We start from the raw sequence: 115,343 nt of genomic DNA, 5'->3' as shown, positions 1-115,343 counted from the left end.
ATCGTCCCCGTCTCCGCAGTCCTCGCCGGTACGGCACTGCCCGCCATTACGGCGGAGTTCGCAACGACCCAGGCCAGTTGGGCCATGACAATTGCGTTCCTCACTGCGAGCATCGCGATGCCGCTGGTGGGCAAGCTCGCCGACATGTATGGCAAGAAGCGCCTACTGATGATTGTGCTCGTCATCACCCTGATTGGATCTATGCTCTCTGCGACGGCCTCGACATTCTCCATGTTTCTGGTAGGCCGGGCATTGCAGGGTGCGATCTTCTCCGTCGTATTCCTGTGTTACTCGCTGATACGGGATATCTTCCCGGCGCAAATCGTTCCGTTCGCCGTCAGCGTGACCGTGACCGGAACCGGCATCATCGTCGTACTGCAGCCGTTCCTCGCAGGCTGGCTGATCGACAACCACGGCGTTTCAGGCGCATTCTGGTTCATCACGATCCTGGTAGCGGTCCTCGGAACCGCTGCACTGCTTGTGGTTCCGGAGTCGCCCGTGCGGTCGGCCGATTCTCGTCCCGATCTGCTGGGCGCACTCCTGCTGGGCAGCTCAGTCTCGGCAGTTCTTGTCGCGGTGAGCTCAGCCCCGCAGTGGGGCTGGATCAGTGGTGGGACCCTCTGCCTGCTGGCGATCGGGTGCGCGCTGTTCGCCTCCTGGGTAGTGCAGGCAGGTAGGACGCCTGAGCCTCTCATTGACTTGCGTCAACTGCGGCGTCCGGGCTTGCTGTTCACCGTGCTCTCGTCGGGACTCGTATACGGTGTCGGCACTACCACCAGTTCGATTCTCGCGATTATGGCAATGACGCCACGGACGGCAGGCGGCGACTACGGATTCGGGATGACGGCTGGCGAGTACGCGATCTTCGGCATCGTGAACGGGATCGGCATCGTGGTCGGCGGACTGATCGTCGGACTCAGCGTACGGCGGGTCGGCGCCAGGGTATATATGATCGTGGCGGCCGCTGCCATCACAATCGGCGCACTGACTATGGGCGTCGGACGTGGTGAAGAGCTGATAGTTCTGATCGCGACCGGCGTTGTACATCTCGGCGTAGGTCTTGCCGGCGCTGCCATTCCGAACCTCGTCATATCGGCCGTGCCGGCTGACAAACAAGTAGTTAGCGCAAGCCTCACCGAGGTCAGTCGCACGCTCGCTGCCGGCGTCGGCACGACATTGGTATTCGTCACGCTCAACGCGAATATTCAGACGTTGGTCGGCGGGGCTCCTGTGTATGCAGGAATCGGATTCCTGTGGGCCTTCGGGTTGATTGCCGCGTCCGCAGCTGCCGGTGGCGTAGTTGCGACATGTCTTCCCAAGAGAGTTGTTGAACAGAAATAAGATTGATGAACTGGTCGGCCATCCGATTCACAGGTGGACGACGCGTACCGAATTCGCGCTAGCTGTTTCAACCAATCGGTTCCAACCTCGATGACGTACCAGTCGGTGGATGCTTACCGCAGAACTCGGATAGATCGCCAACCCGAACCCGAAAAGTTGACCAGTGACAGCCAGTCGGCATCAGATAATACTGGCCGAATCGGCTCGGCTCTCTTCCGAACGAGGAATTTCAGCGACGATCCGTGCGATGCCGATGCGGTGGGGTTGAATTCCGGAAACGCTGTACCACTACGTCGACTCGAAGGATGCCTCGTCTCAGAGATCGTGACGAGCTTCCTGACAGACCGGGTACGGCAATACGATACCGTCCTGGCCGAGCCGGAAACCGCTCGTCGCAATCTCGAACTCACTCACGGTCAGGAACTCACTCAAAGTCGCAGACAAGCACCCGACGCTACTGGGATTTACCAGGACGAGTTCGACAATCTGCGTGAGCTTCGCGATTGCGCGCAAATCGCCTCCGCCGTGAAATCTTCGCACCGGGAATGGTTCGACGTGGCCGACGAGGGTCTACGATACGGCGAATTCACTTCCGGCGTAGATATTTTCGAGTTCCAAAAACGATACGCGAATGTGTATTCCAGTCAGTCAGATGGCACCGGAACACACTCACTTCCGATATCGAATCGATAACCACCACTCTCACATCGGTTTTCCTCGACGGATGCACTCCGGCTCGAAGCAACAAAACCGACGCGGCATCGGAGCAGCCGCCAGCGAATGAAGGGTACGAAGCGATACCCACCACAGAGTCATCCCCCCCCCCCGAACCGACCGTCGACAAAATGACCGAACTTCGTTCCGAATTCGACCACCTGCGATCCGAAATGCATGCCACATCAAACGCAGGGAGTCGTTTCAACCCGCACAAGTAGAACAGTAACGCTTCCTCACATTCGCCACTATGTCCCACAGCGGCAACGACTCTCATCGTATCTATCAACCACGCAGCTCTCCTCCTCACACAAGGTGTGAGCCGGCTGCTCCGAAGTGGCGAGGACAAAGAGGCTCTCGCCGTACTCGATCCGCGTCTCACGACAGCCCGAACCTGCGCTCAGCGTTGCCGCCTCTCTGCGAGACAACCGAACCGGAATCGTTCGCAGGCGCCTTACACGCATCTGCGGTTCACGCTTGTGACACGTGCTCTAACCCGTCGCCGAAAGAAATCAACCCGACGCTAGTCGAAGAACAATCTGTCGCGCGCGATCGCAGGGTTCAGCGGTGTCTCAATCCGATCCGGGTCGTACGGATACGTCTGAACCTCGCGCAAATGCTTGACCGTGAGCTCTCGTGCAGCGGCGGAGTCTCCGTCTTCTATGCACTGCAAAATTTGGCCGTGCACGTCGAGTGCCGCGTGGCGTTCAGTAAGAGGGATTGCTCGGGGGTTCGCCCGGCTGGTAGCCCATCCCGTCACATGGCTCGACCACAGAGCTTCCAGTGCACCGACCATCACGATAAGTGGTTGGCTCCCACACAAACTCACGACCGCCTCGTGAAACTCGCGCGATTTTGCGGTAGTAGCAGCCAGATCCTCGACACAAGCAATGGATTCTTCATGCAGCGTGCGTAAGACGGGGACTACCTCGCTAGTTCTATCGCTGCGTTCGGCACAGAGTGCGGCACAGAGCGGTTCGACCTCATTGAGCGCGTCGCCCACTTCACCGATTCTGGTCCCTGACATCGCAAGAACCATGGAAAGGCTGTAAGCGACGTTCCCCGGGGTGGGCTTATGGACGACGGCTCCACCCCGGTTGCCTCGTCTAACCTTTACCAGGCCTTCTGCTTCGAGGATTCTCATCGCCTCGCGCAACGACTGGACGTTCACCGGATACTGCTCACGTAACTCCGATTCCTTCGGAAGCAATTCACCTTCTTCCAACTCGCCGCTGAGGATCCGATCACGAATCTGATCTGCAATCATCTCAGCCAATCTCCGCCAACGAAGGCTGCCTCTGATCGGGGCACCAGTGGGCATGTCCGGATTCCGTCCTGGCACGAAATACTCCTTCACGCGTTGTCTGTCAGGTTGGTTTAGCGGCAGACCAGCACTCACTGCTGCAATTCTCCACCACCCCGGCCTATTTTCCTATTTTACTGAAGTTAAGTCTTTGGCGCTGATACGTTGATTGCACGAAACAGACCCGTTCGCTCTCGCAGCCTGAATGGGACCCTCTCTGACCATGGCCGGCGTCGCCTCGGATGCCGACCTCAGCCTTTACCTCAATAGCGCAGACATTACGTACAAGTAGGAAGCGAACGATCATGAGCACAACAGTCACAGATATGATCGACAGTGAAAATACCCCTACGCCAGTTGCAGAACGCGGGCGCGATCACAGAAGCCCCGAACAAACCGATCACTTGGCGCCGCAAGCACTCACACGGCAGACTGTCCAGGACTTCCAGTCATCGAGAATCAAGACCGTCGACTCCTACACTTGCCGCGAGATAATGCGTATCCGTGCAGGAATCGAACCAGATGCTGAACCCGACGAAGAGGCCGAGTACTTTTGGGCCGAACTGCTAAAGGACTGCGCGGAGGCCGACGCTTTCGAAGCTACGTGGGATCACTACCGCTCCGAACGAAGACCACTATGGCCGAACGATATACTCGAATGGGTCAGAACTGCCGAACAGCGCCGAGAACAGCGTGCAAACACAGCATGGAAACGCATCCTCACGGATCGGGCCCTCTCCGGTTGGCCTCCCGAGTCGCTGCAGGTGTGGAACCGCGCGTTCGGGTCGGAGATCAGACGTGGCGCGTCACTGACGGACGCAACGGAGATAGCTGACGCCGAAGCCACGATCATGTGCAGCGAGTAGCCGCAGGGACACGGGCAACGCTTTCCGAATTCTCCTCATATGCGCCGCTTCACCGGTAGAAATGAGCCTGCGTCCGAATCAGTAACGAGCAGTGCAACGTTCGTCATTTTGCCGTCTAAACCTGTGCCTCGCGGCGCAGGGTTCGATTACCGACGGCGCTCATCGCCTCTATCCTCCCGACCGAAGACTTTGCGAGCAAGACCAGTGAGACACGGGCGGCCCGCTGCTAGCCTCGGAGAGTAGTGCACAATAGAAACAAACAAGAGGAGTTAACCGTGGCTTCAGCAGCTCGGCGGGAGGTCATCTTGGCCGAATCTGCACGCCTGTTCTCTCATCGTGGCATTTCGGCAACCACCATCCGCGAGATCGGCGATGCCGTCGGGCTGAACTCTGGAACGTTATATCACTACTTTAACTCCAAAGACGCCATCGTCTCCGAGATCTTGATCAGCTTCCTCACCGATCTCGTCAAACGCTACGCAGCAGCAGTTCAACAGCAAGAATCTGCACGTGAACGCCTTTGTCGCATCGTACGCGCATCACTCGAGAGTGCCGACGCACACCCTTACGCGACGGAAATCTACCAAAACGAATTCGCGAACCTCGTCTCACTCCCTGACTACACGGAGATTGCAGCCGCAGTCAACGCTGCCCACGACGTCTGGTACCGCGTCACCGAAGACGGCGTCCGCAACGGTGAGTTCAATTCCGGGATAGACAGTTTCGAGTTTCAGCGGTTGATGCGCGAGTGCGTATTCATGTCGGTCCGCTGGCATCGAGAGACCCTGTCGAAGGACATCGATTCACTTACCGCGACACTAACTGCCATCTTTCTCAACGGATTCGCGCCGGCACCTGAGCGCGTCACGTCCAAACGGCCGTCGTCAAAACGCGCTGCGGTACCCGAACGTGCGCCGGTTCAGGGCATCGAATTACAGGAAAATGAGCCAGCGGACGCTGGCGACTCGTCGGACATCAGAGCCGAACTGGAATCTTTGCGCACCGAAATGAAGGCGATCAGAGAAGCGATCAGAGAGCGCCCGACCGCTCACTGACCGCCTCAGACACGAAGAACACTCAGACTGCAGAGAGTGACACTCCCTTGGTCTCGGGAGTGAAATAGGTTGCTACGACTACGCAGAGCGCCAATGCCACTACGTACCACGTGAACATATCCGGCGTGCCGCGGGCTGTCAGCCACGAGTTCAAGTACGGCGCAGTGCCACCGAAAAGCGCGGCTGCGATCGACACCGCGATACCGACGCCTGCGGCACGCGATTTGGTGGTAAACAACTCCGAGAACCACGCGACCTGAGTGCTGGCCGCGAACGATTGCAGGACCAGCGCAAGTGCCATCGCAGACACGAGAGTGACCGCTGATCCGTTGAGCATCCCCGACAGTGGGAAGGCAAGCAGGGCAACACCGATGCCCCATACGAAGTTGTTGAATCGGCGCCCAACGCGATCTGCGAGCTTGGCGGCCAGCGGAAGCGCCGCAATGAATACCAGATTCGCGACGACACCTGCCCACATCGCCAACCTGTCATCCACACCATGAAAGCTGATGGCGTAAGCAGGTGCATTCACCGACCATGTATACGAGAAGACCGATGTGCCACCGACAAGAGCTACTACCCGCAAGATCGAACCACGCTGGGACCAAATGTCGCGCAGCGCATCTCGTGCCGACGACCCAGATACCGAATCCTTGTTTGACGCAGCCTGCTCTTCGAAGGTGTCGGACTCTTCGAGACCGCGCCGCAGGTAGAGAGCAAAGAAGCCGAGCAGACCGCCAATGAAGAACGGGATACGCCAGCCCCAGTCGGACATAGCCGACGAGTCGATTCCAGTACGCAAAACAGCACCGAGCAGGGTCGCGAGGACCGTACCTGCGACGGTAGACATCACCACCGTGCTGCCCCACAGCGCACGGTTGTTCGGACGAGCAATCTCGGCGATATAAGTATAGGAGCCGCCCATCTCACCGCCATGCGCGAGACCCTGTAGGCAGCGCGCAACCAGCAACCACAGGGAAGCGAAAGCTCCGATCTGACCGTAGGTAGGCGCAACTGCGATGAGAAGACTCGCCGACGCGACGATGCACATAGTCAGTACCATCACAAACTTGCGCCCGCGCCGATCGGCGATCAAGCCGAAGAACAGGCCGCCGAGTGGCCGCATGACAAACCCGACCGCGAATACTGCCATGGTCGAGAGCAAGTTCGAGACTTGGTTTTCCGAGTGGAAGAACTGATTCGAGAAATAGACGGCAAAGATGGCGAACACCGCCCAGTCGAACCACTCGAGCGCGTTGCCCATGTTAACCGCGATGATCGTTCGGGCCTTCACCTTCGAGGAAGCGGTAGTACCGGATGGAGCTGACGTCGAACCGGCAGCGGACGCCGGAAATGAACGGGGGGAAGATATCACAAGCTTGTCCTTCGTTGGGCTGCAACAGCCTTCGAGCACTGTTATGGGAGCGGAGGGGAGGAACTTGCGGTGAAACCAGCCGTCGACCCTTATTAGGAGAAGGTAGACCGGAATAGCTATCGTGATACACGACACATCAAAATGTCAATCGGTCGATTGGGTTTTGCGGCTGCCCGCCCATACCCTCACACATCTACAGAAGATCGTGCCAGATGGCTCGAGATACACACGCGAGGTGCGCCTTTCACTCCCTGCGCGAGATCAAGTCGACTCCGAACTCTTTCAATCACTTGATTGATTCAATCGCCTGATCGGCGTACTGTTCCGCACGACGTATCACCGCGGCAGTTTTTCATTGCCGATACACAGCGCGCTGTCGTCGCCACCGCACAGAAGTTTGCCGGTTGGCCCGCCGACAACACAGCGCACCTGAATTCCATCGATCGACGACCGACGTGCAAGGAGACCGGTCCGAGTCGAATGCGAATCATCACCTCTCGAAAGGGGTTTGGAAACCAGTGAAGCTCGGAATGTTTCTGGATCTGCGCAATCCTTCCCGATGGCGTCGGCCATGGGCCGATCACTACAAACAAACCCTGGATCGCGTCGTCTGGGCTGAGGAACTAGGCGCAGATTCCGTATGGATGACTGAACACCACTTTTTCGACGACGGATACCTTCCCCAGCCATTGACCTTGGCCGCAGCCATCGCCGCAAAAACTGATCGCGTCAGGATCGGCACCGCCGTACTCCTTGCCCCCCACAGACATCCAGTGCACATCGCCGAGGAGGCGGCCATCGTAGATCTCGTCTCGAACGGGCGATTGGAACTTGGACTGGGCGCAGGCTGGGCACCCAAGGAATTTGAGACCTTCGGGTCCGATTTCGACAAGCGGTATGCGGTCACGGATTCGGTTTTCGAACAGGTGCGACGCCTGCTTTCCGATGGCGGTGCACCCCCAGGACCCGTGCAAAATCCGGTGCCCATGTGGCTCGGGTACCAGGGGCCTCGCGGTGCTGAGCGCGCCGGCAAGCTAGGAGCCGGTCTGCTGTCACTGAATGCAGAGCTAATTTCCCCCTACCGCGCCGGATTGATCGATGGCGGTCACTGCGAGGGGACCGCGCGATTGGGCGGCGTCATGGAGATCATTGTCGCCGACGATCCCGACAAAGTGACCCGTGAGCTCATCCCGTATCTGGCACATCAGGTCTCGACCTATCAACAGGGGCGCGGCTCCGCAGTGGGGCCCGAAGAACTGACGGACGAGTTCAGCGCGACATTGGCTCGGACTGGATCCGTGCCCGGGCTGAAGGTAATGACGCCTGACGCTGCCGCCACCGAAATTCTCACGCGCACCGACGGGCTACCCGTGGAGCACGTATATCTGTGGTCGAGCCTAGCCGGGATGCCTGACCACATCGTCGAGCGACACTTGGAACTGTTCTTCACGACGGTCAAACAGCTCGTCACGGGAGCGGTCCGATGCTAGGAGAAAAAGCCTTTTTCTCGTTCACCCACGTCATCGAACCTACTGCGCACGCGGAGTACAACGCGTGGCACCAACTCGACCACAGACCGGAGAACCTGGCACTCGACGGCGTCGTATATGGCGAGCGCTGGGTCCATAGTCCTGACCTCTCCCCACTATCGCATGTCTCCCCCGAACTGTCGGAAGAATTGCACTACGTCAACATGTACTGGTTTCGTAGTCCGGCGGACGAGAGTTTCGCTGAATGGCAAGAGTTGGCGGAGCGGACGTTTCAGCTCGGCAGACGGCCTGATGTATCACTCAGCACCCGACTGGCCATGGGCACATTCCTACCGGTGAAAGGCTATGTGAATCCCAGGATCCACGTGGGTGTCGACGCCCTGGCACTGCGGCCCAATCGCGGAGTTGAGATCACTGTTACCCGCCTACGAGATCCTCAAAGCTCAGACGCGGAGCGGCATTTCAGATGGCAAGATCGCATCGACATACCCGCACTACTCGAATGCGAAGGGGCAGCCGGTGCATGGATCTTCTCGAGCGAAAGCACCACGCTCGACACCGGTCGCGCCACTGACGACGGTGTGACCTTCAATGAAGACGGTCGATCGACGAGTGGTCAGATCCGCATTGTGCTTGTCTTCCTGGACCAGGACCCGATTCGATATCTGGCAGACAAACAGCGACTGTCGAATACCGCACCCGAAGTTCCAGCGACAGACGTCGAGGACGTGCTCTTCACCGGCATCCTACGAAGTATCGAGCCGTGGAACTGGACCTGGTTCGACAACTGAATCCCACTGAAAGGGACATTTTCACTCGTTTTGGCCCCTATTTATATAAAGATAGGTTAAATAGAGTGTGCGATGGCCGTGACACCGCAGGAACGGAAGGATCGAACACCATGACGACCGACTCGACCCATGGACCCCAAGTGAGCTTCACGCGAATGGACCAGTCGACACCCGAGGACATCGCACTGATCGTCGCGGAGTCGAAGATCCACCTCAACGATCCGTTGCCCGACACCATGATCGCCATGCTCGAAGCGTTGCGAGGCCCCACAGTGGGCTACCAGATCGATCGGTACAATCACTCATTGCAGACAGCATCTCGCGCCCTCCGCGAGGGTGCGGACACCGATCTGGTCATCGCCGCACTTCTTCATGATGTCGGAGACGCAATCGCACCAGCCAATCACTCCGAACTTGCTGCCGCCATTGTCCGCCCGTACCTGTCAGAGGAAGCCACGTGGGTGGTCAAGCATCACGGGGTCTTCCAGGGGTATCACTACTGGGACCGACTGGGACTCGATACAGATGCGCGCGAACGCTATCGGGATAGTCCATACTTCGACACCTGTGCGCATTTCTGTGCGGAGTGGGATCAAGTATCGTTCGATCCGGAATACGACACCCTGCCCATCGAAACCTTTGTGCCCATGTTGCGCGAGGTATTCACCCGCCCGGCATCCGGCTTCGGCACCGACTGACCCTAACGATCGAAAACTGTTCGGGGACAGGCGCTTTACATTCCTACCGGGATAGCTAGCGCTCGACTTATGTTGCCCGAAGGTAGACCCGACCCCAAAAAACGGCACTTACATCACTATCTTTTGCAAGTTAAGATTCATTGCAACTCCCATCCTCGATGCAAGGAAGCACCGTGACCTCAGTTGGCGAAACAGCGAAAACTCCAGAACGCGAATCGAATTCAACGCAGGAATGGAAACCTCGAGCAACGCCTCCCCTCGGCGTCACACTTACCAACGAGCAGAAACTGGCATGTGCATTTCGCTCACTCGCACGCGACGGATTCAGCGAGAACATGGCTGGACACATCACATGGGCCGATCGCGGCGACGAAACCCTGCTGATCAACCCCTGGGGTCTGTGGTGGGAAGAAGTGTCAGCATCCGACATCTGCCGTGTCGATGCCGAAGGCCATGTCATAGAGGGTAAATGGGACGTGACCCCTGCATATCACATCCACACCGAATTGCATCGTCGCCGCCCCGATGCCCGCATCGTCATCCATAACCATCCCTATTACGTCACTCTGCTTGCTGCCGTCGGCATGTTGCCGATGATCGCTCATCAGACGGGCAGCCTGTACGACGACGACCTGACCTTGGTGCACGAATACGGCGGAGAGATCACCGACGCCGAACTCGGCGCCGACCTTGCCGACAAGATCGGTGATCGCAACAACGTGATCCTGGCCAGCCACGGCATCATCACCACTGCAGAGACCATTGAACTCGCGGTATACCGCGCCGCCTCCATAGACCGATTCTGCCGACTCGCGTATGACATCGCGGTGCTCGGCAAGGATCCCCTTCCGATCGAAAAGCACATTCGCGTCGCGATGCAGAAAGCACTCACCGAGCGCGCTGCCGACGTGTATTGGGTAGGCGCGGTGCGCCGCCTGTTGCGGACAGAACCCGACGTATTGATCTGACTCAATCCCCACTCGCAGAACAAAACCAGCCGATACTCGTCAACCAAGGAGCACTCCATGGCAAATCTCGACGAACTCATGCTCAACACTGACTTCACTACCAACGTCAAGGGCAAAGTCACATTCCTTCCCGAACCGGAAAAGGCACACCGCCCCTTTCCGTTCATCTCCGTCGACGATCACATCGTCGAACCGAAGAACACCTTCGAAGGTCGACTCCCAGCGAAGTTTGCCGACCGAGCCCCGCGCGTAATCAACCGGGACGGGGCCGACATCTGGGTCTACGACGGCAAAGAAATCCCGAACGTCGGTTTCAATGCTGTCGTCGGCAGACCCGTCGACGAGTGGGGTTTCGACCCGCAGCGATTCGAAGATATGCGGCAGGGATCCTGGGACATCCATCACCGTGTGAAGGATATGAACCTGTCCGGGGTCTATGCCTCCCTAAACTTTCCGTCATTTCTACCCGGATTCGCTGGCCAACGGCTGCAGTTGAGCACCAAGGATCACGACCTCGCGCTCGCGGCTACGCGCGCCTACAACGACTGGCATCTGGAGGAATGGGCGGGGCCCTACCCGGACCGCATCATTCCCTGCCAGATTCCATACTTCCTTGATCCCGAGATCGGCGCGCAGGAGATCTATCGCAACGCTGAACGCGGCTTCAAAGCCGTTACGTTCTCGGAGGGCCCGCACGCCCTCGGTCTCCCCTCCATGCACACGGGCCACTGGGATCCGATCATGCGTGCATGCGAGGAAACCGACACGGTGATCAACCTCCACATCGGCTCGTCCAGCACATCGCCGAGCACCTCCGACGATGCCCCGCCGGACGTCTCGGGAACACTCTTCTTCGCCTACGCAATGTTCTCTACCGTGGATTGGCTGTTCTCGAAGATCCCCGTCCGATTCCCGAATATCAAAATCGTAATGTCAGAAGGTGGAATCGGCTGGGTTCCAGGGCTTCTCGACCGCCTGGACCACATGGAAACGTACTCGTCGATGTACGGCACGTGGGATGGTATCGACATTTCACCCGCCGAGGTACTCAAGCGCAATTTCTGGTTCTGCGCAGTAGAGGATCCGACCACGATGGCACTGCGTGACCGCATCGGAATCGACCACATTCTCTTAGAGGAGGACTACCCACACAGTGACAGCCTGTGGCCCCGCACCATGGAGGTAGTCAACGAATCCATGAAGGGACTATCGGCTGAGGAATTGCGAAAGGTCACGTGGGAGAACGCATCCACGCTCTACCGCCATCCAGTACCGCAAAGCGTGATCGATGATCCGAATAGTTTCTGAGGGTTGCTAGTCCCCAACTGAACCCGCAGCACGTGGCGAAGTGCCCGGAGGACAACTCCCCCGGGCACTTCGTCATGCCTCCAGCAAGCCATTTCTGATCGACATCGCCGGAGAATTCAAGAACCTCGCACACAGCTGGATCGCAAAAGTCGAACACAATAAGCCAATCAATTGACTGATTAATGTTTCAACGCGGCGTATCTCAACACCCGCTTCTTCATTGAGCATCTACATCAAAATAGACTCTGACCTGGCATTATTATCCAGATCATTCGCGCTACACGGAAGCGAGACCCAATCAATCAAACGATTGTGTTGCTCTCCAGATTACTGTAACGTGCGTCTCACTGCACTTAGTGAGGAACAGAAATGACCGATTCACTGAAGACTGTCCAGTTCACCAGAATGACCGACGCGACCGTCGCCGAAATGGAATTGATACGCGACGAGGCAGCAATGCACCGTCGCAACAATTGGCTCGAAACCATTGTCCGACTGGTCGAGTCGATGAAGGGATATACGTTCGGATATAGAGTGGACCGATACGAACATTCCCTCCAATCGGCTACGCGCGCATATCGCGAAGGCGCCCGAATCGACCTCGTCATCGCGGCGCTCTTGCATGACATAGGAGACGATCTCAGTCCGGACAACCACAGTGAAGTTGCTGCCGCGATCCTCAAGCCTGTGCTCGACGAGGAAGCCGTCTGGGTTGTTAAGCACCACGGGGTATTCCAGACATTCCACTACGGCGAGAAGCTCGGAATACCGACGGACAGTCGCGAACGGTACCGCGATTCACCGTACTTCGATACTTGCGCACATTTCTGCGCTGCATGGGATCAGGAATCATTCGATCCCGATTACGACTCCGAACCGCTGGAGTTCTTCCTCCCAATGCTCGAGGAAGTCTTTTCTCGCACACCAAAGGTTTGGGGCGATCCGGCACTAGCGCCACAGCACTGAACTGCCAGCACCCCGAACAACAATCAGGACACCCGCCAATACGAAGGCCGCTCTCGCCATACCGCTCGCAACGTCACGACGTTTGCTGAGCTGACTATCGACACGCGCAATGCTGGACGGAGATCCAGCACATGCCGCCCCGAAGTTCGGTACGCATATTCGCGCGGCAGCACCATCCCGAACAAGGAGACCCCTCATGACTTTGATCGATCCCGCGACTGCACAGCGATATGTGGAGTCCGGTTGGTGGGGCACCGATGCGCTTCATGAATTGGTTCGCGAACGCGCAGAGATCACACCGAAACTAGACGCATTCGTTACCCCACATTCCAGAACAAGTTGGGCCACATACAATTCCGTTGCTGATGACATCGCGGCTACCCTGGTCGCGCTCGATATTCCAACGGGCGCACGTGTGGCGATACAACTACCCGACAACTTTCTCGTCCATGCCGCCCTGATCGCAGCGGCCAGAGCGGGCGTCATTGCGGTCGGGATCGGAGCTCGTGCCGGTGACCGTGAAGTAGCACATCTGCTGCGCACAACGGGAGCACGAATACTGGTCACCATTGACGTGTTAGATGGTCGCGTGTCGGAGGACATGGTTTGTGCTGTAACAGATCTGGGCGCAATCCTGGATCTCCACGTTGTGCTCGCCGAGTCCGGCGTCGACCACGTCTCTGATGTTCGAGGCCGCAATCCGGTGTCGATCGCGCCGGGTCGCGCACACCGCAGCGAGGTCGACGGCCGCAGCTACGGCCCGAATGATCTGAGCATGCTCAACTCCACGTCCGGGACAACCGGTCTGCCCAAGTGCGTAACTCAATTCGATAATCGGTGGATCGCGTTCAGTAGGCTGGCAGCTTCTGCGGCGGTGCTCGGCGACGACGAAGTGTTCTTCGGAGCAGTGCCTGCACCGTTCGGATTCGGCCTGTGGACCTCACATTACGCACCGACCATCCTGGGTGCGCCTACAGTGATACTCCCGAAATTCAATGTGGAAACCATGATTGACATGATTGAGCGGGAGCGCGTCACCGTCTTGTGCTGTGTCAGCACACAGTTTCGGATGTTGTTGAACTCGCCGCTGGCCGCAGAGGCCGACTTGTCTTCGCTACGAGTGATGTTCACGGGTGGGGAATCTGTTCCAGCCGACCGGGCGGCCGAGTTCGAAGATCGTACCGGCGCACGTGTTCTGCAGTTCTTCGGCTCAAACGAGAGTGGCGCCTTCAGTGTCACGAGCCTCGATGACACCCGCGAACACCGGTTAGGCACCGCCGGCCGAGTTATCCCCGAGATGGAGGTACGTCTGTTCGATCCGGATGGCCGGGACGTCACCGCAACGGGCGGACCCGGCCAGCCCGGCGGCCGTGGACCACTCACCTGCGCAGGCTATTACGAAGACGACCTGGCCAACGACCAGCTATACACCCAAGACGGGTGGATGCTCATGGGCGATCTGGTCACGATCGAGGATGACTTCCTTACACCCGTTGGGCGGATGTCCGACATAATAATTCGCGGTGGTAAAAATATTTCGGCACCTCAGGTCGAGCAAGAGGTCGAGACGCACGCCGCGATCGATCTGGCCGGAGTGGTTGCTGTTCCGGATCCAGTCTTCGGCGAACGAGTGTGTGCGGTAGTAAGCCTGCGCCCCGGTCACACAGTGACACTCCCCGAACTTGTGGCTCACCTATCCGCGCGTGGGGTCTCGAAGGAGCTGTATCCCGAGCACCTGCTGGTCGTGGACGAACTCCCGCGCGCGTCGGGCGGGAAACTCGCGAAGGCTGACATTCGCACGCTCGCCCACCAGTCGATAATTGAACGTGACACGCTGTCCACCAACTGATCCGACCCATAGGTTGTCAGAGATTTGTCCGCATCTAGGCAAGGAGGGCCAATCCCATGACCGATACCAAACGTAGGGATCGGATACTGGCCAACGCTGCGCGACTCTTCTGCGAGCAGGGCGTCGCCGCCACAACGGTCCGAGAGATCGCCGACGCAGTCGAACTGAACTCAGGTAGCCTTTACTACCACTTCGCGTCCAAACATGCAATCGCCACCGAAATTCTGCTTCAATTCCTGGCCGATCTCAATTTGGGCTATGCGCGAGTGATCACAGGAAAAATGTCTACCCGAGAGAGAATTCGGGGCATTCTGCAGATTTCTCTCGAGGTCTCCAGCGCCCACCCGTACGCGACGGAGATCTACCGGAGTGAACTCACGAGACTTCCTACTTTTCCACAGTACGAGCAGATTGCCGCGGAAGCGGGTAGGACGCACGACGCTTGGGCGTCAGTCATCGAATCTGGGGTAGATGGCGGCGAGTTACGTTCAGACATCGACTCATTCGAGATGCAGCAAGCGCTTCGCGAATTGACGTTCGCGTTTGTACGTGGGCGCCACCCCATACCGATAGCCGAAATTCCACGCCTCGCTGACAGTCTGACGTCGATGTGGCTGGATGGATGCGGAACTTCGACACAAACAGACGCGCCTGGCACCGCCGTCCGACAACGGACGAGCCGAATACGGCCTGCGTCCAAGTCCGAAGCAAACCGCCCGAGTAACGAGGTCGAAGAGCTGCGATCCGAACTGGAAACGCTACGAATTGCGATGACAGATATCTCCCAGAATCTACCGACATGCGTTACACGCCAACGTAACTAGAAGAGATCAGCATACCCAGTCAAACAGTTGATGGAATTCCAATCGAGAGCTAACATAGGCGGAGAGCTCGCGACCGGTGTCGCATTCTGCGTTCCGCACCTGCGCACTCCCCTGAATCAGACGCTGCTCGCTACGCGTCTCAGCAGATCTGCACATCACTATCAGCACCCGCGGCGCGCCCGGTGACTGCGAAACGGAGTTAAGATGAAACCCAGTGGTATCGAGGCATATTCGCTCGGCCGAAGCTACGATGTCATGCCCATCCCAATGGATCCCGAATTCTGCATCGAGGTACCGTCAGGTCCACTCACCTTCGTGGTCGAATCTCGACGACTGACAGATCATGACATCAACACCAATGCTGTCGACAGGGGACGACCCGACGCAACTTTCGACACCGGAATCGACGACGGCGGCGTCTGCATTCATGTTCAGAGCACATCTGACAGCTTGGAACACCTCCGGTTCGACTGCTTCGACAACGAACCTCACTATCACTACATTGATAATTCAGCCCAGGCCAACGTGGTTGTGCGATTTGATCAGTTCGCGGAAGGCGATCCGCTCAGTTGGACTCTGGGACGACTCCGGAATCGGTTGCCGCACATGCTCGATCACCTCGGACTTACCGAACTGGCCGATCAGGTGCGCGCTGCAGACCTCGAACCCTCGATCGCCGAGGTCGAGCGATTACTCCTCGCTGTCGGTGCGTCGACTCCAGCCTGACCGCCCCCGAGGGTGCGACATCCAACAACTCGATGACGCTCATTCGGCTTCTGCCGCGACTTGAACCCTGCCGCCCCGGCACAATTTTCCTCGACAAACACCTTCTTGGAGGACACTTTCCGTGAAGATTCACTCGTTGGGCTACCTCGTAGTCAGCTCCACAAACCTTGCCGAATGGCGAAGCTTCGGAACCGAGATTCTGGGTCTGATGGTCGGAATTAGCGACAACACGTCCACACTCTGGCTACGGACAGACGAACGGTGCCAACGAATTATTGTCGAAAGCGCTGAAGTCGACGAGGTTTCGGCAATCGGATGGGAATTGCGAAATGACGTAGCATTCGAAGCCCTACTCGCCGATCTTGACGATGCCGGTGTCGCGTACGAACGGATCGAAGATCTCGCAACGCAGCGAGGCGTGGAAGATCTAGTTCGAGTCATAGACCCAGCGGGCTATGTGCTGGAGTTCTATTGGGGCATGCAGGTCGCCAAGGACGATTTCGTGTCGCCGGCGGGTGTCTCCGGATTCAAGACCGGCGACCAAGGGCTCGGACATGTGGTCCTGGCCGCTACGCCGTTCGAAGACAGCAATCGGTTCTACCGTCGCACATTGGGTTTCGGTCTAACCGACTTTGCAGACATGGGCGGCACCCCCGGCCACTTCCTGCACACGAACGCTCGTCACCACAGTCTCGCCCTTATCGGTTGCGACAAGAGCGCATGGTTCGTCAAGGGCGGCCTGATCCATTTGATGATCGAGATGAAGTCCCTCCCAGATGTGGGCAAAGCCCTAACCCGTGCGACCGAGTCCGGGTGCGAATTCTTCGAAACGCTCGGCCAGCACGCGAACGACCACATGTTTTCCTTCTACTTACACACACCGGCCGGCTTTCCCATTGAGATCGGCACGGGCGCGATCGAGATAGACCCGGAGACGTGGACCTCGGTCAACATCCCCTTTCCCGACTTGTGGGGCCATGAGGTGCTGGGCATCCCCGAGCACTGAAATTTTTGCCGACCATTTGACTCAAAGTCGGGTCAGCTCCATTCATTCCAATCTGTGAGGATCGAGCATGAACAGCACAGTCATCCAGAACATCGAAAAGATCAAAGATCGAATCGCTGCGCTCGCAGATGATGCAGAGACACTCGGGCGACTCCCTGACGAGTCGGTCAGGCTTCTGAAGGGAACCGGCTTGACCCGAATGTTGCAGCCACAAGAGTACGGCGGCGGCGAGGCGCATCCAGGAGATTACCTCGAGGCAGTCATGGCCGCCGGAGCGCTGGGATGTTCGGCGACAGGCTGGGTCGGCGGCGTCGTCGGTCTTCATCCTTGGGAGATCGGTGTTATGGATCCCCAAGCGCAGAAGGAAGTTTGGGGGAAGGATCCCGAGGCATGGGTCGCGTCTCCCTACGTCGCCCTCGGTCGAGCAAAACCTGTCGACGGCGGCTTCCTTTTCAGCGGTCATTGGACTTTTTCCTCCGGAAGCGACCACGCAGAGTGGGTACATCTCGGTGGACTCATCCTCGACGACAACGACCAGCCAATTCCGGGAAGCGACCATCACTTCCTGATTCCTCGCGGAGACTTTGCCATCGTCGAAGGATCGTGGAACACCGTGGGACTACGCGGAACTGGTTCCAACGATATCGTGGTCAAGGACGCCTTCGTGCCCACTCACCGCGCACTGGAATACGCCACCGTCGTCGACGGCACCGCTGCAGCCAAGGTAGGAAAAGGCGACAACCCGCTATACGCGATGCCGTGGTTCACGCTTTTCGGCAATGCCGTCAGCGCCACCGTGATTGGCATCTGCGAAGGCGCCCTGGCGGCCACCATCGACTACCAGCGAGATCGCGCAAATGCCTTTGGCACCAAGGTAACTCAGGATTCATTTACCCTTCCCAGCATTGGCGAAGCAGCCTCGGAGATCCGGGCGAGCCGCCTGCAGGTCCTCGACAACGTCAACCGAGTCTACGACGTGCTCGAGAAGGGCGGAGAGCCGTCCCTCTCGATGCGCGCACAAGTCCGTCGAGACCAGATTCGGGCGAGTTGGCGTGCTGTGGCGGCCGTCGATCAACTGTTCGCTCGATCCGGCGGTAACGCGCTGCGCTCGGACAAGCCATTGCAGCGACTCTGGCGCGACTCGCACGCCGGACTCAACCACGCGGTGAACACCCCGGGCCTGGCATACCAGGTATCTGCACTTGCCCTGATGGGTATCGGCCCTGAAAAAGGTTCACTTCTCTGACCTGCATCTCACCCCAATCACCACGATATCCGGGCTCCACGATGCCAGTCTGCGATCACGTACAGTGCCGGCGATTTCGAGACATCCCTTCCATCACATGGAGATTCCTTGCATACCTATTTGTCTTCACAACCTGCACGCATGATTCTTGGTGGTGCAGTTGTACTCGCCGTGGGGCTTTCGTTGACTGCGTGCGGCAACGGTTCTGCCTCCAGCAACAGCAGCGCTGCCCGGATGTCCTTCGCGAACGGGTTTTCCGGAGGCGGACCGGTTGACGAGTTCATCGCTGGTCTGACGTGCTACGCGGACAAGAACGATCTGGACGCACCGGTGGTCACAACGGCCGATGGCGATGTAAACAAGCAACTCAACGACATTGACAGCCTTATTGCTCGTTCCAGCAAGATCGATGGCATCTTCGTGATTCCCACCGATCCCAATGCTCTCAGGTCGAGCTACTCGCGGGCCCAGGAAGCCGGAATGGCGGTTATCGACCCGATTTCTCCCGACAGTGAAGGCCAGTTCGCTACCGATGCGTCGAGTCACGTTGCTCCCGACGATCTCGGCGTTCCCCAGATGGTTGTCGACTACCTTGTCAAAGACCATGTCGGTGTAACAAAGGTCCTTATTCTCTCACCACCACCTGGACAGGAAATGGCCGATGAGCGCGCCGCACACTTTGAGAGAGCCGCAGAAGCTGCGGGACTGACAGTCGTCGGCGAAATCAATATGGACAAGCTGACCACCGAGGAAGCACAGAAGAAGACGGAGGACTTCCTCACGAAGAACCGAGATGTGCAGGCTGTCTTTGCCCAGAATGGTGCGATGGGCCGCGGCGCAGCGCTTGCCGGCCGAAGCCAAAGCGTGAACCTGGTTGTCACCTCATTAGATGGCGACGCCGACACCATCACTTCGGTCAAGAACGGCGATATAGCAGCGGCTTTCGGGGCCGACCTCTTTGCCGTGGCCTACAAGGCCTCCGAGCAGGCAGCTGCGATCAAGGCCGGCCAGCAAGTCGAGTTCGAATCCGTCCCCTACCAGATCTACACGCAGGTCAATGCGTCGGTTACGTCCTCCGATTCTCGCTGCGAACAGTACTGACCCTTCCCCCGAGCGGAGCCAATCATGACGACCACCAGGGACGCAAAGCCCGAACCTCTCAGTGCACCAACGTTTAACGATCCTTCGGGCTCACGGGCACGCACATTACTCCGCAATGCCCCGCCGTGGTCTGGTATCGGCGTTCTGGTGATCGTAACGATCATTGCAATGGCAATCTACGACGACTATTTTCTGACCTACGCGAATCTCAACAACGTGATGCGCGGCGCCGTTGTACCTCTGCTGCTTGCAATCGGAACAACGTTTGTCATCACGACCGGCATGATCGATCTCTCTCTGGGTTCACTGATGGCGTTAAACACGGTGATCATGCTCGGATTCATGGATGCCGGTGTGCCGGTTCCACTGGCCGTGATCGCGGTTGTCATTGTCTCGGCTGCTCTGGGCGGCCTGGTAAACGGCCTTCTGATTGCAAAGTTTCAGCTGTTCTTCATGGTGGTGACGCTAGGAACGATGTCGGTGTTCCGGTCTATCGCCCAGCTACGGACAGACGGAAACTCTGTCCAACTACACGATCGCGATGGCTTCAGTTTCGTTGCCTGGCTCGGCGACGGTTCCATCGGACCGGTATCCGTTCCCGTCGCCATGGCTGTGATCCTGCTTCTCGGTTCGATGGCCTTGATGCGATACACCACGTTCGGTCGCAACCTGCTTGCGGTCGGCGGAAACACCGGCGCTGCAAGACTTGCAGGAATTCCGGTCGAGCGCATTCAGATGATCGCATTCGGACTTAACGGCGCTTTCATCGGTGTTGCGGCGATAGTCATGTCGGGTCGCATCGAGGCCGCGTCACCGAGTATCGGGACCGGCATCGAATTACAGGTAATTGCTGCGGTACTGCTCGGCGGGTCATCGTTCATGGGTGGCAGAAGCACCTTCGTCGGCACTCTTGTCGGCGTCATCTTTGTACAGATACTCGCGAATGCCCTCAATTTGCTTGATGTACAGATGTTTTGGCAGGGCATGGTCACCGGCGTTGTGCTCATCGCAGCCGTAGCGATCGACCGCATGCGCATAAGGAGCAATTCCTAATGGCGGGACGACTGAATATCGACGGTATCCGCAAACAGTACGGCGGCACTGTCGCGCTCTCTGGATTCACACTCGACGTCGGTCCTGGAGAAGTCCGTGGACTGATTGGCGAGAATGGATCTGGGAAAAGCACTGCCATGAAGGTGGTTTCGGGGGAGATTTCCCCCGACGAGGGTTCAGTTGAAGTCAGCGGGATGGTGCTCCCATCGTTGGACCCGACGTCGCGTCTGCGTGCCGGGGTCGGTGTCGTGATGCAGGACCCACATCTATGTGACGAACTTTCCGTCGCCGAGAACCTTGCGCTCGGTCGTACCGGGTACCGAGGGTTGGTCTCCTGGAGACGACTCAGGGACGACGCCCGCCGAGTGTTAGTCGCCGCCGGGATCGACCTCGATCCGCGGAGGATAGTCAGTACGCTCTCTCAGGACGAAAAGCATATGGTCGAAGTCGCCCGAGTGCTTGCCTGGGAATGCAGCGTAATCGGTTTCGACGAGACCACTGCCTCGCTCACCGAGGACTACGTGGATCGACTGTTCGTGATCATGCGCACGCTGCGTGAGCAAGGTGCGGCTCAGATCTTCATCAGCCATCGATTGCCCGAAATCATGTCAATTTGCGATACTGTCACGGTCCTTCGCGACGGCCGGATAGTCGATACGGTCCAGGTGGCCGATACCACCGAGGCCAAGTTGATCGAAATGATGGTGGGACGGGCAGTAGACGATCGCTACCGCCGGCCAGCGTCTCCGCTGGGTGCAGTCGTCGCCACGATGCAATCGATGCACCCTACGGGTAACACGGGTTCCCTGGACCTCGAGATTCGTGCCGGTGAGGTGGTGGGTATCGGGGGTCTGGTGGGCAGCGGCAGATCTGAGGTGCTCGAGGCGATCTACGGTTCACACGGACGGACAGGAACTGTGCGCATCGGTGAGCATTCCGTCCGTCCCGGACATCCGCGTGCTGCTATCGCTGCTGGGATGGGCCTGGTCCCCGAGGACCGTCGAGCCCGCGGTGTTGCGCTGGACCAGTCCGTCCGCGCCAACGCCACCATGGTCATGGATGGCGCACGACCACTGTGGTCCCGTGCCGATGTCAAAGCTCAGAACAACATCCTCGACATGATGTTTCAGCGGATGAAACTCAAAGCATCCGATGACTCAATTGCCGTGCACGCACTGTCTGGCGGAAACCAACAGAAGATCGTGCTCGGCCGATGGCTTTCGCACCGCCCCCGACTGCTACTCCTCGACGAACCTACCCGTGGTATCGACGTGGGCGCCAAACGTGAGATCTACGCGCTGATAGAAGAATTGGCCAAGGAGGGCATGGCAATCCTGCTCGTGTCATCGGAACTCCCAGAACTCACCGGACTCTGTGATCGGATCCTGATGATGCACGAGGGCACTATCGTCGGCGAGTTCGACCGCACGGCCACCGAGCTTGAACTACTTACCGCTGCCGCGGGTCAGCACATCTGACCCGAGTTTCCCGCCAATCCGAAATTATTGAACTACAAAGGGATTAGAGATGACTGCCGAACCTTTCGGATACGAAAAGACTTCCCGCACAGCCACCGTGAATGGGATGCACATCCACTACAACGAGGCCGGCGAAGGCCCAGTGGCCATCCTGCTCCACGGCGCCGGCCCAGGGGTATCCGGTTGGGCAAACTTCGAAGACAATCTCCCGGTATTTGCCAAATCCTTCCGCACTCTCATTATCGATCAGCCCGGTTTCGGCGCTAGTGACGGAATCGACTTCGAGGGTGACTACTTCACACACAGCGCAGACGTCGTTGTCGGTCTGATGGACGAACTCGGAATCGACAAAGCACATCTAGTAGGAAATTCACTCGGCGGTGGTGTCTCCATCCGAGCGTCGCTCAATCACCCTGACCGTGTCGATCGTCTCGCACTGATGGGGCCAGGCGGCATGACGACGAGACTCTTCACACCTGAGCCGACACTTGGTCACACCAGGCTGTACGACTTCAATGCCGCACCGGGACCAACCCGTGACAAGCTGGCTACGTTCATGCGTGGGATGGTGTTCGACGACAAGTTCGTTACCGAAGACATGATCGATGATCGCTTCGAGCGATCTCAACGCCCTGGCGTCGCTGAGTCGTTTGAACGAATGCGAGTTAGCTTCCTATCCCCGGAGGGCAAGTTCGCCATGGAGCTGTGGCGCGAAGCGCATAGGATTCACCATGAGACCCTGCTACTTTGGGGCCGCGAGGACCTGATCAATCCCTACGACGGTGGACTATTCGCCTTCTCACAGATGCCCAATGCAAGCCTTCACGTGATGGCACGCTGCGGGCATTGGGCACAGATCGAGCAGGCACATGAATTCAACCGGATCGTCCTCGGATTCCTCCTCGAATCAGCATCTCGTTAAGCCTGGATGCACCGATCAAGTGACAGCTGAACGCGAGTCATAGACGCGAAATGCCCTGTCGTGGTGAAAGAATTGAACTTCTCACAGAAACAATTCGACCACGACGAAGGGCATCTCGCAGATGCAACTATCTCACACCCGACCTGTCGCTGCCGCACGCTTCGACGACCCGAACCTCGCGTCCACTGCCGGACTGGTCCCGATCATGGAGTTGGCGGAGCGATCCGGCCTGCTGACAGTGGCCGATCAACATCTGACGGTGCCGACCGACAAAGGAGCGAACGCCGGCCGAAAAATCGGATCGGTGGTGGCCGGGATGGTCGCCGGAGCCGACAGCATCGCCGACATGGCGATCCTCCGTCACGGAGCGATGACAACGCTATTCGACCGCCCCTACGCGCCCTCGACACTGGGTTCGTTTCTGCGTGCATTCACCTTCGGGCACGTCCGACAACTCGACGCCGTCGCCTCACGTTTCCTGTGTGCCCTCGCCGAGAACACTCCGATAGTCGCCGGAATCGACACCGGCCAGGCGATGATCGACATCGACGATTCGATCATCGAAGTGCACGGGCACAGCAAGCAAGGATCCGGGTACGGATACTCCGGAATCCGGGGTCTAAACTCCCTGATCACCAGTACCAGCGCCGCGGCACCGGTGATCACCGGACAACGTCTCCGCAAAGGATTGTGCGGCTCAGCTCGTGGAGCGGCACGGATGGTCGCCGACACCCTTGCCGTCGCCGAACGAGTCCGCACCTCGGCCATCTCGACGAACACTGATGCCGATGGACCATCGACACCCTCGACGACACTGTCGAAGCCGTTGGTACGTACCGATTCCGCCTACTTCGGCTACCCCACGATCGGGGCCGCGATCCGCGGCGGCGCGGACGTCTCGATCACCACCGGGCTGAACACGGTGATCCGGGCCGCCATCGCGACGATCACCGCCGATGCCGCGGCACCGATCCGATACACCAACGCGATCTACGACGACGAGTCCGAGCGGTGGATCTCGACCGCCGAAGTCACCGAGATCGCGTTCACCGCCTTCGCCTCCCAGAAGAAAACGCACCATGTCCCCGGGCGGTTGATCGTCCGCTGCATCCCGGACCTACGACCGCACACAGACCAGGGACAACGTCACCTGTTCGACGTGTAGCGGTTCCACGCGTTCTTAACCACCACAGACCCGGACGAGATCGACACCGTCACCGCAGACAGAAACCACCGCGCGCACGCGATCATCGAACAAGTCCACACGGATCCGAAGAACTCCGCCCTCGCACGCATGCCATCAGCGCATTTCTGCGCCAACGCCGCCTGGCTCGTGTGCTCGGTAATGGCCTTCAACCTCACCCGCGCCGCCGCCACACTGACCGGCGATCCAGCATTGGTGAAAGCGACCACCGGAACCATCCGCCGAACACTGATCTCCGTCCACACCCGGATCGCCTACTCCGCCCGCAAGCTGACCTCGCATCTTCCGGCAGGATGGCCATGGGAGAAACCGTGAATGACGTTGTTCGAGAGCATGTTCGGTAGAAATGTGCCGATCACCGCCTGACCGCACTCGACCCTGCCCGCCGACAACGCGAAAGGCCCAGTGGAGCATTCCGACCGATTCGGTCGGTGATCATCCATGCTCACGGCCCGCCCCGTGTTCCGCAACGGATTTCACGCCGACTGAATCAGTGCACCGGTGCATTCAGGCTAAAGGAACGGTTCGAGTGGCACGTCGCGAACCTCGGACTTCCCCGGCGATCTTCCGCAAACTCGTGTCGCCAGAAAAGATTGGCGCCCACCCAGCACCACAACCTTGAAACCATATGGGCTCACCAATACATTCGACGAAATGAGCCGATCGGCGGGGATTCCTCCGGTGCCATTGGCCGAGGGCTGGATCGTTATGCCACGCCGGGGATTCCGCGGGCGCGCTCGCGGTTGGTATCGACGGCATGCTGATCTGCGTCCACAGGGGTTTCGAGACCCGGCATGAGTGTCCGCAGCGTCGGCTCCCATCCTTCGTAGTGGGTAGGAAAACACGTGGCGAGAAGATCGACCATCACGGACGGAGCGACCGAAGCACCGGGTGAGGCACCGAGCAGTCCGGCGATGGTCCCATCCGCGCCGGTGACAAGTTCGGTCCCGAAGGTCAGCACGCCGATCTCGTGAGGGTGAGGCTTGATCAACTGGGCGCGCTGACCAGCATCGAACAATTCCCAATCGGCAGGGTCGGCACGAGGGTAGAAGTTTTTGAGCTGTGCGAACTTTCGCTTTCGTGACGACAACAATTCACCGATCAGATAGCGCAAGAGCGGCAAGTTCTGGATACCGACCGCGAGAAGCGGCGCGATGTTGCGTAACCGGACGGTGGTGAACAAGTCGACGAGACGACCCCGCTTGAGCAGTCGGGTGCTGAACGTGGCATACGGCCCGAACATCAGGGACGCGTTGCCGTCGACGACACGCTTGTCGAGATGAGGCACCGACATCGGTGGGGCACCGACCGACGCTTGGCTGTACACCTTCGCATCATGCCGCGCGACAACGTCCGGGTTGTCGGTGCGCAGAAACTGCGCACCGAGCGGGAAGACCGCGTAGCCGCGCGCCTCCGGAATCTTGGCCTTCTGCAGCAACTTGAGGGCGTATCCGCCGGCGCCGACGAAGACGAACCTCGATCTGATCTTGAAGCGGTTGCCGTAGTTGCGATTACGGCCCGTCACGGTCCACAGACCGTCGACTCCCCGAGCGAGCCCAGTGACCTCGTGGCGCAGATGGACGCGCGCGCCTCGCTCCGTCATGGTGTGGGTCAGTGCGCGGGTCAGGGCGCCGAAGTCGACGTCGGTGCCGCCCTCGTAGCGTGTTGCGGCGATCGGCCCGGCGTCGGTGCGTCCATCCATCAACAGCGGTGCCCATTGGCGGATCACGGCAGGATCCTCGGTGTACTGCATCGCCGAGAACAGCGGCGACCTCGCCAATGTGGCAAATCGATTCCGCAGGTAGTCCACATCGTGCTCGCCGAAGACGACATCCATGTGCGGCGTCGGATTGATGAACGTCGCAGGAGCGGGTAGATAACCACTCGCGACCAACGCGGCCCAGAATTGGCGTGAAAGGTGGAATTGCCGTCCTATGTCCTCTGCCTTCGCCGAATCTCCCGGATCAGGCATGTAATTGAGTTCGCAGAGCCCGGCATGGCCGGTGCCGGCATTGTTCCACGGACCCGAGCTTTCGCCCGCAAGTTCGCCGAGCCGCTCGAGCATGACGATCGACCAGTCCGGCTGCACCCTGGCGAGCAATGCGCCCAGCGTCGCGGACATGATGCCCCCGCCGACGAGGACGACATCGACCACCTCCGGACCGTCGATACCTGTTCCACCACTTACCGATTCACTATGGTCCATGAGATCGCGCTCCTCGTCTCCAGATGTGGCCTTCAGGATGCTCTCTCACCACTCATCCGTCCAATGAAGAAATCGAGGAGTTATGATCCGCATATGGATCGGTTTCTGTCCGACGAGGCCGCGGCCACAGTGCCGTTGTTGGCTGCCTTCGACACCGCAGCACGCGAAGGCCACATCACCCGTGCGGCGGATCTCCTCGGCGTGCCGCAGTCGTCACTGAGTCGACGCCTCAAAACTCTGGAGCAAACAATTGGATTACCGCTGTTCCAGCAGGTCGGACGCGGCGTCTCCCTCACCGCAGCCGGTCGTGAACTACACGAACGAACCAGCGACCTGGTGTGGGCACTCGACGATGCCGTAAACGCGGTGCGCAGCAACGCCGACCCCGACAGCGGACTCGTGCGTTTCGGCTTCCCACTCACCCTCGGACCGGTGAGCGTCCCCTCCCTGCTCGCCGAGTTCCACCAGTCGGCGCCGAGAATCCGACTGCACCTCGTGCAAGCACACGGCGAAGCACTCGCCGAAATGGTGCGCGATGGCCGCCTCGATCTTGCCGTGATGATCCCGCCACCCGACGACCTGCCCGTCACCGTCCTAGGACACCAACGCCTCCTACTCCACGTCGCACGCACCCACCGGCTGGCCGAGCGCACGCAGGTTGACCTCGCGGAACTCGCCGAGGAGTCATTCATTGCCAGCCCACCGTCTTACCACCTGCGTAAGAACCTCGACTCATGCTGTGAGAAGGCAGGATTCACCCCGAGCGTAACCTTCGAGATCAGCGAGTTCGAGACGATCCGTGTCCTCGTCGGACACGGCCTCGGCATCGCCGTCCTACCCGCCGCAGAAACCCCCCACCCCAGCCTCGCAAGCATCCCCCTGTCCGGGGTGAACGCTCGGACCATCGGGCTCGCCACAGGCAATCATCAGCCGACCGCTGCCGTGGCGCGACTACGCGACCACATCAACCACCGCGCACACGAATTCATCGCGAACGCCACACCGCCCACAACGTAAGACCCGCCGGCGGCAGCGATGACAAAACGAATGCAGCCCCTGGAACTCAACCAGATTGATATGATCAAAAGCCCGCACTACGCGCGATTACCGATCGGTCAGGCTTACCAAACCATATGCAGCACAGAATGAATCACCATGAGTGAGCACCCATCCATCCATAGGGTGTTCACCCATCAACCGCTGCCGAGAGCATCCCGGATCTTGTCGGCCTTGTCGTTCGATTCCCCGCTCAGGACGTTTCGGTCAATTGCAGTGGGGGCCAGTCGTCGACATCTCGGAGAAGTTGGCGATCGTGGGTGCAGAGAACGACCGCGACGTAGGTTGCGGCCATTGCCTCGGTGAGTTCGTCGACGAGGGCAACTGAGAGGTGGTTCGTCGGCTCGTCAAGAAGGAGTACATGCGGCTTGCCTGCAAGTACCATCGCGAGGTCGAGACGACGTTGCTGTCCCATCGACAGTTCACCGATCCGCTTGCTCGATTCACGCGCACGCAGGAGGCCGAGGTACGAGAGCCCGATTGCATCGGACGCCTCGAGCGTCCCCGCTGCAATGAGCACCTCGAGGTGAGCGGCATAGACTTCACTCGCCCGCATGTTCAATGGCAGATCGGTTTCCTGACGGAGGTACCCGAGACGGGTGCCCGGCGCCCTCCGAACGGAACCCGCGCTCGGTTTCAGTTCACCGGCGAGCACGCTCAGCAGCGTCGACTTTCCGGCACCGTTGGGTCCGGTTACGACGAGGCGATCACGGTGAGAGAGCGTAAGGGAATCCTGGCAGTCCAAGCGGTCGTCCACGCAGACCCGATCCGCAGTCAACAACACCCGACCGGCTTTCGCCGCGAGTTCAGGGAACCGAAAGTGCTGGGGTGGTTCCGGAACCATCACCGCATGAGCTTCGAACTGCTCCTGGCGGCGATGAACGCTCTGCACGAGCCCGCCCGCGCGCGTCGCGCGACCGTGCTTGTTCGTCCCCTTCTCCGGTCTCCACCCAGATTGGAGACGGTTCTGCGCTGAGCTGAGACTGTCCTTCAGTCGGGCATGCTCGGCTTGTTGGCGGTCGTACTCCTGTTCCCAGAGTGCGCGCTCGGCGAGGCGGCCCTCGCGGTAACCGGCGTAGCCGTTGCCGTACAGGCGGATCCGGTCATCGGGTGAGGGGTCAAGGTCCACGATGGTCTCCGCAATATCGGAGAGCAATGCGCGATCGTGGGTGACGACAACGACGCCTCCATTACGCTCCCGGAGTTGCGCTGTCAGGAATTCGAGACCGCTTCGGTCGAGGTGGTTTGTGGGCTCGTCGAGTAACAGGAAATCGTCATCTGCACCCAGAAGGCAGGCCAGGCGTACGCGGTACCGCTGTCCGACCGAGAGGCTGCGGAGCGACCGCTCCGGGTCGGTCTCCGCGTCGAGCGCTTCGAGGGCGATGTGCACCCGTCGCTCGGCATCCCAGGCGTTCAACACTTCGGCGTATTCCAATGCGGCCGAGTACCGCCGAGCGCCGTCGGTGGTTCCGTCGGATATCGCGAGCATGGCCGCGTCGAGTGACTCCAGCGCCGCTAGTGATTCGGCGATCGCCTCCGCGACGGCTTGACCGACTGTTCGATCGTCGTGTGCCAGCATCTCCTGCTCCGCGACACCAAGTGTTCCGATGCGTTGCACTGTGCCGGAGTCAGGGCTGAGGGTTCCGTCGAGCACGTGGAGGAGGGTGGATTTCCCTCGCCCGTTCTCGCCCACGATGGCGATACGCGATGTGGGAGTGACCGTGAGGTCGACGTGGTTCAAGACCGGGTTCGCGCCGCGCATCACGGAGACGTCGGAGGCGGTCAGTTGGGCGCGTTGGCGCATGGATTGAGGGTTCGTAGAAGTGAGCATTCGGATCCTTCGAAAAGGCACACCGGCTGCCAAAGGCAAACAGGTACGCCGAAGACGGCGACCCCACGCAGAGGTCGATAACGAGCGGCCGCCGCAAGCTCGGATGACTCGACAAGCGCGGAAGGCCTTACTCAGCCGTCTTAGAGAAAGTACAAATGCACACCACGACAGTAAAGGGACTAAAAACCATATGCAAACGATTTAGGCGGTTCCGGCTTGGGCGCAAGGGACGCCGGCGGCTGGATGGCGTTTGCTCCAACAAGCACCGACCCAAGGACAGAGTGCAGACCGAAATTTCCGCCTCGCGATTTCTGTTGGTTCCGAAGCAGACTCGGCCTTCGTAAGCCAGGCATGTTGCAATGAATATTCGAGGGTGGCCGGATTCCTGAAGGAATCAAACAAATTCCGGAAAGCCCGGGGGTGGCACGTCTCGACCGCGATCTCCACGCCCTCAATTCTGTTCGTGTCACTAAATTCCACGACCCCGAAAATCTATGTTCCCCATGCGCAACGCCAGTCGACTGCGACTTACTTCGAGTCCTGCTGATCGTCGCTGGACGCACCTGCCACCCGATGAGTAGTCGAGTTCTCCATACGCATTTCTACAAACCACATGGATTACGTCCCGTGATTTCCTTACGCATTTTCGATCAGCCGTTGCGGACGGTCCTGTCTCCGAGCGGAGCGTCGAGCGATAGATCGAGAGTTGCATCAACAACCTCCATCGTGCAGGCCATCCCAACTGCAGCGGGAAGCGTGCCGACACTCACCCTCACCGTCACGTCGGACGTTGTCTCGTCAACGGTGGCGTGTGCACCGAAACACTCAGGGGTGCCAGAGACGAAGTGCACGGCGACGCGATCTCCCGCCCCCTCCACAAGACTGTAGGAAGTGACCGAGACCGGATGTGTATCTGTCAGATCTGCGCTGTCCGTCAACTCGACGTTCGATTCCGGAGTTGGCACCAACGTCGGTGACAGATACTCGACTTCCGTCTCACGAGGCACACTTGTCGACGGTATTGGCTGAACGTTCGCGGGGTCGTCCCCACTTGAACCACTGGCCGAACATCCGGTCACGGCCAATAAAAGCAGAATTCCCACTGCTGCAGTACGCATTACCGCATTCTAGGTTGAAGAACCCAGCTTCGGTGGGGGACGTTGCGTTGTTCGCAACGCTTCTACTCACCAGTTCGATCGCAATGCTGACAGGTGAGATCTACCAGCGGTGGCGGAGCACCGGTCTGCTTGCCTCCCTCCCCGGACTGTTCGGCACGCTCGGCCTGTCTGCGATCTTGATCACCTGGGCTAGCTGGTGGCCGGCGATCGGTTCGTGGTTTGTCGATACTCCCCGTGTGGTGCCGATGGTATTACTCCCCTTGGCCCTTGCCATCGTGTGCATCGCCGGAGCCTGGGTGACGTTGCGTCGCGCAACGCCGTGAGCGCGTAATCATGTGCGACACCAGTTCATCCTTCCGGTCCCGGCGCGCAACGACGGCATTGCCGACATAGAAAATCGCAACGACGAACTCACTCACCCCGTTCTCAACTAGCCCGTCGGAGACGGAGTGGCCGCAGCATCTACAGCCGCTGCGAGACAAGAGATCTACGAACTAGTGAGAACACTGCTCGGAACCGGGACAACAGAATCTGGCGTGAGACAACACCAACGAGACACCCGGTCGAGCGCGTTGGACCCGGTCGTGGTCAAGCTGAACAGGGCATCCGCTTCCCGAGCGCCTGCATTGCGGGCAGTCCGCCGACTTTTTGTTCGACCTCGGTACGGCCAACCGAGGTGGACCCGGCGTTGCGGCTCAGATGATCTCGCGATTCCATGTCGTGACCGCCCAGATTACGAACACGTTGAGCGCGATGATCGTCGTCGCCCACCACGGGTAGTAGGGCAACCACAGGAAATTGACGACGATCGACACACCGCAGATCACCACAGCGCCCACCCGGGACCAGATCGACCCCGTGAACAACGTGACGCCGACCACCGCGACGACGACACCGAGTACAAGATGGATCCATCCCCACACGGTGAGGTCGAATTGGTAGGCGTACTCGGGACCGACGACGAACACCTCATCCTTCGCAATCGCCGATATCCCTTGTAAGAACTCGAGCACGCCGACGGTGACGAGAAGAACCGCCCCGCCCATCGTTGCTCCCTTTGCCACACTTTGCTGGACCAGTATTTTCTCGGACATAGCCGCCCCTCACGGTCTCACGTACGGATCGGTCGAGTGACTCTCCCGTCGGATCATGTCGCCTGGATACCCGCTGCTCGGTCCCCAAATCGCTCGACAACCTCCTGCGGCCCTCGACCAAGAATTACCTCGCGGATCGCCGATCGACATTCAGTCGGAGAGTATTCCGACCAGTGACGAATCGAAAGGTGCAGGCTCCAAGCCCTTGTACTCGACCTGCATGATCAACCTGCAGGTACCGACTGACCACCGAGAGCGACCGACGGCGCCAGGCCACACCCGGTACAACGACCCAGCAGACATCGCCGCGACCAACGTCTTCGAAGACGACTGCTCTCGTCGAAGTCGGATGTCGGTGGTTTTGGTTCGTTTGCAGGCGTTCGGCCACACACCTTCCACCTGCCGACCTCAGCGCTAAATCTAGAGTCTCGAACTCTAGATAGGGCGCACCGCACATGAGAAACTCGTGATACGGGATGGACATCGCGCTCGAAACCCGTCCACTACTAACACATTCCCGTCCCGAGCCCTTGAAACAGGACGGACGCGCGGCCGGGAGGTGGACGTGACGCTACGGACCGATCGACGCTCCGCCGGTTCGCTCTCCTATCGCAGGCATCCACGAGCGAGCGCAGATTGGACTCGTCACGAGGTGGAACACTCCCGGGAAAGCGTCGTAACTACGGAGGCAGCAGATCCGTCATGACTGAAGAACCGACGATCGACAGTACCGCCGAGCAGGCAGCCGGTCCTCCACGCCTGCTCGCCCTTCTGCTCGCGATGGCGATGTTCGTTCTCGTCGTCGACACATCACTGATGAATGTCTCGATCTCCTCCGTGGTGCGCGACCTCGATACGACGGTGAGCGGTGTCCAAGCAGCAATCGCACTCGAAGCACTGGTATCCGCCGCATTCATTTTGATCGGCGGCAAGGTCGGCGATCTCATCGGACGCAAACGCGCGTATGTACTGGGCCTGCTCGGCTATGCAATCGGCGCCTCGGCAATGGCGTTCGCGCAGTCCTTGACCGCGATCGTCATCTTCTGGGCCGTGCTCGGTGGGATCGGCGCCTCCCTCCTGCTGCCCGCCATGCAATCCCTCATCCACGGCAACTTCGAAGGAGCAGAACAGAAGAAGGTCTACGCCCTGGTCGGCGCAGCAGCGGCGATTGCCGCCGCCGTCGGACCGCTACTCGGAGGATTCATCACCACCTATCTCTCGTGGCGTGTTGGTTTCGTGCTCGAGGTCGTCGTCATCGCGGTCGTCCTCTCGGGCATCAAACTGGTTCGCGATGTGCCGTACACCGGCCCCCGAGGGATCGATCTGGTGGGAGCGGTCCTGTCCGTTCTGGGCATGGGCGGGATCGTGTTGGGAATCCTGGTCTGGCAGGAAGGCGGTGAAGCCGTTGGTGCGCTGCTGGCGGTCGGTGCGATTGCACTGGCAGTGTTGGCGTACTGGCTGGTGCGGCGCAAACATCGAGGACTACCGACCCTGCTGGATCCGGAACTATTCCGCTCCAAGATCTTCCGGCTGGGAATCTCCGGACAGATGCTGCAACAGATCGCTCTGGGCGGCACGATGATCGCGCTGCCGATTTACCTGCAAATGGTGCTCGAGTACAACGCGATGCAGGCAGGTTTGTCCCTCGCACCCCTCTCCCTGAGCATGTTCGCGGTGGCGTTACTTGCGGCGAAGAAGGCGGGTGATCGGCGCCCGAGCAGAATCATCAGGTGGGGATTCGTACTGTTGACTATCGGAATCGTGGCGCTGATCCCGATCGTGCCACGGGCAGAGTTCGGCTGGGGCCTGGTAATCCCCCTGCTGATCGCGGGATCAGGGTTGGGATTGTTGGTCTCTCAACTCAACAACTACACACTTGCCCCGATCGAGGAACAGCGAATCAGCGAAGCTGCCGGAGTCAATTCCGCGGCCGGGTCCTTCGGATTGTCCTTCGGGTTGGCATTCGCGGGCGCCATCATGTTGGCGACGCTGTCCATCACTTTCACCACCATGGCTGGGTCGAGCACCGTGCTCCCCCAGGCAGAGCAGCAGCAGGTGGCGCAAGTACTCGAAGACGACGCCGAAGTCATGAGCAACACCCAGCTCGAACAACTACTCGTCAACCAGCCCCCGGAGATTCAGAGCGAGATCATCCGCATCAACACCGACACACGACCTCTCGCTCTTCAAGTCGCACTGCTCATTCCCCTCCTCGCCGGCCTCATCGGGGTGTTCAATTCGTTCCGGATGATCCGTATCCCGGAAACCACGTCAACGGCTTGCGACGATGAGCCAGACACACACTGACGCTCCCACGGCGCCACGTGGAACCGCGATTGAGAGGCCATTCCGACCTGAAAACATCGGCAGCAGAGTTGTGCCGGCCTCGACGAGATCCTCGACACCGAGCGCCAAAGTAATCTTTGCGCATAACACGCTGGCGCACTTCGGGATTCGGGCCTACGCGCCGATGTTATCAGTGAGCGATCTGCCTCCGCGGCGGCCGAGTTCGCCGGCAGCGTTGTAATTCTATGAGCGTTTGCTCTCGGTGCAGATTGTCATGACATTTGCAGATTGTCATGGCATTTGCAGATGACGGTCAACATTCTGGGACGGTCTGCAACTTTCCATCTGCAAGAATCTCGCCGTCACCGAGCGATTCCCTCCGAAACCTTTACGATCTGACAATGACTACCGCAATGCACGAAAAGCCCGGTTTCTGGGACCGTCCAGCTGTCTGGAAACCACTCCTGCTGATCGTCATCTACTTGGCCTTCTACCTTGCCGTCGGACAGCTGCTCGCACGTGTATTCGCCGATGAGATCGACACAGACAACGTCGTCGCGACCGCCGCCAGCATCCTGTTCGGTGTCGTCCTGCCCATCGCGATCGGTGCCATCGCACTGCTGATATTCACGGCCAAGGTGGGCTGGCTGCGCAGCATCTTCGGCCCCCAACCTATCCGTGGACACCGATGGATGCGGATCGGCCCGATTCTCGTAGTCGCCGCTATCGTCGCGCACCTGACCGGAACCGACTGGAGCGCATGGACCGGCGGTGAAATCGTTGCCTTGCTAGCACTCGGCGTATGTGTCGGCCTCGCCGAAGAGCTCATCACCCGAGGCCTCGCGGTGAAATTGCTGCGCGACGCCGGCCGCAGCGAACGCTTCGTCGCAGTCATCTCCTCCCTACTGTTTGCGCTCATGCACACGGTCAACCTCATCTCCGGGATGGAAGCATCCACTGTCCTGGCCACCATCGTCTACACCTTCGGATTCGGCATGTGCATGTACCTGACGATGCGTGTGACGGGCACGATCTGGGCGGCAATCGTGTTGCACGGCATTACCGATCCCACCACCATTCTCTCGACCGGTGGACTCGACACCGCAATAGCTGGGGCCAGCGGCGCTACAGTCGTCGCCACCATCGTCACAATCCTGCTGATCGTCTTCGGTATCGCCGCCATCTTCTTCATCCGAGGCCGAATCAGCGAAAAGCAGCCTGCAACCGCAGCAGCCTGACCGACACCTCCATATCCGCACACCGGAATCAAGTTGGAGCCGCCGACACCACGTGTCGGCGGCTCCAACTTCCTTCGCGAGGAAGCTATTTCATTGAGTCGGTTAACTGTTTCGCGTGAAAAGTCGAGCCCGGGTTGATCTTGTCGGGCATATGCTCCTTGAACGCCGTTCTACGAGTTTCGGTGTGGAGTGACCATCGACAACATGGACTATTCCAAACCAGGAGCCGCGCGGGAGCCATCGGAACAAAATGCTGTCGCAGCACACGGACCGCACTCATCCAATAACCTGATTCGAATCGGGCATATCGGATGCGCGATCCGTCGCCACGATCGGAGATTCTGCAGATGAATGTCGTGTCCTCGCCCCTGGTACAAGAAGCTGCTACCGCGCGGAGGCGCCCCAACCTCGTTGTCGTCTGGATCGTCGCGCTCGTCGCGATCATCGGCGGCCAAAGCATCGGCGCGGTGGTTGCCGAAGCAATCACCGGTCACGGGATAGACGGAAGTGTACCCGCGCAGTGGAACGAAGTGATCACCAATGGATTCACACTGCTGGTGCTCGCCCTGTGGGTCGTGTTGTACGAGCGACGGCCGGTCTTCTCGGTCGGCCTGCGTGACCGCCGGGGCGTGCAAAGGTTCGTCACCGGTCTTGTCGGTGGCTTCGTACTCTTCGGGGTCGCGCTGTTGCTGATGGTGCTGTTTGCAGGCTACGACGCAAACGCGACGGAAGATCATGTCACCACAGGGTCGGCGGCCGTGTGGATCGTGCTGTCGTTGATCCCGGTCTGGATCGTGCAGGCATCGACCGAGGAAATCGTTGTCCGCGGCTACCTGCTGCAATGGCACGGGCTGAGGCTGACGAACGGGTGGATCGCGGTGATCTTGCCATCGGTCCTCTTCGCTGTCGTCCACCTCGACTTCCATCCTCTCGTCCTGATCAACATCTTCCTGTTCGGTCTCCTGTTCTCGTTCCTGTCCCTCGCGCAGGGGTCGATCTGGTTTGCTGCTGGGCTCCACATGGCGTGGAACATGGCCCAGAGCAACATCTTCGGAATATCCGGTCACGCCAGTGCCCGCGATGTCACCATCTTCACCTTCGGCTCAGATTCCGGTGCGTCCTCGGTCCTGACCGGAGGCAATTACGGAGTGGAAGGCAGCGCGCTGACGACGCTCGTCCTTGTCGTCGCCGTCGCGGCCTCCTATCGCTACTACCGTTCCATTGAAGCCACACGCGCGCCAGTAGACGCGCCGACGGATTTTTCCGCATCGTTTCTTCGAAGCGGGGTCCGTAAACGGCCAAGCCCCTCGAGGTAGCCTGCTGCGTCGACCAAAACCTCAAAACCATCGACACTCGTGACGGCGGCGTTCCCGCAGAAAGCGGCGCGCGATCTGTACCGTCGCCCGGAAGTGAAGCGCCGCAATCCGAATCAGCGCAGGTCGCTCTCATCGTCGGCAACCGGACCACCTAGTTCACCGGTGCCGTAGCGGTCCAGCACGGCGAGCACCTTCTGACCCCACCGCTCATGTGCAGCCTGCCGGGACACGCCCGCCGCCCGCGCGATGAGCTCCCAGGTGGCGCCGATCCGGCGGAGCCCGATCACGGTCGGTAACGGGTCGAGTCCCGCAGCAAGCTCGACGCGCAGCGACGCGAGCGACCACGCCAGCTGCCTGCTCGCCGCTGCCCCTTCGCGCTCCTCGACCTCCCATTCCGGGGTCCCCGGCAGTGGCCCGGCCCCGATCAACTCGTCGACCTGCCGCGACACTTCGACGGTCGCCGCATCCAGAGCCGCCCTCGCCGCAGCCCCGACATCAACGGTCATGGCCCGCTCCACCAGTTCATTCATGCCATTCATGCTGTCAAGGTTGCTCTGACACACATTACTTGTCAAGCTCGACTTGACACGCCCCAATCGGCGTCGAGACCGAGTTGTACGACCCCACGCAGATCCCGACCACCATGACCACAAACGAAACGATGATCATTGCAACCCGATAGCGGGGTCTGACCGAAGCTCACGGACCTGAGCATTTCCGTAGAGGTCGTCCGGTGATGAATACCGAACCGGGACGCTGAACTGAGCACCGCGTCAGGCGCGGTTCCTTCGCATCCTGCCCAATTGGTCTGGATCTGCGGGATTCTATTTTGCCAGACTCTCAGGCCGGCCAGTCGCGGAGAATGAGAATATTCAACGCCGCGAAGGTTAACCCAACTGAGTAGGTGTAGCGGTTCAATCCGAACCCACGAAAAAGCCGCGGTGCACCCTTATCCGGTTGTTCTTCAGATCAGCGAAGAGACTTTCGATACCAAGCCTGCGGGTCTCAACGTCAGAGCACATTCGTGACAGCGGGTGGCTCCCACCTACCGGCGAGGATTTCTTGATTCGGCCAATACGCGCGGAGATAGACAGTGAATTCGTCGTCCGGTGCCGGAAGCCAGTTGGCGAGTTCTTTCGGGTCGGTTGGTGCGGCCCCGCCGACGGTCAAGGTCAGCGATCCGTCGTCGCCGTAGGTGAGGGTCTGGTTCTTGGTTCCAAGAGAGTAGCGGTCGAGGTCGTTGGGATGAAAGAAGTGGTGTTTGTTGTAGACGGTCAGTGACCAGAAACCTTTCACCGGCGGCAACTGGCCGGCCGGGAACCGCACTGTGTAGGTGCTCGACCCGTGCAGCCGTGTTCCGATGTCGTCGAGATCCTGGTAGTAGTACGCAGTTTCATTCGGCGTGTTGACGAAGATATTCGACTTACCGATCGCGGTCCGCGAAAGATAATCGGTTCCGAATGCAGCGCCGTTGCGTTGCGTGGTCCAGTTGTGCGCGACAGGGATCCCGATATTGCGAAACTCGAACAGATCTCGGACGACAACATCCGTCTCGATCGCCGACTGCCGCAATGCGTCCGCGATTGCGGGATCACCTTCTGCTGCAGCGAGTACCGATCGAAACCAGTCGTAGAGGGCTTCCTCGCCGGGAAGCGGGGGCACTTCGTCGAGTACGTCACCGAAGACCTCGAAGTAGGTTTCGGGATCGACCCACTGGGTTTCGCTCTGACCTTCGGTGGAGTTGCCTCCGCCGAAAGTCGGGACATCCGTCCAGTCCTTGATTTTGGTGGTCCCGTCAAATTCGGTAAGGGGATAGACACTGATGCGATTGACGAGCGGCACGATCGCTTCTCGATCATGTGGTGTGTCGTCCATGAACACCCGCGGGATCACCACACCGTTGCGGGTGTCGTAACGGAACACGTCGGTGATGCCTTCGGGAACGTCCCCGTCCCATGAGGTGTGTGCGAGCAGGTAGAAACCCGGCGCTGTCCCGTACATTTTTCCAAGTTCGACGAATGAGTCTGTGCGCTGATCAACCACCTGGTACACCCAGAAGCGGTCGTCGAAATCGGGGACCTGCACGACAGAGGGTCCGCGTTCGGCGTCGAGAACACCAAACCCATAGACGACGTCCTGGTTCGGGCACGCCACTACGCGCTCCTCCGGGCGAATGTAGTTGTGCAGCATTCCGATTGTGCCGGGTGGGCCGGCGGGCACGATGCCAGCGAGCAGACCCGGTTCGGGGAGTTTCTCCATCAAGGTCCGCCGGTTGTGCATGTTCACCATCGGCCACCCCCACAGGTAAGCGTTGTTGCCCACTGTTCGGGCGTAATCCACCGTCATCTTCGGACTGCTGCACGCGTCGCTACCTGACATTTACAGCTCCATCTCTGGTGAGCACACAAATCGGTGAGTTTCATCGACGCTACGGGCGTTCGCGACTGTTCGATTCACCCGCAAAAGGTGAACCTGCATCAACGAAACATCGCCGCACACGAGTCAGTCCGAAACCGCGGCGGATCCGATGTAAGACAACGACATACAGAAGACCCATCAACGCAAGTAAAGGCGCATGAACAAGCACCTGAAACAACTTTCGTGGCCCGTCCCTCTACTTAAATCGACAAGGGTCGCGAAAATTCCCACACCGCCCTGCGACAATGACGACCACCACCACCACCACCACCACCACCCGAGGAGATTGGCACCGATGACCGACACCGCCGCCCGCACCTATACTTCGCATGTCATCGTCCGGTGGTCTGACATGGACATCTTCAAACACGTCAACCACGCCCGCATGCTGACGCTCCTCGAAGAAGCCCGCGTCGACTGGCTGTACTCCGCCGGCCCCGAAATCACAAATATCTTCGAGCCATCCGTCGTTGCCGGCGCCGAACTCCGATACCGCACCCCGCTGAAACACTCTGACAGCCCACTCGCGATCACCATGTGGATCGAGAAGCTCCGCGCAGTCGACGTCACCATCCGCTACGAGGTCCGCTCCGCACACGCCGCACCGGACTCGAGACCTGCAGTCACCGCCACCACCCAGCTCGCGTTTGCCGACCCGGAGGCCGGAACGCTGCGTCGACTGACCGCCGACCAGCGGGCCGTGCTCGCATCGTGAACCACTAAGATCTGAGCCCAGCAGCACAGATCGATGCCGCTGGGTCAATCTCTGACCCTTGCCGGCCAGGTCCGGCGAACCTGGCACCAAATAGAGACACGTGAGTCCGTTAGTCGCCCCACCCGACGAACGGTTATCGTAACCAACTCATGTAGTCGTGATTGCTGCTGCATGGCGCAGAAGGACACGTATCGCGTGCTCGACCGTGGCGCAGACAACGGCTTCAGGTGCGCCGGAGAAGACCCGCTTTTCGGTTTCGCATGTGCCGTGGTCGACGACTCCGAACCACACGGTTCCGGGCGGTTCGTTCTCCTGGGGGTCCGGGCCCGCTTCGCCGGTGACAGAAATCGCCAGCGTCGCGCCCATCAACGTAGCTGCGCTGTGGGCCATGACGCGCGCAGCCTCCTCACAGACAACGGGTCCGTCAGGAACATGAAGCAGCGAATGCTTGACTACTCGACTGTAGGCAACGACTCCCCCGCTGAACCACGATCCGGCGTCTGGCGCCTTTCCGAGGTGCGCAGCGATGTTGCCGGCGGTCAATGATTCCGCCGTCGCAACTGTCAGACCGCGCTCTGTGACCACTGCGGCCAACTGCCTGCATAACTCATCGAGATCCTGATCGGTCAGCATTTCGGGTCGCGGGTCATCATGCATCGGTTGTCCTTTCGGTCGTCTGCGGCGAGATCGTAAATCCAGCAGATCGCGTTCGGCCTCCATTCGCTAGCAGATCATCGACTGTCAGGCTGGCGGTGGCATCGCGAAGCGCTCCCACACCCGGTGCGTCTTCAAGAGTTGGGCGACTGCGGCAAGAACCGCTTCTGCATCCGCATCAACGGCGACGCCCGGCGCAGTCTCATCGATACCCGCGGCAGCAAGCACACCTGTACTCTCACCCCAACCACCGATCGCCTTGCAGTGTCGGTACATTTCGTTGAGAAGCGTGTCGACACGAGGATCCAACTTGCCTTCATCGATCCTGGACACGTCACCGCTCAACAAGATTGCGTCGAACTCGATCGAACGAGCCGTGAGGTACGTCCTCTGCACGGTCACCGCGTTGTCCCCCTCTCCGATCATCCCTCCGTGCGGTCCGAGAACGAGCGGCACCATACCGGCGTCGACGATTTTCTCGCGCACAGCAGCGACGGTATCCAGATCGGAATTCTCGTCGACTGCGAGCGCGATGATCCTGCCGTCGACGGGCCATTCCGCGCCCACTTGCGAGAGCGCTGGGCTCGGCTCCGAATCCTCCAGTGGCTCTGAAGGTTCGGGGGCCTCGAGCCCGAGCCCACGCGCCACCGTCTCGGCGAGCGCTGGATCGATGTTCGCCAAGATCCCCAGATTCCGAATCTTGATGTTCTCCTCGTAGCACTTCCCCAATTCGAAGGTATATGCCCCTGCGACGTGTTCCTGCTCGATCGGAGACAGACTTCGGAAGAACAGACGCGCCTGCGAGAAGTGATCATCGAACGTTGCCGGCGCCTGACGCACCTTCCGACCTGAAACTTCTTCTGGCACTTCGATGTAAGCGGCGCTGTCCGCGGTGGCCAGGAACGGGCAACCACCGTCGAGTGAGTTGGGACGGTACGGCGCTACCCCGGTATGGACTCCGTCCTGGTGGAAGCCGTCGCGGAGCATGTCGTTGACGGGTGCATGAGGGCGGTTGATCGGGATCTGATCGAAGTTGGGGCCGCCGAGACGTGTGATCTGAGTATCGAGATACGAGAACAAACGTGCCTGCAGCAGTGGATCGTTGGTGATGTCGATACCTGGCACCAAGTGACCGGGATGGAATGCAACTTGTTCGGTCTCGGCGAAGAAATTGGTGGGGTTTGCGTCGAGAGTCATCGTCCCGACGATCTGAACCGGCGCGATCTCCTCCGGAACGATCTTGGTGGGGTCCAGCAGATCGATGCCTTCGAACATTTCGTCTTCGGTATCCGGAAACACCTGCACGCCAAGATCCCAGGACGGGTACGCGCCCGCTTCGATGGCATCAGCGAGGTCGCGGCGATGAAAGTCCGGATCTATCCCACCAGCTATCTGGGCTTCCTCCCACACCAGCGAGTGAACGCCTGCCGCCGGCTTCCAATGGAACTTGACCAAATTTGTTTCACCGTCGGGGTTCACGAGTCGGAACGTGTGGATGCCGAAGCCCTCCATCATGCGATACGAGCGGGGAATGCCTCGATCGGACATGTTCCACAACGTGTGAGCGGTCGCCTCGGTGTGAAGGGAAACGAAATCCCAGAATGTGTCGTGCGCGCTCTGCGCTTGCGGGATCTCCCGGTCCGGGTGCGGCTTCGCGGCGTGAATGATGTCGGGAAATTTGATTCCGTCTTGAATGAAGAAGACCGGAATGTTGTTGCCTACCAGATCGAAAACACCTTCGTCGGTGTAGAACTTGGTGGCAAAGCCGCGTGTGTCCCGCACGGTATCTGCCGAACCTCGAGAACCCAGCACCGTCGAGAATCGCACGAATACCGGGGTCCTCGCGCCCGACGCGAACATGGCTGCTTTGCAAATACTTTCGGCGGCCCCATCAGCCAGGAACGTTCCGTGCGCAGCGGCACCACGCGCATGCACAACCCTCTCGGGGATTCTCTCGTGATCGAAATGGGTGATCTTTTCGCGAAGATGGTGGTCTTGAAGGAGTGTCGGCCCCCGCTCACCGGCGGTGAGTGAGTGGTCGGTCTCGTAGAGACGGGTCCCCGTTGCGGTAGTGAGATATTCACCCCGCTGCCCGCGGCCGTTGCCCTTCACCTTCTCCTCGGCGCCCGCAACAGTGCGCACCTCGGGCTGTCTCTGGTCATCTTTCGGAGGCAGCGGTTGGCGCGGCTTGACAGGCTCGTGCAGGTCCGGCGCCTGCGGAGCCGGTGCGCCTGGGACGGATTCAGGTGAAGGCATGAAACAACTCCTCTTGATTGCAGAATGAATACACGAATCACGTTGTGCTGTATCAGATAGGCAGGTCAAGCCCCGGAAACCCTCGACTCAGGTACGCCCTGAGCCGAGGGTGACGAGTGAGACTCGGTTACTGCTCGGCCCGTTGGCGCGCTTCATCCGCGGCCGCTTCTGCGCGAGCCTTCTCGGCTGCTGCTTCTTTCTCGGCGACTTCCCGCTGACTCTCCGCCTTGTCCTGCTGGGCTCGACCTTCCCGAGACAAGCTGTCGTTGCCGGTAACTGCACCTACAGCTTCCTTCGCCTCGCCTTTGACGCCTTCGACGACGCCCTTGACGCCTTCGCTGGGACCACTCTTGTCGTCTGGCACGTGAATCCTCCAGTGTCGTTGCGCTACGTACGTTGCAATACGTACTTCCAAGGCACTACCCGAAGCGCGATCTGGCAAACATCTGTGCACTGACGACACGCCGGCCGGATACCGACTGCGGCGATTGTCGCCGGGCGGAATCAACGACTTATGCGGGGTTGTTTAATTCCTCGAGCAAGTGAAAGGTGGTGAGATGGATCGTTACAGAATAACCATGCCGGACGGTTCCGCCACCGATGAATTATTCGAGTCGGACAACGAAGCCATCGGTGCCGCAATCCAAGCGAACCTCGGTGTCAGCCAGGGCATCACAGTGGAACGCTATACCGATGACGACGAACTTCTCGCGACGCACCTCCCGGAGGGCGGGTATCAGGGAACCGCGAGGCAACGCCGTCAATAGTAGTGTCGCCGACCACCTACCGCGCGACCAGTCGACCCGAGCAACATCAAGATCAGTCCGATCACCAGTACCACGATCCCGATTGTCCACAGGATCGGAATTCCGAACACGAACCCAACGATCAGCAAGATGATTCCAAGAACAATCATGTCGGACTCCTAGTGCACGAGCCTCAGAAGACCCGGCATTATCGGCATACCCTCAGATAGGCGCCGCAAACGTTGATCTCGCAGCCACTTCAATTCGGCGACCAGCCAGACGATGCAGCACCGCCGATTGTGTTTGCATTTCAGTACTTTCGGGCAGGCGAACTGCGACAATATTTCTGCGAGAGAGGTCGATCAACGTGCGCGCAGTGACATGGCAAGGCAAACGAAAGATCAGCGTCGAAACGGTTCCCGACCCCACCATCGTCGAACCCACCGATGCAATCATCAAAGTCACCACGACCAACATCTGCGGATCCGACCTACACCTGTACGAGACCCTGGGAGCGTTCATGAACCCTGGAGACATCCTCGGTCACGAACCCATTGGGATCGTCGAAGAAATCGGTTCCGACGTCACTGGTCTCGAAGTCGGTGATCGTGTCGTCATCCCCTTCCAAATTTCGTGCGGCAACTGCTTCATGTGCAACTGCAGTTTGTACACACAGTGCGAAACGACGCAGGTCCGCGACCAGGGCACCGGCGCGGCTTTGTTCGGATTCTCCGAACTTTACGGCTCGGTGCCAGGCGGACAAGCTGAATATCTTCGCGTCCCACAGGCACAATTCACTCACATCAAAGTGCCTGACGGTCCCGATGATTCACGCTTTGTCTACCTGTCCGACGTATTACCCACAGCCTGGCAGGCAGTCGAATATGCCGGCATCCCAGCCGGTGGTTCCGTGACGATCCTCGGACTCGGACCGATCGGAGACATGGCCGCTCGCATCGCGCAGCACAAAGGATTTCATGTTATCGGCATCGACCGGGTACCTGAACGCCTCGCACGCCTGGAAAAGCGCGGCATCGAAACGCTCAACCTCGACGACTACGGCGACAAGATCGGCGACGCCGTACGCAGTCACTCCGACGGCCGCGGAACGGATTCCGTGATCGACGCTGTCGGCATGGAGGCTCACGGATCGCCGATCGCCAAGCTCGCGCAGCAATTCATCGGACTGCTTCCCGACGCGATTGCCGCACCGGCAATGCGCACCGCTGGTCTCGACCGATTAGGCGCGTTGTATTCGGCAATTGACATCGTCCGACGTGGCGGAACGATCTCGATAATCGGTGTCTACGGCGGAAAGATCGACCCACTTCCTCTGATGACATTGTTCGACAAGCAAATTCAGCTTCGAATGGGCCAAGCTAACGTCAAGAAGTGGGTCAACGACATCATGCCACTCCTGACAGACGAGGACCCACTCGGAGTCGACACATTCGCCACCCACCAACTGCCATTGGAACAAGCACCGCACGCGTACGAGATCTTTCAGAAAAAGCAGGAAGGCGCAGTCAAGATTCAACTGAAGCCCCACCGGTAGGCAACCTTCACCGCTGAAGCAGGGCCCCCACCGCAACCTGTCAGTCGTTGGACAGCAGCGGTCCCAGCGGGCCGAGGTCGATGTTGAGATCCTCGGGTGTAAGACCGAAATGATCCCGCAGCTCGGCCATTCGATCCTCGAGTAACATCAAAGTCGTGCCGATGCGCTCGATCTGCTCGTCGCTCAGATCTCCGTGCTCGACGCGGCGCAACGCCTGGCGCTCCATGAGTTGACGCAGTAGTTCGACGAGCGTGAGAACCAGGGTGACCAAGCCACGTTCGACTGATTCGGGGTCTGCGTCGATCCGCTGCGGTAGAACACGGCGACCGAGGTCTGAGTTCGCATCCGAGTCGAAGGTTCCCGGTTCAGTCATCGGTGATGTCCTCTTCGATTGGATCAGGAACAAGCGCGCTGACCGAGGCAATCAAGGTTCTCAGCGAGATCCGCACCATGTCGACGTCGGCCAGTGAGAGAGTTATCTCGCCGGTAATGACAACTCCCCCGCCGAGCACTCTGTCGAGCAGGTCTACGAGAGCGATACGGCGTGTGTCGTCGGCCGGGACGATCTCGCTCATCGAGTCACCATGTCGATCCCGGCAAATGAGTACGGAGGCCACGGTCCGGTCAGTTCCACTGTGACGCCGTCACGTTCGGCGTCGAGCGCCGCAACGAAGGTTGTGAAGTCGTCGACTCGATCGTCGTCCACGAGGTAGGTGCCGTTGAAAATCATCCAGGCGCGTTTTCCGGACAGGACCGGATCGGTGACAGGCCGCCGGAGGCCGTCGACGGCTCGTTCGAGGAGGGCAGCGTGTATGTCGTCTGCCTCGGCCGCTGCGCGGCGTTCGACATCTTGTTGCGCAGTCAACTCTGCCCGGCGTCGAAGCAGATAGGCTGTTCCCTTTCCACTTGCACCGGGCTCGGCTTGTTTCTGGGGCGATGTTTGGGCCAGCGCGCGCGCGTCGCCGTATCCTTTGACGCCCCATTCGCTTCGTCCGGACACGGAACGTAATGCGGCGCGCAACTTTTCATGCTCGACCTCGAGCAGACTGCGAATTCGGTCGTCGTCGAGATACAGGGTGGCCAGCCTCAGCGGAATCGTAGGACCGCAGCGCAGTACGGCAGACACGACGCGTTCGTGGGCTCGCGCAGTTGCTGCCAGCCAGTCGAGGTCCTCGAGATGGCGTCGTAGTGGACCCTCACCGAATTCGTCGAGATCAACCGAGCCCACTATTGCTGCCAGGCCGGCCGATTGCACCACCCGGACAACCTCACCCGCCACACCAACGACTGAGGCAAGGGACCGGACGTCGATACTCTCTGACGTGATGGCGTAGAGCCACACGCCTTCATTTCCTGTCATCGTCTTCGTCCCAGTGCCGCGTCTCCACCTCGATCGGCTCGTCCGAGGTAAGTGCTGGGTCCACTGACCTGTCGGCCTCGAGTTCGGCGATCCGTTCCCGCAGACGTGTGTTCTCCAGTTCGACGCTGTTGTTCTTTCCGGTCAGCCAGGGATCGTGCTCCCACCAATCGATGCCCACCTCCTTCGCCGTTTCCAGCGAGGCGATCACGAGTCGCACCTTGATCGTCAGCAGTTCGATGTCGAGCAGGTTTACCTGAATGTCCCCGGCGATCACCAGCCCCTTGTCGAGCACCCGTTCGAGAATGTCGCCGAGGTTGGTCGACTGACGTCCACCACCTACGCCGCCGCCCGAGACTTGCGGCAGGTTGCCCGAACCGCCGGCAATGGTCATGAGCGTCCGCCCACACCGTCACCGGCACCGCGGGTATAGCGGCGAGTTCTGCGATAGGACAACAATTCTCCGTCCATATCCAACACCACCTCATACAGTGCGAGCATGTCCGTCGACGACGGGACGCGACGATCCTCGACCACCTCGACTTCCACCGTCCAGCCTTCGTCGGTTGGCATCACCGACGTAGCACCCAACGGTTGCTTACCGGTCAGCTGTGTGATGTCGCGCAACGCGAGTTCCGCGACGTCATGTGCCGGGAGGGCCGGCGGTTCCTCGTCCGCCATGGTGGATCACTCCTTCTCCGGGGTGATCGTCTGTTCCGTTGCGGCCATGTCGTCGAGGATGACCTGCTGAGCTTGTTGTTCCTCTTGCTCGGTGATCTCACCCGCGGCCCTGGCCTCCTCCAGCTCCTCCAGCGCGCGACGTGCGCTGGCGGGGTTGTGCAATTCGTCCTCGACCTGTTGCTGAATCAACTCGGCTAGCGAGATCACCCCTCGTACCGGAGCAAGTGGCAATGTGACGATGAAGGAGAGCACGCCCATCGGTCAGCCCTCCGGTTTCCGTGTCACCACAAAATCGTAAGCAGCGAGCGGTCCGAGTACTCGCATCTCGACCCGGCCTTCCCATTGCTGCGCCAACTCGTCGACTCTGTTCTCGAGTTCGTCTTGCCTGGCGACTTCGATGAGAACCGACACTTGCGCGGCATCCTCCTCGTGCGTGGGTTCCCGGACATTGAGAAAATCAGCCAACGGCGTGAGCGCATCGACCACTGTGCGAGTGTCTTCGTCTCGCTTGGCGACGATGGCGTTGCTGATGATCTCGCCCAGGGCCATCCTCGCGTCACGGGTGGCGTCTTCGGGTTGATCTCGGATCGTGTCACGCAGCTCGCTTGCCTGTTCGTTTTCTTCGATTACTTCCCGCAGGATTGCTTTTTCGACGTACCGTCCCTTCACGACGTACTGTGCGCGTCCTTCCAATTCTCCCAATGCTGCGGCGAACTCGTCGGCGTGTGCAGTAAGTAATTCGTCCTTCACTGCCTCCTCGTCGGTGAGAACCGCCCCGAACCGCAATGGGAGAACGGGCGCCACCTTGGCGGTTCCATCCAGCAAGTGCGCGTGAGCTTGCAGATCCTCCGGCTTACCGAGTTGTCTGTCTACCGAGATTTCACTGACCAGCGCGGCAATGTCGCCGTGTGTGACGACGCTGACCGCCTCATCACATACGCCGACCGCGTCCTCGCCCGTCTCCACATCCGCAGGCACAATGCCGTACACGTAGATACCACTGGTTCGAGGTTCCCCACGCGCCTCGTCAGCTTGATTAGACGTAGACGTTTTCGACGTAGACATCATCGGTCACCTCGAGTCGACTTGCGTGAAACTCGTTCGCGCTCAGGCTCTTCCTCGCCACCGCCGAGGATCCCACCGAGCTTTTCACCGGCAGCCTCCAGTGCCCCCTTGGTCTTCGATTTGGCCCCGCTCTCGGTGACATCTCCGACCAGATCCGTGAGCCCCTTGGGCTCGTCTCCGATCTCGAGCCGATTCACCGCCTCCGCGAACCGCAGGTAGGTATCGACACTGGCGACGACGACGCGTGCATCGATGGTCAGCAGTTCGATACCGACCAGTGAGACACGCACGTAGGCGTCGATGACCAGTCCCTTGTCGAGGATGGTGTCGATGACATCGGCGAGGCTACTGGAGCTCGGACCGCCGCCGACTGCGCCACCGCCGCCGCCCGCAGGTTGTATTGCAGTCATCGCCGCGCTCCTTGCCTCGAGCCCGCGGACTTTGCTGCCGCAGCCTTGCGAGGGCGGCCCCTACGTACAGGCGCCTTCTCCTCACTCGCGGACGCAGTCTTGCGAGGGCGACCTCGGCGTTTCGGTGCAGGCGATACCTCCTCCTCGGGCTCCTCGGGCTCCTCGTCCTCAGGTTCTTCCTCCTCGTCGGTCTCCTCCAGCTCCTCGTCCTCGTCCGTCTCTTCGGGCTCTTCCTCCTCGTCAGTCTCTTCGGGCTCCTCGCCCTCGTCGAGTTGCGCTTCCTCCTCCGTTTCGTCCTCCTCGGGCTCGACCACCTGACCGTCCCGAATCTCCCCGCGCCATCCCTCGATCTCGTCGGGATGAAGAAGAGTCTGGGTCATGACATGACGTTGAAAGTGTTTGAGTTCCAATCGTGCTCGGCGTCCAGGCGCTCGCCACAGGTTTCCCGTCTTTTCGAAGAAACCTTTGGGTTGATACTCGAGGATCACCAGGATACGAGTCAGATCCGGCGTTACCTCGTGGAACGTCACCGCACCGTCGACGTAACCTTTCGCCCCTTTCGAACGCCACACGATCCGCTCGTCGGGAATCTGTTCGACAATCGTCGATTCCCACGTTCGGTGCGACAGGAAGACCTGGGCTTTCCACTCGAGTTTCTCGTCCGATTCCTGCTCCACTCGTTCGACTTTCTTCATGAACGACGGGAAGTCGGCGAACTGAGTCCACTGGTTGTAGACCAATTGGACAGGGACCCCGACATCGATCGATTCGACGATGTTGGTCAACTTGAGCTTCTTGCCCTTACCGCCGCTCTTACCGCCACCGTCACTTCCGCCGGTGACAGCGTCTTTGACGTCGGAGGCCCGGTCCTTGACCATCTGCTTGGCGCCCTCCCAGCCTCCGCTCACGGCGGACTTGAGGGGCGACTCGCCCTCATCCGATTTCTCCGAACCGGTGACAGCGGCGAGCAGCCCACCGCCACCGCCCTCGGCGTAGTCGTTAAGTCTTTCGGAGGTGTTCGACACCGTGTCCGAGACCGATGACAAGGCTCGTTCAGCCACCGCGCCGAGTAGCTTTTGGATCGAGTCCTGCAACACGCTCGACGCGCCGTGCCCGTCACCCGGTATGGCTTCTTGTAGTTTGTTCGCGGCGTTTGTCATCGTCATCATCTCCGTGCTCGACGAACGGGCGCGGAGTCCGTTGCGGCTTTGGCTCGTGTTCGGTGGCTGCGTTCGGGCGGCTCTTCGTCCTCGTCGCCCATGTCATCTTTGGTTTTCCGCGCGGTGCTAGTGGTGCGGCGCCGCGACGCCGCACGCTTGCGTGGAGTCGACTCCTCCTCGGCCGCCTCTTTCGCGGGTGCCTCGTCGTCGCCCACTTCTTCGTCGGCACCGACTTCCTCCTCGTCGCGCTCATCGTCGCGCGAACGAGCACTTTTCTTGCGACCGAGCCGTCGGACTCCGGCAACGTCACCCACAGAGTCGGAAACATCACTGACCGTTCCTGAGACAGCGTGTCCGCCCGCCAACAACCGGTTACTCAGGGAGTCGATGCGTTGGCTGGCAGCGGTGACTGCCGCGGCCTTCGCTGCGCTGACCAATTCTTCCCTGACTACATCGCCGATCTTGGCGGCCTCCGGCGATTTTGCCAGCATCTTCGTGCCGCGTTCCAGCAAATCACGCGGTCCGCCGGGAAACCGGCCGGTCGCGCCGGCGGCCGCGAGCATCAACGCCATCTTCATTCTGCGAGTGCGGCCCAGCATGTATCCAGCGCCCACTGCCAATGCCACTTGACCTTTTGCTTTCATTGTCGAACCCCTTCGCCGAGTAGTCATAGCGCACCTCTTGCCAAACGTCGGCAATGTGTCGCAGGACGGTCCTCGGAGCTGGGCCGCACAACCGTGTGCGGTAAGGGTGCGCATTTCGACTACCCCGCCCGCGGCGGGCTCAATCATCAGCCGAACAGCTGATTCGGCCCCTGGCTACTTCTCGTTTTCTTCCTGAGATTCGATCGTGGTCGAAGATGCCGGGGATCACCTGAAATAATTGTTGCTCAACAGCTTTCGCAGAACCAAGGTTATTTCGCTGCGGCCCGCACCGCTGCAACCACCCCCGCACCAATGAGGGCCAGCACGAGGACAACCAGCAGCACCGGCCCGAGCAGGAGTGCGAGGACAAGAAGGAGAATGAGCGTGACTTTCGTTTTTCCGCTCATCCCCGACACCAGACCTTTGACCGCGGGCCAGGCGGGATTCTTACCCGTCAGAACTGCCCGAGCGCCCGCGAGTCCCGCCGTCACACCCGGCCCGTGCGGTGTGGCGTCCTCGACAAGTGTCTTCATCCTCTCCTGAAATTTGCTTTTCACGGCTCCAATGCGATCCCGCACCGAGTCCGCAAGGTGATTGTGGGCTTTCAACCACTCGACAGCGGCTTCGACCGATCGCCACACCGGACCGCCGGCGGTACCGGTCGAGGCGCCTTCGGGCGCAACCGTGGCACTATTTTGCTTTTGCTCTGATTGCTTTTGCTGTGATTGCCTTTGCTGTGATTGCCGAGGCTTTGATCGTCGTGTCGGCTCCCCGCGCCGCGGTAACCCGCGACGAGATGCGGCAGTGGTCGACTCCGCAGTTGCCAGCCGCGCCGCCAGAGCTTGCGCGGATCCCCACCCCAACCTTGTTGAAGCCTTCGACGTCCGCGCCGAACGCGACGTGGCGGACGCACCACGTCTGGCACTGCCACCGACTCTACTGTTGTGTGCCGTGCCTGTACGTCGAGTCGCGGCGGGGGCGGCCCGGCCGCTCGTATTCTGTTGTGCACTCATATTTCTCGCCTACTCTCGCGTGCACAGGCATCTCGCAGCGGTGCGGGACGAAGTCAGTGTTTGAATACGTGCTTGACCTTCTGCCCCGTCTCCTTGAGCTTGTCGCCGGCTTGTTTGGCCTGACCCTTGGCCTGGTCTGCGCTTCCCTCGGCTTCCATCCTTTCGTTTCCCAAGCCCTTGCCGGCAGTCTTCTTTGCAGCGCCCCCGGCAGTTTCGGCCTTGTGTCGGATCTTCTTCATGATGCTCATGGCGTTTCTTTCTCTACGGTGATCGGCGGCCGAACGGTCTTGCCCAGTCGCCTTCCCCTGGATCGTCCCTGGCCATCGACGTCGAACCGCAGACTCCGAAGTTGCCGGCTATCGGATATGCATGACTGCAGTTGCTCAACGGGCGCGCGACTGCAGTCGTCGCCGCGCAAACAAGGACGACCAGTCCGAAGACGATGAGCATGACGGCCTCCCGGCCATGGCGTAATGCCTAGTCAACGCTGCATTCTGCTGCGCGTCAACACCGTAGGACTTGCTGATTACCCAGCAGTGAACCGCTCTGGGCCCTCGGTCACTCAATTATGTTGATCAGCAGTGAGATTACCTGGACCCTTCATGCGAACTGCTCGCTGTTTGCCAGGCGTGAAATTCGTTCGACACATAACGCTGCTCGGCCTGACTGGTCGCGCAGTAGGCGGACGTTATGTTCAATATCGACCCACCTCGCAAACCGACCCAGTGCGGCATTTCCAGCCACCGGAGCGTATCACCGACACAGGGCGTATCACCGACACAGGGCGCGAAAGTTACTGCACTACAATATGATAGCGACATAGTCGCGAATCACTTGCGACGTTTCCGGAAAGTTCGAGCAAGCACCTCCGCATCGCTACAGGATCCTCACGATAATGTTGAAGACCCCCGCACCGGCGTGCCATCGGTCCGGACAGTGGCCGCGCTCACCGTACCTCCCGGCGACTTCGAAACGAGAGTCGTCCGACTGCTGCCGCGCCGAAGAACAGGACAAGCGCACGGAAGTCCATATCCTTGCTTCATACGGCTTGATCGAGAATGAATAATATGGGTAACCCACATCAGCCAATGCTGACGCGCACACCCGTCGGCGCCCGACAGATCAGGGCGACGTTGCCCTGCACGGAGAGTCGCAACGAAGGCGAACGAGCAGAAGAACGCCCATTTCAAAATCCATTGCGCCACGCTTGGGAGAGTGACATGATCGGCAACCGATCTCGATCGTCCGAGGAACACACCGCCACCGTGTACTTGGTTACACACCTCGGCGGCGCAATGCTCGGCCTGCAACTCGCCAGATCTCTCGCCGATTCCTACGGATCGTGGGCCGAGGGGCGCCTGGACTCCCTTCCGAGTGAGTTGGAATACGAAATCGGGCAGTTACTGCAACTAATCGAAGACACGCAGGAAATTTCGCTACCCCGCTATCCGCAGATCGATGCAGGGCTGAACCGACTGAGAAAACTCGTTCACATCGACGCGCTGTGGCAACGCCGTCTCGTGCGACTTGCCGCCCTCGAGGTCATGCGAACTGCCCTGTGCGGCAAAAGCGCCATGTGGGAAGTGCTCCGCGACATACCCGCGGGCGAGACCGAAGAACAACATCGCGAACTCAATGCCCTGGTTTCGAAGCAGATCGAGACAGTGACGGATCTACACCACCGTGCCGCTTCAGATGCCTTCAACCCGTCGGAGTCGCGCAACCCACAACAATGACGGTAGGTACACACTGCCGTAGGCCGAGACAGATTCTGAACGGACTCATGGAAACTCCGCCTGCGCCAGCGAGTATCCGCTCCCCTTTCACACCTGAAGTGCACGCGAAACGAACGATGCCAGCGCGCCCATGAGATCGGTTTTGCACCAAGCATTTCACCCATGCATGATATTATCTGTTTCCACGGATGCAGATTAGCTTTTGGTGCGACCCGAAAGTCACCCCTCGACCGAACCCGTCGAGACGACCCCAGGAGGCACGATGCACGACCAGCAAGCAGTTCCGCGTGGCGACTCGCCCGATGACGTCGAAACGGTGACACCCGATTCAGGCTCCGACAACGCGAATAGTGACGTGCAGTCCGACCCATCCGGCGACCAAACCTGGTCAGATGAGGGTGGCGCCACTGAACACGGCCCGGCAACCGATTCGCAGGACAGGTAGAGCTCACACTCAGCCTGCGTGCGAGTGTTCATTTTCTCCCTGCACCGGATCGTGGTACACAACCGCCAAGGAGTGATCCTTTATGCCACAGAAGAGTTCACAGCCCCAACTCCAAGACCAAGACCTCTACGAGAAACTACGGGAGAAGGGTGACTCCAAAGAGAAAGCTGCCCGCATTTCGAACGCTGCTGCGAATCGCGGACGTTCCAGCGTCGGAAAGTCGGGTGGCCAGTCACCGCCGTACGAGGACTGGACAGTCAAGGATCTGAAAAGTCGCGCGAAAGAACTTGACCTACATAACTATTCAAAGTTGACCAAGGACAAGTTGATTGATCTGTTGCGGAACCATTGACGCTTCAGGGTCATATTCGTAGGTCGCTCGACAACAGAGCAGAGAACGGAGAAGACGGTGACTGAGGCAAACGACAACTTAGACAACTTACCGGTCGACGACGCACACACCAATCGATCGCATGTGGGCGAAGGTATCGCTGACGAACGTAACTATCCCGGCTACATACTCATCGGTCTTGCACTCGCCACACTCGGATTAGCCTTGGTGGCTGCAGGTTACGGATTCAAGGGCTGGGCACTGATCGCCGGGATCATCTGCGCGGTGTCACTGGTATGCGGGGTATCTGCCGTGCTCCTCGAACGACGACGCGTCAAACGCCTCGAAGGTTTGAACCTCACAAACCAAGAAGGTCATTGACGGGCCCGCTACAGCCGACCCCACCAGCGACCCGAAAAGGTGAGATACGACTTCCCGGCGCCCCCGACTGCACACCGACTCTCGTCGGACTGGTGACAAGTTCGCCCACTGCATCGTCCGTGGTGATCTCGGCACCAAAACCACTCATTGCCAAGGCAAATTCTTCCAATCCGCGGTAACTCCGGCCACCCATTCAGGATCACGACGTTCGAGAAATGCGCGCACTCCTTCGCCCGCGTCTGCGGTGCCCATGACGCGGTGGTGCAGTTCGGTCTCGTATGCGGCAACCTGCTGCGGTGTAAATCCGTAGCGAGCCGTATCCCACAGCAGTCGCTTGCTCAGCGCCGCTGACATCGGTGCCACGTTGGTCGCAATGTCGCGAGCGATCTCCAACGCGGCAGGCAACACCTCCTCGGCTGGCAGGCATCGGCTCGCAAGACCTAATCGCACCGCTTCTCGTCCATCGAATGTTCGCCCGGTCAGAAGAATTTCGGCAGCCGTAGCCATGCCCGCCGCGTGCGGCACGGTCCAGTGGGACATCGCGTCCGGGACCACCCCGCGCCGTACCTGTGGGATCGCGTACTTGCCGTCGTCAGCGACAATGCGGATGTCGGCTTGCATCGCGATCGTGAGTCCAATTCCGATCGCGTGACCGTTCACTGCGGCGATCACCGGTTTTCGGAGATCGAAAGCGGGAGGCTCGACCGGGGACGCAGTGAAGTTGTCGTCGGTGGGCGAAGCGAACGTCTCCCTGCCCGCACTGAGGTCGGCGCCGGCACAGAAAGCCGGCGCAGTGCCGGTGAGCACGATAACTCGAACGCCGTCGTCCGCGTCGAACCTGCGGTAGCAGTCGCCCAACATCCGCCCCATCGCGCCCGAGAAGGCATTGCGCCGCTCCGGCCTATTGAGAGTCAAAAGGGCGACTCCATCGGAGATCTCGACTAGAACATCACTCACGGCGCCAGCACCTTCATCGCCGCGGCCAATTCCCCGATGTGCCGTCCGTGAACCTCGTAACCGGGAAAGTAGCAGCACACTCGATCGGCGTGATCGCCGAACCGCGCGACAATCTCGGCTGCGCACTCTTCGGGTGTCCCCCGCACTGCAAGAGTTGTGAGCATCTTGTCGTCGATCAGATCCGTCATCGCAGCGAATTCCCCTTGTTTGGACAATGCGTTGAGCTTCGGCTGAAGGTCCGACCATCCCTCCACCTCGAGGACCGGCCGGTATGCAGGGGTCGAACCATAGAAGGCGAGAAGACCGCGCACACCGCGCGCTGCTGCCTCGAGCTCCTTCGGGGTGCGGCCGACCCCCACGATCACCTGCGGGTAGATCGCGAGATCCCCAGCGGTGCGTCCGCTGCGTTCCAGCCCCTCCTCCACTGCCGGTACCGTCCGTTCCCGGAAGTGCCGAACGCTGTTGAACGGCATCACCAGCAGACCGTCTGCCACCTCGGCCGCCGTGCGGGTCATAATGGGCCCGAGTGCACCTAGGCAGATAGGAGGTGGTCCAAAGGGATGAGGCCCCGGATCGAACGTCGGAGGCATCAGCGTGTGCGAGGTGAACTCTCCCTCGAACCGTAGGCGTGAATTACCTTCCCATGCATCGAAAATCGCCCTGATCGCCAGCACCGTCTCACGCATGCGGGCCGCCGGGCGCGACCACTCCGCCCCGTACCGCTTCTCGATATGCGGACGGATCTGCGAGCCCAGGCCCAAACGGAACCGACCCCGACTGAGGGCCTGCAGATCATAGGCTGCATGGGCGAGATGTAATGGGCTGCGGGGCAACGCGATAGCGACATTCGTCATCAGGTCGACCTCAACTCTGGCCGCTGCCGCGACCAACGGCACGAATACATCATGTGCGCCTTCGAAAGTGAACAGGCCGTCCACTCCGAGTTCCACGAGTTCGTGTGCGCGCCGCGCCGCGTCCTCTGGCCGACCGTCGAGTTGGACGTCAATCTTCACAGGTACTTCTCCCTTGCTCGACGCGTCCAGGTGACGAGATGAATGCACAAGTCATTTGCCGGTTCAGGAGGTTGCGATCGCCCTATTCGCACGACTGCACCCACCTCCCATTACGTTACATAATAACACGTTATATTAGCGGAACTGCGACGAAGAATTCACCGATTGACACTGTGGACCGAACGACCGACATCAGATCAGGAATCCGTCGACGGTAATGGCACGCAATCGATTCCGACATAGTCGGTGCTGTAGCCAAAGCTTTGACGTGGCGGCCTTGCCAGGCGAGCCTTCACATGCCAGCCGTAGACGGGCAGCCGCTGACGACGCAGACCAATCAGTGCAGATCCTATTCGCAGTAACCACCGACAGGTCAGACTATCCAATCAGTCTGCAGGACAGTATGAATTACCAACGCCGGACACTCGCCTAATACCATCGCCAGTTTCCGCAACAATGCGAGGCCCGAGGATAGATCGCGCCCTAACCGCCGCCGGACTCCACATCTGCGCGCACGACCAAAGCGCCAACCTGTCGCGGTCCACAAGGTTGCCCACGCCGCCTGCCATTAAGGGGTCCGACCAGCTGTGATGGCTATCTCTCGGCAATAAATTTGTGAGTCTTGACACACATAAAATCACTCAATACTGTTCAGCGGACGATAGTCGTCTCTTATTCGAACGGCTCCGAAACCCCTAATGAGAAGGACCCGAGAACCGATGCCTGACAACCCAATCCGCGATCGATACACCACCAAGGGGTTCCAGTGACCGAACCGAACGTTCAGTCGAGTCTTGCGGTATCCCCGCACCAGGTCGGAGGATTCGCAGCCGTAGGATTCCTCGCCTTTTCCGAAGTCACCAGTGGAATGCTGCAGTCGTGGTACATACCTCTCATCCCGCAAATCGGACAGAGACTCGCCGTCAACCCAGCACAACTCAACTGGGTATTGGCTTCATACCTACTCTCGACCGTAATCTGCGTACCCGTACTGGCCAAACTCGGCGACAAATACGGCCACCGGCGCATGGTTCTGTTTGTGCTCGGCACCGTGACCGTCGGAACGATTATTACGGCAGCAGCACCATCATTCGGAATCTTCCTGTTGGGCAGAGTCATCCAAGGAACGCTCGGGGCGCTGCTTCCGCTCGAGTTCGCAATTCTCCGAGAACGAGCGGGCGCAAGTTCAGGTCGCGCAATCGGAATACTTGTCGGATGCCTGGGCGGCGGAGGAGCCGCAGGAACTCTACTGGTCGGAATCCTCGGGACTCATGCCAACGTGTCTATTGCACTCTACTTGCCTGCCGCACTGACACTGGCAAGCCTTGCTACCATCGCAATGTTCGTACCCGAAACCACCACTCGTACAACAGGGTCCATCGACTGGACAGGCGCTGCCCTACTGGGCACCGGCCTCGCGGCCTTCCTCGTCGGCATCAGCAACGGAAGCAAGCTGGGGTGGACCTCTACGACGACCATGGCTGCAATTGGCGGCGGTTTGGCATTACTTGCCGCCTTTGTCGTGGCGGAGAAGAAAATCAGCAGCCCCCTGGTCGACTTGACCTTGTTGACAAAGGGAGGCGTCGGATTCCTTTTAGGATTGACAGCATTGTTCGGATTGCAGTTTTACGGAGCGGCTACCGTTGCTACACTGTACTTTGCATCCAAGCCCGAGATCGTCGGGTACGGATTTGGGCTCGATTCAATGGGCATTGGACTCGCGATAACCCCGGTACCCTTCGCCCTCATGATTTCGTCGTCGCTCGCCGACAGCCTCGCACAACGAATCGGGACTCGAGCGGTACTGCAGCTTTCTGCCGTCCTGATTTCCATTTGGTTTGGTGGGTTGATCGTATTTCGACACAATCTGTTCGGCTTCATTTCGATGGGCTTGATCGGCGGCACCGGAATCGGACTATTCATCGCACTCCTTCCTGCACTTGTGATTTCACGCGCACGTCCGGAAGACTCCGGGATCGCGGGCGCTCTGTACAACACCTCTCGAACGGTGGCCGGGGCAACTGCTGGAGCGGTGTTCACTGCGATCATGTCCGGCATGGTGATCAGTGGATCGAAAATTCCCAGTGAGACAGCATTCCTAACGGTCTGGTCCGTCTGCATCGGAGTGGGCTTTTTCATCTTTGTGCTGGCCCCATTTCTCAACAAGCTGGGAGGAAAGGCCTACCAACCCGATCTGACGGAGCAATTGATCGATCTTCCAGTCCGAGAATCATCATAATACTGTCCACGAGATCCTTTGCTGCAGTATAGAATTGCCGCCTTCTCTAGTAGAATCCCACTGCGGTGCTCGGCCGGCTGTCGACAGCAAGGAGTCTTCGAGGTGCCGGCGTGGGCCGCGGGACTCACTGCGCGACGGCCTTGCAGCAGGCATTGAGAAGTAATGGCGTGCAGCCGATTCCGACACGGACGATGCAGTAGCCGGACAACTGGGACGTGGCAGCTCTGCTGGATGGACCTCCCCGCCAGTAGCCGTACGCGTACGGCTACTGGCGCCGATGGATAGATCTCCCAGACGGCGGCGACCAAAGATTTCGCCAGGACAACCAAGGGCTTAACCGGCCGCTGGGCTCCGCATCCGGCCGTGCGACCAAACGCCAACCTGTCGCAGCCCATGAGGCCGCCTATCCCACCGACCGCCAGAGATCGACGGGCTGTGACGGCCACCTCTCGGTAATAAGTTTGTGAGCCTTGACACACGTATGACTCTCTCAATACTCTTCAGCGGACGATAGTCGTCTCTTATTCGAACGGCTCCGAACACCCTGATGAGAAGGATCCGAGAACCGATGCCTGACAACCCAACCCGCAATGAACACACCACCAAGGGGTGCCAGTGACCGAACCGAACGTTCAGTCGAATCTTGCCGTGTCCCCGCGCCAAGTCGGAGGATTCGCCGCCGTTGGATTCCTCGCATTTTCCGAAGTCACCAGCGGTATGCTGCAGTCGTGGTACATACCTCTCATCCCACAAATCGGGCAGAGACTCACGGTCAACCCAGCACAGCTCAACTGGGTACTGGCTGCCTACCTACTCTCGACCGTGATCTGCGTACCTGTGCTGGCCAAACTGGGTGACAAATATGGCCACCGGCGTATGGTTCTGTTTGTACTCGGCACAGTGACAATCGGAACGATCCTGACAGCCGTGGCACCTTCCTTCGGAATCTTCTTGCTGGGCAGAATCATCCAAGGAACGCTCGGGGCGCTGCTTCCGCTCGAGTTCGCAATTCTCCGAGAACGAGCGGGCGCCAGCTCAGGACGCGCAATCGGAATACTCGTAGGGTGTCTGGGCGCCGGAGGCGCCGCAGGAACCCTACTGGTCGGGATCCTCGGAACTCATGCCAACTTGACTGTTACCCTCCTTGTGCCGGCCGCACTCACACTGGCAAGCCTTGCTACCATTGCAATGTTCGTGCCCGAAACCTCTACCCGTGCAACAGGGTCCATCGACTGGACAGGTGCTGCAGTGCTGGGTACCGGTCTCGCGGCTTTCCTCGTCGGGATCAGCAACGGAAGCAAGCTGGGGTGGACCTCTACGACGACCATTGCGGCAATTGGCGGCGGCTTGGCATTGCTTGTCGTCTTTGTCGTGATGGAGAAGAAAATCAGTAGCCCCCTGGTCGACTTGAACTTGTTGACGAAGGGAGGAGTCGGATTCCTTTTAGGATTGACGGGATTATTCGGACTGCAGTTTTACGGAGCAGCCACTGTTTCAACACTGTACTTTGCATCCAAACCCGAGACCGTCGGATACGGATTTGGGCTCGATTCGATGGGCATCGCGCTGGCGATAACCCCGGTACCTCTTGCCCTCATGATTTCGTCGTCGCTCGCCGACAGCCTCGCGCAACGATTTGGGATTCGAACGGTACTGCAGGCGTCTGCCCTTCTGATTTCCATGTGGTTTGGCGGGTTGATCGTATTTCGACACAGCCTATCCGGCTTCATTTCGATGGGTCTGATCGGCGGCGCCGGAACCGGACTATTCGTTGCACTCCTTCCAGCGCTCGTGATTTCTCGCGCGCGTCCGGAAGACTCCGGGATCGCGGGCGCTCTGTACAACACCTCTCGAACGGTGGCCGGAGCAGCCGCTGGGGCGGTGTGCGCTGCGATCATGTCGGGAATGGTGATGAGTGGCTCGAAAATACCCAGCGAGACTGCGTTCCTAACGATCTGGTCCGCCTGCATCGGCGTGGGAGTACTGATTTTTGTGCTCGTCCCATTTCTCAACAAACTGGGTGGAAGGGCCTACCAACCCGAGCAGCCGGAGCAATTGATCGACCTTCCGGTCCGAGAATCGCTCTAATTCGAGCTAGGGAGCCGGCTACACATCACTGCCGCATCGAGCTTGGCCAAAACCAACTTTGATGCCCTAAAGAGGCCTGGGATGGCGCGTGGCATGATGGGTTCATGTCACGCGCCGTCCCGCAACCGTCTGGCCGTGGGCGCCCTAGCGATCCGAACATAGAAGCACGTATTCTGTCCGCGACGCTGGAATTGTACGGAGATCTTGGGTGGGCAAGATTGAATCTCGACATAATTGCGCGACACGCCAAGGTTGGAAAAGCAGCCCTGTACCGACGATGGCAAACAAAAGAACAGATAATGACGGCTGCGTTGCGATCCACCAAAATGACCGTTACTGACTTCGACACCGGAACGCTTCGCGGAGACCTGGTGGCTATTGGCCAAGTAACGGTAGAGCGGTTGCTTGGTGAATACGGTTCAGCACGCATGCGAGCCATGATCGATGCAAAAATATTCCCAGAACTATTCGAGGGCGACATTGCTGAATTTCGCAATGAAAGTATCATTGGCGGTCGTGAAACTATCTTTCGCGCAATCGAACGCGGAGAGATCGCGAAGGGTACGTCGCCAGCCCTGATACTCGATGCCGTGGCAGGAACAATCGAGCACCATTTTTTGATGACTCCGATGTCGAAACTCAAAGAGTTCGAGTTTGGCGCTGATGAATATGTCGAATCGGTCGTCGACCTCGTTCTCGGAGGCATCAAGTTTCGCAACAGTTCCACTGACAAATAATCACAAGCATTACATGTCGACACCACACCAGGAATCACGCAGCAGTCGGTTTATGCCCTGACGGTTCGCAGGGTCGCACACTGGATGAACGAACGGTCTGTTTGCCGGAAGTTGTTGACGTGACTAGGCATTGAGCGCACATAATGGATGGGACCGGCGGGCAAGTTCAGTGCCGCTTGGTTCCTCTTGGTTGCGGTCGTGTCGGATCGCGACCGCTTCATACGCCTGCGCAACGAAACGAGACCACTATGGGAACAGCAGAGAACAGCAACGTCACGCCACTGAAATGGTCAGTGAAAGAGTCATTGCTGCAATATGTTCGAGCACTTGGCGAGATTTCATACGTCTCCGCCGTAGTCGAACAGGACGACGAACTGGTCTGGCCACTCGTCGCCGATCGTCATGAACCCGACGGGACTCGAATTGCCCAGTACCGCGGTGAGATTCATCTCCGGGCGCACGAAGGACTACTGGATATCGTCATCGCCGATCCTGAGGTTCGCTTGACCGAGGCGCAGGGGCAACTGAGCGTGAGGACCACCCTTGACGGGTCGGATCGCATCGTGATTGCACACCTGGATGTCGTAGAGAGTTCAGCATCAACCGTGCGCGCCGACGTACTGGTGACTGCCTCCGGGTCAATGGTATTCGGCGCCAATTATCCCTCAGGCACGAAGCTTTCGCCATTGACAATCGGAGGCATCCCACAGTGACCGAAGGCAGATGACCTTCAGGCAGGCTGCTCGCAACCGCCCGGAATCAAGGTGACACCGGGCGGTCTCCTTTGTCCGCGTTCCTTATTGGTAGTGAATGACTTACCGGCTCGATGAGCCGCCGGGCAGCTACGCGCAACCGGTCCTCGACATCGGCAATGCTGAGCCCTCCATCGAGCCACGCCACCACATTGCTACTCCAAAGCGCCTGCAGCATGTCCAACGCCTGGTACTGCGACGTGGAAATGCGATGTTCTTCACCCCAAGCCGCCAGTTTGACGATGTCCAGGAGATCGATTCCTAGTTGTCGAGTGCGTGGTGCGTCCAACGGCAACGGCAGTCGATCGACCGACATCGCGGCATGCGCGAAACCTCGATCACCGCCACGCCGCACCCCACGGAATGCGCGAAGAAGCGCATCCGCAGCCCTCTCGTGTGGTGAATGCGGTGTTGGAGATCGGCTGACGATATCGCTGCGCAACTGCACCAACTCGTGGCGCACCACATCTCGTATCAGATAGTCCTTGGATGGGTAATACCGATACAGCGTCGACAGCGAGATCTCGGCAAGCTTCGCCACCTCACGCATGTGAACCGCCTCGTAGCCGCCGGCGGACGCGAGTTCCCCAGCCACGACCAGGACACGTTCGAGCCTTACCGCTTGTGCTTCGGGGGTTCGCCCGTTCTTCAAGGGATCAACCATAACCTCACCCGTCGCACTGTTCTCGGAACAGAAGTTGCCCGCAGGACATTCTGGAATTGGTGAACATCAGGCCACCTCTCTTGGTGCTCACAGGAAGCGGGGCACCGTCACGGTGCTCTCGACAAGGTAGCCAGACGCACATCTGCCACGAAGCTCAGATACTTGCACAGTCATGAGCATGCGCACAACGCCGTCGCCCACGACATCAACTCCCGAAATGATCCGGGCCCCTGCACCATTGCCACCATTCTCGTCTCGACCAGACTTGCGGGAGCCGTGAAGTCAGACCGAACGGTCCGCGTTCCTGGCACGGAACCAAACCGGCGTGGCCCCCGAAAGACTCACGATCAGGGCCGCGCATCGGGCGAACCCCTTCCGCTCGACTTTGGATCACTTGAACATTAATCGGAACGTGTTACGCTTAGCTAGCATGGGGTCCAACTCCACGCATTGTCAAGTGCCCCTCGATACTTGGCAGAACTTTGACTCTTCAATCGAACCGCGATCCATCGAGCAGGAGACGAGTGAAGCTCATATTGTAAATTTCTACTCGATATGCTCAGGTAGAAAGAGAACACGATCCGATTAGGCGAACGAGTTTCCCCTAACCTGCGGAGAGCTGCGCCCAACTGTTGGCGGCATACAGCACCAAGGCAGCACGCTAGGTCGCGGACAGATACCGCTGACCTCTCGAGACAAACGAGGTACCAGATGTTCGACGAGTCATGGGTAGGTCGGCGAAGTGAGACGATCACACGCAGTTGGTCGTCCAAAGACGCACTGCTATATGCACTTGCAGTGGGCTCCGGGCAGGACCACCCCTTGGAGGAACTCGAGTTCACCACCGAAAACTCCAAGGCACAGCCGCAAAAGGTATTGCCGACGTTTGCGAATGTCGCACTCGTCGGTGGCCGCGTTCCATTGCCAGACGGCGTGGACTTTTCGAAAGTGCTCCACGCCGAGCAAGGATTCGTCATCGATGACGCGCTCCCCGTCGAGGGCGAGGTCGCAACGTCCAGTGCCATCACCGCCGTCTACGACAAGGGCTCCGGAGCGCTCGTGGAAGTCGAATCCGAAGCTCGCGACGATACGGGCCGTCTACTGAGCATCATTCAAACCTCGATGTTCGTCCGGGGATCCGGGGGATGGGGTGGAAGCCGCGGACCAGCGTCAGCATGGGAGAAACCCACTGGTAAACCTGACTACCAGGTCACCTACCGTACTCGCGCGGACCAGGCACTACTGTATCGGCTGACTGGTGACCGAAATCCCTTGCACACCGATCCTTCCTTCGCATCCCGAGGTGGATTTTCACGACCGATCCTGCACGGCATGTGCACATACGGGTTCACCGGTCGTGCGCTCTTGCATGCTGCTGCCAACTCCGAGCCGACGCGTTTCCGAGCAATGCGGGGTCGTTTCACCAAACCCATTCTCCCCGGTGCAACACTCACTGTATCGATGTGGATCGACGGCACGGTCGTGCGATTCCAGACCACGGATGAAACGGGTACACCCGTCATCGACCAGGGCACCGCCACCGTCGTGTGATCGACAGCTTGACAATAATTACGAAACAATCAGGCGGACAACAACATCATGGGATCTCTCGACGGCAGAGTCGCGATCGTCACGGGAGCCGCTAGAGGCATCGGAGCATCTGTCAGCCGCATGTTCGCGGCTGAAGGTGCCAAACTCGTGCTCAATGACCTCGGATCGAGCGAAGACGGTACGGGAAGCAGCATCGGTCCGGTAACCGAAATCGCTAAGGACATCAACGAATCGGGCGGCACCGCCGTCGTGGACGGCGGGGACATCGCTGATACCGAGACGGGCAGACACCTGGTGTCGACGGCGTTGGACGGATACGGCAAGCTCGACATCGTAGTCAACGTCGCCGGCATCGTGCGCGACCGAATGATCTTCAACCTCGAGGAAGAAGATTGGGACGCGGTGATACGCGTACATCTTCGAGGTCATTTCAGCACGATCCGACCGGCAACCGAGTACTGGCGCGGACAGCGCAACCCGGACGGCCATTACCGGATCATCAACTTCACGTCGCAATCGGCTCTGCAGGGCTCTCCTGGGCAGCCTAACCACGCAGCCGCTCGAGTCGGCATCGTCGGCTTGACCTACTCGCTCGCGCACGCCATGTCCCGCTACGGCGTTACCGCCAATGCCATTTCACCGGGCGCACTCACACCGTTGGTCGCTACGATTCCCGACGACAAGCTGACCAGAAGTCCATCCGCACTCGAGGAAATGTCGCCGGACAACATCGCACCGATTGTCACCTATCTCGCTGGGACCGAATCCGATTGGATCTCTGGTCGTACGCTCGGCGCAGCTGGCTACGAAGTGATGTTGTGGAACAACCCTGATGTCATCGAGACAGTCAGCAGCGAAGGCCCCTGGAACTCGAAGGATCTCGCCGACAAGATAGAGACGGCATTCGGGCCGAAGACTCACCGATTGCATCCGTCGAAATTCAGTGCGCTGGAGCCAGGGTGACGAATGTCGTTCAGGTCTTAGCTTCCCGAGCCCAAAGACTCACTGAAGATGACTCCGGATTCACAGGTAACGCCGTACCGAAAGTGATTGGCGGACAGCACCTTGAACCAATTTGAGCAAGCTTGGCGTCAGCTGTTGCTGCGCTCACTACGGTTTACCACGCTCGTGTCGGCCTTCATCTGTTCCGCCCGTCACCATCCCCGTTTCCAGGAGTACCAATGAAGAATTTTCTACGTTCGCATCGAAAGGCGCTCCGCCGATGACGCGCACTGTCAGTGATCCCCCAGCAGAAGCCGTGAAAAGCACACGAGTGCCGTCAACCGTGTGGATCCTCTCGGCCATCGCTTCCGCGTCCGGTCTCGGCTACGGAATGTTGGGTCCGTCGTTGCCGGCGCTGGCAGACCTTTACTCTGTCGGAGCAGCGAGCGTCAGCCTCGCTGTCAGTGGATTCGCGGCGGGCCGCCTGATCACGAACATCTCCCTGACGGGCTTGTTGAAGAAATTCCGTCTGCGGAGTGTCCTCGTAGTCGGACTCGTGGTCCAATCTCTATGCAGCGTGGCCGCCGGCCTGTCACCTAATTTTGAACTCTTTGTAGCGTTTCGATCGATAAGTGGTCTGGGCAATGCCGCGTTCACCGTCGCAGGCACCGGTTTGATGCTCGTCCTCACAACCTCCGCGCAACGCGCACGTGCGATGAGCATTTACTTCACAGCCATATCATTGGGGATGATCGCAGGACCTGCGATTGGCGGGTTGGTAGCAGCGATCGACCCGCGTCTGCCCCTTATCGTCTACGGTGTGCTTCTCGGCGTGGGGTCGGTAGTCGCCTTTGTCGCTCTGCGTGGCGTGCGACAGGTCCGCACGAATGACAGCATTGGTTCCGAAGATGTTGTGCCCGTCTCGACTTGGAGCCTCATCCGGAAACTATTCCGCAGCCGCACGTTCGTGGCAGTAATGCTGGTTCAGCTCGGAACCGGATGGGTGTTGTACGGCGCGCGCACGGTGGTTATGCCGGCCCGTCTTCACGACATCGGGTTTGGCGTCGGTGTTATCGGCCTGATGTTGACAGTCGCGGCGGTGGCCCAGGTTGTCGCAACCAGCTTCGGGGCAGTAGCCGGACGGCTGAGTTTTCGAACGGTTACCGTCGCTGCTCTCGTCGTGGCATTGGGAGTGAACGCTCTGTTTGGTGAGCTCGAGGCACTACCCCTGATCGTTGCTGCGTTCATCGGACTCGGACTGGCTCACGGACTGATTTCCACCACGGCACCGTCACTCCTCGGAGAGGTGCCTCGGGGAGACAGCGGTCTGGCGGTGTCCACATTTTGGATCGCGTTCGATGTCGGGGCGATTGTGGGTCCCTACGCGACAGGTGCCCTCCTGGATGGTGCCGGTGCCCCCGCAGCGTTCCTGTCATGCGCCGGCGTCCTGGCAGCTGCACTTATTGCATGCCTTCTCATACCCCGAAAAGTGGGAACAGCCTCCCCAAGTGAGCCGTCGCCTCAGATCAAGACCCAAGATCCGCAGTCCCAGGCAGTCCGCAGCAGCAATGACGACTGACATCAGACCCGACCAACGAGCAAGGTCACGCCACTGATGCACGCTCCGAGCTGTGGCCAGAGGAAGACAAGAGCTCATGGGATATTCGCAAGAACCTTCTACCGCGTACGCGGTATCGGGATCCCGCATCGACAAACATGCACCCGCTTCGAGTCCTACATCGAGTACGCGAACAAATCATTCCATTTCCCGCCTGGATGGCAGATGTCGGAAGGTCACGATCGGCAGTAGCACCGCCAACCCGAGCACACAGAGGCTCGCGCGCAGAGCAACCAACCTGGATTCGACGTTGATTTCCACCGCCCGGTCGAGTTGCGCCGATGTCAACTCCATTCCGGCAAGGCGGTTGCGGAGCTCGTCGTTTTCGACGAAGCTCACCGAACTCGTTGTCACTTCAATTCTGCTGTCGGACATAAGATCCAAGTCATCGGCGACACGGGTCGAAGCGGACTGCGCAAGCACCGACATCAACACCGCCCCGGCGACAGCGGTACCGGTGCACAGCCCGAGAAAGTTCGCCATGCCCCGAGCGCTGCCGATCTCTCCGGAGAGAGACTGGGGGCTCGTCTCCATGAGCAGTGCACTGCCCGCACTCAGCCCCACTCCGATACCGAGGCCCAAGCAGATCTCACTGATCAACGTCCACGCTCCTGACCATTGGTTGGAGATGGTCAGTGCCAGCAGTATCACCGACGCGGCAGCCAACACGTGGGCTGCTGTCAACAACCAACGGCACGCTGACAGTCGCATCAGAACTGGTGTGGCAGCCGCGGAGACGAGGGCGGCTAGGGAGATCGGGATCAGCATCAGCGCCGTCCCCACCGGGCTCTTGCCCAGCACCATCTGCGTATAGAGCGGAAGAAGATAGCTCACGCCGGCCATCAACAGGTTCACCGCGACCAAGCCACTCAAACAAGCGCGGTTGAGCCCCGACCCGAATACCTGGGGGTCGAGCAGCGGAGTCCTGTTCGTATCGAACAACGCGTGTTGTCGCGCAACGAACGTGTGCAGCACCAGGCCGCCGATCAATAACAACACGAGCACTGGCGAGAGGCCGAGCACACTCAAGGGGGCGCCTTCGGCAGCGAGGAGAAGCCCCCACGATCCGATCTGGTTGATGGCGGCGACCAACAGCAACACGCCCACGGCCGAAAGAGCGATGCTTACCTTGTCAACGGCCCCTCGGAACGTGGTCCTGGGAAGCCGTAGCCGATACGCGATAACGCTCGTTCCTGCGATTACCGCAAGCAGCAGCACGAAGGGCGCTCTCCAACCCCAGGCCTGCACAAGAAATCCACCGACCAGCAAAGCCAGCGCGGCACCGATTCCGGTCGTACCCGCCAGGACCGACACCGCAACGGTGCGCTGTGTACCGGAATACGTCTGACCGAGAATCGCCAGCGCGTTGGGCACAAGCAGAGCACCACCGAGTCCAGCGATTGCCTCACCGGCAATCAGAACTGAGACATTCTGTGCCAGAACGCAAGACAGCATGCCAACCGCGTAGATTCCCAAGCCAAGCAGCTGAGTGTTTCGAGCACCCAGCACCCCACTGATCTTGCCGCCTGTGATCGTGAACGCAGCGACGAACACGCCGTACGCGACGATCGCCAACTGCACGTTCGAGATCGTGGTGTCGAGACCCTCGACGATCCCGCTGATCGCCATCGGCAACACCGTGGCGTTGAACACCGAGACCAAACCTGTGAAGCACACGAGCACGAGCGGCAACCAACTCGCCCTGAGTTGAGCGTCGACCGCACTCTCGGTTGTCACGGGAACGGAAGGCAACTGATCCGCAGTGTCCATATGTACGCCCCTCGGGGATCGGTGATGTCCGGCGGCGGCGTAGCGGCGGCGAGAGTCACCACCCGCGCTAGTCCACCCTCGCCGTGAGTCTGCTGCCGTCGATCAGGACGGCAGCGTCAGGAATTGCATTGGCGGCGTTTCCTCGAATCTGCGCGAGACGTTACCGGCGAGTCCGCCTTCGAGGGACGTGTCGCTCATCAGATCGAGCTTGCCTGCCGGCGCGCCCTCGCTGAAGTCCAGCTTGTCGAAATCCACCCACACGACATTGGGTCTCGTAGTCGAGTCGAAGACGTATCGCTTGTTGGTCAGATCGGACACGGTCTGCCAAATCGTCTGCGAAGCATAAGGTTTGTCCGGATCAGGGATACGGAAAGGTTGCGCAGCATTGCGTATGACGCTGAACATTCCCGCGACCGCCTCGACCTCGCTGTTCGGCTTAGGCAGCCGGCTCACGTAATAGGCTGCGCGGGCGAACCTGTCGGCTGCCAGAGTGGTCCCCGGAAGGGGTTTGGTGCCACCGAACCCGTCGATCTCCTCGAGCAGTTCGATCTGCTTGTCGAACGACGGAGAATTGGTCATCACAAGGTATTTACGGTCGTGCCATACGGTCGCCTTGCCGTCGAGGTACTCGATGATTGCAGAATCTCCTGTCGCGTCGTCCAACGCGAGGTGAACGGCCGGCACTTCTCCGGTCGCCGGATCACCCAGTGGCACAACCTGGATTTCGGACTCGACGATCCAGGCAGCGGCTTCAGCGACGGTTGCGAAGTTGTCCAGAAAGTACTGCAGCCAGATCGCCATGCTCAGACTTGGTTTCGAAGTGTCGTGAGTGCCGTAATCCGATTCGGCGAGCCACAAGATATGGCCCGCCAGTCCCGCTTCGTTCATACCGTCCACCGACATCATGTCGAATGCGCCTGCCACAACGCTGCCGTATTCGGCTGTCCAACTGAGGGAACCGCCGACGCCGTCGCTGCGTTCAATCCCCCGGGGAAGCAACCACAGATTCGTCCCGGTGTCGCGGTGATAATCCATGTTGCGGCCGACGAGAACAGCCCCTGCGGCATCAGGCCAAATTACTCTGGTACACATCGTTTCACCTTCTGTATTTCGAGAGAGCCGTTGTTGTTCGACAAACGGATGAACCCATTGCAACTGTCGGTTCAGCTAGCAGGTTTTTTGCGGCGGGTGGTGAGTAGGCCGGCGATCCAACCGAGTAGGAGAATCACGGCGAGGGTCAACCAGAGTGGTGACTGCACGGATACCCAGAACAGTTGGATCGTCGTCGCGCTCCGGTTCTGGAATATGAAGATCACCACCAGCACCACCAACACCGCGGCGAGAATATTCCGAGGAGTGAGTAATGATGTGGCGGAGCCAATCTGGGCATCCGAGTTCATGGGAGGTCCCTTTCGTCGCCACAGTCGGCGAATGGTCAGCCTGCGAGGATACGTACGTGACGGGCGGGGAACTCCACGTAGGTGAGAACGCTCGCGGTTAAGGTTCGCCGACCGTAGAGGAATTGATCCAGACGTCCGTGTCTACGAGGAACGGTTGGTCGGCACGGTCACAGGAACTTGCCCAAAAAATCCGAGCCGGACTCAGCGGGCGCAGGACAAAGATTGGAACAATCGAAATCTAACACGCGGGGCGCTCTGCGATGGTCGATTAGGGCGATTCCTTAGACTTTGCCAACCAACTCGTCACTAACTTCGGGTTGCCGGCCGATCACCTACTTACTACACGCGGCAGGTGTCTGTTCACCAGACACATCGCGCATGACGTCATGCGCGAAATCGCAAAATTCACCCCCGATTTCACCCCTGGCTCTCGAGCCGAATGCCCATGCGAACACGAGGCCCGTGATACAAACAAAGAGGAGCTGCCCACACGCACTTCTTTCACACGCTTTGTCGGACTCGGCGATTCTTGGAACGCGTCGATCCGCGACATACGTCGAAAACGACAGCGAGGCTCCTGTACACGGAGGTGAAAAGCAGATTGCACGTGAAGGCCGGCAATGTAATTCCCGCTGCTTGTCATCGGTCTCGACTGTTCACAACGACTACGGACTACCCACCGATATCGCAGATAAATCGTACGCTCCTCCTGCCGGGCGATGGACTTCGTGCTCCTTATTCAGGGGACAATTCCAATACCCATTGCCTGAGAGGTTGATTCGTCCCACATCTGATCCAGGAAAGGTGAAAGTATGTGTACTCGCGTCATATGGAATGAACCCGGCGGGGCGGTCCTGGTCGGCCGAAACATGGACTACCACCGAGATACCGGAACAAATCTGTGGTTGCTTCCTCGGGGAATCGAACGAGATGACGGCGTCGGCGGGCAACTGTCCTGGACGGCCCGGTACGGCAGCGTCGTGGCAGGCGCGTACGACATGATGACTGTCGACGGGATGAACGAGGTTGGCCTTGCCGGGCATATTCTCTGGCTCTCCGAATCAACGTACGGCGAGCACGACAGGAGCAAACCCGCCTTGAGTATGGCGGTCTGGATGCAGTACTTTCTCGACAACTTCGCCTCCGTCGACGACGCGGTGGCCTGGATCGAGGAAACCAGTGTCCAGGTCGTCCCGCTGGGAGATCCGAGCACCGGCGAAGTACCCGCAGTGCACCTCGCGTTGGACGATGCGAACGGCGACTCCGTCGTCATCGAATACATCGACGGAAAGCCCAACGTATGGCACAGCCGCGACTACCGTGTGATGACCAACTCCCCCACCTACGACAAGCAGATCGAACTATTGAAGCTGGTCCAGGGGTTCGGTGGCGACAAGCCACTTCCCGGCACCACCGTGGCCTCCGACAGGTTCGCGCGCGCGGCGTATTACGTCGGGCGTCTTCCCTCGCCCAAGAGCCAACTCGAAGCAATAGCCGGCATGTTCAGCGTCATACGCAACACCGCACAACCGTTCCGCATCCCTGATCCAGACAAACCAAACGCATCCCAGACGATTTGGCAGACCGTCTCCGATCTGACCAACAAGCGATACGTCTTCGAGTCGACAACTCGACCCAATGTCGTCTGGGTCGAGTTGAGTGAATTGAACTTCGAGGAAGGCGCTCCTGCCGGCAAACTCGACCTGATCGGCGACACCGCGCTAGAGGGTGGACTCGCCGGAAATGTCACCGGTCGCTTCGACCAGAGCGACCCTTTGAAGTTCCTGGCCTTACCGTCCTGATCGGAGCCGAAACATCGGCGGTTATATGCGCTTGCAAGATATGTCAGCGCATGTAACCGCCGCAATTGTGCGTTCATATTGCGCGATAAACTCTGATTGGTTGCATTTCACGATTCTTACGTGTTCGACCGACTGAATTCGCGTACATCGAGACACCCGAGAAGCCGTAGACGATCTGGAATCCCGGACATTCCGTATTCCGTACCGCCGTTGGCTGCATTACTCGCGGCGAAACTGGAGCAGTTAGACTGCCTCAGCCATTGCCGACACCGGTCTCGTGCTTTTTCCGAGGAATACGGCGGAGGCGAACAGGAAGAACAATGCGCCGACGAAGGTGCCGACATTCGCCATGTTGGGGTCAAGCGTATTTCCGTCACGAAGTATGAACGATCCGACGGCAGAGACACCGAAGGCGATAGATCCAAATGTGTTGAGCCATACGCTTTGCCATTCCGTCGATCGCGGCGCCCAGTACGTCTTTGCACGCCACAGCATAAGCACCGCAAGACCGCTCGATATCAGGAATGCAATCGATCCCTCTGCGTTAGGATTCCAGACGAGGTGCATTTCTCCTCGCACATTGAGATCGTGCAGCGCCGATCCAGTGCTGATATTGAATAGAATGGTGCCAAGAAATTGCACTGCTGCAGACAGCCATGCAGCACGGATTGCGGGCTTGCCGGAGTCGGAAGTAGTTGCCGCCCCACTGAGCACCAACTGTATGAAAGCGGCACCGGTGAAAAACCACGACCCGGTGAAGAAGAAAATATTCGCGAGCGTCGCGCCGAAAAGCGACGAAAGGAAGGGCGCCGAACCGAGCGCGAAGAGGGTCGATCCGATCACGAATCCCCAGGACTGCATCCGTAATGTCGGGTGAATCAACATGTGCCGCAGTGTAGTTCAACTTCAACAGATTATTTCTGGTATCCGAGAAATTTCACATACCTACCGGAGAGGACTTTCGTCCCCGGTTGTTCGGCCACGGCCTATCGTTACCGAATCAGCAACGCGATTTTCAATATTTGCCCTCAATGTCCGAATTTCACTGTTAACGTTCGGGTCATGACAGCCCCTTCAAAAGCTGGACATCGTTTACTGTTCCGCAATGTTCGTATCTTCGACGGCGTCTCATCGACAGTAAATTCGGGTGACGTTCTGATAGACGGAGAGACGATTGCGGGAGTCTCGGAATCCCCGATCGGAGACGACCCGAGCCGAGAGACCACGATCATCGACGGTGGAAATCGAGTTTTGATCCCGGGCATGAGCGATGCGCACGTGCATCTGGTCGGCAACGCGAATTCGTACATCGACATGGTGACGGGCAGCGAAGCGCATATCGCGCTCAACGGTCTCGCCGAGGCCAAGAACATGCTCCACCGCGGGTTCACCACGGTCCGGGACATGGCCGGCGACACCAGCAGCATCAAATCCGTCATCGACCGCGGACTGTTCGAGGGACCACGCATCTATCCCTCCCAGGCCGCCATCTCCCAGACCAGTGGGCACGGCGACTTCGGGTTTGTCTACGAATGCCCCACCGCTTTGGGTGGAAAGCAGTCTCGCGCCGAAGAAATCGGCTTCATGCGCGTCGCGGACGGCCCTGAGCGGGTGCTGGCGGCAGTGCGTGAACAACTCAAAAAGGGTGCCTCACAAATCAAGATGATGGTCGGCGGCGGCGCAGCATCGATGTACGACCCGCTCTACACAGTCCAGTTCACCGACCCCGAACTACGCGCAGCGGTCAATGCTGCCACCGACTACGGAACCTACGTCGCTACCCATGTCTACAACGTCACCGGCATTCGCCGCGCGATCGACGCCGGCGTTAAATCCATCGAACACGGCCATCTCGCCGACGAGGAAACCATTGCCATGATGGCCGAGAAGGACATTTGGCTGTCGATGCAGCCCTTCGCCTTGGGGGACCACCATTACCCCGACCCCGGTCGTGCAGAAAAGGACCGTGAAATCTGCACCGGTACCGATGACGTGTACAGCTGGGCCCGCAAACACGGAGTCAAAACAGCCTGGGGCACTGATCTTTTACTCGAACCGCAAATTGCGCCACGTCAGAGCGAGATGGCCGCCCGACTCGGCGACCACTACAGCAATGTCGACGCTTTGCGAATGCTCACCTCCGGAAATGCCGAACTCTTCCGACTCGCCGGAGAGCGTGATCCCTATCGGCAGGCACCGCTCGGAGTTATCGCCGAGGGTGCGTGGGCCGATGTCCTTCTCGTCGACGGCAATCCGCTCGAGGACCTCAACCTGCTCGCAGATCCGGGCAAGAGCCTTTCGGTCATTGTCAAGAACGGCCAGGTCGTAAAGAACGCTTTGTGACTTCTCTCGTCGATGCGTGATCCTCCATGAGTCAACCCCACCGGGGACGACTCGCGTAGCTCCGCGCCGCCGTGCCGCACCAAGGTCGGGAGGCCTCAAGTTGGTTGAAACTAGTTCAGAGAGTTGGCAATTGCCCGTCTCCACATCGACGGGAACGTTGGTCTCCGCTCGGGGCATCGAGTTACACGGACCTTGGGGCCATGTGTTCGGCCCACTCGATATGGATATCGATGTAGGCGGTGTGACTGTGCTGGCCGGCCAGGCCGGCGCCGCACGAACCGCCTTGCTGATGGCACTGTGTGGACGTATGCGATTGTCCGCGGGGACATTAGCGGTACTTGGCTACGATAATCCGAGCAGGATTTTGGCCATCTCGGCGATCGCGTGTCTGAACGAACTCGACGAGGTCCGACCGTCGGTGACCGTGTGCGACATGGTGACCGAACAACTGCGATGGGATTCGCCGTGGTACAAAATCGTTCCCCGCGTGAGCGAGGCGGAAGTCGCGCACATGTGCGCGGACACGTTCGGTGACATCGAACTACCCCCGCTCCATGCCTTCGTCGACGACCTCCCGGAAATCCAACAATTGTTGCTGCGGATTGCGGTCGCGAACACCAAACGCCCACCTTTGCTCGTTGTGGGGCGCATCGACAAGATCGCCGACGACCTCGAAAGAGCCGCCTTGCTGCAACGGCTTGTCGCACTCGGCGAGCACCAGTCGGTGATCACCGCAGACGTCAACGCACTCCCGCCAGATACCGGCGTCCACGCGGTGGTGAACATGCACGGATTGCTCGGTGCCGGCGACATCGGCGTTATGACAGAAGGAAGGTGACTGATGCTCGCAGGTATATCTCTGGGCAGTGATGTCAAACGCTACTCTCGCGGCACCCTGCCACGGATCGCGATCGTCACCATCATCTTGTTACCGTTGCTCTACGGCGCAATGTACTTGTGGGCCTTCTGGAACCCTTTCGGCGAGGTGAACAAGATCCCCGCAGCGATTGTCAACAACGACTCGGGGCGAACATCGACAGGCCAGCAAGTCGACGCCGGCGATCAGGTCGTCAAGTCGCTCATCGCCTCCGGACAACTCGATTTGGCGGAGGTCTCGGAGCAAGAGGCCCAAGCCGGACTCTCCAGCGGCAAGTACTATTTCACGATCACCTTGCCGGAGAACTTCAGCGACGCTGTCGAGTCACCCAACGGCGACAACCCCGAGAAGGCCGATCTCACCTTCACCTTCAACGACGCCAATAATTATCTGGCCACCATCATCGGGCAGGACGCATCCGAACAGGTCATCAACCAGGTCAACTCGACTATCGGAGCCCAAGGTGTCGGGCAGGTCCTGACGGGTCTGCAGACCGCCGGTTCGGGCTTGGGCCAGGCCGCCGACGGGGCGAAGACCCTCGCGGCCGGTATCGACACAGCCAAGGACGGAGCGGATCAACTCAGCTCCGGCGCCGGCGAACTCGCCACCAACATGGTCACCGCACGCGATGGCTCTGCGCAACTCGCGGCCGGCGCCGGGCAACTCGCCACGGCGATCGACGGTGTCGCCGATCCATTGCTCAACGCCCTCGGCTCCAGTAATGTGCCCGATCTCGGAGCCCAAGCGGCGCAGCTGAGGCAGTCCCTCACTGCTCTCGGGGATCTGCTCCCACAATCGCCACCAGTGACCATCTCCCCCGTGGTGCAGCGAGTTGTCGACCTTCTCGGGCCCAGCACCGACCCTCTCGCACAACAGGCCGTTGCAGCACTCACCCCACTCGCCGCAACACAACCCCAAAGCGAAACTGCCGCACTACAAGCGGAAATCAATCGGCTCAGCGAAGATGCACGCGCACTCGAATACCAGTTGACGGATCCATCCAGTCCCCTGCAATCAGGACTCGCACTCCTGCAAAACGGAGGACTTGCCTCGGATGTGCGGCAACTACGCGACGGCGCCGACCAGCTCAGTTCCGGAGCCACGACGTTGAACTCCGGACTGATCCAGTTGACCGACGGTAGCAACCAGCTCGCGAGCGGAGCCGATCAGTTAGCTTCGGGGATGGTTGAATTGCAATCGGGCTCGGATGAACTGGCAGACGCACTCGCAAAGGGCGCTGGGCAAGTACCCAGCTGGACCGACGATCAGCGCACCGCTACCGCGGACACCCTGTCCACTCCGGTCGCACTCAAGCAGGACTACACGAACGAGGCGCCCACGTTCGGTACCGGATTCGCGCCGTTCTTCCTCTCCCTGGCCCTGTTCGTCGGCTGCATTATCACCTGGATGTTGTTGACCCCGTTACAATCCCGCGCAACTATTAGCGGTCTGGGCCTCTATCGAACAGTTCTGGCTTCATACTGGCCGGCACTTCTCATCGGCATCCTCCAAGTGATCACGATGTACGCAGTCGTACACATCGGAGTGGGCCTGGACGTCAAACACGTTCCCGGAACGATCTTGTTCCTGATGCTGGTGTCGGCGACCTATCTGGCGATGATCCAGATGTTCAATGCTCTCTTCGGAGTTGCAGTGGGCCGAGTGGTGACATTGGCTTTCCTGATGCTGCAACTGGTCTCCGCCGGCGGCATCTATCCAGTGCCCACTACAGCTACGCCATTTCAATACATCCATCCCTTCGACCCGATGACGTATACCGTCAACGGACTGCGGCAACTTATCACCGCCGAACACGTCGATTCGCGACTGTGGACAGCAATCGCCGTTCTTTCCGGCATTCTGCTCGTCTCGATGACTATCAGCGCACTCTCGGTACGCCGTAACCGCCGATACACCATGGAACGTCTGTACCCGTCGATCGAAGTGTAGAGCGCTGCGACGCTACAACTTCGACTCAATTCTGGACTGTCCGACTGATCCGTAATCGCTCGTTCGACTATTGGAGGAGAAAGATGTCAGATATTTTTGCAGCTCCCACCGAAACCCTCGCGCCCGCGTACACCGGCAGGCTCGGTACAGATCCGATTCCCGCGCTACGGCTCCCCAAAGCCGAATCCGACCCGGAAGCGGCATACCGATTCATCCACGACGAGTTGATGCTCGACGGTAGTTCACGATTGAATCTCGCCACGTTCGTCACCACCTGGATGGACCCGCAAGCCGATCGTCTGATGGCCGAAACCTTCGACAAGAACATGATCGACAAGGACGAGTATCCAGCAACAGCGGAAATCGAAACTCGTTGCGTCAACATGGTTGCCGACCTCTTCCATGCCGAAGGACTGACATCCGACCCGGCCTCCGCGACCGGGGTCTCCACAGTGGGCTCCTCCGAGGCCGTCATGCTCGGTGGACTCGCCCTCAAGTGGCGATGGAGGCAACGCCGCGAGCAGGAAGGCAAAGACGCTACGAAACCGAATCTCATCCTCGGTAGCAATGTCCAGGTCGTCTGGGAAAAATTCTGTCGATACTTCGACGTCGAACCGAAGTACCTTCCGATGGCCAAGGGCCGCTACGTGATCACCCCCGAACAGGTCCGCGACGCTGTCGACGAGAATACCATCGGTGTAGTTGCGATTCTCGGCACCACTTTTACCGGCGAACTCGAACCCGTTGCGGAAATCGCACAAGCACTCGACGAGATCGCAGCGAACGGCGGCCCAGATGTGCCGCTGCACGTCGACGCCGCGAGCGGAGGCTTCGTCGTCCCGTTTCTGCATCCGGAACTCAAGTGGGACTTCAAGATTCCGCGTGTTGTATCGATCAATGTCAGCGGCCACAAGTACGGAATGACGTATCCGGGCATCGGGTTCGTGGTCTGGCGCTCGAAGGAATATCTACCGGAAGATCTCGTATTCCGCGTCAACTATCTCGGTGGAGACATGCCGACTTTCACCCTGAACTTCTCCCGATCAGGCAATCAGGTGGTCGGGCAGTACTACAACTTCATCCGCCTCGGTGTAGCCGGTTACACCCAGATCATGGAATCCCTCCGCGATACCGCACTGATGCTCTCTGCTGCGATCTCGAAGATCGACAACATGCACATCATCACCGACGGCACTGCCATCCCGGTCTTGTCCTTCGAAGTCGTCGACGACCCAGGCTTCACCGTTTTCGACATTTCCCACGAACTGCGAGCACGCGGCTTCCAAGTCCCCGCCTACACGATGCCCGCTGATGCCGAGGACGTAGCCGTCCTGCGCATCGTGCTACGCGAAGGCTTCAGTCAAGACCTCGCATACAAACTGGTGACCGCGATCAACGAGGTCGTTCAACAACTCAGAAACAGCGCCGCCGATCGACCTGCGAAGAAGGCCTTCGCGCACTGACATCCCGTCGAGGGAAAGCCGCGAAATCAGCTTTCCCTCGACGCGTTCGATGGGGATCGAGGCACATGTATTCGTCGGCGAATTGCCATACGGCACAAACCGCCTCACCTATTTTCAACCTATTCAGTGTGCCAACTCGTCCTTCTTGGCGCGAACCTTGTCGAGTGCTGCCTCGGCGCGCTTTCGTGCCCGCTTTCCCTGAACCTCGGTTTGCTCGGATACAGCATCGACCCAGTCGCTACTCTTCTCACGTGCGAGTTCTGCGATTTCAGCACTGTGTTTGCGCGTCAACTCTGCAAGTTCGTCCCGACGCTCGCGCGCGGTCTCGGCAAATTCGGAGCCACGCTTTTGTGCGACTTCCACGAGAGCCGGCCCGCGCTCCTTTGCAGCTTCGCCAATTTCCACTGCCCGTTTGCCTGCGATCTCGGCAATCTCCGAACCCCGTTCCTGGGCCAGTTCGATGAAATCCGCGCCGTGCGATGTGGCATTGTCACCGAGTTCGGAGCCGCGCTCCGATGCCACTGCCATTGCGTGTTCGATACGAGAACCAGCGTGATGGCCTTGCGCAGTGACCAGGGGAAGTGCGGCGGAAAATGATGCCCGCGCCTTTTTCGCGGCGCGACGTCCCCGCCACCCGAGGGAGGGCTTTCCTTCGGTGTCGACCGAGGCGATTATCAACCCACCGAGCAAGCTGACATTCTTGATGAACTGAGTACGCTGCATGGCGCGCACCGAGGTATCGGTCTCGTTCCAGAAATCGTGACCGACGAGCGTGGTGGGTACCAGGGTGCCGGCGAGGGCTAGCGACGCAAGCCGGGGCGTTTTGCCGCTGGCCAACAACACGCCGCCCCCAATCTGGATGGCCGAGTTGATCTTGACGAGAGTTTCCGGATCCGTAGCAATCTTCTGCTTAACCGATTCGGGCAACGTTCCGACAACTTTGTCGATCAATGGCGCCGCGTGAACTGCTCGCTGGGCCGGATCACGCAGTGCATCAATTCCTCCTGCGATGAAAAACGTGGAGAGCAACGGACGAGCGATTTTGCGTACCACCATATTTCAAGCCTCCCAGTGTAGGTTCGTAATTCACCATAGCGATCACCGAAAGAATTCGATCCGACTACATGCTCGCCAAGCTGTCGTCGTCGATCGCGAATTCAACATCTCGATGTTGCGGGTTCAGACCTCTCCGTCGGGGTTCACTCAACTGAGCAATCGCGTGGCGAGCACCGAACATTCCGCCTCCAGCGCAAAAATTACGCGCCACCGGCAGTCCTGTCATGTAACACCCCCTGATCATGAGCGGATCCCGCACACGTCTCGACTCGGATAGTCGCAACAGTAAATCTAACTTACACACTACAGATTTTATGCGTCAGAGTCGGGGCAATCGGATCGTCGCCGAGCTCTCCGCGGACACTATTCGCCAAATCCGACGCACGGAGGCCAGATGGAACGCTTCTTTCCGATATTGGCTTTGCTAATTATCTATGCTTGCTGGTATAGATTTCAGCAGTTACACAGGCACACACAGACAGAAGTACGGCGCGTTCGAGTGTCGGGGAACGGGAGGACACGACAGAACGGAACTGGCGCTCACTTCCCTGAACGCGCTACTTCGCGGCACCTTCCATCAGGAGGCTGAGCGCCGAGCGATTGTCCGCCGAGCTCACATAGACGGTCCGCACTACGGTTCAGAGCACGAAAACCTTTGTCTATCATCGAAAGCGAGCCCCACATGTCAGACGAACTCGTCGTCCGGCGCGTCATCGGCGCACCCACCTCGTCGATATTCGCCGCACTGGCGAACCCCGAGGTACAGGCAAATATCGATGGCTCCGACATGCTCAGGGGCGCCATCGATCCGAAGCCGTTGAACGGTGTCGGCGACACGTTCACGATGCAGATGTATCAGCCGGCACTTGGTGAGTACGTCATGGAGAACACCGTATTCGTTTACCGACTCGACGAAGAGATCGGTTGGATTCCGAACCGTCGCGGCATGGCACCACGAGGTACGCGGTGGTCATGGCGGCTCGACGTCGTCTCGGAAGGCAGCACCGGACTCACCCAGATATACGACTGGTCCGGCGTTGCCGACGCGGAGTTCCGCCAAGCTGCTGGATTCCCGAGGGTCACGGAAGAACAGATTGCCGCAACGATGAACCGTCTAGCCGACCATCTCGGCGTTCCTGTCGAAAACTGATAGGAGAAGACTGCAAAGAACTGAAGCCTTGACGTCACCGCGGACCCGAACACACGCGTACGAAGGCGCAGATGTGGTGTTGAGTGATCTCGACGAGGAAGACGCAGACGCGCAGGAAACAGCCAATTGGGTCGAGCAGGTCGGCCGAAAAGCAATAAGAGTCCGAACTGGGGACGGAGTCAATGCCATTGCTCCAGAGCCGATCTGGATCCCGTTGATCCCAGCGAGAATGCCCAAGGAGAAGTTCGAGAGTTACGGGCGGTAAACCACTTACCTGATTTCGGAGAGCACCATGACCGGAACGAAGGGGCAGCCGATTCTCGTCAGACTGCAACTACGGGACGCACATACTCGGCGACGGCCAGGGTACCGCTGAGATGAGTGGAGCGATTGCCATCTTTTTACTCACCTAGCTCGCTCTGCTGACCGTGATGATTCGGTTGCTTGTCACGATCCGCTGTACGGCGCAGTTCAGCGGTCGATGATCCGCGTTGTCGACGAAACCTGTCTTCACTCACGCATTTACCTTCTCTCCCAACCGACATTGTGATTGCGTCGACACGACCACTGTCAATGCGATCAGCGAACTGCTCGATATGAGGAAGGCGCGGTCGGAACGGTGAAAGGCTGTCGTCGACATCGATCCGGGTTTCCAGTTCCGATGCCTCATAAGTGGAGCGGAGAAGGGATAATCCTCCGCATGACTTGGAACAACAGTCCCACCGAAACCGGGTGGTTCGTGAAACCGTCTGAAGAAGGCTCGACAATTGCGATATTCGACCCGTCGGGGATCATGCGTGGCGAGTTGTTTCCGACCCCCGTCGACAGAATCGCTAGCTCAACCGGCAGGCGGGATCGGGAATCGTCGGTGGTTACTCACGATCGGACGACGCATACGCTCCGCAAGGGCCATCTCGCCACACTCCGCCTGCCTGACGGCACGATCGGCACATTCCTCGATCAGAAGCCGAAGGCGATGCGCAGGAAGAACAAGAGCTGTGAAGTAGTCATCTCAGGTAGGACATATCTATTCGCGCATTCATCAGGCCGAAAGGCATCTGCCCTACGTGACGGAATCCTGTTGGCCCGCATGGCGCGTGGATGGTGGTCCCGGAGAAAGACCGTCACTCGGAGAACGATCTCGGCAGCGGATGCTCTCGACGAGTGCGTACTGACGATTTTCGAAAAAGTTGTATCACCCGGGCGCACGGGCGCATTCGATCAGGTGCTTACCGATCTCGGCAATATCTGAACTGCTCGAGTTCTTCACTCAGGGGCGCGAGGCGAACCGCGGCCCACGTTTCGCTGCCGGAGTACGGCAACAGCCGGGCCGTATTTCACGGCCCGGCTGCAGCATTCACGCGCACCAACTGGAACTCTGAATCTCGCCTAGCTGCCGAACCAGACGGGCGCGATGGACTTACAGATTGATGATGTCACCGACGAAGATCTGGTCAGGGTCGACGATCTGCGGATTCAGGTCCCAAACCGCCTGCCAGGTGAGCCCTCGTTCTGCACCGATAGCGAACAACGTATCGCCAGCCGCAACGACAACGGATTCGCCCGATACAGGAGCCTGCTCCTCTGGAACGCTTTCTACCGGTGAGGTTCCGGACACATCAGCTTCAACAACCGGAGCCGGTTCCGGTTCCGGTGCGGGTGCCGGCGCAAGTTCGGGTGCAGGCGCAGCCACAAGTTCCGGCTCCGGCGCAGGCGCAGGTTCCGGCGCAGGCGCAGGCGCAAGTTCCGGCTCCGGTGCAGGCGCAAGTTCGGGTTCGGGTGCCGGCGCAGGCACGCTGCTCGCGCCGGTGTCGCACGCGCCGACCGAACTCAGGAATGACATGGGATCGACGGCCCCGCCACTGTGAATGCGGAGATGCAAATGCGGACCGGTGGAGCTACCGGTGTTGCCCGTTGCACCGATCTGGTCGCCAACCTGAACGTGCTCCCCGACGCCGACCCATGTTTCGGAGAGGTGACCCATCTGGATCTGCTCGCCGGAATCTGCTTCCAACTGGATGTACGTGCCATATCCACCCGGATCATTCGGTCCGGCAACAGAGATAGTGCCCGATGTAGGTGCGTGGAGCACGGTGCCGACATTGACAGCGAAGTCAACGCCGTCATGTCCTCCGTGGTAGCCCTGCGAGAGTGACCCATTTACCGGCCACTCCCAGTTGCAGCTCGCCGACCAGCTTTGCGCACTGGCCATACCTGCATTCACTACAGCCCCGGCGCCCACCAGAGAGCCCACTCCTGCAGTGACGGCGATGAATCGAATTGTGTTGGAAGTCTTGCGTTTGTTGTGCTTACTCATTTTTTCCTTGACTGATGTGGTCGGAGCAGGCGCAGTCTCGACCAGGCAGGCAGCACTCAGTACGTGCTGAGCTGCATGGCGTACAGCACCGACCCCGTTGGAATGAACATTTCGGAACGCGCCGCGACGAGAGGTGCACTGGCGACTCTCGCTACTGCGGACGCCTGGGTGTCAAACGGAACGTCCAGAACCCCATGAGCTCGTGGACGCCCGGCGGCATGCTCGGTGGCACCGGCATCGGGAACGCAGTGTTCCTGGTTGCGGTGCCGAACTTGCCTGGCCGGATTGAGACCCCTCCGGTGGTGCGCCCATCCTGAAGACGCCGCGGTTGTACCGCGAACCCCGCACGTGGCGGAGAGTGGGTCCGAACAATATTCAGTGCCTGCCGGCGATAGTCCTGGCGGAACCTGGATCCGTCGCCAGACAGGGTGGAACCGATCCTCGTATCGAGGGCTTCGAAATGCTAGCTCACGGAACTGAACGCATGTCGAATTCTGATCAACGGGGGCGGGTGCCTACCCGGGTTGTCGGGCATTGAGGGGTGAAGCATGCAGATCCTTGCGTTGCGGATGGGAATCGCTTCATACGATGTCGTGTCCAGACGCTGCATGCGACGGCTGAATTACCCAGGCGCATACCTGTCTTCGTCGTCTCCACCCGACCGGTCGATATCACGTCTGCGACATCCGGTCAGTGATCACCCGTCAGTGGAACTGAGGACGCGAATGCGGATCCATACGATCGGCGCATTCCGAGAGCTCTGCCCGCCCGTTTCCACCCCGACACCAATCCGAAAATGGAACCCTAATTGTTTCTCGGATCGCCCAAAATCAATGATGGCCACAATAATTCGTTCAAGGTCGATCGAGTCGGGCGCTCTCCCCGGGGCGCAGAGGCGACTCGCCGGGGGAAAACAGATATTTATCGAAGGAAGGGTATGGCGGTCAATGCCGAACGTTCCGTATCAGCCGAAAAGTATCGATAGAAGCCGTTGATCGCCTGCAGAGGTTTCGCTGCGAGATTCTGGACGGCAGCGATACGCGCCGGTACCGGTCGAATTACCTACATGGGTACCTGTTTTACCGCGTCGCGTCGATGCGACTGATGCTGTGCAGCGCAGACGGCGGCCTCTTTGTCGTGGTCTGCGGCTTTTCGAAGGGAAGGTGGAGTATTCAATGCGAATGATCGGGTTTTGTTTGGCAGCGCCTACGTTGCGGTTGTTGAACAACGCCCGAGGCTAATCCTGTGCGCAGTTGTCGATTCCCAGTACTTCGCGCCACCAAGATTCGCGCTCGTCAGATTCCGTCCACACCACTGGATCCATGTCACTCCTATTCAACCCACGTCCTTTCACTGTTACCCGGCTCACTCATTCTGAAACCTGCACCGAGTCCGCAAGGAGAGGGTGGGTTTCCAACTACTCGAGAACGGCCCCCACCGGCGCCGGCGATTCGGCTGCTCGTATTCACAATTACCGCCGCCTGCTTCGAGATGCGCGCGTCGTGCTCTCGCCAGTGGAGACGCCTGATAGGAGACGCCGGGAAAAGGTGCGGCACGTCAGCGCTTGAAGACGTGCTTGAACTTTTGTCCGGCCTCCTCGAGCTTGTCGCCGGCTTGTTTGGCCTCGCCCATGGCCTGGTCCGCACGACCCTCGGCCTCCGTCTTTTCGTTTCCCACGCTTTTGCCGACAGTCTTCTTGATGACGCCCTCTGCGGTTTCGGCCTTGTGCTTGAATTTCTTCACGATGCTCATGGCAGTTCATTCTCTTCGGCGATTGTGGGCCGAACAGTTTCCGTCAGTCGCCTTTCCGCCACCGCTCGTGATGATCAGCGTCGCAACCGCTGACTCCGACGCGCCGGCCCGAAGAGAAGATCATGACGGCCTTCCGGCCATCGGGTGATGCCCAGCCAACGCCGCATTCCGTTGCGCGTCAACACTGTAGATCACAGCAATCAATCCCCCGAGAACGGTGGGCGGTAGGTGAAAATCTCACGGCAGTTGCGAAGGACGCAGCCCTATCTCTCGAAGGTGCTGCTCTCTCACCCGATCGAGATGGACAACGTTCGCGAGCGCACTCTTGCCCAATCCTGTTGGTTAACAGAGAAATACTGTGCCAACAGGGAAGTTTCCGAACGCGCGGTTCGAGCACACTACCTCGATTGGGGGTGCGCCCCGATCCGGAGAAGCGGAGACTGGAGAAAGGAGGTCATGATGCGTGCGCTCCGAGGTTTGCTTAACGCGCTGCTAGGGATCGTCATGGCTGTGCTCGGCACAGTGCTGGGGATCCTTGCGGCGGTGGTGTGGCTTGTCGGTGCAGTGCTGTGCGTGACGGTAATTCTGATCCCTCTCGGCATCCCCGTCATCAAGCTCGCCAACCGCCTCTTCGGCCTTGCGAGGCAGCTGATGCATCTCCCGTGAGTTCGATACTACGACTGCAGAATCGTGTTCATCATTGCGTGATCCCGATTTTTCCAGATTCGCAGGGTGAGAATCACTTTGGTAACGCGGCACTCGTCAATCGCCTCGCGGGTCGCGCGCAACGGCGACACGCAACACGGCACTCGACACAGTCCGAGCCGCACTCCTGGAAGTGCGGCTCCAGATGGCCGCGTACCTGGCCGCGTTCACCGGTAATCATCGCGGCTCCGGTTGGCGTCGCTGAAGACCGCGCCCCATTCCCAGTGCGGCAGTGGCGAGACCTAGAACGCAGACAACTACTCCCACAACCGTATTGGACCAGATCATGGAAGAGCTGGTATCGACACCCGCAACGATCCAAGGGGAGACGATCAGCCAGATCCCGAGTAGTGGTGCAACGAATGTCATTCCGTGGGTGCGGCCGTAAGCGGATCCGAATGCCACGGCCAGCAACCCGATCGCAGCACCACAGATCAAGTTGGTGACACTCAGGTTGGTTTGAGCGGCGAAACCGATGATCCACGCGGACGCCGCTACATACAGTCCGGACAACAACATCAGCCCCTCGACAACTTGGGCAGTCGGTTTTTCGGCGGCCTGATCGTATCGCTCGCGCATTGCGATGATGTCAGGGTGCGTGTGCATCGATGCGTGGGTAGATGATGACATGTGATTCATCTCCTCGACCGGAGCGGAGGGGAAGAGTTTTCCTTCCGATCCGTATGTTCGTGTGCCTCGAGGTGCAGATGCACTTCCGTGTCGGTCGTCACTGGCGAAGGTTGCCTTGCGAAGTCGAGCCTTGTCGGTGCTACCGAAATCGGCGAGTGCACTGGACCACCACATACGTACCCAATCGGGCGCCTGCCGAAGCAGTAGTTGAAGCAATTATCGCGAGCTCTTGCCCCGGCGATTCCGGCCATGCACGAACGGGAGATCAGCGTACGTTCCGTCATCGGATACGCGCGTTGATCTCCCGTTGGTGGAGCTGTTAAGTCCTTGAACTACTTCGCCGCTGCGTGCTGCGCCGCGATGTAGCCGTAAACCAGCCCCTGGCCGATCGTCGCACCCGCGCCCGGGTACGTGTGGCCGAATGCATTCGCGGCGGTGTTGCCGATCGCGTACAGCCCGTCGATGGTGCTGCCGTCCTCGCGGAGGACTCGGGCGTGGTCGTCGGCCTGGACGCCGCCACACGTGCCGAGGTCACTCAATGTCATCTTCACCGCGTAGAGGGCCTTGTTGTCGAGCGGCCGCAGGTTCGGGTTCGGAGACACTGTCGGGTCACCGTAGTACCGGTCGTATGCGCTTCCGCCACGACCGAATTCGGCATCACTACCGGCCGCTGCGGCATCGTTGAACTTCTGGAAGGCCTCGGCGAAGGCATCCTCAGGCAGACCGGCCTTACGGGCGAGCTCGGCCGGACTGCTCGCCTGATGCGCGATACCCGACTCGAAGAACGACGGCGGAAGAGGCTGGCGCGGGAAGATGCCGCCAGCGAACACGTAGCTGTTGCGGTACTCCTGGTCGAAGACGATCCACATGGACTCTGCGGGGTCGCCGGCCTTCTCCCGATCGAGCACACACTGACCGAACGTCATGTAATCGGTGGCCTCGTTCACGAAGCGTCGACCGGTGTGGTCGACGATGAACGAACCAGGCAGCGCCCGCTCGGCGAGCATCACCATCGGTGGACGCCCCTTGATGCTCGCCACTGCCGGGAACCACCACGACTGGTCCATCAAACCGATGTCTGCACCCAACTCCTGCGCGGCCTCGATCGCCTCGCCGATGTTGCCCTCGGCACCGAGGCTCTCGTGCTCGCCGAGGCTCTCCGACTGGTACTTGTGGCGCCACTCCATGTTGTGGTCGAAGCCGCCGGCGGCGAGCACAACGCCGCGCCGAGCCGTCACCGTTACCTCACGTCCGTCTTGCACGACGATTGCACCGGTTACGCGGTCGCCCTCGGTGATCAGGCGAACCAAGGACGTTTCCGTCCACACCGGGATACCTGCCTGCACGACGCCCGCGAACAGGCCGGCGGCAAGCGCCTGACCGCCTGCGATGTATTCACGCTTGAGGACGTACTTACCGAAAACGCCCTGTGACAAGCGGCGGATGATGCGCGGAAAAGCCTTGGTCGGCTTCTTCGCCATCAGGTTCATCCACTTGTAATCCGCACCTGTCACCGGCATCGGCAGCCCGGCTTCCATCAAACCGGGGCGCAGTCGACCGCGTTCGTCCCCCAATACCGACGCGTCGAACGGCTGGCACTCACAGGTGCGGCCGGCAGCGCTACCGCCCGGAAGTTCGGGGTGGTAGTCGGAGTATTCCCTGGCCCAGAAGAACTTCATGGGCGTCGTGCGGGAGAGCATGTCGACCGTGGCAGCACCATTGTCGACAAATGCCTCACCACGTTCGGCTGGTGCCGTATCCCCTACTACCGCATGCACATACGTCTTCGCGCGCTCGACGGTGTCGCCCGCACCGGCTTCTGCCAGCACCGGGTTGGCAGGCATCCAGAACGCCCCACCGGAGCGCGCCGTCGAGCCGCCCACGTACTGCGTCTTCTCCACGATCAGCGTGGACAATCCGAGTTCGTTTGCGGTGAGGGCGGCAGCCATGCCAGTACCGGACCCGATCACCAGCAGGTCGACGGCAATGTCGTGGGCCCGTTTCGCGGGAGGTGCCTGATTCTTAGCCATTGAACAAATCCCTTCACGTGGTTTATCGAGGTAGAACGCTAGGGCAGGCGCGGCGCAGGATGGCCCGGATGCCCAGTCAGCGGGATTTCCAAAGCGGATTGGCTCAAAATAGCCCCGCTCGAAGTTGGTATGTTGCGGCCGTCACCGCCGAGTCACGGCCTGCCTGTCAGCGCTTCTCGTACCTGATTCCGAGAGCAAGAATGATCGTGATGACGCACATGGCCACGAGCATCGCGCAGACAGCAGCGAGCGCGGCAACTGTTGGTGTCGACGTTCCCGGAACCACCAGAGACGCGAGCAGAACGGTCGTGATCGACGTTCCGACTGCCATCGCCGCAGTTCGGACAACCGACTGACTGCCAACAGTCTCGCTGGTGCTGTGCTCGGGAACGAATTCCACGAGAAGGTTCGACAACGCCGTGTACGCGAAAGCCGTTGCTATCGAGACGACGACGATCAGCATTGTCATTCCCACGACAGAACCGTGGAACACGAGAAACCCGGAACAGGCGCCGAGGAACAATGCGGTACCGATCAGCAACGCGGTACGCGCACCCACCGACGCTGCCAATTTGCCGGCGAGCGGTGTGAACAACATGCCGACCATCGCGCCGATGAAAGACAGGAGTCCTGCGGTGGTGGGTGAAAGTCCGAGCCCGAACGGTGATGTCTTCGGTGATTGCATGATGATCGGAATAAGCATGGTGACCACGCCGATGGGACCTAGTCCGAGAGCGATTGTGCTGAGCATCGTCAAAGCGATGTTGCGTTCAGCAAGCAAGCGCAAGTTGACTATTGGGGATGCACAGTTCAGCTCCCACTTCACCCACCAGGCAAAGATCACGGTGCCGACGACAAGAAGCCCGAGTACCCGGGAATCGTCCCAACCCCACGACTTTCCCTGTGTAAGCCCCAACAAAATAGAAGCGACTGCCACGGCAAGTCCCGCTGCTCCCGCGAAATCGACAGGTTGTCGATGGTAGGTCCGACGCCGCCACGGCAGTACCGCTTCCACCAGGATGATGCAGACAATCGCGTAGACGGCAGTAACAACAAAGATGTACCGCCAATCGCCCAGATCGATGATCACACCCGCAACGACCAGCGACCCGGCACCGGCTGCAATGGCGGATCCGGCGATCAGAGCGACAGCCATCGCAACCTTCTCCGCAGGCAGATGTTCACGGGCCAAACCGATGCACAGCGGGAGAATCGCGCCTGCGACGCCTTGGATAGAGCGGCCGATAATGATGCCCTCCAGCGTTCCGAGCGCCATGCTCACCACCGAACCGACAGTGGCGAATGCCAGTACGAACATAAGAACGCGTTCGCGCCCGTACATATCCCCGAGCCTGCCGCACACTGCAGCGGAAGACGCAGCGACGAGCAGGAATGCCGTCACGGACCATCCAACAGCTGAGGCGTCGGCGTCGAAGATCTCGGCGAAAGTCGGCAGCGCCGCATACATCATCGACGTCTCGAATGCGCTGATCACCTCGACCGTGATCAACACGGTCAATATGAGCCAAACTGGTCGGGACCGTTCGTATCGACGTTCGGCATAGCCTGCCAGCGGTCTAGTTGGTCTCACCGTTGTCCGCATTCATGCTCCTCATGGGTCGAATTCGCAGGAAAACGGTAACAATGTGACTCTTGATACAACTTTTTCATTCCGATCAGTGAGACTGCCTCGCAGGTGTATAAGGCTGCAATGCGAACGTACCCATTTTCGGAGAGCTGCGAATGTCGGCAACTCGGTTGTCGGCAACGAAGTGCATGATCTTGAAGAAGAGTCGGGCCCTGCTCCCCGCGGCGAGTGTGGATTGGAACTCAGCTCAGTCAACGATGCGCAGAGTGCGGATCAGCCGCATCCTCGTATTGTCATCGCCCCGCCATCCGAAGAATTTTGCACCAGCGCGCTGACCAGCACCGATGATCCTGTCTGGTTGAAGCCGTAGAGTCGCAGGCAGAGAAGAAGGAGGCGATGACATTGAGCGCACAGTTCGATGGCGATACGACGGATAATCCCGACAACGAGTCACAGTCGCACAATCCCGCTGACGAACGTTCATCCGGCGAGGTAGCCACGCCCACCAAACGTGACCGTGAACTGTCCGAATTGGTGGACGGTCTCGAAGAACGTATCGCCGCCGAGCGAGAAGCAGCGGCAGTGCCGGGCAACGCAGCCGAACGGAAACGTACCTTGCCGACAGATCCCGATGACAAAGCCCCGGACTGACTCCGTCCCAACACATTTCCCGTTCGTTGAGATCGGGCAAACTTCCTCGGAAAACGAGGTTTTCACCGCCTGCCGTCAGTGTTCACCGCCTGCCGTCAGTGTTCATCGCCTGCCGTCGAGGGTGAATATTCGGAACACGGTCCGCATGCACAAAACAACCCCGATGAAGCCTAGAACCGCACTCACGAGTGCGTAGCTCGACAACTGAGGTGTGAGCTGCGGGCCGGGTACGAACAGCAGGATCGCCGCGACGATCAGCGCAGCAACTCCAGCCGCCGTTCCCAGTGCGTTGTTCGCAGACCGGCGGAGCCACCGCCTGTCGTCGGGGTGCGCCACAGAGCGGGTACGGAGCGTGAAGCTTCCCGACGCGAGTGAGGTTGCGATCTGGTCGAACTGACCAGGCAGACGCCTGACCACCGCGGTTGTGACCGCCACCGTCGACAGGATCGCCTGCGCGGCTGCGGTCGGGCTGGCTACCTGGGTCAACAGCCGGGGCACTTCGGCGCGAACGGCGCCGACGAGGTCGATGTTCGGATCCAGAAGCCGGAGTCCGCGCTCCAATGACGCGAGTGAACGAAATGCGGCGGCGACGTCTCCCGGCACTCCTATTCGGTGTTCTCGAAGCACGGTGAACATCCGTGCAAAGGATGCCATGGAAACATTGGGCTGAACACTGAGCAGGGTGATCTCTCGGCCCACCTGATGACGTAGCATCCCGCGTTCCACTTCGTCGGGTACGTCGAATGCCATCAGCATCGCGTCGACGGTGGCCACCGGGTCGCCGGCGAGGGCGGCGTTCAGGAGCACTGCGAACAATATCCGCGTCTCACCGTCCAGCACTCCCACTGCGCCGAAGTCGAGTAGCCCGATCCGTCCGTCGTGAAGGATCATGATGTTGCCCGGGTGCAGGTCCGCGTGGAACACCCCGTGGACAAAGATCCCGTCGAGCAGTGATGCGAGGAGTTCGTTGGCAATTCTGCTGCGGGTGTCGCTGTCAAGGTCGATGAGCGCTGCCTCGCCGTCGGACAGTGGTGTGCCGTGGAGACGTTCCATCACGACCACCCGTCCGCTACTGAGGTCGTGGTAGATATGCGGAACGACAACGTCCGGACGGTTCACCATGGTGGCAGCAATCGCGGCGGTGTTCGCGGCTTCGGTACGGTAATCGAGTTCTTCGAGCAGCGACGTGACGAGCCCACCGGCGAGTCGATGAACGCCGATATCGCGGGCCCAGGGAAATCGGGTTTCCGCGAGGGATGAAACGCGAAGGAAGATATCGCAATCCACGCTCACCTGTGCGCTCGCCTCGGGTCGTTGAACCTTCACCACCACATCGGTGCCATCGGTGGTGCGCGCGGAATGTACTTGTGCGACAGAGGCTGCGGCGAATGGTTCCGCATCGAACCATGCGAACACAGACTCGGGGACGTCGCCGAGTTCCGATGCCAGCACCTCGGCGATGCGCTCGGGATCAGCCGGGCGCGCCGAGCTTTGGAGTGTCGACAGAGCGCGGGCCAACTCGGGTTGAACAAGGTCGTCTCGCGTGCCGAGGATCTGCCCCAACTTGACGAATGTGACACCGCACCGGTTGATGACTTCCACCAGCGCGTCCCCGAACTGAGGTGCGGACGGTCCGGCACGCAAAGCCGGCCCGCCTCCCGCTCGCACGACGATTCCCATGATCTGGACGTACCGCTTCGTTCTGAGCCACGATTTTCGGCTGCGCCGCAATGCATCTGGCACACCGGGTAGAGACCCCGTAGGAATGACAACTTCAAGGAAGACCAACACAGCCAGGCACGCCGCGAACACCCAGAGCGCGGCGACTCCGAAGAATGTGAGCGCCAGTCCCTCACTCACCAGAAGTTGGCCGTCCGAGCTCGCAATTCCCGCGAGTGTTGCGGCGTAGCTCGACAACGAAACACCCACCGAGAGAGCTATAACCGAGACCACCAGAGTTCGCGGCCATCCGACTTTCGCCCCCAGCGTTCGTCGCATGGCAACCGCGAGTGCTGCCGCAAGAATCGGCGTCGCGACAATCCACACAATCAAATCCATGGCGGTAGCCTAGAGGTTCACAACCTGCGCTTCATCCAGGAAAACCCTGAGTCCCCCAGTTTCAATTAATGCGCCAGCGGCGCCGAAACGTGCACTGCGCCTTGCCCGAACAAAGTTGATCGCTCAACTCTGACTTCAATGCCGGCAGGCTGGATACCGAATCGGTCGGTCTCACGGGCATAACCTGATCTCGTGACAACACACTCAGGCTTCGCAAGCATCGCCCATTCCGTCGACCCCGACGCCGTACGCGCCATGCTCCCCCGCTTGCACCACATACTCGATCAGCTCCAATCCCGACCATCACGTCGTCTTGGATCTGGCCGATACGTGCGGTTCACACTTCATGGACGGATATGCCGGCTGTCCGATTCAACGGCAACGAAGTGTGGGTAACTCGGCGACTGGGAAGTGTCTTGCCCATTCACCGGGACGTTGAAAGACAGAAACTTGGTGGATTGATCGTCGAGTCCGACCCATCCCACTCTTTGATACCAACCACCCTGCGGAGTACACGATTGCTAACCTGCGGAGCGCAACGCCGAATTCGTTGACATACGTTCATATTCCACTCGAAGCTGGCTGAAGCACCTGATTGCCTGACCACACCAAGGAGCTCCGATGACCGATATCACCGAGCTAGTCCACTCGCTCCTCGAACGAGTGCAAATACTCGAAGACGAGATTGCAATCCAGAAGCTCGTTACCGCATACGGTCCCGCCGTCGACGCCGGAGAGGCTGAGAAGGTCGGTGCCATGTGGACCGAGGATGCCGTGTACGACATCGATATTCGTACTCTGACCGGTCGCTCCGACATCATCGAGATGGTGCGCACTACACCCCACCAGGACTACATCAACACCGGTTGCGGCCATCTTCTAAGTCCGCTCAACATCGTCGTCGACGGAGACAAAGCAGTTGCGACGGGCCATTCTCAGTTACTGCGGCGTAATGAAGGCGAAGATTCGTTCCGGGTCTGGCGTGTCGCAGCGAACCGGTTCGATCTCGTAAAAATCCTGGGTGAGTGGAAAATCAAACAGCGCACTACCCGGCTACTCGACGGAAGTTCTCCCGCACGCGATTTGCTTGCCCGAGCCGGTAACTGATCGATATTCTCGGCTGTCACTCGTGTCATTCGGCAAGTGACGACGGTGCCGCAGGACAGATGAGCGGCCCGACGCCGGGTAAGGTCGCTGGTATGGCAGCAGGGTCGTGGTGGGAGCGTTGCAACGACGGCGTTCGCAGCTTGCACGAAACCGGCTGGGATGAGGGCACTTCGGTACTCTCGCAGGATATCTGCGAACTGCTCGTCGACGTCGACACGGCATTCACTGTCATCGGAGCACACACTCCTGAGTGGCCGAACCCGTACAAGGATGGCTCGGATCTGAACGAAACGGCCTACGAGCGTTCTACTGACCCGGAGAAGTACCTGATCGTGGTCGCCAGGGCGCAGGCGTGGACACAAGTTCTCCTCGACCGAGGCTGGGCGCGAGAAGCTTCACCCGTGCAGTGGGCACTTCGCCCCTCCGAATCCGGCGGCACCGACACCGTCCTCGAACCTGTGACTGGCGTTGCGGTTCCGCTGGTATTGACGACGCACACTCCGGTGGACAGCAACCATCCGTTCAATATCTCGATCGCTGCGGGCGACCCAGCGGTGTGCTTGGCGTCGATTCCCGACTGTGCCTGCGACGGATGTGACCGTGGATCCGCCGCGCCGCTCGAGGAAATGGATAAATGGGTGCTGTCTGTTGTCGACGGCTCTCTCCAGGTCGAAGTTACCGCTGATTACTCGTCGATTCGCACATCGTTCGGTGCCCAACGCAGCACGGTCCAGTACCTCGACGAACCTACGTCGTTCACGGCAACACCATGGCCAACCAACTGGAGGCAGCGCCCCCTGGCGTCCCCGATCACAGTTCAGCGGCACCCCGAACCACCGTTCCCACGAACGGTGTTCGGAACCGCTGCTCGCGGGGCCTACCGTCGGCTGTCAGGCAAGCCCAAAGTTGAAGGTGCATCGCAAATCTACCGCTCCACAGACGTGCAAAAAACTCCCGGGCGCACGAACCGCCGATGACCACGAAACGTCGCGGGGATCAGACGAATTGAGCCACGACGCTACGGACTCTTCACGTTTCCAGGCCCGAACTCCGGCAGTTCAACTATTGCGCCCAGCAGATCAGCCATCCTCAATTCGACATTTACACGGTCGGAGCTCGCAACGTCTGCGTTGTTCAGGATTTCACTTCCGAACAGGGACCAGCCGGCAATTGCAGCGAGCCCGAGCATGATACGTACATCTGCCGAGTCGGACGACTGATCGATCCGAGCGAGGATGGACCCGCCGTCGGCTTCGTCTGCCGGAAGTAGATCAGTTCGACCCTCCAAAATCAGCCACGTAGCTATTCGTACATAGTCGGGATCTGCAACGCCTACGAGAAATAGACGACGCACAGCGTCTGCAAGTGATTCCACACTCTCGACGACGTTCGCAGACTGTTGACTGTTGCGCACCAGGACTGCACGCAGGATGTCGTCCTTGTTACCTAGATGTTTGTGAATGAGCCCGAGGTTGACCCCGGCATCTTGCGCCAGCTCCCGAAGCGTTACCGACATCCCCTTGGCGGCAAACTTTGTTCGGGCCGCCCGCAGCACTGCATGCCGGACTTCGTCTCTACCCCACGCTTTTCCCACTGACTTCGACTCGGCCACCCCTTGACAGTAGACGCTTGTCTATTGTCAAATCAACGGGCACTGAAAAGTGGCCCAACTCACTTCGTACTTGTTGTCGGGCCGCGCTGAGGTGACGGTTGGCGACCCCGAGACACATCCGGTTCGGCGAGCGAAAGCAATACATCTGAAACCTGGACCTCACCCGAGTGTCCACCGACCCCCTTGCTCTGCCGATTCGTCACGACGTGCTTCAGCCGAACGTCGTGACCGCATCGGCAGTGTTCACCGAACGTTGTCACCGTCGAGCCCCTGGGCGCTACGTTCCGCGGAATTCAACTCACCGATCCGCACCGAGTGGCGTACCAGCACGTCGGCCGAACGAACACGAATACCTTTCAGACAGCACCAAATTCGGATGGCAAGTATTCGCCAGTTCCGACGAGTGCGACAACCCGACATTCAACACGAGGCACATCCCATGCTGAGGAATCTTCGCTGGAGATTTCACTCATACTCAATTTGGAGGCGTTCACATGATTCGTAGTTCCCGCCGCGGGAATCGCAGGTTGGCCGCGGTCACCCTGGCGATCACCGCAAGCATGTTCTTGGCGTCGTGCGCCGACAACGGGTCGAATAGTGGTGGCGGTGAATCTGCCGAGTCGGGCTCCGCGCTCAAGATCGGCATGGTCAACGAGCAAACCGATCCCGGCAACCCCACCAAGGGCGGAACATTGACGTTCAGCGGTTATTCCGCTGTGACGACACTTGATCCGGCCAAGAGCCAGGCTGCCGGTTCTGCCGGTGGCAGCGAACTCGGCGCGATCTATGACGTGCTGGTGCGCTACGACGGGGTCCAGCAGAAGTTCGTGCCGCAGTTGGCGGAGTCGTTAGAGCCGAGTTCGGATACCAAATCGTGGACGTTGAAGCTACGTGACGGCGTCACTTTCAGCGACGGAACACCATTCGACTCCAAGGCCGTCGCCGCTAGCCTCAACCGCTACGTCACCAACAGGGGACCGTCGTCGGCTGTCTGGGCCGCCAAGGTTGCCTCGATCGATACCCCGGACGCGACGACGGTTGTCTTCAACCTGAGCAGTCCGTGGACCGGCATTCAGTCCATGCTCGCGGCCGGGCCGGGCATGATCGTCTCCCCGACCGCACAGCAGGGTGAGACGTTCACCCCCATCGGCGCCGGCGCCTTCACTCTCGAAAAGTTCTCTCCCAATGAAGAACTGTTACTCGCGGCCCGCCCCGACTACTACGGCGGCGCACCCAACGTCGACAAGCTCAAGCTGATCAGCATCGTCGGCGCCCAGGCAACCGCTGACGCGCTCAAGACCGGCGGCATCGACGCAACGTACATCCGGACGCTCGCCCCGATCCTCGATCTGATCAAAAACGGTAACCCGGGCTTCCTCGACATCCCGTCGCTCGGTTACATCGCAAACGTCAACATGGCCGAGGGTCGCCCCGGCTCCGACCTGCGTGTCCGTCAGGCAATGGCTCTGTCCATCGACCCGGAAACTCTCAACACTCGCGTCAACAACGGCCAGGGTCTGCCCGGCCAGGTAATTTTCCAGGACACTTCGCGGTGGCACAACGACGTCGCACCGATCGGTCTCGACGCGGCCAAGGCGAAGGAACTGCTCGATCAGGCCAAGGCTGACGGTTACGACGGTAAGGTCACCTATCTCGCGATGCAGGAGCCGACCGCGCAGGCAACCGCTCTGGGTGTGCAGGCGATGCTCAACGCAGTCGGGTTCGACGCGCAGATCGAGTACGTCACCGGCGCAGCCGATCTGATCAAGCGCATGTACGTCGACCACAACTACGATATGAGCTCCGCAGCGGTCTCGGTGCCCGAGGCCGATCCGTTCGAGCGTCTCTACTCGAGTCTCAAGTCCACCAGCCCTAACAACACCATCGGCTACTCGGATGCTCAGATGGACACCCTGATCGACCAGCTCGGTGTCAGCACCACCGACGCGGACAAGAAGGCCGTCCTCGCCAAAATCCAGGAACGCGCCAACGAGACTGTGCCGTGGCAGGTCTGGGGCAACGTTCCACAGATCGACGTGTGGAACGAGAACGTTCACGGAGTCAAGCTGAACATCGACGGCATGGTGCTCTTCGACGAAGTATGGAAGAACTAGACTCGATCCAGCGCAGGAGGCTGCTGGCGACCTGATCGTTCATCGATCAGGTTGTCAGCAGCCCCAATCCCTGCCCGGCGGTCAGTCAGTGGGTGGGCAATGCGCGCACATCCACCAGCAACAGTCCAACGCCGCTTACAGAGTCGTTGCGACTTTCCACGCAGTGTGTATTGCACCCTCGATGTAATCGACCTCGACGGCATCGCCCACTACCTGCACGTTGGAGACCACGCCTACCAGCGCGTCGGCGAGCGGCGCCTGTGCCGAGACACCCGAAGCCACGACAACCAGGTCCGCCGGCGCGGTCAGCGTCTTGTCGCCGACGCGGAACTCGACGTGCTCCTTGGTAATTCGCCCGACCGTCGCGTTGCGATGAATGGTCACGCCCATCTCGTTTGCGTGCCGAACAGCAGTCCAGCGACGCGGCATCGCCATCGGCACACCGAGCTGCTGACCTTCCTCGACCAGCGTCACGTTACGGCCACGCTCGGCCAGGAACTCCGAAAGTTCCAGTCCGACAAGAGAGCCACCGATGACTACGACGTTCTTGCCCATCGGCAGGAATTTGCGAGTCACAGTTCGGATTGCGGCGGGGCTCTTGGTGATGCCGGAGAGCTTGCCCAGTCTGGCCACGATCCGAAGGAAAGGCGGCACCTGCGAAGTGTCACCGGCACCGGTCATCAAGGCGCGCAACGTGTCACCGGTGTGCACATGCGGCAGATCACCACCGGGAACACTGGGCCGATCACGAACTGCGCCCGTGGCCACTACAACCACGTCCGCATCCAGGGCCTTGATCGAAGCGACGGTGGCCTCCGTGTTCAACCGGATGTCAACACCCAATCGCTCGACCTCGACCTTCAGCCACTTCAGCAGACGACCGTTGTCCGGCGTCGTAAGGCTGGAGAACCAGAGTGTGCCGCCGAGACGATCGGACTTGTCCAGCACTGTAACTCGGTGTCCGCGCTCGGACGCCACGCGAGCAACCTCGAGCCCGCCGGGACCCGCACCGACAACAACAACGTGCTTCGGAGTAGCGGTGCGCACGAGCGGAAGCATTGTTTCCTTGCCCAAGGCGGGGTTCACCGCACACAGTGGAGTGCCGTCCCAGAAGTTTTCCTGAACGCACACATAACAATTGATGCAAGGTCGGACGCGCTCCGGCGTCCCGGCTTTGAGCTTGTTCACCAATTGCGGATCAGCGAGCAGTTGGCGTCCCATCGCCGCAAAATCGGCTTTGCCTTCGGCGATTGCCTTGTCGCCAACTTCGGGCAGCACCCGGCCGACGGTGATGACTGGGATGGATACGGCTGACTTCACTGCGCCGGCCAATTCGATGTACGCGCCGACCTTGTCCGGCAGCGGGCCATCGGTGAAATTCGAGAAGGAATTGCGGGCCCAACCCGTGACGTGGATCGCATCGGCGCCGGCAACCTCGAACATCTTCGACGCCGCGACAGCTTCCTCGGTGGTCAGGCCGTCTTCTTCACCGAACTCACGGCCTGCGACCCGGACCAAGACCGCTAACGTGTCCCCGACCTCCGCCTTGACTGCTCGAATCACCTCGACCGCCAACCGCGCCCGATTCTCCAGGGAACCGCCGTACCCGTCGGCGCGCTTGTTGTCGGCCCGACTCAAGAAGCCACCGAGAACGTAGCCGTGTGCGCAGTGGATTTCCACGGCGTCGGCGCCCGCAGCCTTCACTCGCCTGGCAGCCTCGGCGAAAGTGCGCACCAACCAGTCGATGTCATCCTGGGTGGCCTCGTGATAAGTGTCCGGCTTTCCCGCAGTAACAGCTCCCATCTTCTTCAGCTCTTCGGGAGTGTTGTCGGCCAGCGCAGACCTGTCACGGGGAGCAGAAGGCGTCGACGGGACCAGCATCGGGCGGTCCTGGACGGTGTCGATCCGCGCGATCCTGCCGTGGTGCGTCATCTGAACACACAGCTTGCTCCCTGCTGCGTGGACGGCGTCTGCAAGCGCTGTGAGCCCCGGAATGAACCGATCCTCGGACAGGCCCGGTTCCTTGGTACTCGCGGATCCGGCCGGATAGGCGACTGCGCAAGCACCGGTGATGATCAGCCCTGTTCCGCCGGCCGCACGCGCCACGAAGTGGTCGATGTCGCCCTTCTCGATTTCACCGTCTTCACAGAGGTTCATGTCCATAGCGGGCATAACCACGCGGTTAGGGACGGCCATAGGGCCGATATTCCCCGAGGCGAGCAGGTGCTGGAAGGTCTGGTTGCGGATCACGAGGCGACGCTAAATCTCATTGCAACGCCACATTGCACTTTTCCCGAAGAACGAGATATTCACCGGACGTTCCCCTCGAGACTGTCCGCAACCACATCGGCAACAGTAGCCATGACGTCGAGACCGTAGCTTCTCCGATGACCCTTTTCAGTCGACTCACAGGCGTATGTTCAGCAGGCACCTGGATACGAGGAGGACGCGTGCGGTTCGCACTGAACGATCTACTGGTCGACATTCCTGCGGAAAAGATTGATGAAGCTCGAGCCTTCTACGCGTCACGGGTAGCCGGCCGTGGTCCCAGCACCTACGAAGAGTTGACGAAGGTTCGGGCGAGCATGTCTACGCCGTCCCCCACTGATCCGGCGGCGATCGAAGAAATCGTCGAGACGGCGGGAATAGCTGTCCCCGTGAGGATCTTCACCCCCACTGTCGGCCTGGCGCGGGGAGTCTATCTCGACATTCACGGGGGCGGCTTCTACATGAGCTCCGCGGCACGAGGAGACGCACGCAACCGGGAGTTGGCAGACACACTCGGCATCGCCGTCGTCAGCGTCGACTACCGACTGGCTCCCGAAAACCCCTGGCCGGCCGCTCCCGATGATTGTGAAGCTGTGGCGCTCTGGCTCGTCGAACATGCCGATACCCACTTCGGAACATCCCGCCTGGCGATCGGCGGGAGCTCAGCGGGAGCGACACTCGCTCTGGCAACCCTGCTCCGGCTCCGAGACAAGGGATCCGTCGACAGATTCACTTGTGCCGCACTACAGTTCGGTACCTATGACCTGAGCGCGCTAACCCCGGCGGGACGCCAGATCGCAGACGAATACTTCATCCAGGCCTACGCCGGTCATGTAGAAGACCGCACTGCCCCGGACATCTCCCCTATCTACGGCGACCTCCGTGGCCTCCCCCCGGCGCTGCTTGTCATCGGAACCGCAGACGTACTGCTGGAAGACAACCTCGCGATGGCAGGTCGGCTTGTCGCCGCCGGGAATAACGGCGAGTTCCGGATCTATCCCGAGTCTCCACACGGGTTCACGGGTCACCCCACGGCAATTGCAAGAACTGCGCGAGATGACGTCGATGCGTGGCTACGCGTGCGACTCGCCCAACCGTGGGCCACACGTCAATAGTTCAGTACTCGATACTGCCGGCGCGGTCGAAGAACTTTCCGGTGGGTCCGTCGTGACCGAGTTGAGCCAACATCACCGTCGCATCGGTGCCTTCGACGATTGTCTGGTGTCCAGTGTGCCTGTTGAAGTCGGTGCTGGTGTAGCCGGGATCGCTGGCATTGACCCGGAACTCCGGCAGGTTCTTCGCGTACTGCACGGTCAACGCGATCACCGCCGCTTTCGAGCTCGCGTACGGAACTGCTTGCACAAAGTGCTCATCGGAGCCAGGCGTGCTCAGTGCTCGCGCAAATCCGACGCCGGAGGCCACATTGACGATCACCGGGTTCGGCGAGCGCCGCAGCAGCGGGAGCGCGGACTGTGTAAGACGCACGATGCCAAAGACATTCGTGTCGAATACTTCCTGCATGGCGGCGACGTCCAGGTCGTCGACGCCGAAAGACCTGCCGAGTACACCGGCGTTGTTCACAAGGACGTCGAGCGCGGGCAATTGTGCGAGCGCAACCTCAATGCTGTGCTGATCCGTGACGTCGAGCTGGATGGGGTGAGCGCCGAAACTCTGCACCTCGGAAGCTGACGCGAGGTCTCGCATCCCGGCGTAGACGGTATGCCCGGCGTCGATGAGCCGGCGCGCGGTCTCCAGACCGAGGCTGCGGTTGGCTCCTGAAATAAGTGTCGTAGTCATGTCCACAACAGTCGCTCAACCCTGGTGCGCGCACCAGGCACCGATTGACAGTGGGACCAGCAGTACTACCCACCGTGCATCCACAGCTAGCAGGATGGGGGCATGGACGAGTTCGCAAGTGTGCTGCGCGCGTGGCGCGACCGTGTACAACCTGAGCACGTCGGTCTGCCACCAGGTACCGGTCGACGGGCCCGAGGGCTTCGACGGGAAGAACTCGCGATGCTCGCCGGAGTCAGCGTCGATTACATCGTGCGACTCGAACAAGGCCGGGCAACCAACCCCTCGGCACAACTGCTCGGTGCGCTTGCCCGGGCATTGCGCCTAAGCGACGAAGAGCGCGACCACCTGTACCGAGTCGCCGGGGTCGCCATTCCGACACCTGCCTCATTGCCGCGGCACGTGGGTCCGAGCGTCCAGCGGATCGTGGACCGTCTCGGCGACATTCCGGTCGGCGTGTTCAGTGCCGCGCATGACATTCTGCTGTGGAATCCCCTCTGGGCAGCACTGCTCGGCGACCCCTCATCTCGGTCCGGGATTCAGCGCAACCTTGTCTGGTTGGTGTTCTCCGAGGAAAACACGATCGTCACCCATACCGCTGTCGGGGAAGACGAATTCAGAGCGGATCTAGTGGCGGACCTGAGATCCGCTGTGGGGCGCTACCCCGACGACGCACCGCTCAGAGAACTCGTGGACCGACTCCTCGCCGAATCCGACGAGTTCGCGGCGCGCTGGGCGCAGGCGCACGTGGCACTGCACCGCTCCAGCCGAAAGACCGTACACACCCGCACAGTTGGCGACATCACGGTCGACTGCGATGTTCTCAGCGCGCCGGGTAGCGGCGATCTGCGAATCGTCGTCTACACGGTCGCCCCCGGATCCGCCGACGCAGACAAGCTCGATCTGCTTCGTGTCGCCGGACTGCAGGATCTGTCGCACCGGCCAACGTAGTGCGGCGCATTACCTCCGACGTAATCGACGCAGCGCTGCTGCTCTTGCCAGACTCGATTCCAGAGCGAACCTAGCTCAACGTCCATGAAAGACAACCTGTTAACCGCAACTACGCGCACCGCCAGGAAGGGCAGGAATCAAGACATGAGTGAAAGTTACGTAGTCGGCGTCCTCAACGACGTAGTCATGGGAGACGACATCACCGAATACCTTCAGCGCATCGACAGCACCCTCGCACCATTCGAGGGTCATTTCATCATTCACGGAGGCTCCCCGGACATCCGCGAGGGACAATGGACGGGCGATCTCATCATCCTCCGATTCCCCACGTCCGACGCTGCCCGACATTGGTACAACTCGGATGCCTACCAAGCTATTGCCCCGCTTCGAATCAACAACTCGCTCGGCACCGTGGCCATTTTCGAAGGCGTCGACCGACAACACCGAGCAACCGACATTCTTAACTGATCGAATCTCAAAACTACTCCCCCGCAATCTCACTCGAGTCCCCTGACCGCACGCGGCGCACATCAAATGTGCCCGATATGTCCCTTGATTCGAATAAATGTTCGAGTATACTTGGGTCACGGGTGGGGAGGCCTTGATGACTACGACGTATTCAACTTCGGTGGGGGATGTTGTAGCCGGTTCGGCTGTGGGTGTGCGTGGCAGGTTGTGGCGGCTGCGTCCGGCGGAGGTTCGAGACGTGGCCGTCGCTGCGTCGGCGGAAATTCTTCGGTTGGAAGCGATTCGAGTTGCCGCGGTCGACGAATTGGCACTGAATCCGGACGAGCAGGTGCTCTGCTACCGCGGTGTGGGCCGTTGGTTGGCGGCCAATACGATGCTGCAGAATGCGGCCGGCAACAAGATCGCCGCTCTCGGTGCCGCACTCCGCGGCTTCCCGGATATTGCGGCGCAGTTCGAGGCCGGTGACCTCTCGCTCGATCATGCAGCGTTGATCGCCGCGTTCTGCGAATCCCCACCAAAAGGCATGCCAGACAGCGCATTAATACCAAGCCTGAAAACTCTTCTTGCCGCCGCGTCCGGGGTGGAGGCGACGACTGTCAAGGTGCGGTATGCGATTGCTGTTTTGGAGCGGATCTTCGAATCCGACGAGCCCCCGCCCGGTGAGGACAATGATCTGAATGCGTTACGCATCGCGCCGACGCTGAATGGTCGGGTCGTGATCAAGGGCGATTTCGACGCACTCACCGGCGAGATGCTCCTGTCTGCGCTGTCAGGTCTGTCGATGCCCAAACCCGCCGCGGACGGGACCCCGGATGCGCGGTCGGCAGCAAAACGAACCGCCGACGCGTTCACGGAACTGATCCGCCGCTATCTGGACAACGCCGCCACCGGCATTGACGGTGGTCAACGTCCGCATGTGAATGTGCACATCACCGCGAAAGACCTTGCCGAGCATCACGAATGCGCCACCGTGCGAGCCGAGGATGAAGACGCGCCGGATGTCGACGACGAGTCTGTGTTGGAGGATCTCGATGTCGGGTACATGCCCTGGATGGGACCGCTCAGCGTGAGCAGAACCCGGATGCTGGCGTGTGACTGCATGCTCTCGACCGTGTTGATGGACGGCAAGGGCGCACCGTTGGATGCGACACCGCTCAAGCGTCTCGTCACAGCCGAACAACGTATCGCGTTGATCGCCCGGGACAAAGGCTGCGCCTTCCCGAACTGTGATGCGGTACCGGCGTGGTGCGACGCGCACCACATAAAACCGTGGTCAACGGGCGGTTTGACGGTGATGGACAACCTCACCTTGCTCTGCCGCAGCCACCACACGTTGATTCACAGCACATCAGGGTTCCGCGGTATCTGGGAAATCAAAATGGGTTCCGATCACAAACCCTGGTTCATTCCACCAGCAGCGATCGACCCGAAACAACGCCGCCGACGTTCCACCACCCGCCAAGGACCAGTCCACCGAGACTGAAACCAGCTCTGCCGGAACCACATACCGTGTGAAAGCTTCGCATCACCAGCTAAGACGATGCGAAGCCCACACCCATGCGAAGGTTCACATAGCAGCGCAACTGGTCACTACTCATCTCATTTCGCAGGCCAGTTTCCGCACTATTCGGCGCCGTAATCCGCGAGGTCACGCTACCGTGCCGGAATGGACGTAAAAGCTCACATCCTCGCCGAACGGCGAGAATTGGTCGCCCTACTCGAGACTTTGAGCCCCGAGCAATGGTCAACCCCATCGCTCTGCGGAAACTGGTCGGTGCGCGACGTCGCGATACATGTGTCGATGGACTCCGTCACCATGCGCCGCTATTTCCTTGCAGCACTGCAGCATCGCTCTGCTAGTCGTGTCAACGAGCATTACGTCACCACGCAGAACAATGTGCCGACCGACATCCTGGCAGATCGCCTCGCGGTATCAGCGACCACGAGTTGGTTCGCAAGATATGCCCCACGCCTCACGCTGTCCGACCACGTTGTGCATCAACAGGACATCAGGCGACCGCTCGGGCTACCTCGAACGATCGATCCGGAGCGCTTACGACTCGTGCTCGATCGGCCCGATCCATTTGCGCAGCCTCGCCGATTCACCAAAGGACTCCGATTCACCGCATCCGACCTACCCTGGGAACACGGCACAGGTCCCGAAGTCCACGGGCGCGCGGAGGCGTTAGCCCTCGCCATGGTCGGGAGGCCATCGGTGCTCGAAGATCTGGAAGGCGACGGCGTCGACCTGCTCCGTACCCGCATGATTCATTGAGCCCTAACGAACCGACCGGTTCGTTGTATCGGCTACGGTCATTCGATGCAGCTACGGTTGAAAGAACACTGGAAGTTGGTCTGCCTCGGAGTCGCATTGATCGTCGCTACTGCGATGATCATCGTCTCGACACTTTCGGGCTCGCCAAGGTCGGATAGACCTGCGAGTAATAGCAACGGACCGACCGCAGAGCAGTACGTGGTCGACATAGATCTCTCTCATCCGCCTCAGCAAGCATGGGAACTGGACGCCCAATCGCTCACAGACAATTCCGGCGACGTGCTGCTGTCAATGCCGCACTCGCTTGATTCCTACTACGGCTATGGCAGCGTGTACGAGGTCGGAAATATACTGGTGGCGGCAAGTGCATATCCACTGCCCAAGACCTCCGAATCTTCGTCGAGCCAAGGAGTCGGTGACGTTTCACTGATCGGCGTGGATCCCGAAAGCGGGACTCCCCTGTGGGAGAGACGAATCGGAGGCGCTCTCAGTCAATGCAGTCAGCAGAACGAGTCAACGATCATCGCATGCTGGGGTAATCGGCGGGTGATCTTTGTCGACACCTCCACCGGCACACTGTTGTCCGACCTCGGGACCGACTTCGACGTCACTGGTGCCACTATCACCGGGGACACGGTTTACACGTCAGGAGAAACAGTAGAAGGCACCCTGCGAACGCGGATCTTGGCCAGCGGCAACACAACTGATCTGACTGCCAACTTCCGTCGGGCAATCGAACCAAGTCAAGAGTTCGGTTCCTTGCATGCATTCCCGTCCACCGACACCGCAATCGCAATGGAACGGGGCAACGGCGACCCGCAGTATCGATACACGATCTATGATCTGCATTCCGGCGCAGAACGATTCCGGTTCGAGGGCGATTCGCTAGCCCCCGTCGGGGACGGTCTGTTCCTGACCAGTGTCGGCGGGCGATCAGGATACGTCGGCACACAGAACCTGCTGGACTCCGACGGATCTACGATCCGCGCGATTCCCATCCCTTCCTCGGGGGCATCGCGATTCCCGAGCAAGCCTTCGACATCGCTGCCGATGTTTCTCGGCGACGGTGCCTACGACCCCTCTTCCGGTGACGAGCTCTGGCGCAATTCGCAATTGAACAATTCTCAAATGGCAGGCACGACTAGCGCTATCGTCGCGATCGTCGGCAGAGCAACCCTGGTTACCTCACCCGAGACCCGAACTATCTCCGCTCTCGACACCGAGTCCGGACGTCAACTCTGGCAGACTCCCTGGCAAGACGCGTACTGGGTACGGAACGGGGTAACGGACGGCGAGCATTTCGTCTTCAGTGACTACACGGGCATACACTCGATCCGATCCCGCGATGGAAAAATGATGTGGTCGATTCCGCTTCCGGCAGAAGTCGATCCGCGGGAGGTCGTCATCTCGAGCGCCGGAGACAATATGACGTTCTCCTGGCGGAATCACTTCACGGTGTGGCGTTAGCGGTGGCGTACTGCGGCCGCCCGCTCGGCCGGTAGACCTGAATTGTCACGCCTCTCGGAGTGACTCGCGAATCGACCAGGTCCAGCGCGATGTCAGGTCCTGAATCGGGGAAAAGCCGCGTGCCCTGGCCGATGACCATGGGATAGATAAGCAGGGTGATCTCATCGACGAGCTGGTTGTCGAACAGCCAGCGAACCAGGTTGCCGCTGCCATGTACCTGCAACTCACCCCCCGGCTTGGCTTTCAGCTCTCGGATGGCCGCCACGACGTCGCCGGAGAGGACGGTCGTGTTCGCCCAACGCGGTTCGGCGAGCGTGGTCGACGCCACGTACTTCGGTCGCGTATTCAACGCCGTTGCGATGGGATTACCCGAATCTTCCATCACTCCCCAGTATTTCGCAAAGATCTCATAGGTCCGCCGGCCGAACAGGAAAGCATCTGCTCGTTGGTAGACCTCCTTGACGAACGTCGCGCCCTCGCTGTCCGTGCCGAACAACGGCAATGCCCATCCGCCACGCTCGAATCCGCCCCTGCGATCCTCATCTGCCCCACCGAGCCCCTGCATAACGCCGTCGAGGGAGACGTTTGTGATTGTCGTCAGTTTCATGACTGCAGTTCCCTTCTCCACCATCGAGTGTTCAGAACGTCCCCAGATGTCACTGACTCAGCTTGCTCTGACGAGGTAGGGGGCGTCAATCTGCGACGAGTTGCAGCCCATTGTTCACTCGTCCGACGCCCCGCTCTCGCTGCCGCCCGATGACATAACGGCCAGGCGCGATACCGGTGGCCCCATGCTCTGGGTGAATGAGATAAGCGGTCACGCGGGTATCGAGAATGCCCAGTGCAAGACCACGGGAGTCTCTCACCGGCGACGACCACGTACACACACCTTCGTCGGCGACCAGGCTGTGTGGGTTCCCGCCCGCCGCACTACGTAGCAACTCCACTCCCGAGAGCGGCACGTTCACCGACCCCGTCCACACCGCGGGCGTGACGATATTGGCGACAAGCGAATACGGGAGCACGATGAGATCACCTTGCGCTTGTAAGCCGTCAACGACCGGTATGGATACTTCTTCGTCGAGATAGTCGAAGACATCGAGCCCGGTGAGGGCAGTGAGCGCGGACAACGTCATGGTCGAATTCATATGATCCACCTCGTAATTCATAGTGTGATGTTCAGGTCTGATGTTCAGGTTCGACGAACAAGACGGGCGTAATCAGCACCGTTGATGCCGTAGGTCCAGCCTGCGGCATCGAGAGCTGACGAGAACCATTCAGGGACGTAGAGCCCGTAACGACGACGCCTACCGTCACGTTCGAGAGAACCGTTGACTGCAAGCAAGATTCGGCCATCACGCCCCCAGCCGTCCGGTGACGCATAGAGATGCAGCATGTGACCGGCATTGCCTGGATCATCAGCTTTGTCAACCAGCTCGAGCCCAGCCGTATCGATGTACGTGTCCCACCCGATCCGCTCGATCGCACAGCGGCGGATCTCGACATTACGTTCGCCTGCAATGCGTTCGGCCGTCGGATCGAGGACTACCCAGCTCGGGACAATTGTCCCGTGCTGAACATAGACTGCTTGTCCGTCGCCGAATTCAACTGCTGGAGAATCTGAATCGTGTAACCGACGTTCGTTGTGTACTCCGCCGGGGATGGGTTCGCTACGCAGGACGGTGGGCCGTTCCGACATGATGCACACGGTGTCGAACGCCCACCACCATCCAGTTGAACCAGCCAGCGCGGTGTGAATGTCGAGTAGTTCGTCATCGTCGGAATGGAAAGAGGCAAGATCACATCGACGGTACAAGTCATAGTAGGCGATTCGATGCGCTTCCTGCTGTCCGTACCACGTCACATTCCCGGCGACGGGCGTGAACATCGTCCGTATCGCAGCTGCAACCCCGTCGAACAGGCTGGTGCGCAACGAGTCCCAGACGGCCGCTCTGACGATCCGATCGGGGTTGATTCCGAGACCCACCGAATCCTCGAGAGATTGAACGCTCGCGGTGTCGATCCCCCAACGTTCGTTCGGCCAGTCTGATCTTCGACGCGCGATGTACGCGTCCATGCGCCTGCGCGCATCCGAAAACAAGCTCGCCAAACAGGCGGAAGCGCCGCGTAGTCGGTTGCTGTCCAACGACATCGACGTCGACAAGCCCTCTGCAACGATGAGGTCCGATCCAGCTGACGGCGAGGGAACCCAGACGAACTCCGGTTCCGGAAATCCTGATCGTCGATACAGTTGCGCGACAGCCCATTCGGCAGCGTTGCGGTCGGAAGGGCGTGCGCAGAGGCCGTGTTCCAGCCACACGTTCTGCACAGCTTCGATGTTCTTGATGAATGATTCTCGGTGTCGGGACAGCGAGTAAATCGGCGCGGCGCTCACGCGATGGTGGCGGTGTCGGCCTTTCCGGTAGTCATAGTTATCGAGAGTGACACGAGAAAGCGCGGAACGCAAGGCCGACACTTTCAACAGTCGAACACCTCAACAGTCGAACACCGACCAGCAGATGTCGTTCCGCAGTCGCTGGTCGTCGAGTACCAGCTCGCGAATCGCCGCCGGAAGCTGTTCGCGCTGCCACTGGCACTCGAGCCGCCCCGCGGCTTCACCCCCACCTTCCGTCGCAGCAGCACGGGCGGCCTTGATCGCGTAGGCCGCGGCACCGAGTTCATGCGCGGCGACATGCGCGACGGCTCCGGCCTGGCCGGCAGCGTAGGCGGCATGTCGCGCAGGCCCACGCAGATCCCGGGCCGCGCCCATCGCGTGACCTCCCGCAGCGCGGGACTGCATCATCGTGACCTCGCCCCGTACCCACGCCCTGGCATTCTCGATCGCCGCACGCGGCCGTGAATCTTGCGGCCGCTCCGACTCGAAGAGATCAAGGACGTGTTCCGCACACGATGCCGCCCAGACCGCGAGAAGATGGTGATCCGAATCTGTGAGTGTTCCACCACGACGGATCGTCACGAAGCGCGGATCCCGGACCTTCGGGAGGATCACGGTTCTGAGCTCCTTTTGATTGCAGCACTTCTTTTCGGTGAACGAGAACGAGGTCAGGGACGTTCCGCTGTAGCCAACCATGCCGGAGCAAGCAGACGATGGCGGGAATCGAAGCCCAACCGTTCGACGATAGCAGCCAGGGGCGAGTTGGCCTGGCGTGCAAACTCTTCACGAGTAAATGCCGTGGTGTAAGTGGTGCGTTCCAGGTGACGGACAATCCAACCGGCATCCGTCAGCGTTCGACGTAGATTTTCCTCGCTGATGCGATAAGGACCAGGGAATTCCTCCGGAACCTCGTCCGAGAAGCACACCAGATGGAGCCGAGCTCGAGGTCGGCAGGTTCGGAGCACTGCCTCTACGTACGGTTGGCGCTGATCTTCGGGAAAACAGTGATACAGCGCGCTGTCGAGAACAGTGGTGAACCGATTGTCGTACCCGTCAAGCGTCATGGCGTCGGCAACATCGAAATCCACCACCTTCTCCAGCCCCCGCAGACCGGCACGTTCGCGTGCGATCCCAATCGCTGTCGGTGAGGCGTCGAGTGCACAGACCCGGTAGCCGCGGTCTGCAAGAAACAGAGCGTTTTCACCCAGCCCACAACCAATGTCAAGGACTTCACTCGCTAACTGGCCGTCGGATTCGAGTTGCCGGACTACCGGTTGTGCTTCGCCGATATCCCATGGCACTCGGTCGAATTCGAGCTCGTTGCGTTGTGCGCCGGCGGGCAACTCCGTATTACGCGCGAATGCGTCGAAGTCGCCGCGGTACAGCGCATCGAAATCGGCCGCACTCGGTTGACGTGGCGGTTGGGGGTCGTCGGCGATCACGAACTCCTCCTGTAGGTAGCGACACAGTCAAGTGAACGGGTAGCCGCGCACTTGCAGCTCTAAACCCGCGTCCAGATCCTGGGTGCATCGGCTCGGACATGAGCGATACCGATGGTGGGATCCAGTGCCGGAAAACAACTTTCAGCGCGTCACCGGAGCACTCCAGAGCCCGACAAGAGCGTCGACGATATCCGTCGTGAAATCGTCCCAGCTCGAGAGCTCCGGCGATTCATCCTCGACAAGGAGCCTTTCGCGTTCGGCGCACATGTGCATCATCACGTGGCGCGCCATTTCGCCTCGGGCGCGCCGTACGTCGTCTGGCATGTCGGGCAGACACGCGGTGAGTGCGACAAGCATCGTCTGCAAGTGCTCCGATGACGAAACATCCTCGTATACAACGGCGCGCAGGGTGGGATCGGCCATCAACTGAACGCTGAATCGCGCATACCACGTGGGTCCGGTCAATTCGTCGTAGTGATCGGTGGACGCTCGAACCAGACACGTGATCCAGTCACGGAGATCTGTCGAACCTTTGACGTCGGCCACCAGCTCCTTGCGCTTCTGCTCGATCGGCGCGGCATGTTTGTTCACGATCGCCCGGAGAAGATCGGTTTTTGTACCGAAGTGATATCCCACCGCGGCATTGTTGCCCTGCCCAGCGGCCTCGCTCACTTGACGATTCGAGACGGCAAAGATCCCGTGCTCGGCAAACAACCGCTCCGCGACGTCGAGTATCCGATCTCGGGTCGCAGCGGAACGAGGAGAGCCCGCTGGGGTACCCGAATCGCTGATCGCATCTTCAGTTCTTGCTGCCACATCTACCGCCACAGTCAGGTGCTCGGCACTATGTGCGCACCGAGACGTTGATCACCATCGACCTCACGCCCTTGCGTGAAGTCAGTCAGCTGATTTAACTTTATTCAATCAGTTGACTTAATTCAAGACTTCTTTACTTTTCTTCGATGGAGTTTCCCAATGTCGATATCCACTGCCGAATCGAGTAAGGCCGCACCGCCGTCCACCACTGCCGTCGTAGCAGTTCTGGCATTTGCCGGCATCGTGGTCTCACTGATGCAAACGCTTGTCATCCCGATCATTCCGCACCTTCCCGAATATCTGAACGCGTCCGCCTCGGACACAGCGTGGGTAGTGACCGCCACGCTTCTCGCTTCAGCCGTTGCCGTCCCGACAATGGGCCGGTTGGGCGATATGTTCGGCAAACGCCGCCTACTCCTGATCAGCCTGGCACTTCTGGTGATCGGCTCGATCGTGGGCGCCATGAGTTCGAGCGTTGTCCCCCTTGTCTTCGGCCGCGTCCTCCAGGGACTTGCTGCCGGCGTCATCCCGCTGGGTATCAGCATCATGCGTGACGTTCTCCCCCCGAAGAAACTGGCCGGTGCCGTCGCGATAATGAGCGCCGCCATGGGAGTCGGTGGCGCACTGGGACTTCCGATCGCAGCCATGATCGCCGAATACGCCGACTGGCACGTTCTGTTCTGGGCCTCGGCAGTCCTCGGCGCCGTCGTGACCGGTCTGATCCTCGTCATCGTGCCTGAATCGACCGTCCGCACCGGCGGAAAATTCGACTTCGTCGGAGCGAGCACACTCTCGATCGCACTCATCACCCTGCTCCTGGCTATCTCCAAGGGCAATTCCTGGGGATGGACCAGCACCGCGACTGTCTCCATGCTTGCAATCGCCGTCATCGCATTCGCCATCTTCGCCTGGTGGGAACTGCGGACTCCGAAGCCGCTCGTCAACCTACGAGTGTCAGCGCGTCGCCAGGTACTGCTCACCAACGTCGCCTCCATCGTCTTCGGATTCGCGATGTTCGCCTCCAGTATGGTCTTCCCCCAGGTCGTCCAACTGCCCGAAGCCACAGGTTTCGGCCTCGGCGGATCAATGCTCACCGCAGGCCTCGTCATGGCACCGTCCGGCATCGTCATGATGCTGATCGCGCCCCTCTCCTCGAAGATCACCAACACCTTCGGCCCCAAGATCACCCTCATGGCCGGCGCCGTCGTCGTCGCAATCGGATACGCCGTCGGGATCTTCGCCCTGCACTCCATCTGGCAGCTGATCATGGTCGCCGTCATCATCGGTGCAGGCACCGGTATGGCATACGGCGCGATGCCCGCTCTCATCATGGGAGCAGTTCCGGCCTCCGAAACCGGTGCAGCCAACAGCTTGAACACGCTGATGCGCGCGCTCGGAACATCCTTTGCCAGCGCAATCGCCGGCGTCGTCCTGGCTCAGATGACGATGCCCCTCGGCGACACCGCGCTGCCCACCGAGAACGCCTTCCGCGTCATCATGGCGCTGGCCGCGGGATCGGCCCTGATGGCACTCGTCCTGGCAGCGTTTCTTCCCAAGTTCCGGGGAGCCGTTTCGGTCAAGGACACCGCCGACCACACGCCGGAACCCGTCGCTGCGCGCTGATTCACGACGCCGCAGCTTCACATCACAAACACGAAAGCCGCCGGTACCCGACCAGGTACCGGCGGCTTTCGCGTCGCTGCGAAGTATCTACCGCAACTGTCACGTCAACATCCCGGAAGCGTCAACGAGCCGAAACCCAACCTACACAAGGTTTCTGAGAGCTTTCTGAGCGTTAGCTGTCGATATCCCAAATCGCCTGCATGCTCCCGCGGTCACATACGTGCCGAAGGTAGCCACCCATTCCTGACCAAGCGTAAGTAAAGTACCGATCGATCGTCCCCTGCGTCGTTCCGCGCACTCAACCCTTTTGGAGAAGTCAGATGCGTTTGTCCACCCTGCGGTCTCGTCGCCGCAGCACCGCCGCGGTCGCTCTTGTCGCCGCGACTGTGCTCGGGATCTTCTTGCCCTCGACCGCTCAAGCGCAACTCACCGGATCAGCCGGTTCGTCCGGTGGCGCCGTCACTGGTACTCAACCTGCACCCCGCGCTGCGTTGCCCGGTTGGCGCGAGATCTTCGTCGACGACTTCACGACCGACGCTCCGATCGGCAGCTTCGCAAACGACGAGTGCAACAACCCCGGCAAGATCGTCTACACCGGAACCGAGAACACACGCTGGCGGACGTACCCCGAGTGCTACCTCGACACGTACAACAAGAACCCTTACCGCGCAGACGAAGTGGTCAGTGCCCACGACGGTGTGCTCGACTACTACCTCCATGACGTCGACGGCCGCCGCGCCGGAGCCAACATGTCCCCCGTCATCGACGGCAGCAGCCAGGCCCAGGTGTACGGACGCTACTCGGCGCGTATCAAGGTCAGTCATCCGGCGATCACCGGTTACCGATTGGCGATGCTCTTGTGGCCGGACTCCGAGGGATGGCCGGAAGAGGGCGAGATCAACTTCCCGGAAGGCCCGCTGACAGGTCCCATCTACGGCTTCCATCACTACGCCGAAGACGGCGCGGACGCGAACTCCCAGGCACTTTCCGACGTCGACACCTCAACGTACGCGGATTGGCGTGTTGTCACGATCGAGTGGACTCCGTCGGTGGTTCGATTCCTGCTCGACGACAAGGTCCTGCTCGAATCCACTCGGGGCATCCCGGACACCGCGATGCGTTGGCAGCTCCAACTGGAGTCCAGCCTGTACCCGGCTCTCGGTGGCGGCAATTTCCTCGTCGACTGGGTGACCGTGCACGCATGGGACGGCGCGTAAGAAATTCCTGACTGCTGGTCGAAGCACGAACCCGTGCCTCGACCAGCAGAATGGGCGTAGATTCCCGTTTTCGGACACGATTGCCTACACTCCCAAAAGAAATCAAAAGTAAGGGAAGGCAAACCTGTGCGCACGGCGGTAACCGGAGGAGCAGGATTCATCGGCTCGACGCTTGTGGATCGCTTGCGCCACGACGGTCACCAAGTACTCGTCATCGACGACCTGAGCCGCGGCCGGGTAAGCAACCTCGACGCCGCGCTCGCGACTGCAGACGTCGACCTCGAAGTTCTCGACATCCGGGACGACAAAATCGCCCCGCTGCTCCAAATGTTTGCTCCCGAAGTAGTGTTCCACCTCGCCGCGCAGATCGATGTGCGGCACAGCGTCGCCGACCCGATCCACGACGCCGACGCCAACATCCTCGGCACTGTGAAAATCGGATCCGCAGCGATCGCGGCACATGCACGCAAGGTCGTGTTCATGTCTTCCGGCGGTTCCATCTACGGATCACCGGAGCACTTGCCGGTATCGGAACAAGCTCCTGTCAACCCACTCTCGCCCTACGCGTGCAGCAAGGTCAGCGCCGAAAATTACCTCAACTGCTTCCGGCAACTCCACGGCCTGGATTGCTCGCACATCGCCCCGGCCAACGTGTACGGACCCCGGCAGGATCCGCACGGCGAGGCCGGCGTCGTCGCCATCTTCGCCCGCGAAATGCTGTCCGGCGGCGAGACTTTCCTGTTCGGCGACGGTGGAAACACGCGGGACTACGTGTTCGTCGAGGACGTCGTGACGGCGCTGATCGCCGCATCGAACACCGCAGGCTCGGGACAACGCTTCAATATCGGAACGGGAGTGGAGACCTCCGACCGCGAACTGCACGCGCTGCTCGCGCAGGCCACCGGCGTCGCGGCAGAACCCACCTGGATGCCTGCGCGACTCGGGGATGTTCGCCGGTCCGCTCTCGATGCCGGCCTGGCACGCACAGAATTGGGATGGACCCCGTTGACGTCTCTGTCGGAGGGGATCGCCCGCACTGTCGACTACTTCCGGACGCTTGATACAACCTCATCCGATACAGCACCGTCATCCAATACAGCACCGTCGACGCTCGTCTGAAAAATGCCGCCATCTCCCAAAGCGCCTCTTCGCGTCAGTCATCTGGACGTGATGCACAGTCGTACACGGATCACGTCCGTCATCGGCCCCGTATATCTTCCTGACGAGGCCACCATCGCCGCTCGACTTCGCACGATGGCCGAAGCGGGTCCACACACTCGGCTCGGCCTCAGGCCGTCGGCACACGACAATCGGTGGACATTCGATCCCGAATCGTGTGCCCCCGAAGTGGTTCGGCTCGATCCGCCGACCTCCCCGATGAAACTGCTCGACACGGCGTCACAGGCCTCGCGGGTCTCGCAGGTTTCACAGGAGGACCGGCCCACCACCGTCACCGTGGCCGGGAACTACCTGCGCACCGACCACAACCACGGCCTCGGCGAAGTCGCTCTGACACTCATGATGAACGAGGTCATCCTCGGCATGATCGACCCTGCCGATCCACGGGTATGGCAACCGTCGCGTGCCTCGCGCTCGGGGATCACCACTGCGGCTCTGCGCACCTACGGTTCGGATCCACGACGGGCGTGGGCGCTGCGGCGCTCACTCGATCGGACGCCTCGCCCTGCGCTGTCC

General features: G+C 59.7%; 106 protein-coding genes and 1 pseudogene (2 of these 107 cut by a window edge). 59 read left to right on the top strand and 48 right to left on the bottom strand.

The window, feature by feature from the left end:
• Nucleotides 1-1,341 carry the 3' portion of an MFS transporter gene (locus ACFRFQ_RS01520; protein WP_378652250.1) on the top strand. The gene continues 120 nt to the left of window position 1, outside the view, so the window shows 1,341 of its 1,461 coding nt (coding positions 121-1,461); its start codon lies off the left edge, out of view; the stop codon is at nucleotides 1,339-1,341.
• 315 nt (nucleotides 1,342-1,656) lie between these two features.
• Here the strand turns inward: ACFRFQ_RS01520 and ACFRFQ_RS01515 are convergent, their stop codons facing one another.
• Nucleotides 1,657-1,785: a hypothetical protein gene (locus tag ACFRFQ_RS01515; RefSeq protein ID WP_378652248.1), complete on the bottom strand. Its 129-nt coding sequence runs from the start codon at nucleotides 1,783-1,785 to the stop codon at nucleotides 1,657-1,659.
• 793 nt (nucleotides 1,786-2,578) lie between these two features.
• Complete coding sequence (locus ACFRFQ_RS01510; RefSeq protein ID WP_378652245.1) at nucleotides 2,579-3,322, bottom strand: FadR/GntR family transcriptional regulator; 744 nt, start codon at nucleotides 3,320-3,322, stop codon at nucleotides 2,579-2,581.
• Between the two features lie 1,177 nt (nucleotides 3,323-4,499).
• Between ACFRFQ_RS01510 and ACFRFQ_RS01505 the strand changes: the two genes are divergently transcribed.
• The gene (locus tag ACFRFQ_RS01505; protein ID WP_378652243.1) at nucleotides 4,500-5,279 is read left to right on the top strand and encodes a TetR/AcrR family transcriptional regulator; all 780 of its coding nucleotides are present in this window, start codon (nucleotides 4,500-4,502) and stop codon (nucleotides 5,277-5,279) included.
• Between the two features lie 22 nt (nucleotides 5,280-5,301).
• Here the strand turns inward: ACFRFQ_RS01505 and ACFRFQ_RS01500 are convergent, their stop codons facing one another.
• A complete protein-coding gene (locus ACFRFQ_RS01500) occupies nucleotides 5,302-6,543 on the bottom strand; it encodes an MFS transporter (RefSeq protein WP_378652241.1) in 1,242 nt (413 codons plus the stop codon).
• Between the two features lie 629 nt (nucleotides 6,544-7,172).
• On the opposite strand from ACFRFQ_RS01500, the gene ACFRFQ_RS01495 reads away from it, so the two are divergent.
• The 16 genes and pseudogenes from ACFRFQ_RS01495 to ACFRFQ_RS01420 all read left to right on the top strand — a co-directional run bounded on the left by ACFRFQ_RS01495 (nucleotide 7,173) and on the right by ACFRFQ_RS01420 (nucleotide 24,599).
• On the top strand, nucleotides 7,173-8,144 hold the full coding sequence (locus ACFRFQ_RS01495) for an LLM class flavin-dependent oxidoreductase (protein WP_378652238.1): 972 nt from the start codon (nucleotides 7,173-7,175) through the stop codon (nucleotides 8,142-8,144).
• Complete coding sequence (locus ACFRFQ_RS01490; protein WP_378652236.1) at nucleotides 8,138-8,935, top strand: hypothetical protein; 798 nt, start codon at nucleotides 8,138-8,140, stop codon at nucleotides 8,933-8,935. The genes ACFRFQ_RS01495 and ACFRFQ_RS01490 overlap by 7 nt, the downstream gene beginning before the upstream one ends.
• Nucleotides 8,936-9,045: 110 nt before the next feature.
• Complete coding sequence (locus ACFRFQ_RS01485; protein WP_378652233.1) at nucleotides 9,046-9,633, top strand: HD domain-containing protein; 588 nt, start codon at nucleotides 9,046-9,048, stop codon at nucleotides 9,631-9,633.
• A 173-nt stretch (nucleotides 9,634-9,806) separates the two neighbouring features.
• The gene (locus tag ACFRFQ_RS01480; RefSeq protein WP_378652230.1) at nucleotides 9,807-10,601 is read left to right on the top strand and encodes a class II aldolase/adducin family protein; all 795 of its coding nucleotides are present in this window, start codon (nucleotides 9,807-9,809) and stop codon (nucleotides 10,599-10,601) included.
• 57 nt (nucleotides 10,602-10,658) lie between these two features.
• Nucleotides 10,659-11,909 carry an amidohydrolase family protein gene (locus ACFRFQ_RS01475; RefSeq protein ID WP_378652227.1) on the top strand — a complete coding sequence of 417 codons (1,251 nt, stop codon included), beginning with the start codon at nucleotides 10,659-10,661 and terminating at the stop codon, nucleotides 11,907-11,909.
• Between the two features lie 369 nt (nucleotides 11,910-12,278).
• Nucleotides 12,279-12,875 carry an HD domain-containing protein gene (locus ACFRFQ_RS01470; protein ID WP_378652225.1) on the top strand — a complete coding sequence of 199 codons (597 nt, stop codon included), beginning with the start codon at nucleotides 12,279-12,281 and terminating at the stop codon, nucleotides 12,873-12,875.
• 196 nt (nucleotides 12,876-13,071) lie between these two features.
• Nucleotides 13,072-14,724 carry a class I adenylate-forming enzyme family protein gene (locus ACFRFQ_RS01465; protein ID WP_378652223.1) on the top strand — a complete coding sequence of 551 codons (1,653 nt, stop codon included), beginning with the start codon at nucleotides 13,072-13,074 and terminating at the stop codon, nucleotides 14,722-14,724.
• Nucleotides 14,725-14,780: 56 nt separating this feature from the next.
• The gene (locus tag ACFRFQ_RS01460) at nucleotides 14,781-15,548 is read left to right on the top strand and encodes a TetR/AcrR family transcriptional regulator (protein WP_378652221.1); all 768 of its coding nucleotides are present in this window, start codon (nucleotides 14,781-14,783) and stop codon (nucleotides 15,546-15,548) included.
• Nucleotides 15,549-15,752: 204 nt separating this feature from the next.
• Entirely contained in the window at nucleotides 15,753-16,274 is a 522-nt protein-coding gene (locus ACFRFQ_RS01455) for a hypothetical protein (protein WP_378652219.1), read from the top strand.
• Nucleotides 16,275-16,395: 121 nt separating this feature from the next.
• Nucleotides 16,396-17,280, top strand: coding sequence for a VOC family protein (locus ACFRFQ_RS01450; RefSeq protein ID WP_378652217.1), 885 nt, complete (start codon nucleotides 16,396-16,398; stop codon nucleotides 17,278-17,280).
• A 67-nt stretch (nucleotides 17,281-17,347) separates the two neighbouring features.
• A complete protein-coding gene (locus ACFRFQ_RS01445) occupies nucleotides 17,348-18,526 on the top strand; it encodes an acyl-CoA dehydrogenase family protein (protein WP_378652215.1) in 1,179 nt (392 codons plus the stop codon).
• A 141-nt stretch (nucleotides 18,527-18,667) separates the two neighbouring features.
• Nucleotides 18,668-19,627, top strand: a complete 960-nt coding sequence (locus tag ACFRFQ_RS01440) for a sugar ABC transporter substrate-binding protein (RefSeq protein ID WP_378652212.1) — start codon at nucleotides 18,668-18,670, stop codon at nucleotides 19,625-19,627.
• A 24-nt stretch (nucleotides 19,628-19,651) separates the two neighbouring features.
• Nucleotides 19,652-20,680, top strand: coding sequence for an ABC transporter permease (locus ACFRFQ_RS01435; RefSeq protein WP_378652210.1), 1,029 nt, complete (start codon nucleotides 19,652-19,654; stop codon nucleotides 20,678-20,680).
• The gene (locus ACFRFQ_RS01430) at nucleotides 20,680-22,158 is read left to right on the top strand and encodes a sugar ABC transporter ATP-binding protein (RefSeq protein WP_378652207.1); all 1,479 of its coding nucleotides are present in this window, start codon (nucleotides 20,680-20,682) and stop codon (nucleotides 22,156-22,158) included. The genes ACFRFQ_RS01435 and ACFRFQ_RS01430 overlap by 1 nt, the downstream gene beginning before the upstream one ends.
• A 49-nt stretch (nucleotides 22,159-22,207) precedes the next feature.
• The gene (locus ACFRFQ_RS01425) at nucleotides 22,208-23,080 is read left to right on the top strand and encodes an alpha/beta fold hydrolase (protein WP_378652205.1); all 873 of its coding nucleotides are present in this window, start codon (nucleotides 22,208-22,210) and stop codon (nucleotides 23,078-23,080) included.
• A 121-nt stretch (nucleotides 23,081-23,201) separates the two neighbouring features.
• A pseudogene (locus ACFRFQ_RS01420) lies at nucleotides 23,202-24,599 on the top strand (IS1380 family transposase).
• 391 nt (nucleotides 24,600-24,990) lie between these two features.
• Here ACFRFQ_RS01420 and mqo read toward each other — a convergent pair.
• Nucleotides 24,991-26,490 (bottom strand): malate dehydrogenase (quinone), encoded by a 1,500-nt coding sequence (gene mqo / locus ACFRFQ_RS01415; protein WP_378652203.1) that lies wholly within the window; start codon nucleotides 26,488-26,490, stop codon nucleotides 24,991-24,993.
• 93 nt (nucleotides 26,491-26,583) lie between these two features.
• Here mqo and ACFRFQ_RS01410 point away from each other — a divergent pair, with 93 nt between their 5' ends.
• Complete coding sequence (locus ACFRFQ_RS01410; RefSeq protein ID WP_378652200.1) at nucleotides 26,584-27,507, top strand: LysR family transcriptional regulator; 924 nt, start codon at nucleotides 26,584-26,586, stop codon at nucleotides 27,505-27,507.
• A 232-nt stretch (nucleotides 27,508-27,739) separates the two neighbouring features.
• Here ACFRFQ_RS01410 and ACFRFQ_RS01405 read toward each other — a convergent pair whose 3' ends face one another.
• Nucleotides 27,740-29,377: an ABC-F family ATP-binding cassette domain-containing protein gene (locus ACFRFQ_RS01405; protein WP_378652197.1), complete on the bottom strand. Its 1,638-nt coding sequence runs from the start codon at nucleotides 29,375-29,377 to the stop codon at nucleotides 27,740-27,742.
• 650 nt (nucleotides 29,378-30,027) lie between these two features.
• Nucleotides 30,028-30,384, bottom strand: a complete 357-nt coding sequence (locus ACFRFQ_RS01400; protein WP_378652195.1) for a hypothetical protein — start codon at nucleotides 30,382-30,384, stop codon at nucleotides 30,028-30,030.
• Nucleotides 30,385-30,509: 125 nt separating this feature from the next.
• On the opposite strand from ACFRFQ_RS01400, the gene ACFRFQ_RS01395 reads away from it, so the two are divergent.
• Complete coding sequence (locus ACFRFQ_RS01395) at nucleotides 30,510-30,818, top strand: hypothetical protein (RefSeq protein WP_378652193.1); 309 nt, start codon at nucleotides 30,510-30,512, stop codon at nucleotides 30,816-30,818.
• 372 nt (nucleotides 30,819-31,190) lie between these two features.
• Here the strand turns inward: ACFRFQ_RS01395 and ACFRFQ_RS01390 are convergent, their stop codons facing one another.
• Entirely contained in the window at nucleotides 31,191-31,589 is a 399-nt protein-coding gene (locus ACFRFQ_RS01390; RefSeq protein ID WP_378652191.1) for a hypothetical protein, read from the bottom strand.
• Nucleotides 31,590-32,291: 702 nt separating this feature from the next.
• On the opposite strand from ACFRFQ_RS01390, the gene ACFRFQ_RS01385 reads away from it, so the two are divergent.
• The 3 genes from ACFRFQ_RS01385 to ACFRFQ_RS01375 all read left to right on the top strand — a co-directional run bounded on the left by ACFRFQ_RS01385 (nucleotide 32,292) and on the right by ACFRFQ_RS01375 (nucleotide 36,429).
• Entirely contained in the window at nucleotides 32,292-33,896 is a 1,605-nt protein-coding gene (locus ACFRFQ_RS01385; protein ID WP_378652188.1) for an MFS transporter, read from the top strand.
• A 380-nt stretch (nucleotides 33,897-34,276) separates the two neighbouring features.
• On the top strand, nucleotides 34,277-35,113 hold the full coding sequence (locus ACFRFQ_RS01380) for a type II CAAX prenyl endopeptidase Rce1 family protein (RefSeq protein WP_378652186.1): 837 nt from the start codon (nucleotides 34,277-34,279) through the stop codon (nucleotides 35,111-35,113).
• A 347-nt stretch (nucleotides 35,114-35,460) separates the two neighbouring features.
• Entirely contained in the window at nucleotides 35,461-36,429 is a 969-nt protein-coding gene (locus tag ACFRFQ_RS01375) for a CPBP family intramembrane glutamic endopeptidase (RefSeq protein WP_378652183.1), read from the top strand.
• A 113-nt stretch (nucleotides 36,430-36,542) separates the two neighbouring features.
• Here the strand turns inward: ACFRFQ_RS01375 and ACFRFQ_RS01370 are convergent, their stop codons facing one another.
• Nucleotides 36,543-36,968 carry a hypothetical protein gene (locus ACFRFQ_RS01370; protein WP_378652180.1) on the bottom strand — a complete coding sequence of 142 codons (426 nt, stop codon included), beginning with the start codon at nucleotides 36,966-36,968 and terminating at the stop codon, nucleotides 36,543-36,545.
• 472 nt (nucleotides 36,969-37,440) lie between these two features.
• Nucleotides 37,441-38,808, bottom strand: a complete 1,368-nt coding sequence (locus ACFRFQ_RS01365; RefSeq protein ID WP_378652178.1) for a DUF1254 domain-containing protein — start codon at nucleotides 38,806-38,808, stop codon at nucleotides 37,441-37,443.
• A 334-nt stretch (nucleotides 38,809-39,142) separates the two neighbouring features.
• Between ACFRFQ_RS01365 and ACFRFQ_RS01360 the strand changes: the two genes are divergently transcribed.
• Entirely contained in the window at nucleotides 39,143-39,562 is a 420-nt protein-coding gene (locus ACFRFQ_RS01360) for an acyl-CoA thioesterase (RefSeq protein ID WP_378652175.1), read from the top strand.
• A gap of 147 nt (nucleotides 39,563-39,709) precedes the next feature.
• Here the strand turns inward: ACFRFQ_RS01360 and ACFRFQ_RS01355 are convergent, their stop codons facing one another.
• The 3 genes from ACFRFQ_RS01355 to ACFRFQ_RS01345 all read right to left on the bottom strand — a co-directional run bounded on the left by ACFRFQ_RS01355 (nucleotide 39,710) and on the right by ACFRFQ_RS01345 (nucleotide 42,836).
• Entirely contained in the window at nucleotides 39,710-40,219 is a 510-nt protein-coding gene (locus ACFRFQ_RS01355; protein WP_378652172.1) for a CinA family protein, read from the bottom strand.
• 84 nt (nucleotides 40,220-40,303) lie between these two features.
• Complete coding sequence (locus tag ACFRFQ_RS01350) at nucleotides 40,304-42,472, bottom strand: catalase (protein WP_378652169.1); 2,169 nt, start codon at nucleotides 42,470-42,472, stop codon at nucleotides 40,304-40,306.
• A gap of 127 nt (nucleotides 42,473-42,599) precedes the next feature.
• Nucleotides 42,600-42,836, bottom strand: coding sequence for a CsbD family protein (locus tag ACFRFQ_RS01345; protein WP_378652167.1), 237 nt, complete (start codon nucleotides 42,834-42,836; stop codon nucleotides 42,600-42,602).
• 193 nt (nucleotides 42,837-43,029) lie between these two features.
• Here ACFRFQ_RS01345 and ACFRFQ_RS01340 point away from each other — a divergent pair, with 193 nt between their 5' ends.
• On the top strand, nucleotides 43,030-43,239 hold the full coding sequence (locus ACFRFQ_RS01340; protein ID WP_378652164.1) for a hypothetical protein: 210 nt from the start codon (nucleotides 43,030-43,032) through the stop codon (nucleotides 43,237-43,239).
• Here ACFRFQ_RS01340 and ACFRFQ_RS01335 read toward each other — a convergent pair.
• Nucleotides 43,233-43,388 carry a DUF6131 family protein gene (locus ACFRFQ_RS01335; RefSeq protein ID WP_378652162.1) on the bottom strand — a complete coding sequence of 52 codons (156 nt, stop codon included), beginning with the start codon at nucleotides 43,386-43,388 and terminating at the stop codon, nucleotides 43,233-43,235. The two genes, ACFRFQ_RS01340 and ACFRFQ_RS01335, sit on opposite strands and share 7 nt — an antisense overlap.
• A 197-nt stretch (nucleotides 43,389-43,585) precedes the next feature.
• Between ACFRFQ_RS01335 and ACFRFQ_RS01330 the strand changes: the two genes are divergently transcribed.
• Entirely contained in the window at nucleotides 43,586-44,773 is a 1,188-nt protein-coding gene (locus ACFRFQ_RS01330; RefSeq protein ID WP_378652159.1) for an alcohol dehydrogenase catalytic domain-containing protein, read from the top strand.
• Nucleotides 44,774-44,813: 40 nt separating this feature from the next.
• Here the strand turns inward: ACFRFQ_RS01330 and ACFRFQ_RS01325 are convergent, their stop codons facing one another.
• From ACFRFQ_RS01325 to ACFRFQ_RS01270, 12 genes are all read right to left on the bottom strand, one after another.
• Complete coding sequence (locus ACFRFQ_RS01325; protein ID WP_378652156.1) at nucleotides 44,814-45,146, bottom strand: gas vesicle protein K; 333 nt, start codon at nucleotides 45,144-45,146, stop codon at nucleotides 44,814-44,816.
• Entirely contained in the window at nucleotides 45,139-45,348 is a 210-nt protein-coding gene (locus ACFRFQ_RS01320; RefSeq protein ID WP_378652153.1) for a gas vesicle protein, read from the bottom strand. Before ACFRFQ_RS01320 ends, ACFRFQ_RS01325 begins: the two co-directional genes overlap by 8 nt.
• Nucleotides 45,345-46,133, bottom strand: coding sequence for a GvpL/GvpF family gas vesicle protein (locus tag ACFRFQ_RS01315; protein WP_378652150.1), 789 nt, complete (start codon nucleotides 46,131-46,133; stop codon nucleotides 45,345-45,347). Before ACFRFQ_RS01315 ends, ACFRFQ_RS01320 begins: the two co-directional genes overlap by 4 nt.
• Nucleotides 46,120-46,524, bottom strand: coding sequence for a gas vesicle protein GvpJ (gene gvpJ / locus ACFRFQ_RS01310; protein WP_378652147.1), 405 nt, complete (start codon nucleotides 46,522-46,524; stop codon nucleotides 46,120-46,122). The genes ACFRFQ_RS01315 and gvpJ (ACFRFQ_RS01310) overlap by 14 nt, the downstream gene beginning before the upstream one ends.
• Nucleotides 46,521-46,811, bottom strand: coding sequence for a gas vesicle protein GvpO (gvpO, locus tag ACFRFQ_RS01305; RefSeq protein WP_378652144.1), 291 nt, complete (start codon nucleotides 46,809-46,811; stop codon nucleotides 46,521-46,523). The genes gvpJ (ACFRFQ_RS01310) and gvpO overlap by 4 nt, the downstream gene beginning before the upstream one ends.
• A gap of 6 nt (nucleotides 46,812-46,817) precedes the next feature.
• Nucleotides 46,818-47,069 carry a gas vesicle protein GvpG gene (locus tag ACFRFQ_RS01300; protein WP_378652142.1) on the bottom strand — a complete coding sequence of 84 codons (252 nt, stop codon included), beginning with the start codon at nucleotides 47,067-47,069 and terminating at the stop codon, nucleotides 46,818-46,820.
• A 3-nt stretch (nucleotides 47,070-47,072) separates the two neighbouring features.
• Nucleotides 47,073-47,876: a GvpL/GvpF family gas vesicle protein gene (locus tag ACFRFQ_RS01295; RefSeq protein WP_378652139.1), complete on the bottom strand. Its 804-nt coding sequence runs from the start codon at nucleotides 47,874-47,876 to the stop codon at nucleotides 47,073-47,075.
• On the bottom strand, nucleotides 47,876-48,286 hold the full coding sequence (gene gvpJ / locus ACFRFQ_RS01290) for a gas vesicle protein GvpJ (RefSeq protein ID WP_378652137.1): 411 nt from the start codon (nucleotides 48,284-48,286) through the stop codon (nucleotides 47,876-47,878). Before gvpJ (ACFRFQ_RS01290) ends, ACFRFQ_RS01295 begins: the two co-directional genes overlap by 1 nt.
• Nucleotides 48,283-49,446 (bottom strand): SRPBCC family protein, encoded by a 1,164-nt coding sequence (locus ACFRFQ_RS01285; protein ID WP_378652134.1) that lies wholly within the window; start codon nucleotides 49,444-49,446, stop codon nucleotides 48,283-48,285. The genes gvpJ (ACFRFQ_RS01290) and ACFRFQ_RS01285 overlap by 4 nt, the downstream gene beginning before the upstream one ends.
• Nucleotides 49,447-49,451: 5 nt before the next feature.
• Entirely contained in the window at nucleotides 49,452-50,090 is a 639-nt protein-coding gene (locus ACFRFQ_RS01280; RefSeq protein WP_378652131.1) for a hypothetical protein, read from the bottom strand.
• Nucleotides 50,091-50,359: 269 nt separating this feature from the next.
• Nucleotides 50,360-50,623: a hypothetical protein gene (locus ACFRFQ_RS01275; RefSeq protein WP_378652126.1), complete on the bottom strand. Its 264-nt coding sequence runs from the start codon at nucleotides 50,621-50,623 to the stop codon at nucleotides 50,360-50,362.
• Nucleotides 50,624-51,156: 533 nt separating this feature from the next.
• Nucleotides 51,157-51,351, bottom strand: coding sequence for a CsbD family protein (locus ACFRFQ_RS01270; RefSeq protein ID WP_378652123.1), 195 nt, complete (start codon nucleotides 51,349-51,351; stop codon nucleotides 51,157-51,159).
• A 972-nt stretch (nucleotides 51,352-52,323) separates the two neighbouring features.
• On the opposite strand from ACFRFQ_RS01270, the gene ACFRFQ_RS01265 reads away from it, so the two are divergent.
• From ACFRFQ_RS01265 to ACFRFQ_RS01255, 3 genes are all read left to right on the top strand, one after another.
• Nucleotides 52,324-52,839, top strand: coding sequence for a hypothetical protein (locus tag ACFRFQ_RS01265; RefSeq protein ID WP_378652120.1), 516 nt, complete (start codon nucleotides 52,324-52,326; stop codon nucleotides 52,837-52,839).
• A gap of 527 nt (nucleotides 52,840-53,366) precedes the next feature.
• The gene (locus tag ACFRFQ_RS01260) at nucleotides 53,367-53,636 is read left to right on the top strand and encodes a Rho termination factor (RefSeq protein WP_378652118.1); all 270 of its coding nucleotides are present in this window, start codon (nucleotides 53,367-53,369) and stop codon (nucleotides 53,634-53,636) included.
• A 57-nt stretch (nucleotides 53,637-53,693) separates the two neighbouring features.
• Nucleotides 53,694-53,996, top strand: coding sequence for a hypothetical protein (locus ACFRFQ_RS01255; protein ID WP_378652115.1), 303 nt, complete (start codon nucleotides 53,694-53,696; stop codon nucleotides 53,994-53,996).
• Nucleotides 53,997-54,140: 144 nt separating this feature from the next.
• Here the strand turns inward: ACFRFQ_RS01255 and ACFRFQ_RS01250 are convergent, their stop codons facing one another.
• Both ACFRFQ_RS01250 and ACFRFQ_RS01245 read right to left on the bottom strand, forming a co-directional pair.
• On the bottom strand, nucleotides 54,141-54,953 hold the full coding sequence (locus ACFRFQ_RS01250) for an enoyl-CoA hydratase/isomerase family protein (RefSeq protein ID WP_378652112.1): 813 nt from the start codon (nucleotides 54,951-54,953) through the stop codon (nucleotides 54,141-54,143).
• Nucleotides 54,950-55,966, bottom strand: coding sequence for a TIGR03617 family F420-dependent LLM class oxidoreductase (locus tag ACFRFQ_RS01245; RefSeq protein WP_378652109.1), 1,017 nt, complete (start codon nucleotides 55,964-55,966; stop codon nucleotides 54,950-54,952). Before ACFRFQ_RS01245 ends, ACFRFQ_RS01250 begins: the two co-directional genes overlap by 4 nt.
• 766 nt (nucleotides 55,967-56,732) lie before the next feature.
• Here ACFRFQ_RS01245 and ACFRFQ_RS01240 point away from each other — a divergent pair.
• The 4 genes from ACFRFQ_RS01240 to ACFRFQ_RS01225 all read left to right on the top strand — a co-directional run bounded on the left by ACFRFQ_RS01240 (nucleotide 56,733) and on the right by ACFRFQ_RS01225 (nucleotide 61,743).
• Nucleotides 56,733-58,205 carry an MFS transporter gene (locus ACFRFQ_RS01240; RefSeq protein WP_378652106.1) on the top strand — a complete coding sequence of 491 codons (1,473 nt, stop codon included), beginning with the start codon at nucleotides 56,733-56,735 and terminating at the stop codon, nucleotides 58,203-58,205.
• Between the two features lie 615 nt (nucleotides 58,206-58,820).
• Nucleotides 58,821-60,293, top strand: a complete 1,473-nt coding sequence (locus ACFRFQ_RS01235; RefSeq protein WP_378652104.1) for an MFS transporter — start codon at nucleotides 58,821-58,823, stop codon at nucleotides 60,291-60,293.
• Nucleotides 60,294-60,397: 104 nt separating this feature from the next.
• Nucleotides 60,398-61,030: a TetR/AcrR family transcriptional regulator gene (locus ACFRFQ_RS01230; protein WP_378652101.1), complete on the top strand. Its 633-nt coding sequence runs from the start codon at nucleotides 60,398-60,400 to the stop codon at nucleotides 61,028-61,030.
• A 248-nt stretch (nucleotides 61,031-61,278) separates the two neighbouring features.
• On the top strand, nucleotides 61,279-61,743 hold the full coding sequence (locus ACFRFQ_RS01225) for an HtaA domain-containing protein (protein ID WP_378652098.1): 465 nt from the start codon (nucleotides 61,279-61,281) through the stop codon (nucleotides 61,741-61,743).
• Between the two features lie 46 nt (nucleotides 61,744-61,789).
• Here the strand turns inward: ACFRFQ_RS01225 and ACFRFQ_RS01220 are convergent, their stop codons facing one another.
• A complete protein-coding gene (locus ACFRFQ_RS01220) occupies nucleotides 61,790-62,446 on the bottom strand; it encodes a TetR family transcriptional regulator (protein WP_378652095.1) in 657 nt (218 codons plus the stop codon).
• Nucleotides 62,447-63,157: 711 nt separating this feature from the next.
• On the opposite strand from ACFRFQ_RS01220, the gene ACFRFQ_RS01215 reads away from it, so the two are divergent.
• From ACFRFQ_RS01215 to ACFRFQ_RS01205, 3 genes are all read left to right on the top strand, one after another.
• Nucleotides 63,158-63,997: a MaoC/PaaZ C-terminal domain-containing protein gene (locus ACFRFQ_RS01215; protein ID WP_378652092.1), complete on the top strand. Its 840-nt coding sequence runs from the start codon at nucleotides 63,158-63,160 to the stop codon at nucleotides 63,995-63,997.
• 48 nt (nucleotides 63,998-64,045) lie between these two features.
• Nucleotides 64,046-64,960, top strand: a complete 915-nt coding sequence (locus ACFRFQ_RS01210) for an SDR family NAD(P)-dependent oxidoreductase (RefSeq protein ID WP_378652089.1) — start codon at nucleotides 64,046-64,048, stop codon at nucleotides 64,958-64,960.
• A 259-nt stretch (nucleotides 64,961-65,219) separates the two neighbouring features.
• Nucleotides 65,220-66,518 (top strand): MFS transporter, encoded by a 1,299-nt coding sequence (locus ACFRFQ_RS01205; RefSeq protein ID WP_378652086.1) that lies wholly within the window; start codon nucleotides 65,220-65,222, stop codon nucleotides 66,516-66,518.
• A gap of 177 nt (nucleotides 66,519-66,695) precedes the next feature.
• Here the strand turns inward: ACFRFQ_RS01205 and ACFRFQ_RS01200 are convergent, their stop codons facing one another.
• The 3 genes from ACFRFQ_RS01200 to ACFRFQ_RS01190 all read right to left on the bottom strand — a co-directional run bounded on the left by ACFRFQ_RS01200 (nucleotide 66,696) and on the right by ACFRFQ_RS01190 (nucleotide 69,727).
• A complete protein-coding gene (locus ACFRFQ_RS01200; RefSeq protein WP_378652083.1) occupies nucleotides 66,696-68,327 on the bottom strand; it encodes an MFS transporter in 1,632 nt (543 codons plus the stop codon).
• Nucleotides 68,328-68,429: 102 nt separating this feature from the next.
• Nucleotides 68,430-69,419 (bottom strand): linear amide C-N hydrolase, encoded by a 990-nt coding sequence (locus ACFRFQ_RS01195; RefSeq protein ID WP_378652080.1) that lies wholly within the window; start codon nucleotides 69,417-69,419, stop codon nucleotides 68,430-68,432.
• Nucleotides 69,420-69,490: 71 nt separating this feature from the next.
• Nucleotides 69,491-69,727 carry a DUF1049 domain-containing protein gene (locus tag ACFRFQ_RS01190; protein WP_378652077.1) on the bottom strand — a complete coding sequence of 79 codons (237 nt, stop codon included), beginning with the start codon at nucleotides 69,725-69,727 and terminating at the stop codon, nucleotides 69,491-69,493.
• 812 nt (nucleotides 69,728-70,539) lie between these two features.
• Between ACFRFQ_RS01190 and ACFRFQ_RS01185 the strand changes: the two genes are divergently transcribed.
• The gene (locus tag ACFRFQ_RS01185) at nucleotides 70,540-71,529 is read left to right on the top strand and encodes a linear amide C-N hydrolase (protein WP_378652074.1); all 990 of its coding nucleotides are present in this window, start codon (nucleotides 70,540-70,542) and stop codon (nucleotides 71,527-71,529) included.
• Between the two features lie 243 nt (nucleotides 71,530-71,772).
• On the opposite strand, the gene ACFRFQ_RS01180 is transcribed toward ACFRFQ_RS01185, so the two are convergent.
• Nucleotides 71,773-72,414, bottom strand: coding sequence for a hypothetical protein (locus ACFRFQ_RS01180; protein ID WP_378652071.1), 642 nt, complete (start codon nucleotides 72,412-72,414; stop codon nucleotides 71,773-71,775).
• A gap of 177 nt (nucleotides 72,415-72,591) precedes the next feature.
• Between ACFRFQ_RS01180 and ACFRFQ_RS01175 the strand changes: the two genes are divergently transcribed.
• The 4 genes from ACFRFQ_RS01175 (at nucleotide 72,592) to ACFRFQ_RS01160 (ending at nucleotide 78,162) form a co-directional block, all read left to right on the top strand.
• The gene (locus ACFRFQ_RS01175; RefSeq protein ID WP_378652068.1) at nucleotides 72,592-73,872 is read left to right on the top strand and encodes an amidohydrolase family protein; all 1,281 of its coding nucleotides are present in this window, start codon (nucleotides 72,592-72,594) and stop codon (nucleotides 73,870-73,872) included.
• A 130-nt stretch (nucleotides 73,873-74,002) separates the two neighbouring features.
• Nucleotides 74,003-74,710, top strand: a complete 708-nt coding sequence (locus tag ACFRFQ_RS01170) for a hypothetical protein (RefSeq protein ID WP_378652065.1) — start codon at nucleotides 74,003-74,005, stop codon at nucleotides 74,708-74,710.
• A gap of 3 nt (nucleotides 74,711-74,713) precedes the next feature.
• Nucleotides 74,714-76,699: a YhgE/Pip family protein gene (locus ACFRFQ_RS01165; RefSeq protein ID WP_378652062.1), complete on the top strand. Its 1,986-nt coding sequence runs from the start codon at nucleotides 74,714-74,716 to the stop codon at nucleotides 76,697-76,699.
• 83 nt (nucleotides 76,700-76,782) lie between these two features.
• On the top strand, nucleotides 76,783-78,162 hold the full coding sequence (locus ACFRFQ_RS01160) for a glutamate decarboxylase (protein WP_378652053.1): 1,380 nt from the start codon (nucleotides 76,783-76,785) through the stop codon (nucleotides 78,160-78,162).
• A 123-nt stretch (nucleotides 78,163-78,285) separates the two neighbouring features.
• Here ACFRFQ_RS01160 and ACFRFQ_RS01155 read toward each other — a convergent pair whose 3' ends face one another.
• On the bottom strand, nucleotides 78,286-79,218 hold the full coding sequence (locus ACFRFQ_RS01155) for a DoxX family protein (protein WP_378652050.1): 933 nt from the start codon (nucleotides 79,216-79,218) through the stop codon (nucleotides 78,286-78,288).
• Between the two features lie 682 nt (nucleotides 79,219-79,900).
• Between ACFRFQ_RS01155 and ACFRFQ_RS01150 the strand changes: the two genes are divergently transcribed.
• The 3 genes from ACFRFQ_RS01150 to ACFRFQ_RS01140 all read left to right on the top strand — a co-directional run bounded on the left by ACFRFQ_RS01150 (nucleotide 79,901) and on the right by ACFRFQ_RS01140 (nucleotide 81,620).
• Entirely contained in the window at nucleotides 79,901-80,368 is a 468-nt protein-coding gene (locus ACFRFQ_RS01150; RefSeq protein ID WP_378652047.1) for a hypothetical protein, read from the top strand.
• Nucleotides 80,369-80,396: 28 nt separating this feature from the next.
• Entirely contained in the window at nucleotides 80,397-80,633 is a 237-nt protein-coding gene (locus ACFRFQ_RS01145; protein ID WP_378652045.1) for a hypothetical protein, read from the top strand.
• A gap of 435 nt (nucleotides 80,634-81,068) precedes the next feature.
• Complete coding sequence (locus ACFRFQ_RS01140; RefSeq protein ID WP_378652043.1) at nucleotides 81,069-81,620, top strand: hypothetical protein; 552 nt, start codon at nucleotides 81,069-81,071, stop codon at nucleotides 81,618-81,620.
• A 168-nt stretch (nucleotides 81,621-81,788) separates the two neighbouring features.
• Here the strand turns inward: ACFRFQ_RS01140 and ACFRFQ_RS01135 are convergent, their stop codons facing one another.
• On the bottom strand, nucleotides 81,789-82,685 hold the full coding sequence (locus tag ACFRFQ_RS01135) for a peptidoglycan DD-metalloendopeptidase family protein (RefSeq protein WP_378652040.1): 897 nt from the start codon (nucleotides 82,683-82,685) through the stop codon (nucleotides 81,789-81,791).
• Between the two features lie 1,557 nt (nucleotides 82,686-84,242).
• Nucleotides 84,243-84,437: a CsbD family protein gene (locus tag ACFRFQ_RS01130; protein WP_378652037.1), complete on the bottom strand. Its 195-nt coding sequence runs from the start codon at nucleotides 84,435-84,437 to the stop codon at nucleotides 84,243-84,245.
• A 459-nt stretch (nucleotides 84,438-84,896) separates the two neighbouring features.
• Between ACFRFQ_RS01130 and ACFRFQ_RS01125 the strand changes: the two genes are divergently transcribed.
• On the top strand, nucleotides 84,897-85,103 hold the full coding sequence (locus ACFRFQ_RS01125; protein WP_378652034.1) for a hypothetical protein: 207 nt from the start codon (nucleotides 84,897-84,899) through the stop codon (nucleotides 85,101-85,103).
• Between the two features lie 216 nt (nucleotides 85,104-85,319).
• On the opposite strand, the gene ACFRFQ_RS01120 is transcribed toward ACFRFQ_RS01125, so the two are convergent.
• From ACFRFQ_RS01120 to ACFRFQ_RS01110, 3 genes are all read right to left on the bottom strand, one after another.
• Nucleotides 85,320-85,772: an SPW repeat protein gene (locus tag ACFRFQ_RS01120; protein ID WP_378652032.1), complete on the bottom strand. Its 453-nt coding sequence runs from the start codon at nucleotides 85,770-85,772 to the stop codon at nucleotides 85,320-85,322.
• Between the two features lie 332 nt (nucleotides 85,773-86,104).
• The gene (locus tag ACFRFQ_RS01115; RefSeq protein ID WP_378652029.1) at nucleotides 86,105-87,802 is read right to left on the bottom strand and encodes a 3-ketosteroid-delta-1-dehydrogenase; all 1,698 of its coding nucleotides are present in this window, start codon (nucleotides 87,800-87,802) and stop codon (nucleotides 86,105-86,107) included.
• A gap of 166 nt (nucleotides 87,803-87,968) precedes the next feature.
• Nucleotides 87,969-89,405 (bottom strand): MFS transporter, encoded by a 1,437-nt coding sequence (locus ACFRFQ_RS01110; protein WP_378652026.1) that lies wholly within the window; start codon nucleotides 89,403-89,405, stop codon nucleotides 87,969-87,971.
• A 381-nt stretch (nucleotides 89,406-89,786) separates the two neighbouring features.
• On the opposite strand from ACFRFQ_RS01110, the gene ACFRFQ_RS01105 reads away from it, so the two are divergent.
• Entirely contained in the window at nucleotides 89,787-90,041 is a 255-nt protein-coding gene (locus ACFRFQ_RS01105) for a hypothetical protein (RefSeq protein WP_378652023.1), read from the top strand.
• A 102-nt stretch (nucleotides 90,042-90,143) separates the two neighbouring features.
• On the opposite strand, the gene ACFRFQ_RS01100 is transcribed toward ACFRFQ_RS01105, so the two are convergent.
• Nucleotides 90,144-92,099 (bottom strand): ABC1 kinase family protein, encoded by a 1,956-nt coding sequence (locus tag ACFRFQ_RS01100; RefSeq protein ID WP_378652018.1) that lies wholly within the window; start codon nucleotides 92,097-92,099, stop codon nucleotides 90,144-90,146.
• A gap of 621 nt (nucleotides 92,100-92,720) precedes the next feature.
• Between ACFRFQ_RS01100 and ACFRFQ_RS01095 the strand changes: the two genes are divergently transcribed.
• Together ACFRFQ_RS01095 and ACFRFQ_RS01090 are read left to right on the top strand one after the other, a co-directional pair.
• Entirely contained in the window at nucleotides 92,721-93,206 is a 486-nt protein-coding gene (locus tag ACFRFQ_RS01095; RefSeq protein ID WP_378652015.1) for a nuclear transport factor 2 family protein, read from the top strand.
• A 59-nt stretch (nucleotides 93,207-93,265) separates the two neighbouring features.
• Nucleotides 93,266-94,183 (top strand): DUF6226 family protein, encoded by a 918-nt coding sequence (locus ACFRFQ_RS01090; protein ID WP_378652012.1) that lies wholly within the window; start codon nucleotides 93,266-93,268, stop codon nucleotides 94,181-94,183.
• A gap of 41 nt (nucleotides 94,184-94,224) precedes the next feature.
• Here ACFRFQ_RS01090 and ACFRFQ_RS01085 read toward each other — a convergent pair whose 3' ends face one another.
• Nucleotides 94,225-94,818 (bottom strand): TetR family transcriptional regulator, encoded by a 594-nt coding sequence (locus ACFRFQ_RS01085; protein ID WP_378652009.1) that lies wholly within the window; start codon nucleotides 94,816-94,818, stop codon nucleotides 94,225-94,227.
• Between the two features lie 494 nt (nucleotides 94,819-95,312).
• Here ACFRFQ_RS01085 and ACFRFQ_RS01080 point away from each other — a divergent pair, with 494 nt between their 5' ends.
• The gene (locus tag ACFRFQ_RS01080) at nucleotides 95,313-96,932 is read left to right on the top strand and encodes an ABC transporter substrate-binding protein (protein WP_378652006.1); all 1,620 of its coding nucleotides are present in this window, start codon (nucleotides 95,313-95,315) and stop codon (nucleotides 96,930-96,932) included.
• Between the two features lie 135 nt (nucleotides 96,933-97,067).
• On the opposite strand, the gene ACFRFQ_RS01075 is transcribed toward ACFRFQ_RS01080, so the two are convergent.
• Nucleotides 97,068-99,128: an FAD-dependent oxidoreductase gene (locus tag ACFRFQ_RS01075; protein WP_378653480.1), complete on the bottom strand. Its 2,061-nt coding sequence runs from the start codon at nucleotides 99,126-99,128 to the stop codon at nucleotides 97,068-97,070.
• Nucleotides 99,129-99,382: 254 nt separating this feature from the next.
• Between ACFRFQ_RS01075 and ACFRFQ_RS01070 the strand changes: the two genes are divergently transcribed.
• The gene (locus ACFRFQ_RS01070) at nucleotides 99,383-100,315 is read left to right on the top strand and encodes an alpha/beta hydrolase (protein ID WP_378652003.1); all 933 of its coding nucleotides are present in this window, start codon (nucleotides 99,383-99,385) and stop codon (nucleotides 100,313-100,315) included.
• Nucleotide 100,316: 1 nt separating this feature from the next.
• Here ACFRFQ_RS01070 and ACFRFQ_RS01065 read toward each other — a convergent pair whose 3' ends face one another.
• Complete coding sequence (locus ACFRFQ_RS01065) at nucleotides 100,317-100,997, bottom strand: SDR family NAD(P)-dependent oxidoreductase (protein ID WP_378652000.1); 681 nt, start codon at nucleotides 100,995-100,997, stop codon at nucleotides 100,317-100,319.
• Nucleotides 100,998-101,099: 102 nt separating this feature from the next.
• Between ACFRFQ_RS01065 and ACFRFQ_RS01060 the strand changes: the two genes are divergently transcribed.
• The 5 genes from ACFRFQ_RS01060 (at nucleotide 101,100) to ACFRFQ_RS01040 (ending at nucleotide 106,155) form a co-directional block, all read left to right on the top strand.
• On the top strand, nucleotides 101,100-101,945 hold the full coding sequence (locus tag ACFRFQ_RS01060) for a helix-turn-helix domain-containing protein (protein WP_378651997.1): 846 nt from the start codon (nucleotides 101,100-101,102) through the stop codon (nucleotides 101,943-101,945).
• A gap of 144 nt (nucleotides 101,946-102,089) precedes the next feature.
• Nucleotides 102,090-102,413, top strand: a complete 324-nt coding sequence (locus ACFRFQ_RS01055) for a DUF1330 domain-containing protein (protein WP_378651994.1) — start codon at nucleotides 102,090-102,092, stop codon at nucleotides 102,411-102,413.
• Between the two features lie 136 nt (nucleotides 102,414-102,549).
• The gene (locus tag ACFRFQ_RS01050; protein WP_378651991.1) at nucleotides 102,550-103,896 is read left to right on the top strand and encodes a DUF222 domain-containing protein; all 1,347 of its coding nucleotides are present in this window, start codon (nucleotides 102,550-102,552) and stop codon (nucleotides 103,894-103,896) included.
• A gap of 183 nt (nucleotides 103,897-104,079) precedes the next feature.
• The gene (locus tag ACFRFQ_RS01045; protein ID WP_378651988.1) at nucleotides 104,080-104,688 is read left to right on the top strand and encodes a maleylpyruvate isomerase family mycothiol-dependent enzyme; all 609 of its coding nucleotides are present in this window, start codon (nucleotides 104,080-104,082) and stop codon (nucleotides 104,686-104,688) included.
• A 45-nt stretch (nucleotides 104,689-104,733) separates the two neighbouring features.
• The gene (locus ACFRFQ_RS01040) at nucleotides 104,734-106,155 is read left to right on the top strand and encodes a PQQ-binding-like beta-propeller repeat protein (protein ID WP_378651986.1); all 1,422 of its coding nucleotides are present in this window, start codon (nucleotides 104,734-104,736) and stop codon (nucleotides 106,153-106,155) included.
• Here the strand turns inward: ACFRFQ_RS01040 and ACFRFQ_RS01035 are convergent.
• The 6 genes from ACFRFQ_RS01035 to ACFRFQ_RS01010 all read right to left on the bottom strand — a co-directional run bounded on the left by ACFRFQ_RS01035 (nucleotide 106,139) and on the right by ACFRFQ_RS01010 (nucleotide 110,808).
• Nucleotides 106,139-106,762 carry a dihydrofolate reductase family protein gene (locus ACFRFQ_RS01035; RefSeq protein ID WP_378651984.1) on the bottom strand — a complete coding sequence of 208 codons (624 nt, stop codon included), beginning with the start codon at nucleotides 106,760-106,762 and terminating at the stop codon, nucleotides 106,139-106,141. The two genes, ACFRFQ_RS01040 and ACFRFQ_RS01035, sit on opposite strands and share 17 nt — an antisense overlap.
• 85 nt (nucleotides 106,763-106,847) lie before the next feature.
• Entirely contained in the window at nucleotides 106,848-107,303 is a 456-nt protein-coding gene (locus ACFRFQ_RS01030) for a hypothetical protein (RefSeq protein WP_378651981.1), read from the bottom strand.
• Between the two features lie 44 nt (nucleotides 107,304-107,347).
• Nucleotides 107,348-108,550: a DUF6745 domain-containing protein gene (locus ACFRFQ_RS01025; protein ID WP_378651979.1), complete on the bottom strand. Its 1,203-nt coding sequence runs from the start codon at nucleotides 108,548-108,550 to the stop codon at nucleotides 107,348-107,350.
• A 99-nt stretch (nucleotides 108,551-108,649) separates the two neighbouring features.
• Nucleotides 108,650-109,165 (bottom strand): putative immunity protein, encoded by a 516-nt coding sequence (locus ACFRFQ_RS01020; protein WP_378651977.1) that lies wholly within the window; start codon nucleotides 109,163-109,165, stop codon nucleotides 108,650-108,652.
• A 53-nt stretch (nucleotides 109,166-109,218) separates the two neighbouring features.
• Nucleotides 109,219-109,992, bottom strand: a complete 774-nt coding sequence (locus ACFRFQ_RS01015; protein ID WP_378651974.1) for a class I SAM-dependent methyltransferase — start codon at nucleotides 109,990-109,992, stop codon at nucleotides 109,219-109,221.
• 141 nt (nucleotides 109,993-110,133) lie between these two features.
• Nucleotides 110,134-110,808 (bottom strand): TetR family transcriptional regulator, encoded by a 675-nt coding sequence (locus ACFRFQ_RS01010; protein ID WP_378651971.1) that lies wholly within the window; start codon nucleotides 110,806-110,808, stop codon nucleotides 110,134-110,136.
• A 159-nt stretch (nucleotides 110,809-110,967) separates the two neighbouring features.
• Between ACFRFQ_RS01010 and ACFRFQ_RS01005 the strand changes: the two genes are divergently transcribed.
• The 4 genes from ACFRFQ_RS01005 to ACFRFQ_RS00990 form a co-directional block, all read left to right on the top strand.
• Nucleotides 110,968-112,431, top strand: coding sequence for an MFS transporter (locus ACFRFQ_RS01005; RefSeq protein WP_378651968.1), 1,464 nt, complete (start codon nucleotides 110,968-110,970; stop codon nucleotides 112,429-112,431).
• A 320-nt stretch (nucleotides 112,432-112,751) separates the two neighbouring features.
• Nucleotides 112,752-113,648, top strand: coding sequence for a glycoside hydrolase family 16 protein (locus tag ACFRFQ_RS01000; protein ID WP_378651966.1), 897 nt, complete (start codon nucleotides 112,752-112,754; stop codon nucleotides 113,646-113,648).
• A gap of 126 nt (nucleotides 113,649-113,774) precedes the next feature.
• Nucleotides 113,775-114,767: an NAD-dependent epimerase/dehydratase family protein gene (locus tag ACFRFQ_RS00995; RefSeq protein ID WP_378651963.1), complete on the top strand. Its 993-nt coding sequence runs from the start codon at nucleotides 113,775-113,777 to the stop codon at nucleotides 114,765-114,767.
• Between the two features lie 51 nt (nucleotides 114,768-114,818).
• Nucleotides 114,819-115,343, top strand: the 5' end (the start) of a protein-coding gene (locus ACFRFQ_RS00990) for a hypothetical protein (protein ID WP_378651960.1). 687 nt of this gene lie beyond the right edge of the window; only the first 525 of its 1,212 coding nucleotides appear in the window; the start codon lies at nucleotides 114,819-114,821; its stop codon lies beyond the right edge, outside the window.

It is taken from the genome of Rhodococcus sp. NPDC056743 (assembly GCF_042790355.1).
Classification (GTDB): Bacteria; Actinomycetota; Actinomycetes; order Mycobacteriales; family Mycobacteriaceae; genus Rhodococcus_F.
The sequence above is the reverse complement of the archived record's forward strand: the minus strand, read 5'-3'. Positions and strand labels throughout refer to the sequence as shown.

Bases quoted from the DNA above. Each gene is read 5' to 3' on its own strand.
- ACFRFQ_RS01405 (WP_378652197.1), bottom strand. From the start codon at position 29,377: ATGCTCACTTCTACGAACCCTCAATCCATGCGCCAACGCGCCCAACTG.
- ACFRFQ_RS01150 (WP_378652047.1), top strand. From the start codon at position 79,901: ATGTCAGACGAACTCGTCGTCCGGCGCGTCATCGGCGCACCCACCTCG.
- gvpO (WP_378652144.1), bottom strand. From the start codon at position 46,811: ATGGCGGACGAGGAACCGCCGGCCCTCCCGGCACATGACGTCGCGGAA.
- ACFRFQ_RS01040 (WP_378651986.1), top strand. From the start codon at position 104,734: ATGCAGCTACGGTTGAAAGAACACTGGAAGTTGGTCTGCCTCGGAGTC.
- mqo (WP_378652203.1), bottom strand. From the start codon at position 26,490: ATGGACCATAGTGAATCGGTAAGTGGTGGAACAGGTATCGACGGTCCG.
- ACFRFQ_RS01315 (WP_378652150.1), bottom strand. From the start codon at position 46,133: ATGACAGGAAATGAAGGCGTGTGGCTCTACGCCATCACGTCAGAGAGT.
- ACFRFQ_RS01380 (WP_378652186.1), top strand. From the start codon at position 34,277: ATGACTACCGCAATGCACGAAAAGCCCGGTTTCTGGGACCGTCCAGCT.
- ACFRFQ_RS01035 (WP_378651984.1), bottom strand. From the start codon at position 106,762: ATGAAACTGACGACAATCACAAACGTCTCCCTCGACGGCGTTATGCAG.
- ACFRFQ_RS01045 (WP_378651988.1), top strand. From the start codon at position 104,080: ATGGACGTAAAAGCTCACATCCTCGCCGAACGGCGAGAATTGGTCGCC.
- ACFRFQ_RS01275 (WP_378652126.1), bottom strand. From the start codon at position 50,623: ATGAAGACACTTGTCGAGGACGCCACACCGCACGGGCCGGGTGTGACG.
- gvpJ (WP_378652137.1), bottom strand. From the start codon at position 48,286: ATGACTGCAATACAACCTGCGGGCGGCGGCGGTGGCGCAGTCGGCGGC.
- ACFRFQ_RS01260 (WP_378652118.1), top strand. From the start codon at position 53,367: ATGCCACAGAAGAGTTCACAGCCCCAACTCCAAGACCAAGACCTCTAC.
- ACFRFQ_RS01100 (WP_378652018.1), bottom strand. From the start codon at position 92,099: ATGGATTTGATTGTGTGGATTGTCGCGACGCCGATTCTTGCGGCAGCA.
- ACFRFQ_RS01360 (WP_378652175.1), top strand. From the start codon at position 39,143: ATGACCGACACCGCCGCCCGCACCTATACTTCGCATGTCATCGTCCGG.
- ACFRFQ_RS01215 (WP_378652092.1), top strand. From the start codon at position 63,158: ATGTTCGACGAGTCATGGGTAGGTCGGCGAAGTGAGACGATCACACGC.
- ACFRFQ_RS01220 (WP_378652095.1), bottom strand. From the start codon at position 62,446: ATGGTTGATCCCTTGAAGAACGGGCGAACCCCCGAAGCACAAGCGGTA.
- ACFRFQ_RS01375 (WP_378652183.1), top strand. From the start codon at position 35,461: ATGAATGTCGTGTCCTCGCCCCTGGTACAAGAAGCTGCTACCGCGCGG.
- ACFRFQ_RS01225 (WP_378652098.1), top strand. From the start codon at position 61,279: ATGGGAACAGCAGAGAACAGCAACGTCACGCCACTGAAATGGTCAGTG.
- ACFRFQ_RS01140 (WP_378652043.1), top strand. From the start codon at position 81,069: ATGACTTGGAACAACAGTCCCACCGAAACCGGGTGGTTCGTGAAACCG.
- ACFRFQ_RS01350 (WP_378652169.1), bottom strand. From the start codon at position 42,472: ATGCCTTCACCTGAATCCGTCCCAGGCGCACCGGCTCCGCAGGCGCCG.
- ACFRFQ_RS01385 (WP_378652188.1), top strand. From the start codon at position 32,292: ATGACTGAAGAACCGACGATCGACAGTACCGCCGAGCAGGCAGCCGGT.
- ACFRFQ_RS01205 (WP_378652086.1), top strand. From the start codon at position 65,220: ATGACGCGCACTGTCAGTGATCCCCCAGCAGAAGCCGTGAAAAGCACA.
- ACFRFQ_RS01130 (WP_378652037.1), bottom strand. From the start codon at position 84,437: ATGAGCATCGTGAAGAAATTCAAGCACAAGGCCGAAACCGCAGAGGGC.
- ACFRFQ_RS01065 (WP_378652000.1), bottom strand. From the start codon at position 100,997: ATGACTACGACACTTATTTCAGGAGCCAACCGCAGCCTCGGTCTGGAG.
- ACFRFQ_RS01390 (WP_378652191.1), bottom strand. From the start codon at position 31,589: ATGTCCGAGAAAATACTGGTCCAGCAAAGTGTGGCAAAGGGAGCAACG.
- ACFRFQ_RS01160 (WP_378652053.1), top strand. From the start codon at position 76,783: ATGTCAGATATTTTTGCAGCTCCCACCGAAACCCTCGCGCCCGCGTAC.
- ACFRFQ_RS01000 (WP_378651966.1), top strand. From the start codon at position 112,752: ATGCGTTTGTCCACCCTGCGGTCTCGTCGCCGCAGCACCGCCGCGGTC.
- ACFRFQ_RS01080 (WP_378652006.1), top strand. From the start codon at position 95,313: ATGATTCGTAGTTCCCGCCGCGGGAATCGCAGGTTGGCCGCGGTCACC.
- ACFRFQ_RS01280 (WP_378652131.1), bottom strand. From the start codon at position 50,090: ATGAAAGCAAAAGGTCAAGTGGCATTGGCAGTGGGCGCTGGATACATG.
- ACFRFQ_RS01195 (WP_378652080.1), bottom strand. From the start codon at position 69,419: ATGTGTACCAGAGTAATTTGGCCTGATGCCGCAGGGGCTGTTCTCGTC.
- ACFRFQ_RS01185 (WP_378652074.1), top strand. From the start codon at position 70,540: ATGTGTACTCGCGTCATATGGAATGAACCCGGCGGGGCGGTCCTGGTC.
- ACFRFQ_RS01115 (WP_378652029.1), bottom strand. From the start codon at position 87,802: ATGGCTAAGAATCAGGCACCTCCCGCGAAACGGGCCCACGACATTGCC.
- ACFRFQ_RS01435 (WP_378652210.1), top strand. From the start codon at position 19,652: ATGACGACCACCAGGGACGCAAAGCCCGAACCTCTCAGTGCACCAACG.
- ACFRFQ_RS01165 (WP_378652062.1), top strand. From the start codon at position 74,714: ATGCTCGCAGGTATATCTCTGGGCAGTGATGTCAAACGCTACTCTCGC.
- ACFRFQ_RS01325 (WP_378652156.1), bottom strand. From the start codon at position 45,146: ATGACTGAACCGGGAACCTTCGACTCGGATGCGAACTCAGACCTCGGT.
- ACFRFQ_RS01060 (WP_378651997.1), top strand. From the start codon at position 101,100: ATGGACGAGTTCGCAAGTGTGCTGCGCGCGTGGCGCGACCGTGTACAA.
- ACFRFQ_RS01125 (WP_378652034.1), top strand. From the start codon at position 84,897: ATGCGTGCGCTCCGAGGTTTGCTTAACGCGCTGCTAGGGATCGTCATG.
- ACFRFQ_RS01075 (WP_378653480.1), bottom strand. From the start codon at position 99,128: ATGGCCGTCCCTAACCGCGTGGTTATGCCCGCTATGGACATGAACCTC.
- ACFRFQ_RS01030 (WP_378651981.1), bottom strand. From the start codon at position 107,303: ATGAATTCGACCATGACGTTGTCCGCGCTCACTGCCCTCACCGGGCTC.
- ACFRFQ_RS01470 (WP_378652225.1), top strand. From the start codon at position 12,279: ATGACCGATTCACTGAAGACTGTCCAGTTCACCAGAATGACCGACGCG.
- ACFRFQ_RS01440 (WP_378652212.1), top strand. From the start codon at position 18,668: ATGATTCTTGGTGGTGCAGTTGTACTCGCCGTGGGGCTTTCGTTGACT.
- ACFRFQ_RS01430 (WP_378652207.1), top strand. From the start codon at position 20,680: ATGGCGGGACGACTGAATATCGACGGTATCCGCAAACAGTACGGCGGC.
- gvpJ (WP_378652147.1), bottom strand. From the start codon at position 46,524: ATGACCATTGCCGGCGGTTCGGGCAACCTGCCGCAAGTCTCGGGCGGC.
- ACFRFQ_RS01285 (WP_378652134.1), bottom strand. From the start codon at position 49,446: ATGACAAACGCCGCGAACAAACTACAAGAAGCCATACCGGGTGACGGG.
- ACFRFQ_RS01055 (WP_378651994.1), top strand. From the start codon at position 102,090: ATGAGTGAAAGTTACGTAGTCGGCGTCCTCAACGACGTAGTCATGGGA.
- ACFRFQ_RS01365 (WP_378652178.1), bottom strand. From the start codon at position 38,808: ATGTCAGGTAGCGACGCGTGCAGCAGTCCGAAGATGACGGTGGATTAC.
- ACFRFQ_RS01490 (WP_378652236.1), top strand. From the start codon at position 8,138: ATGCTAGGAGAAAAAGCCTTTTTCTCGTTCACCCACGTCATCGAACCT.
- ACFRFQ_RS01005 (WP_378651968.1), top strand. From the start codon at position 110,968: ATGTCGATATCCACTGCCGAATCGAGTAAGGCCGCACCGCCGTCCACC.
- ACFRFQ_RS01445 (WP_378652215.1), top strand. From the start codon at position 17,348: ATGAACAGCACAGTCATCCAGAACATCGAAAAGATCAAAGATCGAATC.
- ACFRFQ_RS01355 (WP_378652172.1), bottom strand. From the start codon at position 40,219: ATGCATGATGACCCGCGACCCGAAATGCTGACCGATCAGGATCTCGAT.
- ACFRFQ_RS01510 (WP_378652245.1), bottom strand. From the start codon at position 3,322: ATGATTGCAGATCAGATTCGTGATCGGATCCTCAGCGGCGAGTTGGAA.
- ACFRFQ_RS01465 (WP_378652223.1), top strand. From the start codon at position 13,072: ATGACTTTGATCGATCCCGCGACTGCACAGCGATATGTGGAGTCCGGT.
- ACFRFQ_RS01500 (WP_378652241.1), bottom strand. From the start codon at position 6,543: ATGGGCAACGCGCTCGAGTGGTTCGACTGGGCGGTGTTCGCCATCTTT.
- ACFRFQ_RS01475 (WP_378652227.1), top strand. From the start codon at position 10,659: ATGGCAAATCTCGACGAACTCATGCTCAACACTGACTTCACTACCAAC.
- ACFRFQ_RS01110 (WP_378652026.1), bottom strand. From the start codon at position 89,405: ATGCGGACAACGGTGAGACCAACTAGACCGCTGGCAGGCTATGCCGAA.
- ACFRFQ_RS01090 (WP_378652012.1), top strand. From the start codon at position 93,266: ATGAGCGGCCCGACGCCGGGTAAGGTCGCTGGTATGGCAGCAGGGTCG.
- ACFRFQ_RS01300 (WP_378652142.1), bottom strand. From the start codon at position 47,069: ATGGGCGTGCTCTCCTTCATCGTCACATTGCCACTTGCTCCGGTACGA.
- ACFRFQ_RS01155 (WP_378652050.1), bottom strand. From the start codon at position 79,218: ATGGTGGTACGCAAAATCGCTCGTCCGTTGCTCTCCACGTTTTTCATC.
- ACFRFQ_RS01050 (WP_378651991.1), top strand. From the start codon at position 102,550: ATGACTACGACGTATTCAACTTCGGTGGGGGATGTTGTAGCCGGTTCG.
- ACFRFQ_RS01270 (WP_378652123.1), bottom strand. From the start codon at position 51,351: ATGAGCATCATGAAGAAGATCCGACACAAGGCCGAAACTGCCGGGGGC.
- ACFRFQ_RS01200 (WP_378652083.1), bottom strand. From the start codon at position 68,327: ATGGACACTGCGGATCAGTTGCCTTCCGTTCCCGTGACAACCGAGAGT.
- ACFRFQ_RS01230 (WP_378652101.1), top strand. From the start codon at position 60,398: ATGTCACGCGCCGTCCCGCAACCGTCTGGCCGTGGGCGCCCTAGCGAT.
- ACFRFQ_RS01485 (WP_378652233.1), top strand. From the start codon at position 9,046: ATGACGACCGACTCGACCCATGGACCCCAAGTGAGCTTCACGCGAATG.
- ACFRFQ_RS01210 (WP_378652089.1), top strand. From the start codon at position 64,046: ATGGGATCTCTCGACGGCAGAGTCGCGATCGTCACGGGAGCCGCTAGA.
- ACFRFQ_RS01455 (WP_378652219.1), top strand. From the start codon at position 15,753: ATGAAACCCAGTGGTATCGAGGCATATTCGCTCGGCCGAAGCTACGAT.
- ACFRFQ_RS01180 (WP_378652071.1), bottom strand. From the start codon at position 72,414: ATGTTGATTCACCCGACATTACGGATGCAGTCCTGGGGATTCGTGATC.
- ACFRFQ_RS01175 (WP_378652068.1), top strand. From the start codon at position 72,592: ATGACAGCCCCTTCAAAAGCTGGACATCGTTTACTGTTCCGCAATGTT.
- ACFRFQ_RS01340 (WP_378652164.1), top strand. From the start codon at position 43,030: ATGGATCGTTACAGAATAACCATGCCGGACGGTTCCGCCACCGATGAA.
- ACFRFQ_RS01370 (WP_378652180.1), bottom strand. From the start codon at position 36,968: ATGAATGGCATGAATGAACTGGTGGAGCGGGCCATGACCGTTGATGTC.
- ACFRFQ_RS01295 (WP_378652139.1), bottom strand. From the start codon at position 47,876: ATGTCTACGTCGAAAACGTCTACGTCTAATCAAGCTGACGAGGCGCGT.
- ACFRFQ_RS01410 (WP_378652200.1), top strand. From the start codon at position 26,584: ATGGATCGGTTTCTGTCCGACGAGGCCGCGGCCACAGTGCCGTTGTTG.
- ACFRFQ_RS01120 (WP_378652032.1), bottom strand. From the start codon at position 85,772: ATGTCATCATCTACCCACGCATCGATGCACACGCACCCTGACATCATC.
- ACFRFQ_RS01320 (WP_378652153.1), bottom strand. From the start codon at position 45,348: ATGAGCGAGATCGTCCCGGCCGACGACACACGCCGTATCGCTCTCGTA.
- ACFRFQ_RS01460 (WP_378652221.1), top strand. From the start codon at position 14,781: ATGACCGATACCAAACGTAGGGATCGGATACTGGCCAACGCTGCGCGA.
- ACFRFQ_RS01425 (WP_378652205.1), top strand. From the start codon at position 22,208: ATGACTGCCGAACCTTTCGGATACGAAAAGACTTCCCGCACAGCCACC.
- ACFRFQ_RS01135 (WP_378652040.1), bottom strand. From the start codon at position 82,685: ATGAGTAAGCACAACAAACGCAAGACTTCCAACACAATTCGATTCATC.
- ACFRFQ_RS01095 (WP_378652015.1), top strand. From the start codon at position 92,721: ATGACCGATATCACCGAGCTAGTCCACTCGCTCCTCGAACGAGTGCAA.
- ACFRFQ_RS01190 (WP_378652077.1), bottom strand. From the start codon at position 69,727: ATGAACTCGGATGCCCAGATTGGCTCCGCCACATCATTACTCACTCCT.
- ACFRFQ_RS01265 (WP_378652120.1), top strand. From the start codon at position 52,324: ATGATCGGCAACCGATCTCGATCGTCCGAGGAACACACCGCCACCGTG.
- ACFRFQ_RS01335 (WP_378652162.1), bottom strand. From the start codon at position 43,388: ATGATTGTTCTTGGAATCATCTTGCTGATCGTTGGGTTCGTGTTCGGA.
- ACFRFQ_RS01105 (WP_378652023.1), top strand. From the start codon at position 89,787: ATGACATTGAGCGCACAGTTCGATGGCGATACGACGGATAATCCCGAC.